Source organism: Bacillus sp. V59.32b (assembly GCF_003429085.1).
Classification (GTDB): Bacteria; Bacillota; Bacilli; order Bacillales; family DSM-1321; genus Peribacillus.
This window is the reverse complement of record NZ_QVTC01000049.1, coordinates 1-90058: the sequence shown is the minus strand read 5'-3', so window position 1 is coordinate 90058 and position 90058 is coordinate 1. Positions and strand designations below refer to the sequence as shown.

Sequence of the window (90058 nt, the reverse complement as noted above, 5' to 3'; positions counted from 1 at the left end):
CCACTTTGGTTTTGCAGGTCTCTGGCGATTTCTTGTCTCACCTGTTGACCATCTGTGCCTGCGAATCCTGGCTGCATAATATTTTGAGCGCCTCCAAAGCCTGATTGCATGTTGGATTGGCCTCCACCGAATCCAGCTCCGGCAAATTGTTGGTATCCTCCCATGCTTCCACTGTTCATCCCACTTTGGTTTTGCAGGTCTTGGGCGATTTCCTGTCTTACCTGTTGCCCGTCTGTTCCGGCAAATCCAGGCTGCATGATATTCTGAGCACCTGCAAATCCACCAGCTTGCATTCCCATTCCAGACATTTGTTGAGCACGTTGTTGTATCTGCCGAACTGACTGTTGTGCTTGTTGAGCTGCTTGATTAATTCTTTGTAGCATGTTGTCTCCTCCTTGGATTCAATTAGTAACAACAACTATAGAATTTGTACTATTTTTTATTTTATACGTGGTTTTTCATAATAATTTAATTCCGTTTCCGTTTGTTAGCTTGTTACTTTCTATCTGTATATATTCATTTTTTCGTTAAAACAAATAATCAAAAACATATATGGTGATTTTCTTTAAAGGAGGAATTAATCTTCTTTCCAAACGCATTTTATAAAGCGAAGCAATCATTATTACTTTAAGGAGGAATTAAGTAAGTAGAAACCGTCATTCCTTACCCTCTACATTTGCAATTCTGAGTAAAAAATCATCTAAAACCCTTCCATTATTTACACTGAATTTGATTGTGCAATTTAGACATCATAATCATCAAGGAGGTGAAAACACATGTCAAGAAGTAACAGTGGTGGCGGCCGTAACCGTCTATTAGTACAAGGTGCAGAAATGGCTCTTGAACAGTTAAAGTACGAAATCGCTTCTGAGTTTGGTGTACAACTAGGAGCAGAGCAAACTTCCCGTGCAAACGGATCTGTTGGTGGAGAAATCACAAAGCGTCTTGTAGCAACAGCTCAATCTCAATTGGCTGGACAAGTTGGTGCTCCAACTACTCCTTCAAGAGGCTAATAACAGAATATAATGGATACGAGGCTACCTACTTAGTTAGGTAGCTTCACATCGTTCTAAAGGGAATCTTTGTATACAATATAAATTGTTTAATAATCCATTACATAATTAGGTAAATATATGGAAACAATATGAAAGAACCAATAAAAAAGGAGTGAAAAATATGCCACAACGAATTTATGATGTAGCACAGCAGGCACAGCAATCGTTACAGCAAATCCTGCAAATTTCCCAACAGTTGCAACAGCAGGAGCAACAAAATGCTCAAGCAGCACAACAAGCGCAAAACGGGCCTCAAGCAGGAATGCAATTACAAGCTTTTGCTCAAAGAGAGCTGACTGCTGCTGAGCAGCTGCAACAAATTCAGCAACTCGCTCAACAATGTGCACAACAATTACAGCAACAGCAGACACTCTAGCAAAAAGTGGCAGTAGCCATCTTGATACCCTCAATTTTTCACAATAATTGATACAGCCCCCTTGTTATTCTACAAGGGGGCTTATCTTTATCTTCGTTTATAGAATCAGTCTTCTCAATTCGCTATCCTTTTTATCAATTATCCCACATAAATATTATGGTCCTGCGGACAACTTTGTATAGATCCACATTCAATTTCCAGAAAAAATCTTACCGAATATAATTATATATAACCGATCTAGATCATAAAACAATTTGAATTACAAGTATTTCTTCTTATTTATAATTATTATAAAAAAATATTGATTTTTCTTTAGTGAATGTTATCATAATATTTATAGTCTTTCTAAAAAATCTATTAGAGGTGATTCTATTCATGAGTACTAATAAGAAAAATCTTACTACCAGCTGGGGTGCTCCAGTCGGAGATAACCAAAACTCCCAAACAGCTGGCGATCGTGGCCCTACTTTAATCCAAGATGTCCATCTTCTGGAAAAATTGGCGCATTTTAATAGAGAACGTGTACCTGAGCGTGTTGTTCATGCGAAAGGCGCTGGTGCACATGGTTATTTTGAAGTAACAAATGACCTTTCAAAATATACAAAGGCGAACTTCCTATCAAGTGTTGGAAAACGTACGCCAATGTTTATTCGTTTCTCCACAGTAGCAGGTGAACTTGGTTCCGCTGATACAGTTCGTGACCCGCGCGGATTTGCCGTAAAATTCTACACTGAAGAAGGAAACTATGATCTTGTTGGTAACAACACACCAGTATTCTTCATTCGCGATGCAATCAAATTCCCTGATTTCATCCATACACAAAAGAGAGATCCAAAAACACACTTAAAAAACCCAACAGCTGTATGGGATTTCTGGTCCCTATCACCTGAATCACTTCATCAAGTAACTACCTTGATGTCTGACCGTGGTATTCCTGCTACACTCCGCCATATGCACGGATTCGGAAGCCATACATTCAAATGGGTGAATGAACAAGGTGAAGGCGTATGGGTAAAATATCACTTTAAAACTGAACAAGGCATCAAAAACCTTGATGTGAATCTTGCTGCAAAGCTTGCAGGTGAAAATCCTGATTATCATACGGAAGATCTATTCAATGCGATTGAAAAAGGCGATTTCCCGGCATGGAAGCTATGTGTTCAAATCATGCCAATAGAGGATGCTAATACGTACCGTTTCGATCCATTCGATGTGACAAAAGTTTGGTCACAAAAAGACTATCCGTTAATCGAATTAGGCCGTATGGTATTAGATAGAAATCCGGAGAATTACTTTGCTGAAGTAGAACAAGCAACATTCTCTCCTGGCGCATTCGTACCAGGTATCGAAGCTTCACCGGATAAAATGCTTCAAGGACGCTTATTCGCATATTCAGATGCTCATCGCTACCGTGTTGGGGCAAACCATAATACTTTGCCTGTAAACCGTCCAAAAGCAGAAGTGAATAATTATCAGCGTGACGGACAAATGCGTGTCGATAACAACGGCGGCGGTTCTGTATATTACGAGCCAAACAGCTTTGGCGGACCAACAGAATCTACTGAAAACAAACCAGCCCCACTTCCGATCACTGGTGTTGCCGACAGCGTGGCTTATGACCAGCATGATCACTACACTCAAGCCGGCGACCTATACCGTCTGTTGAGTGAAGAAGAACGTACACGTCTTGTCCAAAATATCGTAGGTGCTATGAAGCCTGTTGAAATCGAAGAAATCAAACTTCGTCAAGTTCAACACTTCTTCAAAGCTGACCGTGAATACGGTACACGCGTTGCCGAAGGACTTGGCTTAGCTATACCGCAAGAAGTTTAAGATATCTAGAAATTAAGCAGACAAACAAATTCTCAATTTTATTCTCATTTTCTCAAGTAAAAAGGTATCCGTTTAAAAACGGATACCTTTTTTTTGAGAGAACAGCAGCAAAGTCTCTCCGACTTATTTTGTTGGTTATAGGGTGACCTCTCTCACGTCTATAAATCTTTCCATTTTTCTTTTGACTCTCTGGAGGGCATTATCTATCGATTTTACATGCTTGTTCAGTTCTTTAGATATCTCCAGATAAGATTGCCCGTCCATATATAATGAAAGTACTCTTCTCTCTAAATCACTCAACATTTCAGCCATTTTACCTTCAATATTATCGGAATTTTCCTGATTTATAATTAATACGGCCGGATCCGTCACGATTGACCCGGGTATCACATCCAAAAGCGTATGACCGGACTCCTCTTCATAAATAGGCTTGTCCAAAGAAATATACGAATTGAGAGGAGTATGTTTTTGACGGGTAGCTGTCTTGATCGCGGTTATGATTTGTCTGGTAATACAAAGTTCAGCAAAAGCTTTAAAAGAGGTCAACTTATCTTCCCTAAAATCCCGAATCGCCTTATACAATCCAATCATACCCTCTTGAATGATATCTTCTTTATCTCCACCGATTAAAAAATATTTACTCGCTTTAACTCGTACCACATTGCGGTATTTTTTGATTAGAAAATCCAATGACTCGCTATCACCTTTGTGAACCAATTCTACCAATACTTCATCTTTCAATGTTGGATAATTCTCTGCCAACTCTACTACGAAGTTTAGACTCACCCATATCCCCCCGCCGATTCTGAGTTTAGATGTTTTTTATGATTAAATTTGTCTCTTAATAGTACCGTAGATAAGCCTTTAAAGATATGAACAAATATCGACGGGTTTCTACATTCTGTGCCATAAAGCTATAAAAAATCGCTCATTCTTATACAGCTTATATCTTATAACCCCCGTAAAGAATGGTTGATGTCGATTTTTGCTCAAAACGTGATTAGTTTTTTTGCTTTAATTGGATTTGTATTACTCAAATCAGTTTTTTTAAAAATTCGTGAAGATAATCATACCTCGCAAGTAGTTTAAAATGACAAATTGTAAAATAAAAAGTATTACGCGGATGTAAATAAGCTCTTAAGCCTATATACCATAAAACTGGCCAAGCTGTATCATTTGTAAATCGTTAGCCCGGTATGTATAATATCAGAATATTCAAAACAAGTGAGGAGGATTAAAAATTGAAAACACGTTTGAGGTTTTTTGTAAGCGCTTTAATAAGTCTGGTTTTTTTAGCGCCCCAAGTGGCGGATGCAAAAGTACAGCCTGCTTCTGAGGGAAATGATTATCCCATCGTGTTAGTGCATGGCTTAACCGGCTGGGGCCGGGATGAAATGGGCGGATTTAAATACTGGGGCGGGTTGAATGATATTGAGGCCAATTTAAACAGCAAGGGACACAAAACGTATACAGCCGCTGTCGGCCCTGTATCCAGCAACTGGGACCGGGCTGTGGAATTATATCACTACATTAAGGGTGGCACTGTTGACTACGGGGCAGCACATGCAAAGGAACACGGCCATGATCGGTTTGGCAGGTCGTATCCGGGCATCTACAGTCAATGGGACAGTACGAACAAAATTCATTTAGTCGGCCATAGTATGGGTGGACAGACTTCGAGAACCCTTGTTGAGCTGCTGAAGAATGGAAATCACAAAGAAAAGCAATATTTCAGCCAGCACCCTGAAGAGGGACTTTCCCCTTTATTCAAGGGCGGGAAAAGCTGGGCACACAGCGTGACGAGCATTGCGACTCCGCATAATGGTTCCACATTTGCTGATGAGGGAAATCTGCTGCCATTGGTTAAGCAGATGGTCTTGAATGCAGGTGCCTTGTCAGGTGCAAACAGTGAAACAATGGCTTATGATTTCAAGCTGGATCAGTGGGGATTAAAACGGAAACGCGATGAAAACTTCGTACAATATGCAGACCGGGTATATAAAAGTTCGATATGGACCAGTGAAGACATCAGCTTGAATGATTTAACAACCTTTGGTGCGGCAAAAGTCAATGAGTGGGTGAAAGCCCAGCCGAACGTATACTATTTCTCTTATACCGGCAATGCAACCTTCAAAGTTCCCTTAACCGGGTATTCCTATCCGATAGCTACCATGAATCCATTGTTTATTGGTTCAAGCGGTTATATGGGATCGTATACAAGGAGCAGCCCAGAGCCTGTGATTGACAAGTCATGGTGGCCAAACGATGGATTGGTCAATGTCGTTTCATCCAAGTACCCTTTCGGTCAGGCAGAGAAACCGTATGATGGAAATGTGAAACAAGGCGAATGGAATCACTTCCCTATTCAGTATGGCTGGGACCATATGGACTATAACGGAATGAATGCGGGAGATGCCATTGGATTAACTGACATTTATCGCTTTTATAACGGAGTTGCAGAAAATCTGCATCAGCTGCCAAGATAATCAATTTCGCATTTTTTGCTGTCTCTGGGCATTTGCCGTGTCACATGGCATGCGCCTACATAGTTTATAAGGAGTTCAAATAGAAAAAGGAGAGTAACCCTATGAATCCTAATGATTTTCAATTTGTACCACCACAACAGTTTGATAATCAGTATTTGCCACAAGCGCCGGTTGATCCTTACAGACAACAGGTGCAGCCTCAGTCACTTGAGAGAAGAGTAAGCGCGCTGGAAAGGCAGAATCAGCAGCAAGTTAGAGAACTGACCCGGTTAAACCAAGAAATTGCCCGTATAACCAGAGAAATCAACCGCATTAACCAGGAGATCGGCCGCCTGAATCAGAACGATGAGCGCCATACACGCCGGCTGAACAGATTAAATCAAAGACTGCGTGTGGTGGAAGGCCGGTTGAACATTCCGTTTACTCAGGCTGAAGGTGAATTTTAACGATTGCATAAGAAGAAGCAGGAATCCTCATTGGATCCTGCTTCTTTTCTTACTCGCTTCCTTGATAATACTGGGCTAAAGTTACGATTGCACTACCCATCCGTTCATTTTCGGGAAAAATCACCCGCTCTACCCCCTCTTCCCGCAAAGCTTGAGCGGTCACCTTACCTACCGCAACCGCGACGACATCGTTAGAAAAGGCCTTTAAAATAGCTTGCTCAACCCCTTTTTCCCGGGCGTGTTTCATTAAAAAGCGGGCCTGAGGTGTACTCGTGAAGTTGACTGCATCAATGTCCCCGTTCAATAATTCATTAATCAGTTGTTCCATTATTTCAGGTTGAGGCGGAACATGTTGATAGGGAAGAATCTCTTTATATTCACAGCCCTGCTCATTCAGCCATTCGATGAGCTTTGGGGCAGGATCTCCATGTAATTGCAGCGCGACCCGGCACCCCTTTAAGTCATGAGCGGCAAGCTCCCGCATCAGACCCGCCGTGCTTCCATCGTCATCGCGGACAATCGGTGTGATATCGAGCTTTTTCAAAACATTAACCGTTTTATAGCCTCTCGCCGCGATATTCGCAGTCGCCAAAGCGTCAATAAATTCTCGTTCCTTGCCCATTTTTTCCGCAATACTACGGAGTGTATCCGTACCCACCCCGGTCGTGAAAATCATCCAATCATAGTTACCTGTTAATAAGGAGTTTATATCCGTTTCGACATTGGATTCATCGAGAAACACGGTTCCTTGGGCGGGGCGAATAAGTGCGGTTCCGCCCATGTTTTCGACAAGCTTTCTTAATTCTTCATTTTTACGCTGGCTTACTAAAGCGATTCGCTTACCTTCTAATTTTTTCAAAGTATTTTCCCCATCTCTTCGAAATCTTGTTAAACCTATTGTACCTTCTATTTGAGGAGAATACAGTGAAACTTGTTTATATTTCGTCATGGATTTTATTTTAAAAAAGTTATGAATTTGGTTGATTAGAAGCTTGATAGACAGACGCCGGTTTATGATCCAATCGGGTTCCCGTCGTTAAATTATTGTTAAGCCACAGTTAACGCGGCATCTTCTCTTTTCAGCTTTTTCCGGTAAACAAAATTAGATAGCTGTACACTAATCTCGTATAAAACAAGCAGCGGAACAATCACTAAAATGTCAGAAATCAAATCCGGAGGCGTAATGAGAATGGAGACAATGACAAGGGCAAAATAGGAAAGCTTTCTTGCCTTTGCCAGCCGCATTGGATTTAAGATTCCCAATCGTGTTAAAAACATCACCACAAGCGGCATTTCAAACAAAAGACCGAAAGGGAGAATCAAGTTAATCATAAACCGAAAATATTTTTCTGCTGTAAACATCATCTCGAATTGTCCGGCCGAGAGAGTAGTAAGAAACCCTAAAACGATGGGGAATAAAACGAAATAACCAAAAGAAATGCCAGCGATAAACAAGAAAAATAATCCCGGGATAAATCGAAGCGTTACCCTTCGCTCCTCCATTTTTAGCGCGGGAGCGACAAAGCGCCATGTCTGAAAAGCCGCTAAAGGAATGGTAGCAGCAATGGCAAATACCGCTGCAATCATCATATAAACCCAAAGAATTTCGCTAGGTCCAAGCACAGCAAGCTTGCCGTCCAAATCCTTAATGAGCCAACCGTAAATATCCTGGACAAAGATAAAACTCCCGATGAAAAAAACAATGAAACCTGCCAATGTTTTAATGATCCTGTTTCGAAGTTCCTCCAAATGCCCGATAACTTGCAAATCTCTGTTTTCCACTTCGTTCCCTCCTTTATATAAAGGACATATTAAAGTCTAAAAAAGAAGCAGACGAGTTGCCCCGTCCACTCATCTCTATATAACGATCCGACTATCCCTCTTTTTTAATCGCGGTTAATGAAGGTTTCTTCTCTTCTTCTTTTTCCGAATCGGATACTAATCCTTTGGTAGCACTTTTGAACTCCGATAACGTGCGTCCAAAAGCGCGGCCTATTTCCGGAAGTTTCGATGGCCCAAAAATAATCAGGGCGATCACAAGTACGATAATTAAGCCTGGAATCCCGATATTTGAAAGCATTCAGGTCAGCTCCTTTCTATATTGAAACCTGGTTTAGCACCATGCAATCCTGTCAATTGAGAACCAATTAATTGGTCACCTTTTCGCGCTTATTTTTTTTCTGTTTTTCATGGGCACGGCTATGGGCACGGTTACGATCTTCTTCCACTTCATTTGATTTTTGAACACCTTCCGAAACGCTTGCGGAAGAAACTTTACGGAGGCCCGCTTGGTCCTTATCGTACACATAGGTAGCTCTTGTGGAAATATCTGCCCCCGGTTCGCTTACGAATGGAACCACACGGTAATCCGCCCGCCATTGCTCAGGTGTCACCTGGCAACGGACATAACCGCGATAATCATTAAAGAATTTAATATGCGGGTTCTGGCTTAAGATTTTATCTGTGTCTGCCCGCTTATCAGCTCCGTTTCCGCCCGATGTGATCGATGTGCCGACGAATTCAACGCCGAAAACTTTCGAGTTCGGATCATTAAAATCTGTCTTTAAGTTGGAGGCCCAGCTTGCATGGACATCACCGGTCAATACAATAAGGTTATCCATCTCATTCTCTTTTGCGACATTAATCAGGCGGTCGCGTGCAGCGGGATAGCCATCCCACGAATCCATGCTGTATCGCGGAGCTGCAGGTGTACCATAATTTCTCTGTGCAAAGAAAATCTGCTGGGGCAGCACGTTCCATCGCGTGTTTGAATTAGAAAGATGTTCAGTAAGCCATTGCTCCTGTTCCGGTCCAAGAAGAGTTCGTTTCGGATCCAGTGACTCTGGGGTTTGCGGTGAACTTCCATCCCCGTTTGCCTGGTCATCCCGGTATTGGCGCGAATCAAGGACAAAGAATGAAGCCAGATCACCGTATGTGAAATTACGGTATAAACGCATATCTGCGCCTTCCGGAAGGGATGATCTTCGGAGCGGCATATGTTCATAATAGGCCTGGTAAGCGGCTGCCCGGCGCTTGATAAATGCCTCCACGGATTGACCCTTTTCCGGAATCACATTCGCATAGTTGTTTTCCACTTCATGATCATCCCACGTAACGACCCAAGGGAAGGCAGCATGGGCAGCTCTTAAATGGACATCTGAGCGGTATTGGGCATACCTGTTCCGGTAGTCTTCAAGAGTGATTATTTCCGGGCTGTTATGGACACGGACATTCCCGGTTGATGCCACATATTCATTTGGTCCATATTCATATATGTAATCGCCAAGGTGAAAGACAAGATCGAGATCTTCTTTAGCCATATGCTTGTATGCTGTAAAATACCCGTGCTCATATTGCTGGCATGAGGCAAATGCGAATGTAAGGCTTGATACTTTAGACCCCATCGCAGGAAGGGTTTTTGTTTTTCCGATTTGACTCACTTCGCCGCCGCTTTTAAAACGATAGAAATACACACGATCCGGTTTTAATCCGCTCACTTCCACATGCACCGTATGTCCCAATTCAGGCCTGGCAATTTCTTTGCCCTGCTGGACCACTTTTCTGAAATTCTCATCCCTCGCGATTTCCCATTTAACCGGAACAGCCTCATTAGGCATTCCTCCGCCATTCAACGGATCCGGCGCAAGCCTTGTCCACAAAACCACACCGTCCTCGAGCGGGTCACCAGAAGCGACACCGAGAGTAAATGGATAATCGCTAAACTTTGGAGCTGCATTTACCTCTAACCCTCCCATTGACTGCGCCAGGGCCAGAGTCAATGAAAGACCTGCCAGTTTACTCGCTCCCTGCAAAAAGTTCCGGCGGTCCATATGCTTTCCTAAGCTTTCCTCGCTCCACCTCTTAATCAGTTCATCCATACTCTCGTTATTCATCGATTATTCCCCTTTCTGAATGCAAATCTATGAATCGGTTTTAGTATAAATGGACATTTTTAAATCGCTGTTAAGAAATGTAAAGCGGCAAAACGTGATTTGGATATATTCAATCAGGACTTTAGAATCCTTTTTACAAAAAAGAGTGCGTTTAGAACATTTTCCATTAATAGACTCCTACAAAATCTTGCAAGAATCGAGACCTTTTTGCCTATTTTTCTTAATGAATCGTTTAAGTAAAAGTAAAAATAGAGAGACAGAATGAATTTTGACGGCAGGACGTATTTTTATAAGCAATGTTAATGATAATCGTTAAAAGAGCCTGTTGAAATACTACTCAACAGGCTTGTTGCACTAATTTCCTTTATCAGTGGATTTAACTCTTTCCAATTCAATTTCAGCGATCAATGGCAAATGATCGGAAGCTAGTGTTTTAATAACTTCAGCATCGTCTGCTTCAATATCGTCGGATGTAAAAATATAATCAATTCTCTTAGTTGGATTCGTCGCAGGATATGTGTAAGCTTCATGAGTTTCAGCAAAAACATCGTTATAATTGGCATTGATAGGCTGCATTTCTTTGCTTTCCGGTGTTGCGTTCAGGTCTCCCATCATGATTTTCGAGCCTTTGTCCCGGCTGGCGATATCATTGATTTCCCGAATTTGGATTTCACGTTCTGCAGAGGTTAAAGCAAGGTGCGTGTTATAAAAGTGAAGATGATTTCCTTTTACTTTGATAGTCGCTTCAAGCAGTCCCCGTTGTTCTGTATTTCCAATCTTCGTTAGCGGATGGTTTTCAGAATCTAAAATGGGATATTTACTTAAAACCGCCGTTCCATACTGCCGGCGTGGTTCTTCTTCTTTTAAAGGCTCACGGTCAAGATTGGCTCCGTATGCATAAAACATGCCAAGCCGTTCTGCCAGCCATTTTGCCTGGTCTTGAAAGTCACTGCGTTCCGACCAGTGTTTATCCACTTCTTGCAAGCCAACGATATCAGCATCGCTTTCTTCAATGATCCGGGCAATTCGCTCCAAATCCAAAACGCCATCCACCCCTTCCGCATGGTGAATATTATATGACATGACCTCAACCTCAACCGACTTCCCCCGCTTGAATTTTTGATCTTTCGCCAATGCACTGTTTTGCAAACCGGACAACGAAACAATTAAAAGCATAGTGACCATCAAACTCAATGGTATTTTGATATTCTTCATAACCATTATCCCTCCTCATAGAATAGATTTCTATTTGATGATAACGATGGATTTTATAGGTTTGGTTGCGTGAATGTAAAAACGGTATGTATTAATATTAATTTCGTAAAAGAAGGCCAACCATTGTCGGTTGACCTTAGACCATGCTTGTTATTTTGAGCATTCTTCAAGGCAGAACAATAATTGCATCCCCGATGGCACGTTCTCCAGCCGGATCGGATGGGCGATTTACGATGTCGGATCCTATTGTCATAGCTGTCGAACCGCCTCCATCGAGGTTTACAGCGTCAACCGCCCCAAGAGCTTTCATGATGCGGGCGCTTTCTTTGAAGCTTGCCCCTACACTATAATGTGGCTGGCGCCCGTCCACTGTGACCAAAAGAATCTTGCCGTCCTCCGTGACACCTGCTAGTGTACGGGGATTACGGCGTTCCCCAAATCGATAGTAGAACTCCGGGTTGTCGCTCCAATGGAAACCTTCGCTCACAGCGGTGATATCCTCTTTACCATCACGCAGCAATCGCGGTCCACCATTGACAATTCCCGTTTTCTGGCCATTTAGCGGCTGTTCATCTGCAAGGATTTTTGTATTGACTTTTATTTTAGTACCTTTCTTGCCATGGGCCAATAACCATTCGGAGACATCACCAGTTCCTGCTAAAACGGAACCTTCAGACGGGATTGGGCCTCCCCTGCTGTTTCGGACTTCTGTAACTTTTCCAGCTGAATTCAGTACAACTTCCAGTCCATCTCCAGGCTCGGTATTAGAACCAAACACAGAAGTAAACTGAATAAGTTCTCCGGAATCCGTACAAGTAAAGTCATGCTTAGGAAAGTCAAAAGTATCACCGATTCCTCCACATCCCCTGATAAGGCCCGGCTTGCGATTCAAACCGTCCAATTCCCTTTTTGCACCATCAGATGCCTTAACGGTAAGTTGAGTTTCTACAGACGCAATACGCGCCCTTTTTCCGGTTAGTACCAGGCTTGTCCTCCCGTTAACGGCTTCACTGATCAACTTTCCACCGATCATGGACACTCCGGCAAGATCTCCTTCGGTACCATCACTCGGTCCCACTACAAAATATCCTCCATTTATAGCTGCTAACGCACCTGTCCGGACTGTAAGAGCCGTTAACTTTTCCTTTCCAGGTACGATTCCCGTACCCAACTCAGGAATAATCTTGCCTGTAAACTTTTCAGGGTCAATTTCAAGAATATTTACCACCCATGGTCCAGTAGTTTTTCCCCCGTCTTCTGCTGAAAATACAACACGAGCCTTCTCATAGCCCATTTTTTTCAGATCGTCTCTTAATTTATTAGCATCGCTCTCGGACTGAAATGATCCAACCCGGACAAGGTAGCCAAGCGGGCCTTGTTCCGGATCGCCGGGAGGCCGCTCTGAAATTTTCTTCACTCGGGACTCATACCCTTGGGCGTTTAGTTCATTCTTTACCTCATCGGCTTCTTCGCGAGTTTTATAAAAGGCTACATCAATAATGAAAACATCTGTTTCTGAACTGTACCCACGGTCGATGCTTATATGGGCAAGCCCCGGAGCAATCTCTTTCTTATTCCGAGTTTCTCCGAGGGTAGGCTCACCAAGTGGAAGGGCTTGTTCCTTCACAGGAGCTGCTTGTACAAGAGTTAACGGTTCTGCTGCAGGGAGAGCAGAAAATGTCACTGTAGCCAAAAGACAGCCAGCTAACAGCTTTTGAAGAATCTTCATCGATTTCATCTCCTTATTGTTTACTTATATCCCGTTTGTTCTATTATCTGAATCTAATACGTTGATAATGCAGCATACGTTTTAAGTTTCTGTAAAAGTTAGAGCCTGTCGGTTTTTAGGTTTTACGGAATTCTCCAATAGTTTTACGGGAATAGAACTGTTTTTACGGAATTAACTATAAATTTTACGGGAAAAGCATCTACTTTTACGGAATTATATTTTCATCAAAAACATTTCGGTAAAAGGCAGGAAATTCACCACCCTAAGAAGAATTCCTAAAAAAACGATAAGGGGTGAACGACTCTTGATTGCCAAGGAACGAAAAGTACCGATGAGAATCCAACTAAATGAAACATTATTAAGACGCCTGCCAAAAAATCATCCTAAACGATCCGAAATTGAATCAGATCTGACTAGAAGACAGGCTGGCTATATAGGCGAACAAACCGTCGACCGTTATTTAAAATCTCTCCCCGAAAAAGACTATCTTGTTTTCCAAGATCTTCGCTTACCAAATGGACATTACCACTTTCAAATCGATACGCTGATTCTTTCCTCTAAATTTGCTCTCCTTATTGAAGTGAAAAATATCTCCGGAACCTTATTTTTCGATCGCTCCTTTAACCAGCTCATTCGGACTGCCAATGACAAGGAAGAAGGTTTTCCAGATCGCATTTCGCAGGTGGACAATCAACAGTTTCAATTCAATATCCTGCTAGAAACTCTGGAGATCTCAGATTTACCATTAGAATCTCTCATAGTGATCAGCAAGCCAGCCACTATTCTCAAAACCAGACATGAGAACTCAAATATTTTTCAAAGAATTTGTCATGTTGGAAATCTAGCATCTAAAATCCGAGAGTTCACAAACAGATATACAAAAGAAATGATAACCTCTAAAGAACTGGGGTATATACACGACCATCTATTACGAAACCATACTGATCCAGCCTATAATATTCTTAAAATCTACGGTATTTCCAAACAGGAAATACTGACTGGAGTACAGTGCCCCGAATGTTCTACGTTTCAAATGGCGCGCAAACATGGTGTATGGCAGTGCCCGAAATGCCATAACCATACCAAAGAAGCCCACCTCCATGCAATCTCCGACTACTTTGCCTTAATTGATTCCTCGATTACAAACCTGCAATTTCGGAAATTTCTTCATTTATCTTCCCCGGACACTGCCACATATTTGCTAAAATCCATGAATCTACCCAGCTCCGGCACGACAAAAGGCAGGATGTACCTTCGGCCTCTAAATTCTCGGATTTTATGAGGCCGTCTTCCCAAACGATCCAAGAATAAAAAAAGCTGTAAATCGTATAGATTAGAATGGAGATTTATTGGAGCCTACGCTCAAAAATCGAGATCAAGGAGTGAAAGCATGCCGGCAATTAACGGGGAGCAATATGTGGAGAGAATTAAGAAACTAAAGGCCAACATATGGATCGGCGGGAAAAAGATAACCGGAGATATTACGGAGCATTATGCCTTTAAAGGAATCATAAAAAGTAAATCCAAGCTTTATGATTTACAGTTTGATCAAGCAAAAAAGGATATCATGACCTATTCGTCACCATTAATGGGCGAGCGTGTGGGGATGACGTATTTGCCTCCGACATCAAGAGAAGATCTTGAAAAACGCCGGTTGGCCACGACTGAATGGGCACGATTGTCAGGGGGAATGATGGGCAGATCGCCTGATTATATGAATACAGCAGTAATGGCCCTTGGTTCCGCTTCTGACGTTTTTGATGGAAAAGAGAAATTTGGAATGAATATAAAACGCATTTACGAACAGGCAAGAGAAAATGACCGGTCTTTTTCCCATACTTTTGTGACTCCTCAGGTTAATCGCTCTTTAGCCTTTTTTGAAGGAGAAGGAGAGCCGATTGCCGCACGTGTAGTCAAAGCCGATAGCGATGGGTTGTATATGAAAGGAGCTAGACTAATAGCTACACAAGGTGGGATTACCGATGAGATCATGGTACTGCCTGCCGGTGGAAAACATATTGAAGATACCTATCAGTATGCTTTCTCTATTCCTAGCAATACTGCAAACGTAAAATTCATTTGCCGGGAATCCTTTGCTTATAATGATTCCTCATTTGATCATCCGCTAGGTTCGAGGTTCGAGGAAATGGATACAATTGTCGTTTTTAACCATACGTTGATTCCGTGGGAAAGAGTATTTCTGTATAAAGACTACAATATCGCCCAGAGCATGCTTACAAACACAAATTTCCTTACCTTTTTACTTCATCAAGCCGTTACAAGGCAAGTTGTTAAGTCGGAGCTGCTCCTGGGTACGGCCCAATTGATGACAGAGATGATTGATATAGGTGAGTACCAGCATGTAAAAGAGAAAATCAGTGAGATTATATGCGGGATTGAAATTATGAAAGGGCTTCTATATTCATCAGAAATAGAGGCAAAACTGAATAAACGAGGGTTAATGGTTCCTGCTCTAAATCCGTTAAATGTGGCCATCAATACATATCCAAAGCTTTATCCGCGATTTACGGAAATCATTCAGTTGCTTGGGGCGAGCGGATTAATATGCATCCCAACTGAGAAAGACTTTGATTCTTCTGACTTAAAGCCCGATCTCGACCTTTATTTACAGGGCGCCAATGTCAATGCCAAGGACCGGGTGCAATTGTTCAGGCTGGCCTGGGATATGAGCTTAAGCGCCTATGGAGGCCGGCAAACCCTCTATGAACGATTCTTTTTTGGCGATTCTGTTAAATTATCATCTGGATTGTATTACCAATATAATAAGGATCATGCCATTAATCTCGTTAACAATCTTCTAAAGGATGAATGATCATAGTCGTAGTCATTCAAGACCATGGTATAATATAAAAAAACAGGAGGTGTCCCAATGCGAACCCCTGATGAATCTAAAACACACACCTATAAAGATTGGCTGGAATGGGATGGCCGATGGGAGCTTATATACGAGAAAGCCTACAATATGACCCCAGCTCCTTCTTCGGAACATCAGTTTATCGTTGGTGAGCTTTTCCATAAGTTAAGGCTTTTTTACGGAAACAAAAAATGTAATGTTGTGGTCTCTCCTTTTGATGTATATCTAAGTGAAAATGACGACTTTGGGAATCCTACCCATGTGGTTCAGCCAGATATTTCAGTCATCTGCAATCATAAACAAATTACGGAAAAGGGCTACTACGGTGCACCAACATTGATAGTAGAGGTTTTATCTCCTTCAACCGCTTTGAAGGATTATAATGAAAAATTCAACATCTACCAGCGGTTTCGCGTTAAAGAATATTGGATTGTGGACGGAACAAACAAAATCATTCATGTTAATGGGTTGGAAGATGGTTATTTTTCGAAACGAATCACTTACGGCCGAGATGATACTTTGCATTCTTTTGAATTCGATGATTTAGGAATTGTCTTAAACACAATATTTGAATGAAGTTAATCCAGTCTTTGGGACTGGATTTTGTTTGCCTAGGACAAGCTTATATTTAGTTAAATTAACTACGTCCTGCTATACTTGAATGAAAGATATTAGATCATCACTTAACAGATGGGGTTTAAGCTTTTCAAGGAAATTCATGTACACCCTCCTACATGCTTTATTCATCTATACTGATTATTATATTTGGTGGAGAAAATATAAAATAATTGCATGTAAACCGGCTTGACTGTCCCTAAACCAGCAGATCCACATTGCTAATCTTGATATCTTCTATTCCAATCCCCACATCAACTACTTTCGATACTGAGTTTCGAATCTTTACATTTCGGATTCTAATGTGATCGGCACAATTGTCGCCACCAAAAATCTTAATATTACAATCTGCTTTCTTAAAGTCTTTTATAGATATATTTTGGAGGGCTACATTTCTCGCGCGATATTGAATCGCAATGACAGGATTTCCTTTGTAATCATATCTAGGATCGCCGATCAAAGTGAAGTTGTTTACCACCACATTTTTATAAGCGGAAACGACCATGCCACGCGGGGGTGAATCGGTATAGAGCTCGGTGTGGATAGGAGCGATGGCGACAATATTTGTCGCTCTTATATTATGGGCTGTCTGGGACTCTGGATCCCCACTTTTATGATGGCCGATATGACGAAAATTATAGGATCGGTTGTCATTCACCGAAAGATGGCCGATGATTTGGACGTTGTTTGCCGCGGATGAATTATGGTGAGCTTTGACTTCCACTCCGCCAAAGCATCTTGTAGTAGAGTTGTTCACAAGCCATACATTCCGGGAGCCATCGTCCACTTCTATTCCATTGGAGTTTGAAAAACCTTTCTCGTGAGCCCTGCCGCTCGGATCACACATATGGCAATTTGAAATAAAAATATTGTCACTATGATGAGTGGTAATCCCATCATCCCCGAAGCCATAACCGTTCAAGTTATCGAGCCAGATATATTCACTCCCGCCCCGGGCCCGGTACCCGTCTCCCGAGTAATCATAGAGAGTCGAAGAAACGTCAAAGCAATGCAAGCCCGGATTGATCGCTTCCACATCCATTACCCAGCCGTACTTAACATGTGCATACGTTAAACAGCTGGAGTGGTTTCCCCAGGTCGCCGTCTTTTTCACATCACCCAGTCTTGCGACATTCCAATCCAGGCTCATCCCTTCCACGTGGATATTTCGGTTTCCCCGACGATGATTTCGGTTTGTGACCAGCCTTTTCCCTTTTGGAGCAGTGTCATGCAGCTTTATCGTTGTGAGTCCCTTCCCAGCTCCAACAAGGCTGGTCCACGACGGCAACTTGATTCCTCTCGTTATATAAACGCCTTCCGGGACATTCACTCTTACCTGTCCATTCCCGATCGCCTTGTTGAAAGCTTCGGTATCGTCGGTCACTCCATCTCCTGCAGCTCCAAAGTCTTTCACGTTTACTTCTCTATCAATCTTATCTTGTAATTTGTTATATTCTTCATCTAAATGCGACTTCCAGTCCGGATAGACATTCCCCGCGAGATCAACTAAAGTTATGTCCGGATTGGTCTCAGCTTCTGCCCTTTTTGCAAGAAAAAGGCGGGACAGGTTTTGAAAAGAAAAACGCGGTTTGTTTTGTGCGAAATTCTGGTTATTTTGAATGAAATTCTGAAAAAGGGTATCTGTTTCTTTGATTGTTTGTGTAATATCGCTGTTGCTTTCCGCTATTTGGGCCAAAAGTTTGGCGTTTTCTTTAGGATTGTGTTTTTTATCAAGATATAGCATGAAAAACGCCTCCATTCCAGAGCAAAATTCACTGTTCGTAATATAATATTCCCCGTCTGGGTAGATGTAACCTTGTTTATGAAGGCGGGCAAATACCTGAGATCTTGATTTAAACGCAAAATTGGCTGATTCAAACGAAAGTCGACTCGATTCAAACGAAAATTACTCCCATTTAAACGAAAAGACTACTGATTCAAACGAAAACTACTACCATTTAAACGAAAGCATTTTTAGCCTCTATATAAATCAGCAGGAGGAAGATACAATCTGTCCTTTGTTGCTCCCGAACTTGGGAAATTAGTTGAAGCCAGCAACCTCGATGCTACACTTTTTGTTTCCAAACCAGCAAACTCACGAAACTCCTGAATACTTATCTTCGTATCAATCAACAAAAAATAATCACGCAACGCCTGAATATGTGCATCCTTTGAATAACAGCCGCAAGCTCGGCAATACCATTGTCTTTTATCCCGATGCACCGGGATGGAAAAACAGGAAGGACAGTGGATGCCTTTACGGAGCTGATTCTTTGAAAGCAGATATCGATCCATGAAGAACTTTTTGGGAGGAGTATTCTTTTTAAGAAGGGTACGGCTGATTTTTTGAAGCTCTTTCTGAGAGAGGACTTCCTTTTGATAGATGGATTCCAGATGTTGAACGCGGCGCATGAGGTGGGGAGCTTTGTAAACTTTTTCAAATACTCTCCGGTTACCCGGATTGGTTTTTAAAATACTATATTTATTGCACATCACCACAGCATATTCAATCGGCACTTTCGGCAATCGATGCTGATCAAAAAATCGCCCCAACTGCAATTCATGCAGCCTTACTTGGCTGATCGGATCTGGAAAGCCTTCTTCCGAACCGTCTGGATTAGTTCGAATCAGCTGATGAAACACCTTGTCAAAAAACAAAGAACCTGCAATATTCTTCGCTTCAATGATGAGAACAAAATAAGATGAAAGAACGAGGGTATCAATTTGGAAGGTATATTCGCCCATCGGGAGGTTAAGATCGTGGAAAATCATATACTTCTTTTCATCGAGCAAACCTAAATAATAATCCAAAGACTGCTCTCCCCAGTAACCGGCCCACCTTCTGTCTATTTCATTCTGCAATTCCTCCCGGTCTACATAGTGCTTGGGGTATCTCCTTAACAATGCTTCACCAACTTGAATCTTTAACGGAATCGTTCGTTCTTTTACAATCAAATAGTTTCACTCCTTTTCTTGGGTTATCTTGAATTATTCGTTTAAAAATGCCAAATTCCCTGCCAATATATTTGAAATTTTTTATCTATTTCAAGTGTCCCGTAGTTTCAAAATCAGGAATTTTTACCTTAACTCTCTTGAAAAAGAGAATAAAAGATAGTAGTATTTCTCAACATCCTTCTTAGAGAAAAAATAAATAGGATGTTGCAACAATATCCTATTAAGAAGAAGTCATTAAGCCTTGATACCTGATTTTCAAGAAAGAGCATCGCTAATTATCTTAAAAGCCTTTAGATGGGATTTGTGCAATCCTTGAAAATTCTTTAGGTTTTCTTTTGCGTCCATGGATTGTCAACACTAAACTAGACAACTTTTTTAAGGTGTTCAAGTTTATACTCAATCGGGCTTAAATAACCCAGTGTCCCATGAATACGAATGTGATTAAACCAATGAACATAGTCGTGCAATTCTCTTGTTAGATCTTCCAATGTATCGAAATTCCGGCCCTTCACAAACTCTGTTTTGAGGATTTTGAATGTTGCTTCAGCTACGCCATTGTCATAGGGACAACCCTTCATGCTAAGAGAACGTTGGATAGTAAACGTCTCTAGTGCATCGTCAATCAGCTTATTTTTCAACTCTCCCCCTCGATCCGTATGGAAGAGCTGAATTTTGCGTAAATCCACCTTAATAGATAAATGCACGGTAAACCAGTGAAGCGTCTTTATTCGGGCCAGCGCTGTAACCAATGATTTCCCTGTTAAAGAGATTAACAAACACACATATGTATTGCCATTTTTGATTGACTCTTACATATGTTAAGTCGCTTACAATCGCATTCAACTCATTTTCCTGATTAAATTCTCAATTCAGTTCATTAGCCTGGCTCGATTCATTAACCTTCTTCGAATGGGGTTTAAATTGAGCCAAAGTGTAGGTGGACACGAGTCCTTGTTCTTTCATAATCCGACCAATTCGTCTTCTGGAAACAACTAGTCACGTTTCTTTAATTCCACTTTAATTTTACGAGTTCCATAGTTTTGGCGGCTCTCATGAAATATTTCGATGATGTCGGAAGTTATGTCATCTTCGGATTTTCTTTCTTTCGCTTACATAATAATAAGTGCTTCTAGGCAATTGAAGGACGTCGCACATTGCTGATATCGAGTATTTGTGCTGGTTGTTCCGAATCACATTTACTTTCGTCCTAGTATCAGCGCAGCTTGCTTTAAAATATCATTCTCCATCTGTAACTGTTTGAGTTCCTTACGGAGCTTTACCAATTCTGTTTCTTCCGGTGTTCGGTTATCGGCTTCTTTGAATGAACCGGAGGCATTATGTTGAGAGATCCACTTATCCAGAGAAGAGGGTGTTAGATCGTACTCACGAATAATATCCTTTCTTGGCTTCCCATTCTGATACAGCTGCACCATTTGATTTTTAAATTCTTCTGAAAACGTTCTTCGTTCTCTTTTAGTCATCGTAGATTCTCCTCAACTATTGTATTAGTAGTCTACTTAACCTTAAATTTTCTGTCTAGATAAGTGTAGCCGTTCCATCTTTTTAATTGTGTAATGGACATTGTAATTCCCCGTTCTTTCCAACAATGTAAAAGACTTCTCATTCCATTCATCGAGGTTCGAAAAGATTCTATTCTTCGCAAAGTTTCCTTTAATAAACTTAACCACATTCTCAATCTTGCCCTTACTTTTGGGATCCGATTTCCTGCAGAGGTAAATGCGGAACCCGCGTTCCTGTTTATAAGCCTGGAATTCACCGGTAAGGATGATATCGTCAGCATTTTCACTTACGGTGATCAGATGATCTTGATCATAAACGATTTCCTCAGGCATTCCTCCAAAATACGCAAATGCCTGTTCATGACACTGGATGGTGTCCCGGGTAGTAAAGGGCCTGTCCAGCCATATGACATATTTGTACCGTGAGTGAGAGAGGACTAAACGAGATGAAGTATAGTTTTACCTCTTTGTTTTCAGCGCTCTTAACTTTCGTTTCTCCCCAATCCACCTGTGCTTGCTTGCCCATCGGCAGTTCCTCCACCGCTTCATGAGAACGGATATGTGGAATTTTAGGTATATGGTGAATATCCCTCAACTCACTGACATATTGCGAATCGTACTTCCACCCCTCCAGGGCGGGATGACGCTCTTTTAACCAATCTTCAATTTGAGAGGAAGACAAATCAGAATGTTCTTTTAACGAACTTAAGAGTAAATCCTGGAAGGGATCTAGTTTCCTGCTTCTTGTCCCCAATGAATTGGCCCACTCTGTAGCTTCCTCAAAACTCATATTCAAATACTTATAAACTGTATTTCTTGAAATCTCCAGTTTCTTAGCGATAGCCGATATAGAGAACCCTTGTTTTTTTAGTTGATGAACCTGTACTAACAATTGCAGTTTTTCCACCTTTCAAATCCCCCAGCGAAACCATGATGTTAAATTACCATCATAACTTAGCTATGAAAAATTTAGGCAAAAAGTGTTCATTTCTATCTGTCAGAAACTGTTCAATTTAGTTTAGCAGTTACACAGAGTTACTGTTCCAAGTTATTTCTATGTGTTACGAAGCAAAGAGTCTTTTTATCACAACCAATCTACAGTTTGGGCAGTGGAACCATATATTCGGCGATCCGATCCTTACAGAAGCCGTTATCGATCGCCTGATCCATCACTCACACCTTATCGTTTTCAATGGGCCAAGTCATCGATATAAGAAATCTTTATTACACAATTAAAAAGGGGTTGGCAAGTGGCACATTTTTAATTGCGATTAGGTACATTTTTTACTTGCCAAATACATACCTGGGCACCCTTTGAATAAATTCCGTAAGCCGAGCAATTGAATTTCTTTTTACATGATTCGATTCATGGGAATGTCGAATTATTTATGTTAATATAAAATTAAATATTATTTAAATTACTTTTATACATTAAATAGAGCAAGAATAAGATTCAAAGGTTTGGAGGGTAATACTTTTGAAAAGAAAATACATTTCTATAGAATCATTTAGTGGAGCAGGAGGCCTTGGCTTAGGTTTACATAACGCTGGTTATGAAATTGGAGCAGCTTTTGATTTTAATGAGCACGCAGTAACGACCTACAAAAAAAATCTCTCAAATAATTGCTTTGTCGCGGATGCAACTAGTGTGACTGGAGAATATTTGCTAGAAATTTCTGGTTACAAGCATGGTGAAATTGATCTGTTTGCAGGTGGTCCACCATGTCAAGGGTTCTCAAAACAAAAGCGGGGAGCTCATTTGGGTGACGATCGGAATAAATTAGTTCTTGAGTATGCCCGTCTTGTTCAAGAACTAGAACCCAGATTTTTTATATTAGAAAATGTAGCCATGTTAGGACAAAAGCGAGGAAAATATTTTATTGAAGCAATTGAAGAATTACTTGGGGATTATGTATTATACCCACATTTTTATAACTCGGCAGATTATGGACTAGCACAAACTAGGGAGCGATTCATAATAGTAGGAAAACACAAAACTATTTTAGCTCCTTTTAATATTCCATCTCCCACAGTAACCAAGTGGAAAAACGTTGGAGAAGTTCTTGAAGGATTGCCTGAACCTCCCCTTAATCCTAAGGAAGAGCATACTCAATACCCAAATCATCAAAGATCAAATGTAACTTCTTTAAACATAAAAAGGTTTTCTTTTGTTCCTCAAGGGGGTGGATGGAGAGATATACCTGAAGAATATAGATTAGAATGTCATAAAAACGTGGACCCTTCGAAAGGAGGATGGCCGGACGTATACGGAAGACTTAAATGGGACGGTCAAGCCCCAACAATTACAGGTGGTTTTGATAGTTTTACACGTGGGAGATACGGCCACCCAGTACATGACAGGCCAATCACTCCGAGAGAAGCCGCTAGATTACAAGGATTCCCAGACTACTTCAAATTTTATGGAAATAGACATGAAGTACGTCACCAAATTGGAAATGCAGTACCCCCATTATTAGCTGAAGCCATAGGCTTAGAAATAAAAAGAAGCTTAATGATAGAAGATGGATTACTTTCTCTAGAAGACAGAAGCGAGAGCAAAGAATTATCTATGATTAATTAAATGCTATAGAAAAAAGTAATTAAACTGAGATTTTAAAGTTTTTATCTCTGCTTAATTACTTTTTTGTTATACGTTGTAATTTCCATCTTCTATCAAGGTTTGAATATCATAAAAAAACTCTCCGAACTGTTTAACTCGGATGGGAGGGTAAATATTATTAAGTTCGAAATATTTGATTGGAACATCTAAATAATAAATACTATCCATTTGGGCAATGTACATTTGGTACAATCGCCACTGCTCTGGCACACAAATCTCTATTACTTCCTTAGATTTTTTATCAACCTTTGTTTCTGTTAAACATACAAGCATTCCTAAGAAACGTCCCACACCATAAACACCATCTAATAGCTTCTGATGGGCCCACACTTGTATTACCCTTTCACGGGTAGAAGTTTTTACTGGAAGATGAATTTTAGGCTTATTTTGACCTAAATCATAAATAAAGTCCGTAGGTAATGAAGTCCTCATATCAAGATTTAAAACATCTACTCTACTAGTAGGTCTTAATTCTAATATCCTTGAGAACCAATGCGAAATAAAGTATTCAAAAAATGTACCTGGGGTTTTTTGATCCCCCTGTTTTAACAGATCAATTGTACAACAAAAACTTATTGAAATAGTGTACAAACACTTTGTTATTTCTTCTGGACTCAGAATAGAATAATCACCATTTACTAAATTGTTAAATATTCTATACACTTCAACCTGGTCAGGAATATATGAACCTTTGTTTACTGCCCTTGAGATTTTATTATTATAAGAGAACGAAAAATACTGTTTAGTGGGAACTTTAGATATTAAATTAACTTGCGAAGTACTAGAGAGAAATTCACAGTTTTTAATATATAATTCAAAGAATAAATTTGATATTGAATCAATATCTTTATTACTTTTAGATACTTTTTTTATTTTATTATATAAATCAAATACCTCTTGCAAAAAATCCCCCCCTTTCTCGCTCCTGCTAGACTTCACTTTTAAACAAAATTGCTAATATTTTATAACGCAAATATTTTACCATAGTTTTCATTACAACCAAAAACTTTTATTAAATAGAATAAAAAGAGATCTGATTGAAGTATCTTTTTCAAAAAATATTACTTTTTAATTGAATAGTGAATAGCAAACTAATTAAAGCATAATTGAAAAATAAATCTTTGATAATATTTAGATGAGAATAGGAAGGATTTAAATATCACATTAAGATTTACCCTATGACAAAACACCCCTATCCTCTGTATCTATAAACGATTAAAAGGGGTGTTTTTTTCTTAATAGGTGATATACAATTCTATTGGTTCTAAAAGAATTATTAATAAGTTTTTATATTCACATACGACCTTTTCGTTGGTATTCTATACTTGAATCACTTAGAGTCCTATTTACATGATAAAATGCCTTCCTAAATTATTATATTTTATTAACTGTCAACCAATGAATATTTATATAAAGTCTTCCTAATTTCTAATGCAATTAGCTCTGCTTGTTTTGTCGGAACACCATTACTTATAATTTTGAATTTTGAAGTTAAGGTAAGGTTTGAAGGTAAGATATATTCATCAGGTACCGACTGTAATCTTAAAGCTTCACGGACAGTTAGCCTCCTTGCTTCAGTTGGATGTAAGTGTACTTCATTATTACCATAAGCAACTGTCGGACTGAATCTATAACGATGTAATCGCTTAAAAGATTTACGGAAAGTATCTCCTTCTTCTATTACCCAAAATTTCTCAGACTTTGGTTTGAAAAACTCTTTTTGATTTGGAGTTAACTCCGTTAACCCAGAAAAAGCTCTAGAGACTTGAAGTACTTTATATTTGTCAGGAATTTTTGAAATTTCCTCCTCCATTTCTTGACCCATGAAACCCCAGCGGTTAGGCCAATCAATACTGTTCTTTGGATCATGAAAAAGAACTTTAGGCCATTTAAAAATCAGTTCTTCTGAATTAGTATTTTTTAATTTTTGATTATCATGAGATAAAGAAAACCCTGCTCCTAAAAGTTTAGAAACGATTTCTTTACGAAACCCAACCACAATTATTCTAGGGCGGTCTTGAGGAATTCCGTATTCAAGAGGATTCAGAATATCGAACCACAATTCATATCCGTTTTTTTTTAGATTTTCTATAAGATATGTAAAGCCTTTACGATGTTCTTTAGTTCTATATAACCCTGCAACATTTTCAAAAAAAAGAAAGGCCGGTCGAACAGATTTAACAAAATTCAAATAACTAAGAATCAGTTTTCCTCTTTCACCTTTTATCCCTTCATTCTTGCCTCCAACTGAGTAATCCTGACAAGGAGGACCACCAATTATACCAGTTATCCCTTGATAAGTATTCCCTATTTCTTTTTGTATTTCCTGATTAGAAGCATCTACCTGTTCTTTTATATCTTTATGATAAACTAACTTTTGGGATACGAAGAAGTTAGAAGTATTACTAAAGTAATCCTTCATAGCATAATTATATCCTTCAATAAAACTTTTATTTATTTCTAAAGCTTTTTCAATTTGAAATCCTTGATTAATAAAACCTAAATCTAAGAGACCTCCTCCTGAAAATAATGAAAGGACAGAATGTGTTCTATTATCACTAATATTTACATCTAACAATTTATAAACTCCTATCTAACTTTTTGCAATACTAGAAATATCAAATTCTTCTAGATTGATTACCCCATTATCTATCTTTATTTTTAGATTAAGATTGGGAATATATATTCCTAAAACAAGTAAATCAACATCCAATTCAATAGGCTTTCCCCCATTATATAATGGGAAATGTCCCGTTGGATTCTCATCGGTTATATAATATAATGAGGATGTCTTACCCTTAATTAAATGAATGTATTCATTATTAAGAAGCTCTTTCAAAGCAAATCTTTCTTTTAATAAATATTGATTTCCCCCCTCTTTTGAGTAAGGTAAAGTGATAGTAACTAAAAGTTTATTTTCCTCAACTACTTCCTTTGTGAATTTTATATTTACTTCTGGAATATTGATTTCTTTCTTATCAATAAATATTATGTTGTCTTCTATTTTTGTTAATATCGAATATTCCCCTTTTAATGTTTCTATATCTAGTAGCAATGGATAACTCTCAAGTTTATCTTTTCTCTTAACTTTATTGCCCCTTTGAATAAAAGCTTCAAATTGCGTATTAGTGACAGGAAAATGTTTTTGTCCAGTAAAACCTATTTTTACTTCTATATTTGATATCTTTTCATTTTCAATTAGGCTTATCGTATTAAAGCCCACACGTCGACGGTATTCCCAGTAATTACTCATTAAAAGTTCTCGAAATCCAGGTTTTAGACGGCATACCCTTCTTATAGGATATGAAATATTATTATCATCCTCAATAAAATCAACGGTAGCCATATCATTCGTTTTAAGAATATCAATTTCTAAACCATTATCGCGACACAGTGTAAGATGTTGTCTATACAGACCAATTTCTTTTTTGATTTTTTCATAATAATCCGGCCACAATGATGGAATGACTTTACTGATTTGCGGTGTTAAATCTGAATCAGTATTCATTAAGCTTTGTCCATCTTTATTAAAAGTACATAAGTCTAATATAGGAAAATCACTTGTAAACGGTTTTTCAAATAAGATACTCAAAACTCCATAATTTTCTGAAGTTTCACTAGGATTTCTAAAATAATTGAACTCAAGAGACTTAGAATTATCAGTTATCTTCTCTAGATTATGAATGGTTTTAAAGTTAGCCTTTAAAAGTTCAGCGTGTTTAACTTTTCTAGTGATTTTCTTTCCTCTCACTATCAGATCACAATCTTGACCTACCAATACCAAATATTCGCCATTGGAAACTTGGTAAATATCCCCCGCTGCTGGTGGTCTATGTTGAGCATTCACACTATAATCAAAAATTTCATAAGTATTTAATTCTTGTATAGTCGCTTCTCGTTCTATTTCAACGGTATATGTACCACCCAAATACTTTTCCTGTAAAAAATTTGTTAATCCTAACAGGAAATGATACTGTGTAGCCTCATGTTCATCATTTAGCAGAACTTTCCCCATTTTGTATTGTGTTGCTAGTTGAAACCAATCAGATATGGTTTCAAATGGAGTAACTCCTTCTTCGTTAGCCATACCAGCTAGATATATCATGTTATCTTTTCTTTCGAGAGCTAATTTAAAAGCTTCATCTATAGAATTTTTATATATGTCACTAAACCTATTAAATAATTCTACATAGCCACATAAGGCTAGCCCATTCGTTAAATTCTTTAGAGCATCTACATGTCCTTTTTCTACTTCAAATAAAAAGTAGTCTTCCAGTTCATTAGGTTCGGTCGATTTTGGCTGGCTTGAGTAAAGTATGCTAATAATGTTCTTATCATGACACTCTTGAATCAATTCTTCCTTTATAAAGCGTGCTCCTATATCTTCACGTTGTAACAATTTGTCAACAATACAAATGCAAAATTGAGAATTATCACTAGTTTCCTCAATGTCTTGACGGATCATTTGCGAATCTGGCTTAATGCTATAGAAGCGTTTATATTGTGTGCTAGCAGTATCAACAATCTCTTTATAACTCTTTAAATTGATAATACCAATCCCATAACGCATTAGAAGTTTTTCAACTTCTGTACTTTCATTCAGACTTTCACTTAAAAGGGAAATTACTTGTTTAACTCTTTCTTTAACATCTCTTTTTTCTGGGTGAGTAATAACATCTAGATATCTAATAACTTTATTGGCTTGAGTAACAAATTGATAATTTTCGATATCTACAGGGATTTTCTTAAAATCATTTATAACCTGCTTAAGATTCTCTTCTAACTCCGTAAAATTTAGTTCACTCAATTTTGATAATAATAAAAAGAGTTGTTTTTCGTCTAAACAAATTAGTTCACTAACTAAACGTTCAGGGTCACTGACAGCAATCCTAAAATCATCATCAATTAGAACAATAAGCCCAGTGTTTAAACCTTCTAAAAGTTGAATAAAATTATCCTTTATTTCTGTTGTGGTTTCCATTGTCTCTCTCCAAATTATTGTTATAAATAGCAAAGATGTAACGATTACCGTATTTATTCCTATCAGGAAGTAGTATAATATCCGCATCAAATGAACGTAGTAACTGTCTAACTATATACAGACCCATACCTCGTCCATTACGGTCTTTGCCTGACTCTAAAGGTTGGAAAAGAGTATTTTCCATTTTGGGGATAATACCAGTACCAGAGTCAAAATAATAGATGGTATCATCATCTATTTTTTTTATTCTAATAAAATCTGTTCCACTTGGTTTGAGACTAATATCTTTCTTTTGCTTAATTCTCCTTTCTTTAATCCAATAAATTGAGTTATCAATCAAATTATAGAAGATATGAATCAATACTCCTCTCGGTACTAACCAATCCATATTAATATCTTCATACTGTAAGTCCAGATTAGATTCATTTAACCGTGTTTTTAAACGCTTCTCCAAATCAGAGAGAAATTTATGAATATTCTCTTCTTCAAAGTCCTGAATAGTTCCATTATATAAGAACGTTTTCTCCAAAAAAGCATAAAAGTGACTTAAATCACTAATTCGTTCATTAAAAAACATGGTTTGTTCTTTAATGGGATTTAAATGCGTTGAATAAAGGTCAAATTGTTTGTTCTTTAGTATAAGGTCTTCAATTGCTGTAAAATGAATTTCATTATCTTTTACGTTTTCTAAATTTGTTAGAATTGAATGAAGCTCATGAGTTAATACCTCTGTAATTAAACCATTTGCCATTAGTTTATAGTTATTGTACGCTTCAAGCTCAATAAGTTGTTTTTCATGTTCGACTTGTTTAACCAAAACTTTTTGTTCATCAAGCTTAATAAGTGTATCTTCTAACGTTTCCTTAAATAATTTACCTGCAGAAGATATATTATTTAAAATCTCATCTGCCTTAGCCATTTTGTCTTGATTATCTATTTTACCAATATCTTGTATTTTCGTAATTAATCCTTCGAAATTTTTCAATTGTTGTTTGCTTGAATTTGCCTTCTTCTCAGTTTCATTTACCTTTTCTTTTAATTTATCAAATGGACGTGATGGTAACATTCCTTCATCATTTAAGATATCACGAGTAATATAATAAGCCGATTGGCTAAATCTATAAAACTGTTCATTATAGACTTTCTCAAGAAAATGAAACATTGATTTAGATTGAGGATTATCAGTTAAATTCAAACGGGAACTAGTCTCTTTAATAAAGTCTTGGTAGGGATCATTTATTTTTACATATCCAATAACATTTCCCAGTTCAAATCTAAAAAATTGTTGTCCCTTAGTTCTGGCTTGTTGTAAATGCAACCAATCACTTTCTTTGTCCCCCAGTGTTGCTATTCGGTATTTCCCCCTATATAGCTTAATTCCATTATTTGAAGCCAAAAAGCCACGAATAGAACGTATATTATAATCCAAGCTAATCTGTTTCGTTTCCTTTGCTGCTTGAATTGCCATCGAAGCATATGACTGTTCCCTTTTAAAGGAGTACACTTTTCCTTCAATTGGAGAAATATCCTTTAGAGGATCAACACTTATTTCTTTAAAAATTCGAACAATTTGTTCATTGGAGAATATTGCATTTAAACTTTTATTATATTTTTCCTGATATTTCTCTAGTAACTCTTTATATTCGAGAGGTGTCTTGCGCCAATCGTTAAATAAATCTTTACCTACCAAACCTTGATGAATTCTCTCTATATACCAAGGATTTAATTTCAAACTTAAATTAAGTTGTAACCCACCATTTACATTATTAAGGGTAAAACTATGTTCACTCTCTGATACTTTTATTGCCTCATTTTTGAAGGATACATGTACTTTGTCCTCATTTAAAAATATTTCAATATCAAAATCTTCAACTGCATTATCAAATGGAGATAATAAAAAGCTTAACGAAGATAGTAAATTTTCTTTCAAAGTTAATAGTTCTGAGGTATCTTGCTCTTCATCTTCTTCAAAAATATTTAACTGTGTTGACCTTAAATCTCTTACAAAATCATTGAATTGAATGTTCAAATCTACAAGCCACAGGCGTGTATACTTTTTGGCTTGCTTAGGATACTCAAAATAATCCATATCTATTTTATCAAGCGATAGATTCTGATTCATAAAATTATCCCAATTAATACATACAACATGAGTAACATTAGAGCTTAAATTAGTCGTTTCTAGTATTAATAATTTACTTAAACGTTGTGCTGCTAACCGACCTATTCCCTTTTCCCCAAGTGGCAATCTTTGGTTATCTACTAATTTAGCTTCTTTTCGTTTCTTCTTTATGTCAGTACCAATAGTAAAAAATCCATTTTCTAAATCTTGTCGCGACATACCATCACCATTGTCTTCAATAACAATGATACGCCCGTCTTTCTTTTCCAATTCTTGAATAAGTGATTTAACTTCAGTTGATACTGGGGTTTGAAAATTTTTATCATATTCTACCTCAGTTATATCAGTATTAATCAGATGCATTGTAACAAGTTTAGCCCCTGCATCATAAGCATTCTTCATCAATTCTGTTACAGCAATTTCATCACTAGTAATTAAATCTTTCCCTAAATGCTCTAGAACTCTAGAGTTAATTGAAAAGCGCAAGTCCATTCCCCCTTCTGAAAAGTCTAGAAACTGGATATAGATCTTTAAATATTTTAATATTAATAAAACTATACCATTATTCTTTTTTTCATAATATATCTATTTTACAAGGATTTCTTGATGACTGTTTAAATTACTCTAAAGTTTTGCTTTATATCTTATTCATTATTTATTGCACTAATTTATTAAAGGACTTACACTCTGTATATTGATTATTAAACCAATTATATTGAAATTTATAGTTTTTTTGAAACAGCTAAACATATTGATTAATAATCCCGTACTTGTAATACAATTCTACTTTAAGTTTTTTGAACACTTGTTTTAAATGCATGAATAATTCTAATAACAGTATATAGATCTTGATACTGTTATCTTATGAGCATTTTATGAAGCACAACTACATCATTGCTCAAACCATAAAGAATCGAGGTGCAACCCATGACCAAATCCGAACTAGAATACAAAATCCAAGACATAAAAGCGGACTACATACGCCTACAAAATGACCTGGAACGTATGGAATCCGTAGGCGGGAATATCTCTCCTCTGGAAAAGCAGCTTAACGACATCGAAATTGAACTGAAATCGCTTTATCAACAGCTGGATGAGTTAAAGGAAAAATGAATGAAAAAGAGTTGCCGGCTGAGACAGCAAGGCAACTCTTCATTTTATGAATGTATTTATGATTTCCATTTAGAGAAAACGCCGCTCGAGAGCAGGTCTTCCATTTGTTGTTTTGATAGGGGTTTGCTGAAGTAATAGCCTTGGCCTATCGTGCATTCGTTGCGTTTTAGGAAGGCTACTTGTTCTTGGCTTTCGATGCCTTCTGCGATGACGGTGAACCGGAAGTTGTGGCACATGTCGATGATGGTTTTGACCATGGCTCCCTGGCTGGAATGTTCGATAATATCATCGACGAAGGATTTGTCGATTTTGATATTGTCGATTGGCAAATGTTTCAAATAGCTCAAGGAAGAATAGCCTTTTCCAAAATCGTCAATTGATATTTTCACGCCTAGATGTTTCAATTCGTTCAAAATCGCTGTTGATCTTTCCATATCCTGCATAATGCTTTCGGTAATTTCAAGTTCTAAGTAACGGGCGTCCATGCCTGTTGCATTCAGTACCTGCATGACCGAATCGACAAAATCATCCTCTTGGATCTGGCGAACGGAAATGTTAACAGCTATAGGCACTGCTTTGAAACCGAGTTTTTGCCAGGCTTTATTTTGCTTACAAGCCTTATTTAACACCCATTTTCCTAGAGGAACGATGAGCCCTGTTTCTTCTGCCAGTGGAATAAACTCCGATGGTGGTACTAACCCTCTGTCAGGATCCTTCCAACGAATCAATGCTTCTATTCCGGCGATTTCTCCGGTTTCCAATTCAACCTGAGGCTGATAATGAAGAATTAGCTGGTCCTGTTCCAACGCTTTTCTTAATCCATTCTCCATCTCCATCTTATGGGATGACAATCCCTTGAGTTGAGAAGTGTAAAATTGAAATTTATTCTTTCCTCGCTCTTTCGCCAGATACATAGCAGTATCCGCATGCTGGATTAATGTTTCCTCATCTAATCCATCCCCCGGGTACAGACTGATGCCAATACTAGGGGTGACAAAAAACTCTTGGGAATCGACTTCGAGCGGAAAAGAAAATTCATCAAGGATTCGCTGTGCGACCTTGGCCACTTTTTCTTTATCCATATTTTCCAATAAGATAATGAATTCATCCCCGCCCTGGCGTGAAACAATCCCATCGTTAAGAAGAGCCTTCCCAAGCCTTTTGGCGACCTCTTTTAAGATGCGGTCCCCTATTATATGTCCTTTTGTATCATTAATAATCTTAAACCTGTCCAAATCCAAAAACAGGACGGCCAACATTTGATTTTCCTGCAAGCTTAAGACATCGCTTAAATGCATCTTGAACATATTACGGTTAGGCAGGCCGGTTAAAGCGTCGTAAAAGGCCATATATTTGATTGTCGCTTCTGCTTTTTTCCGCTTGGAAATGTCCCTGCCGACAATTTGCCTCGCCACTCTGCCTTCATAGAATATAGGCATGACAGTCATTTCCATATCAAAATTCTTGCTATCAAGCCGTAACCCTTGAAATTCAAACCTCATTTTTCGTTCGAAATTATCGTCAAAGGTTAAATCGCTTTTTTTAATTTGTTTCAAAATCGAATCAGGGATAATCTTTCCAATCGGCTCGCCCATCAGCTCATCTGAATTGGATGCCCCAAACAGTTTAAAGCCGGACTCATTAATATAATCAATTTTCCCTCTGCTGTAGACAGCTATAATGTCAGGTGACATTTCCACTAAAGTGCGATAGCGCTCTTCACTTTCTTTCCTGTTGGTTATATCCACTAGTACACTACTGAAATACACCAATTCACCATTTCCATCAATCGTTGGGATACCCCGGTCCTGTATCCAGCGGATGTCTCCATCAGGGCGGATGATCCGATAGATGCTTGTGACGATTTCCCCAAGCGCGATTTTCTCTTCCCTTTCGGCCAAGATATTTAGATCGTCAGGATGGATGACTTTTTTCCAAAGCGCTAAATCCTGATAGAAATCTTCTACCGAACTTCCATATAGCTTCACAATTTCTGGGGTAATTAATAAAGTATCCGACTTTAAATCGTGAGACCATACCGCAATATCCAGTGTGTCAAAAATATTTTTCAATCTCTGTTTGTTTTTTTGCAGATCTTTATTTGCCTTATCTATCGTTTCGAGCAGATAAAAAATAATAGACAGGACTGCCAGAAAAATGACAATATCAAACACGTACCCTATTATTTTCTTTGAAGAAAAGAAGGTGACTGCTAACTCGTTCAGTATGTATATAAAAAAGACAAAACCAAAAATAAAGATTATTTTTCTAGAATGATTGTTTCTCATGGCTCTGGTACCCCTTAGTGACATATGCTAGAAATCATCGGCACTTTTTTATGTTTATTTTTAACATATCAAAAATAAAGGAACATCACAATGGATTTTAGGGATTTATACTCCATCCCCTCGTCACCGAGCACTTTTATTTGCTGAATTCTCGTATACTCCTTATTATGTAATGTAGTATACTTTTTTTCTATATAAGTTAAACTCACCGATCGAATAGATACCCCAAACCCTGCCCGCTTGGCAATCGATACAAAAAGTCTATCCTTAACCCGTTTATTTTCTTTTCATTAAAAATGTCACTCTCCCTTTAATCATACACACATCTTTTAGGTTTCTACATGGCATCAATTTGGGTAGAATAATGAGGAGAAATGGAGGAGAAAAATTGAGGCGTTTATTTCTTATCATATCACTTTCGTTGGTTGTATTCGCTTCTTGGTCTTTCTTAGGAAAACCTGTTGATCAAACAGGCTTTCACAGTGCAGTGGAAAAGATAGAATCCGAATTTAAAGCGATCCATGACAACCCTGATTTCGCCGCTGCAATCGATACAATACACGGCGGATTTACTCAGTTGCTGGGACAGTTTGATAAAGCATTAGAACAGCTTCCGGAAGCGGAGCAAGAATCGGAAGCCGAACAAATTGATAAGCCCACTTTGACGACACCAGTTGAAGATGTTTTCACCATTCATAATATTGGGCTTGGCGATTCAAAAGAAGACGTTGAAAAGCAGCTTGGAGCGGCAAAACGTTCATCCTATAATGAATATGGAATCAAGTGGGACACGTATCATACAAATTATCAAAACTTTATCATGGCAGCTTACGATAAAAATAATAAAGTTGCCGGCTTATACACGAACCAGGATTTAATCGCATCTACACAAGGACTAAAGAAGGGGAGCCCTAAGGAATCCGTTCTCCAACAATTAGGTGAACCTCTTACAAAAATCCGCAAGGGCATGGCCTACTATCAATTTGAAGCAAACAGGGATTACGAAATGTTTTTAATAGATGGCAGCTATGTCACTGTGTTTTTTGATAAGCATCAAAACAATACGTTAACTTCGATTCAGATTGTAAGTAAAGGCCTTGAACAAAACAAGAAAGATTTTTATACAGAGGGAAGCAAACAGTTAATGGAGGGCCTTGAGTATCAACTGTTCGACGTCACCAATGCGACAAGGGTCAATCATGACTTGCCCATCCTGACATGGGATAACCATGTTAGAGGAACCGCCCGTGATCACAGTACCGATATGGCTGAAAATCAATACTTTAATCATACCAATCCGAAAGGGCAATCCCCGTTCGATCGAATGAAGGAAGATGACGTATTCTTCACGGTCGCAGGAGAAAATCTTGCATCCGGCCAGTTTAGCAGCATCTTCGCTCACGAAGGCTTGATGAACTCAATGGGGCACCGGGAAAATATATTAAAGAAAGACTTTGAGCGATTAGGGGTCGGAGTTGCCTTTGACGATAAAGCACGACCTTATTATACGGAAAACTTTTATTCAAAATAAAAAAATAAGCTGTGTGATTCTAACAGAATCAACACAGCTTTTTTATTTTTCTCGCTTTCTTCTCAGTATTTAAATGTATACGAGCAGGAATTCATCTCCCGGGGATAAATCACATGGTATATTCCTTGAATGAAAAGCAAAAAAGTTTACGGGACATTCTCCCTCTTTGGCCGACGAGCTTAAACCAGCATTGGCCCGTATAAAAAGGGTTGGAAAGCCTCTTTTCCACGATGTATGGAATCCGGTCCATCCCTTCTTGATTTTCCATTTCATTTTTACAAGATAAAGCCAGTACGAAATAAGATTTATCAATTTCCAGTTCAAGGATTTGAAGATGATACTTGCTTTTATGTCTTTTATTGAATTCCTCTAAAACCGTTTTTATACTTTTTTCTACGTCTATATCGAATTTAGTTGCTTCACTCCACTTAGAAATCAGAGAATCATAGAGGGATAACGTCAGAATATAATAGGTGCCATAATCTTTTGGATCAAATTCTTCTTTACTAACTTCTTGTTCCACAGGCAAAACAATATAATTTTTATAGTCAGCAAAAAAGTTTCCATTCACATTCAATACCTTCTTTCGTTAGTTTTAAAATAAAGCATATACGAAGTCTTTTGACAACATTTAGGAGGCAACACTATGGAAATATACGGAGGATGAGGTTATGTTCAAATACTCTTCAAGATACTTTCCACATAACCTTCTTAAAATCCTTTTAATTTCTGCATATGTAAGATATTAGAAATTACCATATTAATAGTAAATGTAGTTCTTCACCAAAAGAACTGGTTTAAGCTTTGATTATCCGTTGATTTCCGCTCCAGGCGCTCGCTTTCCGCGGGCAGTCCGGCAGCCTTCTCGGCAAAGGGCATGCCTCCGGGACTTACACAGGATGTGTTGGCGTCGACGTAAGACATAAGGACGTGGCAGATCTTAGTCGACGTTCCGTTAACTGGCCTGCTTTTCCCGCAGGACGTTGAATCATCATCCATGAATAGGAACCGCACGGGAAAATGCGTATGCATTTTCGAGGAGTCTCGCATATCCTCGCCAATCAACTTTGTTGCAAAATTGACTGAGATGGATCCCATTCTGGTCCATTTGAAATACGATCAAAAAAATGGGTGAATCTTGTATGGAGGGGCCATCAGGATTCACACAGTTTTTGGCCCTGCTTATTTCACCACTTCTATTTTGGAGTCTACAGATACTTCTGCACTTTTCCTTATTCCCATGACAAACAAACTGCCCAGAAAACAGAACACGCCTGCCATTAAAAAAGCCAATTGGTATGTATTAAATATGGAAAACAATAGCCCACCCCCGTAGGCAGCGACGCCCGCTCCCGCCTGGTGGGCTGCGAAAATCCAGCCATAGACAATCCCGCTCTTCTCCACGCCAAATGTTTGTGTCGCCAACCCGATTGTAGGGGGAACCGTGGCAATCCAATCCAAGCCATAAAAAACCGCAAATACAATCAGAAAGAACATCGAGTTTTCCGATAAAGCAAACGGCAATAACAATAAGGACAGTCCTCTTAATGCGTAATACCAGAACAGTAACCACCGGTTATCATATCTGTCTGATAACCAGCCAGATAAAGTCGTGCCGATCAAATCAAAAATGCCCCTAAAAGCAATTAATCCTGCTGCCGTAACCGCCGGTATGCCAAAGCTGGAACAATAGGAGATAAAATGAGTGCCAATTAAGCCGCTTGTGGACAACCCGCAAATAAAAAAGCTTCCCGCTAATAGCCAAAATGCTTTTACAGATATCCCGAACAAGAAAGCCCGCTCCTTTAGGGATGGATGAAAGTGAGGTCGAACCAGGTGTATCTTTAGACACGTTAATGGTTCGATTTTGCTTTTTTAAGAGCGTATATGTTGCTTAAGAACGTTTGTTCTGGTAAAATAAACTTGCCATCATCTTTTTGGAAGGGAGGCTAATCGCCATGAACATTCATAAAGCTTATAAATTTCGGTTGTATCCAACGGATAAACAAGCCACTTTGATTCATAAAACCATCGGGTGTTGTCGTTTTGTGTTTAATCAAGCTTTAGCCAAACAAGATAAAAAGGTCGTTTATTGGTATATCGTACACGAGATGGTTCAAAACGGACAGCTGACCGAGAATAGATGGAAATCGGAATTTTTTAATGCTTCGAACGCTCAAAAGGAACTAACCTCCATGAAGAAAGAAATGCAATGGTTAAACGAAGTGGATTCCACTGCTCTTCAAAGCACGCTTCAAGACTTAGGGAAAGCATTCAAAGCATTTTATCATAAATCAAAAGGAAAACCCCGTTTTAAAAGCAAAAAGAACAACATTCAATCCTATAAAGCGAAATGCAACTATAACAAAGGCGTAGGAAGCGTTCGTATGGAACGCATGGGAAATAAGGATTTTCTCCTTTTGCCGAAAATGGGATGGGTGAAGGTTGCGAAGTCCCGTGAAGTGAGAGGAAAAATCCTTTCTGCCACGGTTCGAAGGTCGGCTACAGGCAAATACTTTGTATCTATTCTAACCGAACAAAAAATAGAAATGATACAAACTTCCATGTTTAAAATCGGTATAGATGTTGGTCTGAAAGAATTTGCCACATTTTCGGATGGGACCACAATCTCTAATCCTAAATGGTTTCGTTCACTGGAAGAAAAACTGGTAAAAGCCCAGCGGATTCTCTCCAGAAGGAAAGTGGGCAGTTCCAATTGGCATAAACAAAAACGGAAAGTGGCAAAAATCCACGAAGACATCATGAATGCCCGACAAGATTTTTTGCACAAACTCTCTTCTTCGCTGGTTCGCGAAAACCAAGTGATCGCGATTGAAGATTTGCGTGTGAAAAATATGTTAAAAAACAGGAAGTTAGCAAAAGCCATTTCAGAAGTGTCCTGGTCTGAGTTCCGTAGAATGCTAGCATACAAGTGTAAATGGTACGGGAAACATCTAGTGGTAGTAGGTTCCCATTTTCCTAGTTCGCAACTTTGTTCCAGTTGTGAAAAGAAAAACAAGGCCGTTAAAAACCTTTCGATTAGAGAATGGACATGTGAATGTGGGGCTCATCATGATCGAGATCACAACGCAGCCAAGAACATTCTGAAAGAAGGGGGACGACTCCTAACCGCTGGACAAGCGGGGATAGCCTAATGGACAGCAAGTAAGTAACACCGCAGTCTTTTTTGAGCCAAAGGTTCAAACGACATAGGAAAACTCATGGCAAGAAACCCTATCGAGAGATATGGCGACTTACGGCATGTGGGAAGAAGGAATCCCACAGCTTCAGCTGTGGGAGTGTCAATCGGACCGCCTCTTTAAGGATTCCAAACGCCAAGCGAACCGGGTTCTTTTTTTCAAGAATGGCTTCTTCATGGTCTTCCCCTATTTGGCCGTAACGCGCTAACCCAACCTCTTGCGGAGAGTTTTTCATAAAAATGAGAATCAATGGAATCATGACTGCGCTTAAGAAAAAAATAAGCTCCATTGCCCATTTCCAGGAAAAACTCTCGACAATCACTGCTAAAACCGGGAGTAATATAAGCTGTCCTGTAGCGGTGCTGGCCGTTAGAATTCCCAATATCAATCCTCTGCGTTTTTCAAACCAGTGGTTCGCTACATACGTGCTAAGCACAGTCAAAAACACGCTTGAACCTATGCCGAAAATGAATCCCCATATGAGGATAAGTTGCCAGGAATATGCCATGAAAAAGGTTAGCCCAATGCCGACCCATAATATGGACATGGCCAACACCATGATTTTCTTAACCCCAACGTTTTCCAGCAGTGCCGCCACAAAGGGACCCGAGAAGCCATAGATTACGAGACTGATGGCGAACGACAAGGAAATAAACGCGCGGTCCCATCCGAATTCCTCTTCAAATGGGACAAGAAACACGCCTGAAGAGGAATGGATAATCCCGGCTACAATAATCGAAAAAAAAGTGACCACCAGAATCATCCAACCGTAATGAATTTTTTTCACTGATCGCTTCCACCTTTATCCTTATTTTCCTTTCATTATAAACTTAACAACATCCCCATGGTATTTATCTTTTAACTGAAAATATAATTTATTATTGTGGCCTTTATGCATTCGTTTTTTCAGTATCTCAGTTAGAAAGGTGTGTTGCATATGTATCCAGTCTATAAATATATTGGAAAAGAAACAAAGTGCAAGGACATCCCGATTGCTTTTCCGCCGCAGCATCAAAACCAACATCCTGGACTCGAACATGTGATGGTGCCAAGACCTATTTCCGAAAATCCTAATTATACAGGGAGCGGCAAACTAAAGAACAAAGTGGCCATTATCACAGGAGGAGATAGCGGCATTGGCAGGGCTGTCGCCTACGCATTTGCGAAGGAAGGCGCAGATGTTGCCATTGCTTACTTATACGAACATGAAGATGCGGAAGAAACGAGAAATAGAATAGAGCAGTTCGGAAGACGTTGTCTGCTTATTCCCGGGGATCTTCAACAAGAAGCGATGTCGCATGAAGTGGTAAAACAATCGATTCATTGCTTTGGCAAAATTGATATCCTTGTGAATAACCATGCCGTGCAATATGTCCAAAAAAGCATAATGGATATTACAGCCGAACAGTTAGACCGCACTTTCCGCACGAATATCTATGCTTTTTTCTTCATGACAAAAGCGGTCCTGCCTTATTTGAAAAACGGGAGTACCATTATTAACACAACTTCCGTAACCGCGTATGAAGGAAATAAACAATTGATCGATTATTCCTCTACGAAGGGTGCTATTTTAACATTCACTCGCTCCCTTTCACTTTCTCTAATAGAAAAAGGAATCCGGGTAAATGGTGTTGCGCCCGGACCGATTTGGACCCCTCTCATTCCTTCATCCTTTCCAGCAGCACAAGTCAAAACATTCGGCACCTATACTCCCGAAGTACCAATGAAACGGGCCGGCCAACCTTTTGAAGTTGCGACAAGCTTTGTATTCCTTGCTTCTGATGATTCCAGCTATATGTCCGGGCAAATCCTGCATCCGAATGGCGGTGAAATGGTAAGTTCTTAACAAGAAAAGCAAAAGCATCTTGCAAATATGGAACGTCGAATAAAACTGCCCTGTCCGGTTGCAAACTTAATTCTGGGTCTTGGATAATAAATGCCGAGTTTGGCTAATAAATTCTAAGTTTGGATTGTAAATCCCAAGTTTTACTAAAGGCCCCATCCCTTTCTGGCAAGTCCAGGTCGACTAAGAACCATATCCTTATGTCTTCGCTGGCACTAGTAAGTCCTGAACGTAACAACTAGACATCTATCAAATTTAAAAAAGGTATACTTTAACTTAAATAAAAAAGGGCCGGTGCTCTCCCCCGCTTTCACGCGGAGAAAACTGGCCCTTTTAAAGTGATAATCTTATTTGATATCCTGTTCGTGATATAAATGTGGTGTTTTGTATTTCTTGCCATGTTTGACTTTTGGCCACTGAACGTCGATTCGGGCACGGTCATAAATGGCAGCGCCGACAATCTCAGCGACGTCTTGCAGCTTTTCCTTACTTATCTTGTCAAGTGAGTCATCCGGAGTATGATACCATGGCTCAGACGGATTATGAATGAATAAGGCTGCCGGTATTCCAGCTTCGGCAAATGGAACATGGTCACTTCGTCCGCCTTGCGCATATGGGGTCGGTGCTCCGTTTAGTCTTGTACTTGAAGCCTGAGCAAGTTCAGTGACAAGGTTAGGTTGTCCATCATTTGTCATCAAGATTAGGTCGCCAGCATCTCTGCTTCCTACCATATCTAGGTTAAAGTTGGCGATAATCCGGCTCTTTTCATCTTCAGAAAGGTTCTCCACATAATGACTTGAACCAACGAGACCCACTTCTTCTGCACCAAATGTAATGAAGCGGATTTCTGTATCTGTCGGTAATTTTTTAAGGACTCGTGAAAGCTCCAAAGTCATTGCTGTTCCTGAAGCATCATCATTGGCTCCTGGTGCGCCTGAAACCGAGTCATGGTGAGCTCCGAGGACGATAATTTCATTATTCGCTTTCTTTTTAGAAGTTGGCTTCTTTGTCGCGATGACATTATGGGATGTATTTTCCCCGGTTACAGCACCTTCAACCTTGAGGTGGGCTGTGACTGGAGCATCGGCGCTTACTTTCGCCGCTAGGGCTTCCCCTTCAGCCTTCGTTAATCCAACCGCAGGCACATACTTATCGTTAGCCTCGCCAAGTGTACCATTTAGATCTCCATCGGCATTATTATAAATGATAACACCGGACGCACCTTTTTCTGCCGCATTCAGCACCTTCTCGGCAAAAGTGATTTCCCCGCGCTGGATCAGGGCAATTTTTCCGGTTAGATCCGCATTTTGAAGCTCATCCTTTTTACCTTTTCCGGCAAGGACGAGTTCACCGGTGACATCCCCATTGACCGTAAAAGTGAACGGTTTGGGAGCAAGAGTTCCATCGTAACCGTCAACCGATAGTTCAATATTTGTAGGAGGAGTGTATCCAATGTATTTGAATTCCTGAATCTCGGTTTTAAATCCATATGATTCAAATTTTTTCTTAATATATTGGACAGCTTTGTATTCGGATTCCGTACCGGCAACCCTTGGTGTTTTTGATAGATCAGCAATTGTATTATAGATATTATTTACATTGATCATTTTCGTGACTAAATGGTCACTCACCTTGACCGGAAGTTTGTACGATGCTGATTCAGCAGGCTTTGCTAGTGCTGCGGGTGCACCAACAGCACCAAATAATAAGGCACTGGCCAAAGCTACTGGAATAATTCGTTTTTTCATAGAATTCCTCCTCATGGTTTCATAGATACATAGTAAATTTATAATATTTAGAATTTTTGGACTAGGGAATATATGACCATTATAGACTAGTTAATATATTCTATTTCTGCTAGATATCTTGATTTATAGGATTTGATGCCCAGGAAAATAGAATGGTTTTGTCAGTATTTGATGTTTGACTAACAGATCCTCTATGCTATAAAATTGTCCTTCGAGTGCAATCTCGAGCGTGGTTCGAAACCATCCCACGAAAAAAAACTAGGGAGAGAAACTAGATGAATATTAAAACCATTGTAGCCAACGGAATCTTGGCTGCCTTGTATATTGCCGTTACGGCAACGATTGCCCCATTGGGATTCGGTCAATTGCAATTCCGTATTTCGGAAATGTTTAACCATCTGATCGTGTTCAATAAAAAGTATATTTATGGAATCGTCCTAGGTGTCTTTTTAAGCAATTTATTCTTTTCACCAATGGTTGCCTACGATATTGTTTTTGGCACTGCCCAATCCTTGATTGCTTTATTAATAACCATTGGGGCAATGCGCTACGTAAAGAACATCTGGGCCAGAATGATGATTAATACCGTGGTTTTCACATTCACGATGTTTATGATTGCTTGGGAACTCCATTTGGCGCTTGGTTTCCCTTTCTTACTAACATGGCTAACAACAGCCGCAGGCGAATTCGCCGTCTTGCTAGTCGGAGCGCCAATTATCTATGCGATAAACAAACGGGTGAACTTTCAGAAACTAATATAGGTGATCGGGCAACATCGATTTTCCCTGAAGGCCATACACTTCATCGTGTATGGCCGTTTGTTTATTGTGATAATATGGGAATATAATCTTTAGGGAGTTGAAAATAAGTTGAGAAATGAAATCATTGACAGATTTATTGCCTATGTAAAAGTGGACACGCAATCAAACGAAAATAATGACACATGCCCTTCCACGCCCGGTCAACTGACGTTAGCGAATATGCTGGTCGACGAGTTGAAGGCAATCGGCATGAGTGAGGTAACGATCGATGAAAATGGATACGTCATGGCTTCCCTTCCTTCGAATACGGAAAAAGAGGTGCCAACGATTGGCTTTTTGGCCCATGTGGATACAGCGACAGATTTCACCGGCGCCAACGTTAAACCGCAAATCGTCGAAAATTTTGATGGGAACGACATTACATTAAATGAATCTTTACAAATCATCCTATCAACAAAGGACTTCCCGGAATTGCCCCATTATAAAGGCCACACGTTAATAACAACAGACGGCACAACTCTTCTCGGGGCAGACAACAAAGCCGGCATTGCCGAAATCATGACCGCGATGGATTATCTGATTAAGCATCCGGAAATCAAGCATGGACAGATCCGGGTTGCTTTTACACCTGATGAAGAGATTGGAAGAGGGCCGCATAAATTTGATGTTGCCAAATTCAATGCGAAGTTCGCCTATACAGTCGATGGCGGACCGCTCGGCGAATTAGAGTATGAGAGCTTTAACGCAGCGGCTGCTAAAGTCACGATTAAAGGTACCAATGTCCATCCCGGATCTGCCAAAGGGAAGATGGTGAATTCCGCGAAAATTGCAATGGAATTGAACGCAAAGCTGCCTGCCCGGGAAGCACCGGAATTAACAGAAGGGTATGAAGGCTTTTACCATCTTCTTTCGATAAACGGAGACGTTGAACAAACGAAGCTTCATTATATTATCAGGGATTTTGACAAAGAAGGATTCCAGTCCAGAAAAACAAATTTCGAAAAAATCGTGAATGAGCTAAAAGAAATTCACGGGGAAGAACGAATCCTCTTGGACCTGAAAGATCAATATTACAACATGGGAGAAAAAATCGAACCAGTAAAGGAAATCGTCGACATTGCTTATGAAGCAATGAAGAACTTGGACATCGAGCCTGTTATCAAACCGATAAGGGGTGGAACGGACGGCTCGCAGTTATCCTACATGGGACTGCCGACACCGAATATCTTCACAGGCGGAGAAAATTATCACGGCAAATTCGAGTATATTTCCGTCGATAACATGGTTAAAGCGACTAATGTTGTGATTGAGATTGCAAAGTTATATGAGCAAAAAAGTTAGGATAGCTTGAGGGCACCATCCAATACACGGATGGTGCCCATTGCTTATCCGGCCTTTTTCAACAGTTTCCCTTGTCTCCAATACAATTCCAGCATGGAGCGGTTTGCCAAAAATACGCCTGTCAGGATCATTAAAGCGCCGATCCCCATAATAGGTTGCACAGCTTCACTCAGGAAGAAATACCCCGCAATGATGGCAATTAACGGCGATACATAGAGCCAGGTGGACGGAAACACCGGATTCGTTTTAGATAACAGCCAGTAGTACAAGCCATGTCCGCCGATAGAACCGACAAAAATCAAATAAAGAAGCGGCCACTGTACACTCCATGAAGTTAACACAGACAATTCCGGCTGCTCCAAAAACACGGAAGCAATTAGCAGAAACAATCCTCCGTAACACATCTGAATGCCATTCATTAAAAACGGCGATATTTCAGGCATATCCGTGAGAATCTCTTTAGACTTGATCGAACCCATTCCGTAAAATACTTCTCCAGCAAGGATGATTAAACAAGCAATCACCCATAGAGAAGAGATGTGTTGCTGCATGCCGGGTAATGAAATGCAAGCCACTCCTCCGAGCGCAAGCATCAGCGCGAGAAATTGTTCCCGCTTTATACCTGCCTTGTTCCCCCTTGCTTGAAGCAATACAATCATCATCGGTCCGGTAGCCGAAAGAACGGCTGCCAATCCGGAGGTGATATGCTGTTCTGCCCAATATAAAGTTGCAAAGGTCATGAAGGTAAGACAAAATCCGGCATACATGATTCGTTTCGATAAAAGCAAAGACTTGTTGAGTTTACGCTTGAAACTAAAATAAATCATGACAAGAACGCCCGCGGTAAAGAAGCGGATTCCTGCGGAAAAAAGCGGCGGTGTTCCTGCCTCAATCCCTATTTTAATCGTTAAAAATGTTGTGCCGAAAATGATGCAAACGAGAATATAATTGAAAATGATCATTTGCTTCCCCCCTCTTATCTAATGAAAAAAGTATAGAGGAAACAGTGTATAACAGTACATCACCGTATATAACAGCAGAATGAAATTTTCATTGCTTATAAGATATTTTTCTATTAACTTTAAATAAAGCTCTCTCTATGGAAGGAACTTGGGGCTTTCGTTTAAATCGCTGGAGTTTTCGTTTGAATCCCGTGTCTTTTCATGTAAATCATCATTTTTTTCGTTTAAATGGCCAGACTACACTCCCTGCCGACAGTGAAAATTAAATAAAAAGAAACTTAGGTGAAATCATGAAATTCATCCTTCATAAGGAATCCAATACCCCATTCTTTCAACAAATCAGTGACCAGATTGTGCAGCGCATCCAGAACGGGCTGTTAGCCGACAGCGAACAGCTGCCTTCATTGCGAGAGATGGCAGAAGAGTTACACGTCAGTATGCTAACTGTCCGAAAAGCATATAAATGGCTCGAGAAAAAAGGATACGTCTTCATCCAGCAAGGAAAAGGAGTGTATATAAGAGGAGAAAAACGGGTCTCCCCTCAAATACATGATCCATTCGACTGGCAGCGCTCATTAGCCGTTAACGTCGTGAGGTCACAATATGTGATCAACCGGCAAAAGAAATATTATGATTTCTCCCAGGCCGTCGTTTACCCGCGGCTGCTGCCTACTCAATTCCTGGCGGATGAAATGCAGAAAATCCTCGACAAAAACCGAATGGTCCTGGCTACATATGGCCCGGTTCAAGGGGACGCGGAGCTCCGCATTGAAATAGCAAAATACCTAAATGACCATCAAGGGTTGACTGCCGCCCCTTCTCAATTATTGATTACCAGCGGTGTTCAACAGGGAATTGACCTGATCGCCCAGACCTTATTAAAACCTGGTGATACGGTCATAGTCGAAAGCCCTTGCTACGGGGCAGCGATTGATGTGTTTGTCAATAAAGGGATAAACCTGATTTCCATTGAACTTGATGAACAAGGAATCCGGGCTGATTTACTTGAGGATGTCTGCCAAAAAAAGAAACCGGTCCTCCTATACGTCAACCCATCCTTCCATAACCCGACCGGTACATTGATGAGTGAACAAAGACGGCGAGAGCATGTAGAATTGGCAGAGCTTTATAACTTTTTCATTATAGAAGATGATTCCTTTGGCGATATTTATTTCGATCAGCTTGTTCCACCAAAGCCGATTAAACACTTTGACAAAGATGGCCATGTCATTCATTTGAAAGGCTTCAGCAAAACACTGGCACCGGGAGTCCGCATCGCAGCCATGCTCGCGGACGGGCCTGTTTTTGATTGGCTGTACGCGGTGAAGGCTTTCATGGATATCGGCAGCCCGCTTATAACCCAAAAAGCGATTCTGCCCTTTTTGCGGACAGAAAGAATGAAAAACCATATGGAGAAGCTTCGGACCGCTTTGCAAATTCGGCGGGATACTGCTGTAGAGATATTATCTTGTTTAAATGGGACATTTTCGTTTCAAGTGCCAGATGGCGGCTTCAATCTATGGTGTTCACTCCCGGATTCAATCGATCCACATGCACTGCTCAACAAGGCAAAAGAAGCGGATGTCTCCTTTTTGCCTGGCTCAGCTTGTTTTGCCACGGAATCTAAGCAGCAATATTTGCGCATCAGTTACTCCCTGTTGAGTGACCATGATTTAAAAATCGGACTGCAAAAGCTATGTAAAGTGATAACTGATTTTTAGAAATGGCTATGTTTATAAATCTCTCCTGGCTCATTAAGCCGATTATTGCTTTTTCAAAATAAAGTTTAACAGAGCCATACAATGATTCTTCACGGCTCTATCCGTCAGCTCAACCTACCAATATTTTTTCAATGTTAGGGCTTCGTCCTGCTCGTTCCCCTGCTCTCTCTCATAAACTATGAATAATTTAATTTTCAAGGATGTGTTGTTATGTTTATAAGAAAAAGAGAGGAAAGACGTCAAGGACGTTGTATCTTTCCCGGCTATAAATGGTGTGGACCTGCTTGCAGCGGTCCAGGCGCTCCGGTCAACGATGTCGATAACTGCTGCAGAAGACATGACCTCTGCTTAGAGAGGGGAATTTCACCATGCAAATGCGATACAGAATTTCTCGATTGCCTGCGCCCTAAAATCAATCGTCATACCCAAAAGGGCAAGAACGCCGCACTTATGTACCGTTTTATGAAAATGCGGAAATCGCACAAATGTGGACAAGAACAAAGAAGAAGGAAGAGGATATAATTCCTCTTTATTATCAGAGTTGAACTCCCCTCATTTACTTTACTATATAAATCTTCTACCTTCATCACCTAAACTTTTCCATTCCTATACCGATATTTCTAACAAGAAACTACAAGTTGAAAAATTCATTATATGAATATTTGTTTAAGGCAGAATCAGAATGAATATCAATCTACCATTCGTTGCAACAAAGCAAACAAAATACTCAGGCCAAAACAGACGCTGAGATGAGCCACTTATAAACGGTGCGGTAGAAGTCGCAGAACGAAAAGCATTCAACCGGCAAAAAGTGAATGGGCAGTTAAAAGAACTGTTTGAGAAATACCAAATTAGTATTCAAATGAATTGAAATTGATCTTTACTATCGATCCAAATAATTTCATGCTAACTGTAGGTGGGACCGAAGATAAGGGTCTCATTGGTCAGTTAGAAGAGGTACTGAATTCTGCCCGTAATTCGAGGGAGCTATTCGTTCATATTATCCAAAGCCGTTCGGATGACTGCACCCAATTTACCCGTGATAAGTATGATAAGTACACTCTTGTCCGTGAAATAAAAAATGTAACAGGCTATGCCTGAAAAACCTAATAGTGTCAGATGGGAAGTTTGTGACAGAAGACGGAACAGATATTTTTGAAATCTATAAGAATGGGCTGCGCAAAAATCCTTATAATGCGGCGGGTTCAGGTATTATGGCGGCTCACTATGGACCTCAGTTATATGCACTTGCAAAGAATGGATTCGACTCCATTCCGGATTTATTCTTATCGATTGGATACGAAAACAGTTCGTTACAGGACATTGGGCAAAAAGAAAGCTACGGAATTGGGAAAACGAACTGGATTCAAGAATGGAAAGCAAGTGTTGCTTCTCTATAAAAAGGATGACTATAACGTATTTACAAACGGCCCTATTAAAATGAATAAATGGGTTATAAGCCTATGCCTTTATAAAAAGAAACAGCCCATAAAGGCTGCTTTTAACACAAGATTATTATTACGGTCATTCATCCTTTTTAGAAAGAACATAAATCGCTACCGCTCCTTTTAGAATGAGCGGCCTCACTCTCTCAATTGAAGCCGCCATCTCACGTCTTAATTGTTCTTTTCCTCCTTCGCTTTACGGAAGAAGAACAGCTCATACACGATAGGGACGAGTATTAATGTTAGTAAAGTTGATGAAGTGAGGCCTCCAATAACCGTGATTGCCAATCCCTTGGAAATCAGTGTTCCTGAAGATGTCGCTAATGCCAGCGGCAGCAATGCTGTTATCTTCGCAAATGCCGTCATTAAGATGGGGCGAAGCCTGGTTTTTCCAGCTTCTATTAATGATTGCCGTATGGGCAGGCCGCGTTCTTCCCGGTTCTGGCCGATCCGGTCCACGAGGACAATCGCGTTTGTCGAGACGATCCCGATCAGCATTAAAAATCCAATCATCACCGAGATGGATAGCGGCTCTTTTGTCAGATACAAGGCTACCAGCGACCCCACCGGGATAAAGATCAAGGAAGATAGGATAACGAATGGAATACGCGCTTTTCCAAATGTGATCAGCATCGTCAAATAAACAAGTCCGATCGCAACCAAAATGGCCATTCCAAGCGCTTGGAACACTTCAACCGTATCATCGCTCCCCCCGCCGCTCTCCAGGGACACCCCGTCAGGTAGGGTAAGATCTGCTTTTATACCCGTTGTTATTTCCTCGGAAACAGCCCGCACATCATCAATGATGACCTCAGCACTCACCCGCGCATATACTTTTCCATCCAGACGCTGTATCGAGGTAAAGCTTTCGACCGGCTTTACTGTTGCTACTTCTGACAAAGCCACTGGCCCTCGTTTCGAGAACAAAGTAACTTCCTTTAGATCTGCTTGGGAGTTCAAGTCTTTATCATAAGCGAGCTGAACCTCCTGGTCTTTGCCGTCCAGCTTCAGCGTACCTACATTCACAGGGCTGGTCTGGTCATTAATCGTCCCAATAATTTGGTATCCGCTTAAACCAAGCTGCGTTGCTTTTTCTGTATTAATTTCAACAAGATATTGTTTCTGCTTATCAGTGAAGTTGTTGCTGACATATTTCAAATCATCATTTTCTTTCATGTAATCTTCGACTTGTTTAGCTGCTTTTTGCAAAGCCTCCAAATCATTAGAGAACAGATCGATGTCTACGTTGTTGTTCGTTGGCGGGCCGCTCATGTTCAATTCTTCTATTGAAACTTTTGTATCGGGTTCTTCTTCTTTCACGGTTCTTTCCATTTCTGATTGCAGCTTTTCAATCGAATCCTGAACGTTTGCCTGCTCGGTAAGATTGATAAAGTAGTTTGCTTTATTCTGCAGTTTTAATCCAGTGATGAAGTCCCGGCTGCCGATGCTTGCCGTAACTTCCTTGACATCATCCTTCTGATCCAGCATCTTTTCAATTTGCATCGATACTTCATCAGTTCTCTCAAGCGTCGTCGATTCCGGCAATTCGATCGAAGCAGTTAATGCATTTTGCTCTTCGTTAGGGATGAAGGTAAAACCAAGCTGCGGCACCAGCGCAAAAGAGCCTCCCAGGATCAAGAACGACATCACCAAAATCATCGCTTTATGGTTCAACGATTTCTCAATCATTCTTCCATATATACGCTGCAATACCCCTTCTTTTTCTTCTTTCGGGACTTTCTTAAATGCAAACTTCGCCATGATCGGCACGATTGTAATCGCGACAAGTAAAGATGCCAGCAAAGAGAAAACGATCGTCAATGCAAACGGCAGGAAAAACTCGCCGGTAATGCCCCCGACAAATCCTAAAGGCAAAAAGACGACTACGGTTGTGATCGTAGACGAAGTGATCGCCTTTAATATCTCTTTCGTTGAATCCAGTATGACTCTGTCCGTCATCCCTTCTGTTGTTTTCCGTACCCGCCGGAATATATTCTCAATCACTACGATGCTATCATCGACGACCCGGCCAACCGCGACCGCCATTCCTCCAAGTGTCATGATATTAAGTGATATATCCAGCTGCTTTAAAAAGATAGCTCCTATAAGCAGTGATAATGGAATAGAGACAATTGCAATCAAAGTTGCGCGCACATTTCTCAAAAATAAAAGCACGGCAAGCGAGGCAAACAGGGCGCCAAGCAAGCCTTCTTTGACAAGTGAGGACACCGATTTCTTGATATCCGTTGCCGAATCCAGGCCGATTGAATAATCCAACTCATCGTCATACTGATCCAGCACGTTTATGACTTCATCCGCAACCTCGACAGTATTGGCATCCTGTTTTTTCGTGACAGCCAACGATAAGGAGTCATTTAAGTCAAAACGGGCTTTTTCGCTTTGTTCAGATGCGGTTTCCACCTTTGCGATGTCTTTTAACAGAATAGGCTTTGGTCCAGGAACTTTTGTCAATGCCGCTGGTTCGGGACCCGCAGCGGAAGGAGGTCCTTGTGCTTCACTGCTCCCCTGTCCTGATGCACCTTCCTGGGGATTGACTATACCTTCTTTTGTAACAGGTGCAGCCGGCGCTGAAACAGTCAATTGCAAATCCTTCAGCTTCTTTACACTATCCAGGTTCTCTTCTACCCTGATCGGTATTTGTACATCTGATTCGCTTATTTGCCCCGCCGGAAAAGATACGTATTTGGCATTAATATGGTCTTTAATACTACTTAAACTCAAACCGGATTCAGCCGCCTTTTGCTTATCGATCGTAATTTGCACCAGGTTGTCGGTAAAGCCGCCGACCGAGACACTGTTTAATCCCTGGATTTTATTTAATTCCGGTATAACCTCGTCTTGCATTAGCTTATCAATATCCTCATCGCCTTTTCCAAACAAGGAAATATTGTATATAGGGAAAGAACCGAAGGAAAACCTGCTTACTTCTACCTCCACTTCCTTAGGCAAACCAGCATCTTTTGCTAACGTGTTAACCTGCTGTTCAATTTCATCCATTTCGGTATCAAAGGGAAACTCCAGATTGATTATCCCTACACTTTCAAAAGAAGAACTCGTGACTTTTGTCGCATCTTCAATCGACTTAAATTGGCTTTCCAGCTTTGAGGTCACCTTACTGCTTACATCATCGGGGGAAGCCCCGGGGTAAACCGCCTCGACAGTAATTTGCGGAAATTCAATATCAGGAAGCTGCGTGACTTTAAGCTGCGAAAACGAATAAACGCCCCCGAGAATAAACAAAAACGAAATAATAAAAACCGCCACGGCATTTTTCAAACTGAATTTCGTCAAAAAATTCATCGGTTCTTCTCCTTTTGTCTTTCGTATGATTTCGCCCTGCTTTGCCTTCATAACTTTAAATTAATATTAATGGCAATAAGTATGCAGAACCTGTTTTTTCAATCGAATTCAAAAACCGATTCCCCAAGGATTAAGGGAATCGGTTTAGCACTTGCTGTACATTCCTTGCCAATATTATGAATGTGAAGATTCTCCTCCGTCTACGTGCAGCACCTGGGCAGTGACAAAGCGTGAATCATCAGAAGCTAGGTAGACGTATGTTGGCGCAAGTTCAAATGGATGTGCTACCCGTTGCATAGGATTAAAGGCTCCGTAAACGGCAACTTGGTCTTCTGAGAAGCTTGCCGAAATAAGCGGTGTCCAAATCCGGCCAGGTGCCACGGCATTAACGCGGATACCCTTTTTGATGACGTTCTTTGCCAACGCTCGTGTGAAACCAACGTTAGCCCCTTTCGTAGCTGTATAGTCAATCATCTGCTTCTCACCTACATACGTTACAACGGATGATGTATTAATAATAGAGCTGCCTGGTTTCATATATGGAAGCGCTGCTCTGGTTGTGTAAAAGTGAGAATATATGTTTACTTTAAAGGTATCATCGAACTGTTCATCAGTGATGTCAGTCAATTCCAACTGCTGGAATTGGATGCCAACATGGTTACATAGAATATCGAGTTTTCCAAATGCTTGCATAGTGTGTTCTACAATGGCAACACATTGACGCTTATCCCGCAAGTCACCTGGCATTAATATACAGCGCCCTCCAAGTTGCTCGATTCTCCTCTTGGTCCGGTTCGCGTCTTCGTGTTCATCTAAATAAGCAATCGCAACGTCAGCGCCTTCTTTGGCAAACGCAATCGCTGTTGCTGCACCAATACCGCTGTCGCCCCCTGTAATAAGTGCAACTTTACCTTTTAGTTTTCCGCTTCCTTTATAATTCGGGTTTTCAATAATCGGGCGGGGCACCATGAATCGTTCCAAACCGGGATGGCGGAGCTGGCGCTGTTCAGGCAAGTTAAGCGGGATATCCTCGTAACGTATAATTCTTCCATAGTTCGGAGTCATCGGATACCCTTTCACCATTTGAGGCTGCAATTGAGACTGCAATTGCTCCACTTGTTGCATATGAGGAGGCTCCATTTGATCCATTTGTGGCTGCACTTGACCCATTTGGTGCATTTGATGCATGTGCTTCATTGAATCCGGATGATGCATTTGATGCATGTGCTTCATTGAATCCGGATGATGTATTTGTACCGCCTGATACATTGGCTCTTGGCCTTGCATATCGTCCATGTCATACATATCATCCATATCGTGCATGTGATGCTTTTGATAATGATGCTTCATGAGAATCCTCCTACAAATTCAGTTTTCTTTTTACCTTTTTACCGTATGTTTTAAGGGCTGGCGCAGTGCCTGGTCCAGAGAAAGATATCTACGTAATTCCCTTTTACTGGAATACCCATCCCGATTATTTTCGGTACTTGCTCCATGGTGATAGGCCTTGAATAAGGTGAAGGGTAGGAAAAAAAGAAGGAGGCTACCGTTTTGCAGTACGAAAAATTCTTTAGATTCAGTCCTGAAGTCCGGTTATTGTTAGTAAATCATTCAGACGAAAAAGTAATGATGCTTTATGACAATGACCATACCTGGCCAATGCCATTAATTGGCCCGAGACCGCCATACTATACGAATCCGCGTTATGAAAAGAACTTTCCATTAATCTAATGTAATATGGGAATGTGTTTTCCACATAAAAAAGCCTGTATTTTGATTATTGACTAATCATAAATACAGGCTTTTTTCAGGTGGAAGTTTAAAAAATGAACGATTTATTCATTTGTGATACTTAATTAAAACGGGAATTTACGATATTTATGCTGGATCGAAACCCATTTAGTCACCGTAAACTCTTCAATAATCCACGGGCTGCCGAATCTTCCCAGGCCGCTTGCTTTATTTCCGCCAAACGGCAGGTTAGGATGGGCATTTACCGTCTGGTCATTCACATGAGTCATCCCCGCATCAATTTGAAGGGCCAGTTCCTCCCCTTTTACGAGGTCGCTTGTAAAGATTGCAGAAGCTAACCCATAGTCGGTATCATTCGCAATATCAATCGCTTCTTCATCTGTTTCTGCTTTAATAATCGTTGCGATTGGGGCAAAAACTTCCGTTTGTGCAAGTTTACTAGAATTCTTCACATCGATAAATACATACGGAGTTAGAACATTGCCGATACGTTCTCCTTCTAACGCAACCTTTTCCCCATCACGAATGGCTTCCTCGGCTACGTTTACTGCTTTTTCAAGCTGGCGCTCATTTACAAGAGGGCCAATCACCGTTTTCGGATCTCTCGGGTCTCCGTATGGGAGTGCCTTTACTCTCTCGACAAACTTCTGAACAAATTCATCGTATTTATCTTGATGGACGATTATCCGATTTGTAATCATGCAGATTTGACCTTGGTGAAGGAACTTGCCGAAGACTGCAGCATCGACAGCTCGGTCTACATCAGCATCTGACAAGATGACGAACGGTCCATTTCCGCCAAGCTCGAGTGCGACACGCTTCAAGTTTTCGCCTGCAATCTTACCGATGTGTCTTCCGACCGGTGTCGACCCAGTGAAACTAATTAATCCCGGAACCGGATTCGTTAACATCTCGTCTCCAATTTCTTGTAAGTCAGTTAGAATCATATTGAATACGCCTTTTGGAAGTCCTGCTTCTTCAAAAGCTTTCGCAATCATCGATCCTCCTGAAAGTCCTACTTGGATATCCGGCTTATGAACAACACTGTTCCCTAGAGCAATAGCGGGTGCAATCGTCCTCATCGATAAATTCATCGGAAAGTTGAAAGGTGAAATCGAAGAAATAACCCCTAGTGGAAGGCGATGTACATGGTTTACCTTCCCTTCTACAATAGAAGGAACTTCTCTCACTTGATATAATTCGTCGGCGATAATAATAGCTTCTTCTAATTCATCAATCGACACCTGAACTTCAGTATGGCCTTTTATGATTGTTCCGCCCGTCTCGCGAACAACCACATCAACAATCGCTTCACGATTGTCTTTTAAGTAATCGGCTGCTTTTCTAAGTACTGCTTTTCTTTCTTCAGCAGAGGATTTCGCCCACTGTTTTTGTGCCTGTTTGGCCGTTTCAAATGTTTCTTCCAGCTGCTTTGTTGTAGCTAATCGTACCGTATTTATAACTGAATTATCATAAGGGTTTAAGATATCATAGGTACGTTCACTTAACCCTTCAGTCCATTCACCATTGATAAAGCTTTTGTTTAAGTCTTCATAACGCTGCATATGTAATTCTCCTCTAAGATATACTCGTTTAGCACGGTATTAATTTATTGAATTTCACCTTTAACTATTTTCTCGGCATATTCGGCCAAGGAATTGGCGTTACTGCTAATTTCCTGCATGGTTGCCGCCAGTTGTTCCGTAGCTGCGGACTGGTTTTCCGACTCTGAATTAATAACAGAAATCGAGTTGTGCAGGTTAGATATAAGGCCATCGATTTTTGAAACGGTATCTCTAATCGTGTCAGTATGATCCTTAGAGTTTCCGGCCATTTTTCGAATTTCCTGAGCCACGACCGAAAATCCTTTGCCATGTTCCCCTGCCCGTGCAGCTTCTATAGAAGCGTTTAATCCCAATATTTGCGAATGATCAGAGACTTCTCTAACCATCTTGGCTACTTGTTCAATTTCCTGGACACTTTTTAAAACATTATTAGATTGATCCGAAATTTGGTGCATATTTCCCGCTAAATTTGTATTGGATCCGGCCAATTCCTGAATCGTGGCGCTAACCTGTTCAACTGCTACGGATAATTTTGTCGCAATATCGAAAAGGTTATTATATTGTTCCATACTGGTCGCAACACCAACAGCACCAACTACAGCTCCACTCTCATCATGCAGGGGAATCGCACTTGCTATTACCGGAAAACCAAAAACTTCCTTTGGCAAAATGGTTCTCTGTATTTTTTTGTAATGAACGGCTTCATACATTCCATCACCGCTTTGAAGAATATACCCGACTGGCAATGCAGGCATTGTGGTTCCTCCAATACCCTTTAACAGCTTCTCTTTATCCGACACCCCGATATTAAAATCCTGTGGAAAAAGATCCTTAAGAAGGGGTGCAATTTGCACAAAAGCATTAATCAGAGGGTCATTCTGCTGTAATCCATCATTCGTTTTTACTGCTACTCCATTTTGCATGTATTCACACCTAACCCTTTCAATAAATTTATTTTGATATATCAATACACCCTTACATGCTATAGGCATCATGCAAGTATATTAGTAACAAATTCTACAAATATTAGTAGAAAAGGACTATTTTATTTATATCGGATTTTATTGAAATAATTTTAGTATAATTTAATCTAATTTAATATTTTTTTCTTACAGAAGAAATTGGTCACACTGTTTTCAGTAGAACTTAAATTAAATAAAAAGACAGCTTTACTATTAAAGCATAACTGTCTCTTTAAACTAATTAGATTTTTAATTTATTAACGACTGACTCGTATGGACGGCGCGTGAACCTTCTAATTAGATTGCTTTGTTGATGAGTTTCAGGACTTCTTCTTTAGAAGGAATAGAACTGATTGCACCTTTTCCGGTAGTTGTGAGTGCCCCGCTGGCATTGGCAAATTCGAGAATCTCTTTGTGGCCTGTTGCACAAATTTCTACCAGATTGGCTTGGTTTACATGCCGTTCCAACAGCTGATAGAGAAAGCCTCCGATAAAAGCATCCCCGGCACCGGTTGTATCCTGAACATTCACAGTGTATCCCTTGGATTGAAATTTCTCTCTCTGTATATATAAATCCGCACCGTCCGCACCTTTTGTAAGAATGATGACCGCAACATCTCCAACAAACAAAGATTGGATAGCTTCTTCCTGATGGTGGATGTTCGTGATGAATGGCAATTCTTTATCAGATATTTTTAAAATATGAGTCTTAGGGATAAAAGCGAGAATCGTTTGCCTGCAATTTTCTGGATCTTCCCACAGAGGGAGTCTGACATTTGGGTCAAAGCTGATCAAGCTTCCTTTTGAGTTAGCCTGTTCGATCGCTTTAACATGCGCATATTTCATAGGACTTTCTACTAAATCAACCGATCCAAAATGCAAAATGTCCCCTACTGTAAACCAGTCTCTGTTTATCTCATCTTCAGATAACAAAAGATCGGCAGACGGCTTGCGATAAAAGGAAAAGTCCCGCTCGCCATCATCGCGCAACGAAACAAAAGCGAGCGCAGTATTCGCTTCTGCTGTCCGGAGGATTTTGTCAGTGCTTACTCCCGTTTCGCTCAATTTTTCTATGAGAAAGTCTCCAAAGGCGTCCTCCCCGAGTTTCGTAATCATCGTAGCTGTACCGCCAAATTTGGCCACGGCCGCCGCTACATTGGCAGGGGCTCCGCCAGGTGCACGCTCAAATGATGTGACATCTTTAAGCGCCTTCCCTTTTTGGAGAGGGATAAAATCGATTAGAACTTCCCCAAGTGAATATAAATGGCTCATTTCAGATGCTCCTCCTTTTGAATTTTTAAAGTTCATTATTTATTTAGTGGTTAGACGTAATTTTAGTTGTTAAGAGTGATTTTTGGAGTTTTTTCCAGATCTCAAATCTAAGGAACTGCCTTCCACTGATAAAAATTGATAATACTCTACTCTTGAAAAAGGGGGAGTGGTTGGTTTGGGAGCAGCCAGTATCCCAAGGTAATTTGTTGATTCCTCCACGCTTAGTAAGTCCTCCTTATAATCATCTGGCTAAGACTGAAAGCTTTGGAATGGACAAACCTGGACATAGGTCCCTCTTTCCATTCCACACCTTGTCCTTTATCTCATGGAGGACTGCCATTATTGGTATAGACATAAGATGTGAGAAATAAGTATTTTATTGCGCAAAAAACAGACCCAACGTAATGGTCTGCTTTCATTAAAACTAATTATTCCTCGCCACCGATACTTTCATCATCTTCCTTAACATGTACTTTTACTTTGATGATTCTTCTGTCATCCATTTCTTCCACTGTAAAGATGATGTCTTCATATTCGACGGCTGGTCGTTCATCGGCATTGGGGATATATCCAAGCTGGCCGATAACAAAGCCGCTTAACGTATCATACTCCTGATTTGGTAATTCCATTTTCAAAAGATCCTCAACTTCATATAAATTGGTTCTTCCGCCAATCAGATACGTATTTTCGTCAAGTACCCTGATTTCCTCATCATCGATGACAAGCTCGTCATATTCATCAAAAATATTTCCAACAATTTCTTCGATCAGATCCTCTATCGTAACGATTCCATCAGTTCCGCCATATTCATCAATGGCAATCGCCATATGCACATTGTTTTTTTGCATCTCTTTAAACAAATGGTCGATCTTTTGTGATTCAAGAACATAGAAAGGTTCCCGGATCATGTCTCTAAGGTTAAATTGTCCATCATCAGAGTTTTCGACAAACTGGATCAAATCCTTTGAATGCAGGATCCCGATGATATGATCGATATTTTCCTCATAAACAGGAAACCTCGTGTATTTTTCCACATTTGCCACCTGGACAGTCTCTTTTAAGCTGAAAGATATGGGAATTGCAACAATGCTTGTCCGGTGTGTCATAATATCGGACACCGTTTTATTGTCAAATTCAAAAATATTGTTGATCATCACTTTTTCTGCTTCCTGGATGGTTCCTTTTTCCTTACCGACGTCAACCATCATCCGAATTTCTTCTTCGGTCACGTTCTCATCCTCGGCATTAGGATCCACACCGAATAGACGAACGATAAGATTTGTAGATAAGGTTAATAACTTAACAAAAGGAGCAGAAACTTTTGACAAAATCGTCAATGGGGTTACGGCGAAAAAAGCAATGGCTTCCGACTTTTGTAACGCAAGCCTTTTTGGTACGAGTTCGCCGACTACCAGCGTAAAATAGGATAACACCAAGGTTATCACCACGACGGATATCGTTTCCAGCAAACTTTCAGAAAGCGGCACACCGAGTTCAAGCAGGACTTCTGCCAACCTCCCTGCAAAGCTTCCAGCCGCGAAGGCACTTGCCAGGAAACCGGCCAGTGTAATGCCGATCTGAATAGTAGCCAAAAACCGGCTTGGTTCGGAAAGAAGATTCTGAAGCATTTTAGCTTTTTTATGTCCACCTTCAGCCATTAGCCTAATTTTATTGTCATTTAGTGATATTAACGCAATTTCAGATGCTGCAAAAAACGCATTTAAAATTATCAGTACGATAAGTACCAATATTTCAGTTCCCAAAAAATCCAACCTCCAGGTGATATACATAATAATAAATTAGGGCTCTTCTGTATTCTTCATATTATAAGCCATTTTATTCATTTCTTGCACAAATGTATATCCTGCATTGTGTGTAGCCAAAGCTAATACAATGCAGGATATATAAGCTTGTATATTTTAACTTTATCGAATTTACCAGCTTACTTCAAATAAATTTACTTCAGTACATTTTCAGAAGGCAACTCTTTTTTTTCCTTAGATAGGAACCAACCGCCTGCCGCGATCGATAGAAGCACTATATAGAATGTCGCCTTCCACGCAGTTGAACTTGCAAACCCTTCAGGCAATACGGCAAGCTCCGGGTGGGATAATGTATAGACCGATAGCTTCACCCCTACCCAGCCTACGATCATAAAGGCCGCTACTTCTAAGCCTGGCTTTTTATGAAGTAAATCAACAAAGAAATTCGCAGCATAACGCATAATGATCAGACCGATCATACCTCCGGCAAAGATGACTAGGAATTTACCCCCGTCCAGTCCGCCGATTTGCGGAAGTTTTGTATTTGGAAGTGTCACTGCCAGGGCGACAGCCGCAAGAATGGAGTCGACCGCAAACGCGATATCAGCTAATTCCACTTTAAAAACAGTGCCCCAGAACCCTGACTTCTTCTTCTCCTTTTGTTCCTCAGCCTTTTCTTTTCCTTTATTCACGACGAGCTTTCGGAAAATATGGTTAAAGGCGATAAATAACAAATAAAGAGCACCTATCGCTTGCACCTGCCATACATCGACAAGGAAGGAGATCGCAAATAAGGAACCGAAACGGAATACAAATGCACCCGCAAGACCGTAAAACAGTGCCTTCCTTCGCTCTTCTTCCGGCAAATGCTTAACCATGATGGCTAATACAAGCGCATTATCCGCTGCCAACAGTCCCTCGATCCCAATTAATAGTAATAATACCCATCCATATTCTAATAAAATCGAAACATCCATTACATTACTCCTCTTTACATTTTATTATTTGTATTCTCAGATAAAGCCATGCTTTTCTTTAAGTGAATCCGGAGCCATTTTGACCATTCTCTCAAAGACAAATCCCGCGATAACCACGTCATCGAGGATCCCGACCAAAGACAGAAAATCCGGAATTAAATCAAAAGGAAAAAACGCATATGTCAAAACGAGTAAGATTCCCAGCGTTTTCTTAGAGGATTCCACCTCTTTTGATTTGAAAAAGTCGATGAGGAAAGGGATGAACTTCCAGAACTTTAGAATGAACCCGATTCTTTTTATAAACTTGAACAAACGATCACCTTTTTCATCTGAACTTGGTTACTGGACGATTTGAATCATATCCTGGTCACTGCTGTGTACACCTTCGTTAAAAGTGAGCCTTGTTCTAAAACGGTATGATATTTCTTCCGTCGAAGCCAAAACAGAAGCCGGAAGTTGAAAGGCGAAAGAGATCTTGTTCGATTCTTCTGCATTAATCCGCGTTGTGGTCAGAATCGTTCTTGAATCAATGACCTTTTCCATTTCTGTTTTATCCGCTACTACCAAATCACAGTCAATTCGTTTTAATTGCTGCTCGATGGTACCGCCTCTGATATGGAAGTACCCATGAACCGGATCGCCAGGCTTATATGCCTCCTGATCCAGTACAAGATCGATTTTTGCAGACCCAATGCCTAAAAGAGACATGTATTTTCTCAGTATCAATTAATATCCTCCTGAATTATTAGTTATTTAAGCTTTTTGCGTACTTTTCATCTACCCGCTTTTCAATTTTTTCGAGCTGTGATTTGTCTTTCAAAAGCTCATCTTTGTTTTTCTGCATTAACTCAGAAAAAGATATTTTCATTCTTTTCATGACATCATCTCTCCAATCTATCGTATTTAATCAAGTTAAAAAGCATCTCCAGGCCATTATTTTCTAAATAGATAAAGCCTTCGCCATATAATGGCAAAGGCTTTATAAACAAATAAAGACCTCTACCAATCGGTAAAGGTCTTGCTAACAACGTTACGTTGCCAACAAAGCCGGGAGGTTACCTCCGAAATGACGACTTTGTTGTAAAAGCTACTCCCCTTTAGGAGAACGATTCAACTAGTTACATTAATCATATTATATGAACGCAGAAAGTGTCAAAGTTTTTTTATTATTTCAAATGATTTAGTCAATAGACTTTCACATTTTGGACACATTTGTGCGATATGGCCGAAGTTTACTTGCCGTTGCGCAGCGGGCTGGCATCGGAATAGTGATTATTGAACTTTATGAGCGATTATCCGGATTTACGAGCGAGTATTGAATTTTATGAGCTGTTATCCGGATTTACGATCGATTATGAAAGTTTATGAGCTATTATTCAGATTTACGAGCGATTATGAAAGTTTATGAGCTATTAACCAAATTTACGAGCGATGAAGGAAATTCTTTATTGTCCCGGTCTGAAGCCATCTTTTGAAAGGCCCACTTCACCAAGCTCCTCCTGCAGCATTTTTAAAACGACTTTATAAGCAGTCGGATTAAACCATTTTTCCATGCCTGTTTGTTGATAGATCTTATAGATACCTAACTTCTCGGTACGTCTTCCCCCGCTTCCATCCCCCATCCAATAATCATCCAACGTGACTCGGCTGGCAATGTTTTTCAGTGTCTTAGCAAATTCTCTTGAACAAGGTAACAGAGGCGAGATGGTGGCTTGCGTCAGTATACCTGCCTCGGTTATTTCTTTTAATGCTTTCATTCTGGCGGGGATTGGTGGAGCCGAAGGTGAAAAGGCCTTTCTGATTTCTTCTTTATCTGTTTCAATCGTCATAGAGATTCTAATCTTATTGCCGAATTGTTTAAATAAGTCGATATCCCGTTTTACTAACGGTGAACGGGTTTGTACAAATAAAAAATCCGGTGGTTCTTCTAACATCACTCGTAATAAACTTCTGGTTAAATTGGTCTTTGCCTCAATTGGTTGATATGGATCCGTTGAAGAGGACATGAAAATCGTGACTGGGCCTTTTTTCTTGGCCTTCTTTAAATCTCTTCTCAACAACTCAGCCGCATTCGTCTTAATATCTATCCAGGTCCCCCACTCCTCTTCGCGATACAGGGAAACAGGCAGCTGCCTTACATAACAATAAGAGCACCCGAAAGCACAGCCGGCATATGGGTTCAAAGAATGCGAATAATCGTCTAATTGCCCTTTTCCAGGTGTTAAGATACTTTTTGAAACAATATCTGTTACCTGTAATTTCAACTGTATCACACCCTTTTTCTAAGTTGAGTACATAGCTAATTGGATAATAATTAGTGAAAAAATATACCATATATCTGAAAGTCTGTATACAAAACAGCTTATAAAATGAATTTAACATTCGTCAGACACGCTTAAACTCTAAAGTTTATCCTCACAACGTTTCGGGAACAAAACAACTAAAGATTTTAAGCGGTTAAAATAAAACAGAAAGAAGGATGAAAAATATGCTTTGGACGATAATAGGGGCCTTACTACTATTTTGGGTGTTAGGGTTGGTTTTGGATATTGCTGGGGGAATCATACACTTACTCTTGATTATTGCTGTTGTCGTTTTGGTAATAAAGCTCGTGAAAGGGAGAGGGCGTAATAAAGTTTAACGACATTAGGGAAAGGGGCTGGCTAAAGTTGGATTGAATCTTTAGCTCTTCCCTTGGCTTGTTCGTCCCTAATCCAATCGTAAGTAGTTGAACTAAGCAGGAGCCGATCCTTATTTAATTTGGTTATTATAAAGATTTATAATAAATAATCGTCGCATGCAACTGCCCATCCGCTGATTTCGCATAATTAGGGATTCGTCCTGCTGCATTATAACCCATGGACCGATAGAGTTGGTTCGAAACATCTCCTTCTCTTGTATCCAGAATCAGAAGAGATATACCCGCTTGCTTCGCACTTTCTTCGGCTTTCTGCATCAATAAACGACCGATCCCATTTCGTCTATGATTAGGATGTGTCATTACTTTTGCGATTTCTCCCCTATGACGTCCATTCTGTTTCGTTGGTAAATGTAATTGAATGCTTCCCGCTATTTCATTATTAATTTTGGCTATAAATAGAACCACATCAGACTTTAACAGAGACTCCCAGTAGTTTCGGGCCTCGTGCAATTCCAATGGGGGAAGAAAGCCAATTGCCGCACCCTCTTCAACTACCTCTACCAAAAGTTCGGAAAGTTCATCCATGTTATTTCCAATTACATTCAATTCCTCAACCTTCACATCTTTTACCAAGACAAAATCCCCCCATTTTCTCTATAATGCCGAATGATGCCTACCCCTATGCTTATGAAAGCAATCAATCTATCTTTAATCGATGAACCTATCCTTGAACTCAGGTGAAGGCAGCATACAGCTGTCCTGCTTTCCGAACCATTTATAGCGGTTTCTGGCGATGATATCGTAAAAGAAATCCCTCAACGGCTTTGGTATGATGCGCAGGATAGATAGCAGCTTCCAGCCACCCTTCAGGTTTCTGCTAATCTTCAAGGCAGCAGTGGACTTTATATAGCTTTTATCATTTTCTATTAGAACAATGCTATTTAAACTCTGCGATAATCCATACTTTTCAATCAGTTCTCTACCAATATCGCTCTGAAGCGAACCAAACCTATAATGAGCTTCAGGATCCTTCTTTAAGATAAATTGGACGCTGCTATTACAGAAGTTACATACACCATCGAATAAAACTATGTCGCCCATTGTTTTTCACCTCGGTAAATAGATTAGTTGTCCGTTGATACTCCGTCGTTTTTCTTTTTATTCTAATTATAACTTATCACCTATTCTAAAAAAGGAATGTTTTTCAATTAAAAAAGCTTGTAAATTCGATTCAATTTACAAGCTTACTTTTATGAACTATCCTTCTATCCATTTTTTATATCTATCTTTGATCATATCCCATTGAAGCAGGTCCGTTGCTGCCACCTGATAATCAGCTTTATGAAGCGCATTGCCAACACCGACCGCGAACATTTCGCTCGCTTTGATGGAATCAATTCCTGCTGCCGCATCTTCAATGCCGATTGACTGTTTTGGATCCGCACCAAGCTGGCTGCATGCTGTTAAAAAAATTTCCGGATCCGGTTTGGATTTTTTAACTTTTGCTGCATCTACAATAGAATCAAATGTACCCTCTAACTGGAGTGCCTTTAAAACTGCACTTGCGTTTTTCGAAACAGAAGCCAGCGCAATTGGAACGCCTTCTGCTTTAATGTTTTTAATCAGCACCAAAATCCCCGGCAACACGTCGCTTGGCGTCAATTCCTTTAAAAACTCACAGTAATGAAGGTTCTTCTTTTCAGCCATTTTTTCTTTTTCTGCTAAAGTAAAGTCGTTTTGTCGGTTTCCAAATTGTAAAATCAACTCAAGGGAATCCATCCGGCTTACTCCCTTCAGCCGTTCATTAAATACTTCATCTATCGTTATCCCAAGTTCTTCGGCCAATTGCTTCCAAGCTAAAAAATGATAATGCGCGGTATCAGTAATGACTCCATCCAGGTCAAAGACCACAGCATCAATATGATGTTTTTTCACTTTAATCCCTCTCTTTCCGAAGCAGCGCCGCTACATTCCGTGCAGTTCTCTCTACATTGACAAATGCGTTACCCATGATATGTTCTAACGGCAGCAATGCTGGAATGGTTGGGAATATCGCATCAAAACCATGATCGTACAGTGCTTCATTACCCTCACCCACACTACCGCAAATGGCAATGACTTTTGCCTTTGAAGGAGCGCAGGCCGCCACACCTGCAGGAGCTTTTCCAAATATGGTCTGTCCGTCAATTTTGCCTTCACCGACAATCACAATGTCTGCATCCTCGCATATTTCCTTTACATTCAATTGCTCCAGTACAAGCTCTATGCCTTTTTTTAGTTGGGCATTGGCAAATAATAAAAGTGCCGCACCCATTCCGCCACCTGCCCCGCTTCCCGGCAAATGGGCTACTTCTTTTCCTAAGCTTGTGCAAGACATTTGATAAAATCTCCCCATAGCCAGATCCGTATCAGCTAAATTGCTGTCAGGCAACCCTTTTTGAGGCCCATATACATACGTTGCACCGTTATTGCCGGTTAATGGATTTTCCACATCTGCTGCAACGGTTATTTTCACGTTATCTAATCGTTTATCACGTTTGGCTTCAGACATTGACACTGCATGGAATAAATCCTCGCCACGGCCCTTTAGCAATTTTCCAGAACCATTATAAAATTGATAGCCAAGTGCAGAAGCCATTCCCATACCTCCATCATTTGTAGCACTGCCACCAACACCGATAATCAGTTCGGCAGCCCCTTGTTCCAATGCATATAAAATCAGCTCTCCCACACCATAAGAAGTCGTTTTCAATGGATTGCGCAAATGTGCAGGAACAAGATGCAGCCCGCAGGCTTCTGCCATTTCTATAAATGCTTTTTTGCCATCGTTTGAAAAGGCGACTTTTGCCTGTACCTGTTCTCCGAGCGGGCCAGTGACAGAGACTGTTTCAATTCTTCCATCACTTGATGAAGCCAACGCCTGTACGGTGCCTTCACCGCCGTCTGCTATTGGAAGCAAATGATATTCCGCTTCCGGAAAAATCGCCATGAACCCGGAATGGATTGCTTTGGCCACTTGATCGGCGGCTAAACTTTCTTTAAATGAATCTGGTGCAATAACAACCTTCATTTTCTCCTCCTTCTCCAGCTCCTTTGGAAGCTTCTGAGAGAAAAACTTCGCAGGACAAACGGCTTTTTGCTTATTCCAGTAGCATCCGCTTTTCGTATTATGCTAGGCGGACTTCAATTTTGTCTGATAGACGGTATTCCTCATTATTTATCCCAACTGTTAACTCAGGACCGGTAACCTTTGTCATGGTGATCTTCTGATGCGTTAACAATATTTCTAAGCTAGACCCTTGCCAATGGAAGGGAAAAGTGAGTTCAGTCCAACTGGTTGGCAGTTTAGGATTTATATTTAACCGATCATTTTCAGAGGAAATATTGGCAAACCCAAAAATCGTTGCCAGCCATAGAGCACCGAGGGAGGCCGCATGTAGCCCTTCATCCGAGGAATGGGGATCCGGGCCTAAATCGATTAGGCAAGCCTCCTGGAAAAAGCGATAAGCGACATCATTTTCACCACAACGTGCTGCGACAATCGCATGGATCGCTTTACTCAGTGAAGAATCGTGGATCGTGTGCTCCTCATAATAATGTAAATTTTCCAATATCATATCGCGTGGAAACAATTCTGGAAACAGATACAACAGCATGACGACATCCGCTTGCTTTAGAATCTGCATTTCATTTACTTCTTGGCGGGAATAATCCAATAAAATGCCCTGGCTTCCCTGGTTTTCCTTATAGCGGGTCAAATCTATTTGAGTCTTGTTCAAGAACGTATCATCCTGCGGAATGATTTGATCTTTATTCGGCTTCGGTAAATACAATCGGTTAAGGAATGCCTGTCCCCGTTCCAAGAGCAACTCATCAGCATCCCCAAACTTATCCATGAAATAGATAGCTTTCTCCACATTGTAATAAGCCATATAGTTTGTATATGCATTGTTATCAACGTGCTCTGTATACTCATCGGGTCCGATGACATCTTTTATGGAAAGACGGCCATTGTCTTCAACGGCACGGGTAATCCAAAAGCGGGCTGTTTCTTTAAGCAACGCAAGTCCTTCTTTTTTCATGAATACATCATCTTGAGTATTTTCGTAATACTGGGCCACCGCGTAAGCAATGTCTGCGACGATATGATGTTCAGCTATCGCTGAAGCTACTTTCTGGCGCTGTCCGGTCCTAATGTTTATTGCTGCGAATTCAGGGGTTTCTTCTTTTCCTGAAAAAGCACTTTCCCATGGAAACAAAGCACCTTCATAGCCGTTCAATAACGCTTTTTCTTTTGCCTGTTCTAAATGTAAATAACGATAGCTTAATAGTTTCTTAGCAGTTTCCGGTTGTGTATACAGGTGAAATGGTGCGATGAATATTTCAGTATCCCAAAAAATATGCCCTTTATAGCCTTCTCCTGTCAATCCTTTAGCTCCAACACTGAATCTGGTATCATGCGCTGGTGTCATGATCTCTAGATGATACAGTGCGAAATCAAGAGCCAACTGGTCAAATTCGTTGGTTGACGTTATTTTGACACGTTTTTGTTGCCAAAATTGCTCCCATTTTAGAGCCGACTGTGCGAGTAAAGCGTCATAACCAATAGAGGAATAAGTTTTCAATGCGTTCTGGCTTGAAGTCTCTGGATCAACACCCGCTTCACCATTGTCAAGCGACGTAAAAACGCACCCAATTTTCTCAACAACAAATGGTAAGTTAACCGCAAGATCCTGCTTGATGGTTGATTGCAACTGCCTGTTTTTCGCAGAAAAGGATATATCGCTTTCCTCCGGACAAATACAGCTTGTTGCCAGTGCAATCGTATGTCCGGACTCAGTGGTTTTATATACACCCTGCATGATATCTTCTTCAAATACACGGACTTTTTCTTCGATAAGATGCTGTTTACCAAAATTGGTTTGTTGGGCATCGATTCCGGTAACAACTTTTAATGTTGCCTCTTTGTCTAAACTAGTAATCTTGAATTTCATCGCAAGCAAATGCAAGTCATTTTTTGATACAAAGCGTTGGAAAACCAGGCGGAAGCGAGCTCCGGCATTGCTTTTCCATAAAATCTCGCGTCCCATTTCCCCGTTTGCAAGATTTAATTGCCGTTCATATGAAACAATTTCCCCTTCTTGGAGCGAAAAAACTTCTCCGTCGATTTCAATGCGCATTCCCGCCATATCAGGCAAATTCACTAAATCTGAAGGTTCATTAGAAGCAGCTTTATTATAAATCCCGGCTACATACATGCCCCTTGTTTGTTCCGCATAGTCTTCTTCATGGGTCGCCCGAAGACCTAAATAGCCATTACCTAAAGTCATTAAACTGGCAAACTTATTTATATAATGGAGATCAAATAGTTTTTCACTTAGTACTTGTTCGTTGTTTTTCATAATGACACACTTTCACCTTTTTCGGCAGATTGATAAAAAGCTTCAATGAGTTGTTGGATGACGTATCCCTGCTGTCCGTCTGCCACCATTACATCTTTTCCTAAACACTTATCGACAAAAGCCGCCATACTTTTTTGGTGGCGGTCCGGATCAGCTGTTTCCCTATTTAATAGTGAAACCAGTTCTCCCCGTTCATCCATATAGATCTGGGCAGGAAAAAGAGTGGCTCCGGCTTGATCACCGCAAAATTCAACATTCATAATGGAAGTTTCTTTTATATATAAGGCAAATGATGTTTCAAGCTGCAACAAGCCGCCACCTTCTAACTCGATAAAGCCAAAAAGAGAATCTTCGACTTCAAATTTTTTCGGGTCCCATTCCCCGAGCGTCCCCTCGGATTTTTTTGTACCGATTTTCTGGAACATTTTAGCGGTTACCTTCTTGACTTTCGGAAAACCTAACACATATAAAGCGGCATCCAGCATATGGACTCCTAGGTCGATGAGAGGGCCGCCCCCTTGAATGTCCTTATTCGTGAAGCTTCCCCAGCCCGGAATTCCACAGCGTCGCAAAGCTTGAACCTTGACTGCGTAAATATCACCTAGGACGCCTTCTGCTGCTTTTTGTCTTAGAATTGAAACATCATCGGCAAATCGGTGATGAAAATTATAAGCCAGGATGCAATTGTTTTGTATGGCCGTTTCCTGCATTTTTTTTGCTTCATCTGCTGAAATAGCAGGTGGTTTCTCACACAAAACATCACAGCCATTTTCCAAGGCAAGCATTACATTTTCATAATGAACGTTATTTGGCGTACAAATACTAACCATGTCCGGTTTTTCCACAGCATACATTTCTGCCGCATCTGTATAATAATGAAGGATATCATTACGCTCAGCAAAGCTCTTTGCCCGATCGGAATTCGGACTAACAACGGCAACCAGGTCAATTTCTTCCCGCATGCGGTAATAAGAAACATGAACCTTTTCCGCAACTTGTCCTCCGCCAATGATCGCAACTCTCTTTTTTCTCACGATGCTACCCCTCTCAGCTTAATGATTCCTTCAAGTGTTGCAATGCTTTTACATATTCAACTTCCGGATCGTTTCCTCTGATACGGCATTCAAAGTTCAAGAAACCGTTATAGCCAATTTCCTTTAACGTCTGAAAATGCTTTTTGAAATCAAGTGAACCGCTTCCCGGCTGATATCTGTGATTATCCGCGAGATGAATATGCCCAATTAAATCGCGATATTGATACAAAGCCTCAGAAATACCATCCTCTTCAATGTTCATATGGTAAAAGTCAGCGATAATTTTAACGTTTTTCAAATCATTTTCTTCTATATAATTGCGTGCATCTGCCAAAGTGTTTATCATGTGGTCTTGATAGCGATTCAACGGCTCTAAGAAAATCGTTGTCCCTGTTTCTTCAGCAATTCTATTTAAGTAAATGAGGGATTCACTTACCGCTTTCCGATCTCCTGCCTGGCTGCGTGGGGAGACCATTGGCGGCAAGCGGTAGGTAAACATGCCCCAGGCAGCAGGAACCACGATTCCTTTTCCTCCGACTTCTTTCAGCGCCTTCAAAATATCTTTGATTTCTGCCAATCCGTTTAACCTTCGTTCCTCAATAAAGTCCCCGATCCATCCGTTATAACCACCGCAGGCTGTAGTGACCGGGATCCCGGTTTCTTCAATCGCTTCTTTTACTTCATCTATATGATCGACCAATAATTTGCCGTCAATTTCAAAGCCTTCAAATCCCATTTCTTTTAAATAACGGAACTTTTCTTTAATATCTTCTGGAAAAAACGCTTGATTTTGTGTACCAATTTTCATTGATAACGCCTCCTATCGGATAAACAAAATCCCTATTCATTTCAAATAAGGATTTTGTTTCATTAATGCTGTATATTGCTTTGCATTACCTTGAGATTATTAATCGCTAATAAAATTATCCGAGTTTCTACAAATCATCATTATTTTTTTAGTTCAATCCCCATTTTTATACTTAATTGAGGTTGCTGGTCTACGTATTTCATGTAGGCATCCGCACTTTCTTCGAAAGAAACGATGGGATCAATGATATCTTCACAATCAAGATGTCCATTCATTAATAATTCCCAGCATGTATCTTCAATGCGTTTTCGGTTCCAGCGCGGGTAGTCCGGATTCGGCTCACTGGCGGCGCGGGAGAAAACAATCTTCGCATTGTTGAAATGTGCTTCGCGGCCAAAATTCAATCCCTCGAGAGGTTTCGCGAAAGCGACATAAGAAATGGTACCACCGTATGCAATGCCCTTTAGTGCTGATTGTAAAGCTGCCGCATTCCCGCTTGTTTCAATAATCGAATCGGCACCGATTTTGTTCGTAATATTTTTCACTTCATAGCCAACATCGCAAGCAGTTGGGTCGAAGCAAGCATCTGCTCCATGGCGAAGAGCTATATCCCGGCGATTTTCAAGGGGGTCAATCCCGATAACGATACTCGCTCCTGCTTTTTTCGCAAGTTGAATCGCAATTTGGCCGATAGCACCCAAGCCAACAACCACTACATAATCTCCTGCACGGACATTTGCATCACGAACCCCACTCATCGCAAATTGCGCTGGATCATAACAGACCGCATTTTGCCATTTCGCGCCTTCAGGCATTTTGCGCAGTCTATGGTTATCGACCGCATTGACAATCACGGTTTCCATAATAAAGCCGTACGTACAAACGGTGTCTCCGATTTTGTATCCAGTAACGTCACTGCCGGCTTCAACTATTTTGCCGACAACCATATTCCCAAGCTGGAATTCACCAAAAACGATTCCTTTTTCTCCGTCTTCACGAGGCATGAACATGCGCCATTCTTCATTGAAATTCTCATCAATAAAAGGGGACACCCCACGGAAGTCGACTACTTCCGTGCCATGTTTAGGTGAGGCAAAGTCAACTTTAATTTTCACTTCATTTGGTTGGATCGCTCGATCTTCATATGCTACAAATGCAGCTTCTCTCGGTTTTACAGCAACTAGCTTTTTCATGATGACATAACTTCCTCTCGAATTTTTGGTGTTCGGTTTTACCCTTTTACGCCGCCTTCTGTCAGATTTCCTTTAATAAAGTGCTCTGATATCGCGTACATCACTACAACCGGCAATGCCGTTACAAGCGATGCGGCCATCATCCGGCCCCATACATAATCCGGTGTACTGAACAAGGCATTTAAGCCAATCGGCAACGTGAAGTTCGCAGAATCGGATAAGAAAATCGATGCAAACAGATAATCATTCCAGGCCACCATGAATGAATAAACAAATACGGAGACAATCCCTGAGATCGATAAAGGAATCACGATATAGAAAATGATCTGCACCCGGTTCAGCCCGTCGATCATCGCAGCTTCTTCCAGGTCATCCGGTATCGTATCAAAATAACTTTTTAACATGAAGATCGCCGTCGGCAGCGTCTGGACAATCATGGTGATAATCAATGCCGTTTTTGTGTCGTATATGCCAAGCCCCGAGATAATTTTGAACAAGGGCACGACAAGCAGGATGCCCGAGAACATATAGACCGTGTAAAAACTGGCATTTATCGTCGTTCTGCCGATGAATTTCAATCTCGACAAGGCATAGGCTCCGAAGATTCCAATGACAACAGCCAGAGCTGCCGCCGTCAAGGCAATGATTAAGCTATTTTTGAAATACGAAACATATGGAAACACATCCGGATTGAAGATATCCAAGTAATGCTGGAATGTCCAATCCTTCGGAAAGAACGTCGGATTGGTCGCCACCGCTTCCTTCGTACTTTTAAAAGAAGTCATTAACATAATAAAAAATGGAAATAGGGATACGGACAACAGGGCTAATAATCCCAGGTAAAATGCGACCTTTTTGGTAGTTTTGCTCTTTTTGCTGCTAGCCATTGCCATTGAGCTTCACCCGCTTTCTCGTCAAAATAATTACAATGGATAGAATGATAAATAGAAGTACAGAAATCGATGCTGCTTTGCCCAGATCATTAAAGGCAAATGCTGTTTCATATAAGTAAATGCCGAGGATATTCACTTTGTTTGTCAGCAGATACACATCCGTGAACATATAGAACAGCCAGATTGAGCGTAATGTAACAACCGTCAGCAAAACAGGCATAATTGCCGGTAAGGTAACAATTTTGAATTTCTCCCATACGGAAGCTCCATCGATTTCAGCCGCTTCATATAAGGTGGAATCAATGGTTTGCAAAATCGCAAGGAATGAAATGAACGCATACGGAAAGTATCTCCATATCGCGAATAGCACGACCAGGATGAAGCTACTGACCGGATTGTCGAACCAGAGCGGTGCCTTATCAAACAGGTACAGAACGTCCCCGCCCAGATAGTTCACGATGCCGTATCCGTTGTTGAACATGTATTTCCAGGCAAAAACTAATGAAATCGAAGGTGTTACATAAGATAAAATGATTAAAGAACGGGAAATTTTACGGAATTTGAACGGACGGTTAAAGAAAATCGCCACGGCTAATCCCAATGCCGTGCTCCCAGCCACTGCAAGGATCATGTACAAAAGGGTGATCCCTAAAGATTTAAAGAACTCCCCATCCGACAAGATATCTGCATAATTTTTCAACCCGATAAAAGTCGCGCTCAATCTTGGGTTGACCGGTTGGTCAAAGAAACTGATTTGGACATTCGAAATCATCGGATACGCGACTAGCAATAGCACTAAAAAGATACTTGGAAAAAGCAATGCCATGGCCAGTTTAATATCTGACTTTCCTCTCTTTTTCGTTTTCATGGTACCCCCCCTGAAGTAATCTTTGGTATAAGAACATGTGAGTCCCAAAAAGATGAAGGTTGTGTAACTTTAACAACTATTTTTTGCTGGCTCATAATTTATTTGCAGGAAGTTACTAATCGCAACATCCTTTAAAAGGGAGAGGGCAATTACCGACTTGGTAATTCCCCTCTCTTTCCTATTTATTTAAAACGTCATCAATTGACTTTTCAGCAGTCTTTAATTCACTATCGACATTTTTCCCGCCAACTGTGATGCCATTTACCAATTTAGGGATCGCTCCGGAGCTTGTTACATCTCCCATTTTCACGAAGTTTTTGCCATCCACTAAACCGAACACCTGTATATCATTGAAAGATGATGCAATTTCAGTAGAAAGGTCCCCGAAGGATTTCACAACTTCATTTGCCTGGTAATCCGCATTTTCCGTAACTTGTTTATTAACCGGCTGTGCACCGCCTGGTGACATCAATACCCAATCTGTCATGTTTTCCGGCTCAGCCATGAACTCCGTGAATTTCTGTGCCGCTTCTTTTTGGGCATCTTCCAACCCGGAGGAAATGGTCAATGCCGAAACTGTTCCAAAAACGGCCTTTGTCTTTTCAGTCGGAATCGCAAAGCCAATATTTTCAGCCTGTCCTTCTTCGAATACAGAAGGCAAGATATAAGTGGAATAAACCGCCATTGGTGCTGTTCCGTTCATGAAAGCATCTTTTACTTCAGTGGTATCATTGGAACCTGGCATTGTGTACTGCGCCAGCTCTTTATAATAAGTCAAAGCCTCTTTCATTTCTTTTGAATTGATGTCTAATTCCCCTTTGCCATCGAGCACATTGGCGTTGTTTGACAGGGCAAACTGAGAGAACGCCTGCTCTGAGAAACCGCCTTCCACAGTAGGCATTGCAATGCCGTATTTTTTGTTGCCATTGTCTGTAAATGCTTTTGCAACCGCCGTTACATCATCCCAATTTTTCGGTTCTTCAAATCCCTTGGAAGCGAGCATTTCTTTGTTGTACCAAATACCTTGCACCCAACCGCTTATAGGAACCCCGGTATAATTTTTACCGTCTTCTGTTTTGACTAATTTCAAGGCGCCTTCATAAAAATTATCCTCACCGGCTTTATCGAGCGTACTGCTCACTGCTTCTCTATCAATCAGCTCGTCCTTGTCCATTACCTTTGCATAGTCCTGTCCCACTTCGAGTACGGCAGGCAGCTTCCCGGCACTGGCAAGCGTTACGATTTTAGTATTATACGAATCTTCTTCTACCGGAACTTGTTTAATTTTAATATTTGGATTATCTTTTTCGAACTTTGCAACCAATTTGTTAATTACCTCTAAACGCTCTTGTTCAACGGAAGAATGCATAAATTCGATTGTGGTTTGGCCGTCGGCATTTTCCTCATTGCCGCCACAGGCGGTTAGTACGATGGCAACCAATAAAGCAACTGCAAGACTTAAGTACTTTTTCATATAAATTTCCTCCTAATTAATTGGCTTCAGCCAAACGTATTGATAGGGACTTAGCGAAATTTTCCTATCAAATTCTGTTGTTTCCCCAGTAATAATATTTATGAATGTACCTATTACATCACAATCAACTGGCTCATTTGCCAGATTGTTGATGACTAATAGACTTTCATTTTTAGAATCGGTTCGTTGAATAGCGAACACTTTCTCTCCTAAATCCATTACTTCCATTGCCGCATTCGGATGGAAAAGAGATTCCGTTTTACGGGCTTTAATAATCTTCGTCAATTCAACAAAAACTTTGTGTCTTAGAGAATCTGTATCCATTAATTCTTTCTCGATTTCAGCCAGGTTGTATTTTTGACGGTTAATAGACCGGTTCATGCCCGTTCTGGAAACCCCGTCATAATCATTTTTGGAGCCTAGCATGCTTTGGATATAGACAGCTGGTACACCCGGAAGAGTCAACAGAATGGAATGAGCCGCTAAGAATCTTTTCACCCGGAGTTCATCAGCATCCGATTGCTTATTTAGCGAATCAAGATAAGTCACATTAATCTCGTAAGGACTTTCACTTCCATCTGGATTTTTCTTATAGTTAACCAGTGCCCCTTCTTTTTTCAGTTCCTCTACCATCGCAAGGATTTCTTCCTCCGGGATAAGTCCACGGATCGGATTTAGCCCAATTCCATCATGGGACGCCAGAAAATTAAAAAATGTTGTATCACTCCCTGTCGGAGGAAGCTGTCTCGCCCAATCACTGAGAGCGTTTGCATTTCCATTGTGAATTGAATAGAGGACTAATGGCGGCAATGGAAATTGGTAAACCATATGTGCTTCGTCATGTCCGTTTCCAAAATAGGCGACATTGTCTTTATGAGGTACATTCGTCTCTGTGATAATGACTGTTCCTTTTGCAGCTTCATCGACAACATCCCGGAACAGCTTGACGATTTCATGGGTTTTCTCATGATGAATACATGATGTTCCAATCTCTTTCCACATGAATCCAATGGCATCCAATCGGATATATTCGGCCCCCTGCTCGATGTAAAACAAGAGCACGTCAATCATTTCCAACAGAACTTCCGGATTGCTAAAGTTCAAATCGATTTGATCTTCACTGAAGGTGGTCCAAATATACTTTTCTTCTCCATTTGCCAAGATGAATTTCGTGAGTAATGGAAGGGCTCTCGGCCTGGTTACTGCACTCAAATCAACGGAGGGATCCATTTCTATGAAATAATCCTGGTATTCCGGGTTTCCCTGTAAATATTCTTGAAACCATTCACTCTTTGATGAGATGTGATTACAAACGTCATCAAACATAATTCTTGCCGATTTTGTTAAATCTCCTATGTCTCCCCAATCTCCAAGAAGCGGGTTTACTTTCTTGTAATCTACTACAGAAAAACCATCGTCTGATGTATAAGGGTAAAAAGGAAGAAGGTGAACGACTTCAAACTTATCCTTTAAATGCCGATCAAACATTTTCTTAAAAGTCTGTAAGGTTGGTTGATCTTTTTCATGAAATTGATCACCATACGTAATCAATACTACGTCTTTTTCATCCCAATTTTGTTTTCTTAGTCTAAGAGACTTACTTTTGGTTTTCGCTATACGTTCCTCTATGTTTTTCCAAAGTAATTCTATATCTTGATCGTTATAAATGAACGTGAGTCTGTCTTTGATTTTTTTCATAGATTCCTCCTGTTTGGTACCGCTCCCACAAAAACTAAAAAAAATAATTTCCTGATTTCTTACTTATGGTACCGCTCCCATATCGCAAATATAATATAGTAAGCGCTTTCTGTCAATGCAAAAACAAACCGTACTTTTTACATCTTTGTGACAGGAAACCTTTTTTTTATAAAAGAACTAGCCAGCGAATAAGAGATAATTACCCTCTTGATTCATAATAGTTTCTACTTAGTATGGTACCGCTCCCACAACACAAACATATTATAGAAAGCGCTTTCTGTCAATACAAGAAATCTCTTATTTCCCCTTCTTCCGTCTCCCGGTCTTTCGTGAATTTTACGCTAGACCGAAAGTCATTATTGTAATATCATGAATTAAACAATTCAACAATTTATTATTGCTACATCATGCTCCCATCAATATAATTTACCCTATAATGCTTTCCTATGTAATAATGTAAGCGAATCCATATTAATATAGGTTTGCCAGATAGCATTATTAGTGAACCGGAAGCAAGAACTATTAATAACGATTCAGAATAAGAAGTTCCTCTTTCTATTTCCTGATTTCAATTTTTTACCGTAACCACTAAAGAAAACGCATTCATCAATCTTTATGAATGATTTTCCTAGAATAACAGGAATAATTATACTCTTATAGCAAACAGAGGAGGGGAATTTATTGGTCCATACTATTTATGATATCGCCCGGGTTGCGAACGTTTCCAAATCAACAGTTTCTCGGGTACTGAACAATCAATCCAATATATCTGCGGAAGCGCGCGAACGTGTCTTAAAAGCAATCGAGGAATTAAATTACCAGCCTAGCAAATTAGCACGGGCCCTTTCTTCTGGATTTGATGCGATCATGGTCGTATCTCGATCAACAAAAACAACTGCAAATAATCCGTTTTTCTCTGAGATTATCCATACCATTTCTGCAAAGGCAGAAGAAGAAAATTTTGATGTAATCTTGCAGACATCCAAAAACGGGAAAGACGAATTAGATAAATGTATCGCCAAGATCAGAAGCAAAATGATTAAAGGGATCATCATGCTAAGTTCTCCTGCAAATGAGGACTTTTTCAACCAATTAGATGGTTTTAATATTCCGATTGTAGTGATTGGAAAAGTAGACGGTGATTTTAAAAATATCTTTTCTGTCGACACAAATAACTATCAGGATAATTACGATTTAACAGAATATTTAATTGATCAAGGACATAAAGCTATTGCGTGCTTGCATTCACCCCTTGATTATCATGTATCTGTTGATCGACTGGAAGGATATAAAAATTGCATAGTAGACCATGACCTGTCTCTAAGAAAAGAATGGGTTATTGATAGTGGATATACTGTTGAAAGCGCCTATCAGGCTGCCAAAAGACTTCTTCTGACACCAAACAGACCTACAGCTGTTGTCGCAACAGATGATTTAAAAGTTATGAGTATTTATAAAGCGGCCGCTGAAATTGGAATTTCGATTCCGAAGGAGTTATCCATTGTTGGCTATAGCAATTCCAATATTTCACCATTTTTAACTCCTGCATTGACGAGTATTAGGATTCCGGTCAATCGATTAGGTGAAGCAGGGACTGAGCTTCTCTTTTCTAAAATTACACAAAATAAAAAAACGATTGCCCGGACAATCATCCCAACAGAAAGAATCGTTCAGGAATCTGTTGCTAAAGTGCCAACCAGAGCGTAAAAAAAAAGACCACTTCTCTACATCGCTTGGGCTGGCAGGGCCATCTTTCAACAACTAAAAATGCATGAGCAAAGAGAAGGCGGTTTATACGCCTTCTCTATCCATTTAACGAACCAATATATCCGGACGAAGGTACTTCTTTCCTTCATGTTCAATCTCCATATAAACCCAATCACCTGTATAGGTCATGATTTCATTATCGTGCTCTCCTACCAGGATGGTGTCTTCGGCCTTAATCCCTTCGATTGCCGGATTCCAGGCAAAGGCCTGATTCACATGGACAACGCCTTTACTTTCTGGTGTGGCAATGAATTCACGGCTGGCATAGCCCGATGGTCCGCCCTGATGGAGAAAGCGCCAATCTTCGGGATGTCCCACTTGCTTATATTGATCCAAGCCCAGCTGCAAGACATCTTTTATAGCCGTCTCTGGACGGGTTGCCGCCATCATGGCTACCTCGATTTGAACCAGCTTCTGTTTATTTTCAACCAATTTTTCTGGAAGCTTCCCAAAATGGACAAACCTTGTCACATTTGCAACTAGGCCCCCCTTTTCTGCACAAAGGACAACCATCGCATATTTCTCTAATTTCTTGGCTGTTGGAATGGGGTGCCGGTATTTAAAGACACGCTCATCCGTTGAAACAAGAATTAATTGAGGATTTACACCATCCTTCATGACCTTGCCGGCTAAATGGGCAGCAATCTCATATTCCGTCCATCCAGGCTCTACTTCACGGCATGTTGCCTCCACTGCTTTCGCCGCTTTTTCAGAAAGTAAGCGGTAGCGGGTGATTTCCTCTTCATTAAGAGTGAAACGCAGGCTCGCCAATTCAAGACCGAAATCAAGAAATCCCTCAAATGGGACGTCAGTTGCTATCGTTTTCCCTTTACACAGATTACGGATGACTTCATCCTGGTCCTCATACCATTCCATGGAAATAAATTCATAGCCAAGCCCCTCAAGCTCCTCATCTTTGATCCGGGCCAACTCCATTTTCGAGGTAATGCAATACTTTCGATCTTCAAAGATAACCAGATCGGCTACCCCTATTTCACTTGTATTTACAATATGGTTGACTTTCCCCCCAGTCATCCATGAGAAATTGTTTCGTTTGCGGAAAAAGACTCCGTCTACCTTTTTTTCTCTTATAAATCCGGTCACTTTTTCTAAAGGTGTATCCATGTCCGACCAACCTTTCTTCATAAAACTATTCCTTATCTACATACCCCTTGGGATTTGTTTTATGCCATTTCCATGCCGTTTCTATAATCGTTTTTAAATCGTCGAATTGTGGTTTCCAGCCCAAAATATTGCGGGCCTTTTCGGAGGATGCAATCAGCACGGCTGGATCGCCGGCTCTTCTCTGGCTAACTTTTTCCGGGATTGGGTGGGCCGTTACGCTCCGGGCTGTTTCGATCACTTCTTTTACCGAGAAGCCGGTTCCGTTCCCGAGGTTAAAAACGTCACTTGTATTGTTTTTGCGCAAATGCTCCAGTGCAAGGAAGTGAGCATTGGCAAGGTCCATGACATGGATATAATCGCGTATGCAGGTGCCATCTTCGGTTGGATAATCGTCCCCGAAAATGCCGATCGACTCTGTTTGGCCAAGGGCTACCTGAAGGATGATCGGGATTAAGTGGCTTTCAGGATTATGGTCTTCTCCAATCAAGCCTTCAGGATGTGCTCCTGCGGCATTAAAATAACGAAGTGAGACTGATTTTAAGCCATACGCCTCGTCACACCAGCGAAACATTTTTTCCATCGCTAATTTTGTTTCTCCATATGGGCTTGTTGGATTGGTCGGATCCGTCTCCAGAATGGGAATCTGCTTAGGCTCGCCATATGTAGCCGCCGTGGAGGAGAAGACGATTTTTTTTACATGGTGGTCAAGCATCGCAGATACAAGGGTATGTGATGCGATTAAATTATTTTCATAGTACGGAAGCGGTTGGTTTACACTTTCGCCGACCAGGGAACTGGCCGAAAAATGAATAACCGCCTCAATTTCATGCTTGCTGAATATAGAGTCAAGAAAGCTGCGATCAGCTATATCCCCTTCATAGTATGTTCCGCTCTTTACTGCCTGCCGATGACCTGTCCTGAGACTATCAACGACTACCACTTCTTCCCCTTTATTCAGTAATTCCACAACTGTATGGCTGCCTATATAGCCGGCACCACCTGTTACCAAAATGGCCATTCGCATTTTCCTCCTTTATATTTCCTTTGCTCCGTCGCCAATTTCACATATATAAAATGACGGCTCGTAACCTAACTTCGATTGATAACCTTTCGTCACCTTGTTTATGAATTCCTCTACCGCCTCACTTTTGACAAGGCTCACATTACAGCCCCCAAACCCTGCTCCTGTCATCCGCGTTCCGATGCATCCCTCAACCTGTGAGGCGACTTCATACAATGTATCCAATTCAATCCCTGTAACTTCATATAAATTCCTTAAGGATTCATGCGACTCTTTCATCATCTCACCAAACCCAATGAGATCGTTCTGCTTTAGTTTTTCCATCGCGGTTAAGACTCTTTCATTTTCAGTTATCACATGCTCCACACGCCGGCGTATGACTTCATCCTTAATGTGCTCTTTTACTTCCTGCCACATTTCATCGTTCACATCCCCTAGGGAACGAACTTCAGTCAGATGAGCCTGGATCTCCTGTAGCCCTTTTTCGCATTCGCCGCGCCGTTCATTATATTTTGAATCGGTCAAGCCGCGCCGTTTATTTGTGTTTGTAATCACGAGTTTATATCCGTCAATCTTAACGGGTACATACGAATATTCCAATGTATCACATTTTAACATGATAGCTTGACTTTCCTTCCCCATTGCCACGGCAAATTGATCCATAATGCCGCAATTGACCCCGACGAAATGATTTTCTGCGCGCTGACCTAACCGGGCCAGCTCTATCATCGAGATTTCAAGGTCTGCCAGTTTGCTTAACGCCAGTCCTGTAACCAGTTCGATGGAAGCTGAGGAAGAAAGCCCGGCCCCATTCGGGATGTTTCCATGAAACAGGACGTCTGCCCCTGTGAAGCGTTCTGGCCCCGCCAATTTTACTAGTTCGTTCAATATGCCAATCGGATAGTTTACCCAATCATATTCTTCTCTATATTGCAGAGCCTCAGTAGCCTTACAGTCTGCTTTTGTATCAAAATTGGTGGAAGCAAAACGATAGATCCCATCTTTCCTCAGACTGACCAGCGCCCATGTACCAAAGGTCAGTGCTGCCGGGAATACATAGCCCCCGTTATAATCCGTATGCTCCCCGATTAGATTCACCCGGCCGGGAGCGAAGAAACTCCTTACACCTTCCTGATGCCCATATTCCTTCGAGAAAAAATCGAATACTTGTTGAGGGGTCATGTTATTAACCTTCTTTCTCCTATAACTTGAAATCTATGACTCTTTAACCGTTCCAAGAAAGCGTAGAAATGCCTGCTTTCCTTCCTTGTCCCTTTTGAACACTCCGGCATGCTCAAGCACTTTAAGAAAAATTCCCCCTACCTCTTTTTGCAGGATGTCCATGACGTTTTCGGCATGGATGCTTGGATGGGCTTTCCGGATAGCCTGATACCATCCCCAATGCTTTAAGACCGATTCATCCCACTTCTCTTTTTCCGGCGAATCAATCAGGTAGTGAGCGAGCACCTCCAACTCGGCTGCCAGTCTGCCCGGCAAAACAGCAAGCCCCATCACTTCAATTAAGCCGATGTTTTCCTTTTTGACATGATGCAATTCCTTGTGGGGATGGAAGATGCCATCCGGGAATTCATCGGTCGTCCGGTTATTTCTCAATACAATATCCATCTCATAAAGTCCGCCCCGTCTCCGGGCAATTGGCGTGACCGTATTGTGCGGTGTGTCCCCGCTATAGCCCACTATATCGACCGCTTGATCACTGTAATCGAGCCATTTTCTCCAGATGAGCTTAGTCGCAGCATTGACCTCTTCCTTCTCGCCTCTCACCCTTAACACTGACATCGGCCACTTCACAATACCAATCATTACTGAAGGAAAAGAATCCAGACTTAGGGTTTTTTCCATCTCCGCCCTCTCAAGGGCAAACTCGTATCGTCCCCCTTGAAAATGATCATGAGAAAGGATCGATCCTCCTACAATGGGAAGGTCTGCATTCGAGCCCAGGAAATAACCTGGAAATTTCTCTATAAAGTCAAGAAGACGGTCAAATGTTTTATCAGATATTTTCATAGGCACATGCCGTTTTGAAAAAATAATGCAATGCTCGTTGTAATACACATAAGGAGAGTACTGAAAACACCATTCCTCCTTGCCCAGCTGGATCGGCACAATCCGGTGGGTGGCCCTGGCCGGGTGCCGTAGGTTTCCTTTGTAACCCTCGTTTTCGACACATAGAAGGCATGTCGGGTATGAACTAACCGGCGTCTGCTGTAACAAGGCAATTTCTTTCGGGTCTTTTTCAGGCCTTGACAGATTAATCGTGATATCTATTTCGCCATACGGGGTCGCCGACTTCCACTCCTTATTCTTTGCAATGCGGTCTGTACGTATATAATTCGAGGCATTGGAAAGATGGTAGAAAAAATCGGTAGCGGCCTCTGGATCTTGTTCATACAGCTCTTGAAAATCGCGGATGACCTCTCCAGGACGAGGCATCAGGCAATCCATAATCTCTGTATCGAGTATGTCTCTTTCTGTAATCGTATTGGTTGTAATGACCCCATTTCCATAAGCCCAATCCAGTATCCCATCGAGAATCTCTGAGAGCTGCTGCGAATCCCCCACGACGGTGTTGTCCTGCCAATCGCTCAGTCCGAGCACGGATAAAATGCGGTTGCGCGAATAGATCATATCCTCTTTTTTCAGTAATTTCTGTTCGAGTCCATATTTTAATAGCGTCTGGATATGCTCATATATAATATCTGACATACATCCACCTCCTAAACTTCGAGATTTTATCCAACTTGGCCGATAATCTATCCAATTTGGGCAATTAATTCATCCAAATCACTAAATAATCTATCCAAACAGAAAATTCAGAGTTCCCTTACTACCTTGCTTTCAAAAGGTTTAATAGCTTTCCCATTTAAATGTTTCGTTTCACTTGTATGATTCATAATAAAGTAATAGTTTTCTAGCTGAGAACGCTTGTATACTTCCAGCCCTTCTTCCGTCTCGAGATGCCAGATTCCACTGTTTTTCAAAACTTCCTTTGCAAGGCTTTTCAAGATGTCTTCATCCGCCCCGCATCCAATATAAACTACAGCCCCTTTACCGTAAGCATTTCTTGTGATTGCGGCAGCATTTCCAAATAACTCGTCTTCGTAGCGGTACAATACCTCAGCTGAGACCGGCTCAACGATGTCCCTCCAGATATTGGCTTCACCTTTTACTTTGCCATCAACGGAGCTGATTGCTAATGGCGTGAATAATGATTCACTGTCATGGATTTCAACGCCGGCCAAGTCTTTCACATAACCAGGGAGAGTCATTTCAAAATGAATATTATTATGTTTATCTTTAATCCCGGTACGATAAGAGAAAACTAACGTGCCGCCTCCTGCAGCATAGGCCTCAAACCGTTCCGCCAAGTCCTTCTCGATGATCTGCAGGCAAGGGACTAACACGATGTCGTAAGATGAAAAGTCTCTTGTCACCGGAATCACGTCCATTTGGACATTGTGAGAGAAAAATGGTTTATACAGCCTAAGAAGCTCTTCTTTAAAGTCGAACCCTTTATTTTGCGGCTGATACCGCCATGACCAAATATTATCGTAATCATATAAAACAGCCACCCTCGGCTGAATGGAAGCATTAATCACTTCCTCATATTTGCGTATATCGCTGAAAACCGCTTGCACTTCCCGATACTTTCTTCCGGTTGAATTATCATGGTCGATAATCCCGTAGCAGAATTGCTCGGCTCCCCTGGTCATCCCTCTCCAGCGGAAATAAAGCATGTTATTGCAGCCATGGGCAAACGCCTGATAACTCCACATTTTTGCTTCGCCTGGCCTCGGCAAATACCCGATCACATTGTGCCCCTGCATTCCCAGAATCTCTTCCACAATCCAAAAATTCCGGTTTTTCAGTCCGCGATTAAAGTCAAGGCTCATCGCCGTTTCCGCCGGATGAACCGGCTTTTCCAGCCCGCCCCAAACCGGATAATTATCATAAGAAACGAAATCCATGTCCTCCACATTTTCCGCATGGTCAAACCATTTATTGAAGAATCCGCCAGATACATTCGTCGTAACCTCTTGATGGTGTCCTTTATGGGACCGGGCTGTTTCTGTCATCTCTTTTGCGAAGGCATTCAGGGAATATGAACGGAACCGAGCCCAGTCGAGCAATAGGCTCGGATTATGCTGGGTAATCGTCTTCTTTGGCACCGGTATTTCGCCGAAATCGTTATACGTTTGTCCCCAGAAGATCGTTCCGTAGATTACATTTAACTCCTCAATATTCTTGTATTTGCGCGACAGGAATTGCTGGAACTTCTCATGACACCTATCACAATGGCACATATCACTGCCTTCATGGCCGAATTCATTATCGATTTGCCAGACAACAATTCCTTCTTCCGTTTGATAATGGGTCACGAGCTTTTCTGTAATAGTCCGTGCATATTTTCGATAAATATCGGAGTTATAGCAGTATTGCCTTCTGCCGCCGAAAACCCTTACTGTACCATCTTCGTTTTCACTTAGAATCGAAGGATGCCGATTCGCGAGCCAGGCCGGAAATGTCGCAGTAGGCGTACCAAACATTACCTTCATGTCATATTGCTTTGCCTTTTCAATTACCCGGTCAAAGAAAGAAAAATCAAATTTCCCCTCTTCTTTCTCCATCAGATGCCAGGCAAACTCCCCAATCCGAATCATATTAACGCCTAACTCTTTCATTCTGCGAAGATCATTATCCATCATTTCGATTGGCCAATGCTCTGGATAGTAATCCACTCCAAGAAACATGTTTTCTCCCCCTAACTTTTTGTGCCTGAACTTTCTCTTATAATCAGCTTGCATGGAGTAACGATCTTTTTAGCCAGCGTCCGCTTCGACTGGATTTGTTCCACCAATAGATCGACTGCCGTTTCGCCCATAAACTCGGTCTGTACTTTTACAGTCGTTAAAGGCGGGTGAACGTATTGTGCCATCTCGATATCATTAAAGCTTACAATCGATACATCCTCAGGTACCCGTACCTTTTGCTCATGGAGGGCCCTTAACGCACCAATCGCCATGGAGTCACTCGCAATGAAAAAGGCAGTGGGAAGGTCCCCGGAGCTCAATGCTTTATTCATCAGCTCAAATCCATCCTCCGCTGTAAAACGTCCGGTCCAGACGTATCCTTTGCGATACATCTCTCTCAGCTTTAAATATTCATAAAAAGTCGCTTCCCGTTCATCTCTGATAGGCTCGTCATCCTGCACATATTCCTTCCCGCCGATGTATCCGATTTTTTCATGGCCCTGGTTTAGCAGATAATCCAGAACCTCAATGATGGCCTTCCGAAAGTCAGGAACCACACAATCAATCTCATCGGAAAAGGCATAATCAACAAGAACGAAATGGGGGGATAGTTGCTTAAATAACTCCAAATCCTGGTTGCTGTATTTCCCTGCGGCAATCACTCCATGCAAAGAACCCTTGAAATTTGTCTGGTAGGTATCTTCATTCCTGTATAGCTTCACTAAATTGATGCCCCGTTCAAAGCACGCTTTCTCGATGCCTAAGCGAATCGATAAATAATAGGGGTCTGCCACTTCTTGATCCTCAGAGTACCAATAAAACAGCCCTACATTCACCGCCGTTTTTGCCTGTGGTTTTTGATGAGACTTAATTCTCTGGTAGTTCATTTCATTAGCTACAGCTAATATCCGTTCCCTTGTCTCTTCCGTAACGGACAGACTATCATCTTGATTCAAAACTCTGGAAACAGTAGAAATTGATACACCCGCTTTTTCTGCAATACTTTTCAAAGTTGCCATTCCCACTCACCAGCTCCCTTTAACTTTCAAACAAAAATTTCCATGTGAGACGGATTACTTTTTACTAAAAATTTTACTACTTTTACTGCAAATAATCCACATAAAAAAGATAGCGCTTTCATATTTTTTTATAAAATCTATTAATTCTTTATTTTAAGAAGCATGTATTAATAAATGGTAAAATTTTTGTAGAATTGTATTGTATTATTTTTAGTAAACTTGTAAAATAATTCTATAGTTAAGCGCTTACAGTAATCGCTTACACTTATTTCTTTTTACTAAACAAAAAAGGGGATTGATGAAATGTTTAAGAAGAAAAAAGGTTTAGTTCTGTCTTTAACGATGGCTTCTACTCTTCTATTAGCAGCAGGCTGCAGTGACTCCACCGGCGGTTCAGGCGGGAGCGGGGGCTCGGGTGGGGATAAAGATCTTCCTGCTGTAGGCGCCACGATTTATAAGTTCGATGATAACTTTATGTCTTATGTACGCCGGGCGATGGAAGACTCAGCAAAAGGAAATGTAAACCTAATGCTGAACGACTCTCAAAATGACCAGTCAAAACAAATTGAACAAGTCGATACGCTGATCGCTAAGGGAGCTAAATCACTGGCTATTAACCTAGTAGATCCAAAAGCGGCAACGACTGTTATTGATAAAGCAAAAGCAAAGAATCTTCCAGTTGTTTTCTTCAATAAAGAGCCGGATGCTCAAGTAATGGAAAGCTATGATAAGGCATGGTATGTCGGAACAACGTCATCCGAATCAGGTGTCCTTCAAGGGCAATTGATCGCTAAAGCGTGGGAAGAAAATAAAGAAAAATGGGATAAAAACAAAGATGGCAAAATTCAATACGTTCTACTAAAAGGTGAGCCCGGCCACCCTGATGCGGAAGCCCGGACTAAATTCTCCGTAGACACAATCAAGGAAAAAGGCATTGAAGTAGAAGAGTTAGCGATGGATACCGCCATGTGGGATGCGACAAAAGCAACTGAAAAGATGGATGCATGGTTAGCCAAATATAACGAAGAGATTGAATTTGTTATCGCTAACAATGATGGAATGGCATTAGGTGCTATTTCCGCTCTTGAAAAAGCAGGATATCTCTCAGGTGACAAATTCATGCCTGTAGTTGGTGTGGATGCGATTCCTGAAGCACTTGAAATGATCGAGAATGATAAATTGGTTGGTACCGTACTCAATGACGCAAGAAACCAAGGAAAAGCAGCCGTTGATCTTGCGGCTAATGCTGCAAAGGGCAAAGACGTATTGGAAGGTACAGAATGGAAACTGGATGATACAAAGGCAGTCCGTGTACCTTATGTGGAAGTAACAAAGGCTAATATTCAAGTAGGTAAAGACGCTTATAAATAAACAATGGGTCACTAAAATATGAGAAGCACTTTTAGTGCCTCTCATATTTTTTAAATGGCGAGAGGAGGTTCGCTCATGTCAGTAGCCAGTAGTGCTTATTTACTGGAGATGCGAAATTTGACGAAGAGATTTCCCGGAGTAATCGCTCTGCAAGACGTTACGCTCCGCGTGAAGGCTGGGACAGTACATGCCTTAATGGGCGAGAATGGAGCAGGAAAATCCACCCTAATGAAATGCTTATTCGGAATTTATTCGATGGACGAAGGCCGAATTGTTTTCAATGGACAAGAGGTTGCCTTTATCAATTCAAAGCAAGCGCTTGAAAATGGGGTTTCCATGGTACACCAGGAGTTGAACCAGGTTCGCCAGCGGAACGTCATGGATAATATTTGGCTTGGCCGCTATCCGAAAAAAGCCATCTTCATCGACGAAAAGAAAATGTACGAGGATACAGTCGCTATTTTCAAAGACCTTGATATTAACATCGATCCCCGCAGAAAGGTTAGTACCTTATCTGTCTCTGAGATGCAGATGGTCGAGATTGCCAAAGCTGTCTCTTATCATTCAAAGATTATCGTAATGGATGAGCCGACTTCATCCCTAACAGAAAAAGAAGTCGATCATTTATTTAAAATTATCAAAAAGCTTCAGAGTGATAATATCGCGATTATTTATATTTCTCACAAGATGGAAGAAATCTTGAAAATTTCCGATGAAGTCACGATTATGCGTGACGGCAAGAGTATTGCGACGAAAAATGCCGAAGACTTGACAACGGATGAAATCATTAAGCTGATGGTTGGCCGAGACTTATCACAGCGCTTCCCAACGAAAATAAATCATCCTCAAGAAGTGACTTTGAGAGTTTCCGATTTAACTGCCGAGACACAGCCTTCCTTTTCCGATATAAGCTTCGAACTAAGGAAAGGTGAGATTCTTGGGATAGCCGGATTGGTGGGCTCCAAACGAACAGAACTCGTTGAAGCATTATTTGGCTTAAGATCATTAAAAACAGGAAGCATTGAATTGCACGGCAAAGAGGTCAAAAACCTTTCTCCGCAACATGCGATTAAGAACGGCTTTGCTCTTGTCACGGAAGAAAGAAGGTCTACCGGAATCTATCCGGAACTGAGTGTTAGCTTTAACTCTATTATTTCCAACTTAAAGCAATACAAAGTAAAAGGCGGATTCTTATCTGACCGTAAAGTGCACGATGATACAAAATGGGTAATTGATTCAATGAGAGTAAGAACCCCGTCCCAAAAGACGTCAATCGGCAGTTTGTCAGGCGGAAATCAGCAGAAGGTCATTATTGGACGCTGGCTGCTGACGAAGCCGGAAATTTTATTGCTTGATGAACCGACAAGGGGAATTGATGTCGGAGCAAAATTCGAGATTTACCAACTCATCAATACCTTGGCAGCCGATGGAAAAGGAATCATTATGATCTCCTCCGAAATGCCTGAGCTGCTTGGCGTCACTGACCGAATTTTAGTAATGAGCAATGGAAAAGCAGCTGGAATCGTTGATACGGCAACTACATCCCAAGAAGAAATCATGCGATTAGCAGCATTGTATTAGGAGGAGATGAAAATGAACAAAGAGGCATCACAAAAAAGAGATTTTTTTAATCCCAAGTGGCTGTTAGATAATGTTATATATATAGTTCTTATACTGCTCGTCATCGGGATTGTTATCGCTTCACCCGACTTTCTATCAGTCACCAACTTTATCAATATATTAAGCCAGTCATCTTCCCGGATCATCATCGCGCTTGGGGTGGCCGGAATCCTGATCACTGCCGGTACGGATTTATCAGCCGGGCGGATGGTCGGACTCGCTGCCGTTATTTCGGCTTCTCTTTTGCAAGCATCGGATTATGCGTATCGGATGTATCCGAATTTGCCTGATATGCCGCTATTTGTGCCTATTTTAATTGCAATGGCAGCAACCGGGATTTTAGGGGCATTGAACGGTGTCATTGTAGCGAAATTTCACGTACCACCTTTCATTGCCACATTAGGATCGATGATTGGAGTCTATGGGATTACTTCCATCTACTTTGACCGTCCGCCATATGGCGCTCAGCCAATCGGCGGTTTGAGCCAAAGCTTTACCACATTTGCGCAGCGCGGAATTCCGCTCGGCCCATACGAGCTTCCATACCTGGTTATTTATGCGATTGTCATATCGGCAATCATTTGGGTGATTTGGAACAAAACACAGCTGGGTAAAAATATGTATGCCATTGGCGGCAACCCTGAAGCGGCAAAGGTTTCCGGAGTAAACGTAGCCAGAAACCTGATCATTGTCTATCTAATTGCCGGACTTTTATACGGTTTTGCCGGTACACTGGAAGCCGGCCGGGTCGGCAGCGCGACGAACAACACTGGTAATATGTATGAGCTTGATGCCATCGCTGCTTGCGTGGTGGGCGGTGTATCACTCGCTGGGGGAATCGGAACAGTCCCTGGTGTCATTACAGGAGTGTTAATTTTCCAAATCATCAACTACGGTCTCGCTTTCCTAGGTGTCAGCCCGTATATCCAATTCATCGTGAAGGGTGCAATCATCATCCTCGCCGTAGCCTTCGATATGAGAAAGCACGCGAAGCGAAAATAATAACAAATCGAGTAGGAGGGGGTGACTAACCCCCGACCTCTCACACCACCGTACGTACCGTTCG

72 protein-coding genes, 5 pseudogenes and 1 riboswitch are annotated in these 90058 nt (G+C 40.8%); of the genes and pseudogenes, 25 read left to right on the top strand and 52 right to left on the bottom strand.

Annotation, left to right across the window (positions count from 1 at the left end):
* Positions 1-383 (bottom strand): annotated as a pseudogene (locus D0463_RS11830) (hypothetical protein); the annotation flags it as partial.
* A 393-nt stretch (positions 384-776) separates the two neighbouring features.
* Between D0463_RS11830 and D0463_RS11825 the strand changes: the two are divergent.
* The 3 genes from D0463_RS11825 to katA all read left to right on the top strand — a co-directional run bounded on the left by D0463_RS11825 (position 777) and on the right by katA (position 3264).
* Complete coding sequence (locus D0463_RS11825) at positions 777-1013, top strand: alpha/beta-type small acid-soluble spore protein (RefSeq protein WP_117307609.1); 237 nt, start codon at positions 777-779, stop codon at positions 1011-1013.
* A gap of 163 nt (positions 1014-1176) precedes the next feature.
* Positions 1177-1431 (top strand): hypothetical protein, encoded by a 255-nt coding sequence (locus tag D0463_RS11820; protein ID WP_117307608.1) that lies wholly within the window; start codon positions 1177-1179, stop codon positions 1429-1431.
* Positions 1432-1806: 375 nt separating this feature from the next.
* Complete coding sequence (gene katA, locus D0463_RS11815; RefSeq protein WP_117307607.1) at positions 1807-3264, top strand: catalase KatA; 1458 nt, start codon at positions 1807-1809, stop codon at positions 3262-3264.
* 135 nt (positions 3265-3399) lie between these two features.
* Here katA and sigH read toward each other — a convergent pair whose 3' ends face one another.
* The gene (gene sigH, locus D0463_RS11810; protein ID WP_117307606.1) at positions 3400-4050 is read right to left on the bottom strand and encodes an RNA polymerase sporulation sigma factor SigH; all 651 of its coding nucleotides are present in this window, start codon (positions 4048-4050) and stop codon (positions 3400-3402) included.
* 455 nt (positions 4051-4505) lie between these two features.
* On the opposite strand from sigH, the gene D0463_RS11805 reads away from it, so the two are divergent.
* Together D0463_RS11805 and D0463_RS11800 are read left to right on the top strand one after the other, a co-directional pair.
* Positions 4506-5750, top strand: a complete 1245-nt coding sequence (locus D0463_RS11805) for an esterase/lipase family protein (protein WP_254052779.1) — start codon at positions 4506-4508, stop codon at positions 5748-5750.
* A 101-nt stretch (positions 5751-5851) separates the two neighbouring features.
* Positions 5852-6196, top strand: coding sequence for a hypothetical protein (locus D0463_RS11800; RefSeq protein ID WP_117307605.1), 345 nt, complete (start codon positions 5852-5854; stop codon positions 6194-6196).
* 49 nt (positions 6197-6245) lie between these two features.
* Here the strand turns inward: D0463_RS11800 and D0463_RS11795 are convergent, their stop codons facing one another.
* The 6 genes from D0463_RS11795 to D0463_RS11770 all read right to left on the bottom strand — a co-directional run bounded on the left by D0463_RS11795 (position 6246) and on the right by D0463_RS11770 (position 13033).
* On the bottom strand, positions 6246-7055 hold the full coding sequence (locus D0463_RS11795; protein ID WP_117307604.1) for a uroporphyrinogen-III synthase: 810 nt from the start codon (positions 7053-7055) through the stop codon (positions 6246-6248).
* A gap of 188 nt (positions 7056-7243) precedes the next feature.
* The gene (gene tatC, locus D0463_RS11790) at positions 7244-7978 is read right to left on the bottom strand and encodes a twin-arginine translocase subunit TatC (protein ID WP_117307603.1); all 735 of its coding nucleotides are present in this window, start codon (positions 7976-7978) and stop codon (positions 7244-7246) included.
* A gap of 91 nt (positions 7979-8069) precedes the next feature.
* Positions 8070-8276, bottom strand: a complete 207-nt coding sequence (locus D0463_RS11785) for a twin-arginine translocase TatA/TatE family subunit (RefSeq protein ID WP_117307602.1) — start codon at positions 8274-8276, stop codon at positions 8070-8072.
* A 67-nt stretch (positions 8277-8343) separates the two neighbouring features.
* Positions 8344-10074, bottom strand: coding sequence for an alkaline phosphatase D family protein (locus D0463_RS11780; protein ID WP_254052781.1), 1731 nt, complete (start codon positions 10072-10074; stop codon positions 8344-8346).
* 369 nt (positions 10075-10443) lie between these two features.
* Complete coding sequence (locus tag D0463_RS11775; RefSeq protein WP_254052778.1) at positions 10444-11304, bottom strand: endonuclease/exonuclease/phosphatase family protein; 861 nt, start codon at positions 11302-11304, stop codon at positions 10444-10446.
* 166 nt (positions 11305-11470) lie between these two features.
* Complete coding sequence (locus tag D0463_RS11770; RefSeq protein ID WP_160118418.1) at positions 11471-13033, bottom strand: phosphodiester glycosidase family protein; 1563 nt, start codon at positions 13031-13033, stop codon at positions 11471-11473.
* A gap of 304 nt (positions 13034-13337) precedes the next feature.
* Here D0463_RS11770 and D0463_RS11765 point away from each other — a divergent pair, with 304 nt between their 5' ends.
* The 3 genes from D0463_RS11765 to D0463_RS11755 all read left to right on the top strand — a co-directional run bounded on the left by D0463_RS11765 (position 13338) and on the right by D0463_RS11755 (position 16484).
* Positions 13338-14315, top strand: coding sequence for a nuclease-related domain-containing protein (locus D0463_RS11765; RefSeq protein WP_117307598.1), 978 nt, complete (start codon positions 13338-13340; stop codon positions 14313-14315).
* Positions 14316-14423: 108 nt separating this feature from the next.
* Positions 14424-15866 (top strand): 4-hydroxyphenylacetate 3-monooxygenase, oxygenase component, encoded by a 1443-nt coding sequence (gene hpaB / locus D0463_RS11760; RefSeq protein ID WP_117307597.1) that lies wholly within the window; start codon positions 14424-14426, stop codon positions 15864-15866.
* Positions 15867-15923: 57 nt separating this feature from the next.
* Complete coding sequence (locus tag D0463_RS11755; protein WP_117307596.1) at positions 15924-16484, top strand: Uma2 family endonuclease; 561 nt, start codon at positions 15924-15926, stop codon at positions 16482-16484.
* A gap of 238 nt (positions 16485-16722) precedes the next feature.
* Here the strand turns inward: D0463_RS11755 and D0463_RS11750 are convergent, their stop codons facing one another.
* From D0463_RS11750 to D0463_RS19905, 5 genes and pseudogenes are all read right to left on the bottom strand, one after another.
* Positions 16723-18267 carry a glycosyl hydrolase family 28-related protein gene (locus D0463_RS11750; RefSeq protein ID WP_117307595.1) on the bottom strand — a complete coding sequence of 515 codons (1545 nt, stop codon included), beginning with the start codon at positions 18265-18267 and terminating at the stop codon, positions 16723-16725.
* Between the two features lie 230 nt (positions 18268-18497).
* Entirely contained in the window at positions 18498-19478 is a 981-nt protein-coding gene (locus D0463_RS11745; RefSeq protein WP_117307594.1) for a nuclease-related domain-containing protein, read from the bottom strand.
* Positions 19479-19840: 362 nt separating this feature from the next.
* A pseudogene (locus D0463_RS11740) lies at positions 19841-20959 on the bottom strand (IS3 family transposase).
* Between the two features lie 42 nt (positions 20960-21001).
* Positions 21002-21331: a hypothetical protein gene (locus D0463_RS19910; protein ID WP_483295736.1), complete on the bottom strand. Its 330-nt coding sequence runs from the start codon at positions 21329-21331 to the stop codon at positions 21002-21004.
* 25 nt (positions 21332-21356) lie between these two features.
* The gene (locus D0463_RS19905) at positions 21357-21905 is read right to left on the bottom strand and encodes a helix-turn-helix domain-containing protein (protein ID WP_254052777.1); all 549 of its coding nucleotides are present in this window, start codon (positions 21903-21905) and stop codon (positions 21357-21359) included.
* 125 nt (positions 21906-22030) lie between these two features.
* On the opposite strand from D0463_RS19905, the pseudogene D0463_RS11725 reads away from it, so the two are divergent.
* Positions 22031-22234: pseudogene (locus D0463_RS11725) on the top strand (ATP-binding protein); the annotation flags it as partial.
* Between the two features lie 241 nt (positions 22235-22475).
* Positions 22476-23579, top strand: a complete 1104-nt coding sequence (locus D0463_RS11720) for a DNA cytosine methyltransferase (RefSeq protein ID WP_216824898.1) — start codon at positions 22476-22478, stop codon at positions 23577-23579.
* Positions 23580-23645: 66 nt separating this feature from the next.
* Here the strand turns inward: D0463_RS11720 and D0463_RS11715 are convergent, their stop codons facing one another.
* From D0463_RS11715 to D0463_RS11700, 4 genes are all read right to left on the bottom strand, one after another.
* Positions 23646-24521 carry a hypothetical protein gene (locus D0463_RS11715; RefSeq protein WP_117307593.1) on the bottom strand — a complete coding sequence of 292 codons (876 nt, stop codon included), beginning with the start codon at positions 24519-24521 and terminating at the stop codon, positions 23646-23648.
* A gap of 481 nt (positions 24522-25002) precedes the next feature.
* Positions 25003-26196: a DNA cytosine methyltransferase gene (locus D0463_RS11710; RefSeq protein ID WP_160118417.1), complete on the bottom strand. Its 1194-nt coding sequence runs from the start codon at positions 26194-26196 to the stop codon at positions 25003-25005.
* 15 nt (positions 26197-26211) lie between these two features.
* The gene (locus D0463_RS11705) at positions 26212-28599 is read right to left on the bottom strand and encodes a hypothetical protein (protein WP_117307591.1); all 2388 of its coding nucleotides are present in this window, start codon (positions 28597-28599) and stop codon (positions 26212-26214) included.
* Complete coding sequence (locus D0463_RS11700; protein ID WP_160118416.1) at positions 28571-31207, bottom strand: ATP-binding protein; 2637 nt, start codon at positions 31205-31207, stop codon at positions 28571-28573. Before D0463_RS11700 ends, D0463_RS11705 begins: the two co-directional genes overlap by 29 nt.
* A gap of 441 nt (positions 31208-31648) precedes the next feature.
* On the opposite strand from D0463_RS11700, the gene D0463_RS11695 reads away from it, so the two are divergent.
* Positions 31649-31834, top strand: a complete 186-nt coding sequence (locus D0463_RS11695; RefSeq protein WP_117307589.1) for an SE1832 family protein — start codon at positions 31649-31651, stop codon at positions 31832-31834.
* 56 nt (positions 31835-31890) lie between these two features.
* Here the strand turns inward: D0463_RS11695 and D0463_RS11690 are convergent, their stop codons facing one another.
* Positions 31891-34122, bottom strand: coding sequence for a GGDEF and EAL domain-containing protein (locus D0463_RS11690; protein WP_117307588.1), 2232 nt, complete (start codon positions 34120-34122; stop codon positions 31891-31893).
* A gap of 388 nt (positions 34123-34510) precedes the next feature.
* Here D0463_RS11690 and D0463_RS11685 point away from each other — a divergent pair, with 388 nt between their 5' ends.
* A complete protein-coding gene (locus D0463_RS11685; protein WP_254052776.1) occupies positions 34511-35653 on the top strand; it encodes a CAP domain-containing protein in 1143 nt (380 codons plus the stop codon).
* A gap of 109 nt (positions 35654-35762) precedes the next feature.
* On the opposite strand, the gene D0463_RS11680 is transcribed toward D0463_RS11685, so the two are convergent.
* Together D0463_RS11680 and D0463_RS11670 are read right to left on the bottom strand one after the other, a co-directional pair.
* Positions 35763-36224: a hypothetical protein gene (locus D0463_RS11680; protein WP_117307586.1), complete on the bottom strand. Its 462-nt coding sequence runs from the start codon at positions 36222-36224 to the stop codon at positions 35763-35765.
* Between the two features lie 611 nt (positions 36225-36835).
* Positions 36836-37435 (bottom strand): annotated as a pseudogene (locus D0463_RS11670) (MFS transporter); the annotation flags it as partial.
* A 176-nt stretch (positions 37436-37611) separates the two neighbouring features.
* Between D0463_RS11670 and tnpB the strand changes: the two are divergent.
* Complete coding sequence (gene tnpB / locus D0463_RS11665) at positions 37612-38808, top strand: IS200/IS605 family element RNA-guided endonuclease TnpB (RefSeq protein ID WP_117307583.1); 1197 nt, start codon at positions 37612-37614, stop codon at positions 38806-38808.
* A gap of 79 nt (positions 38809-38887) precedes the next feature.
* Here tnpB and D0463_RS11660 read toward each other — a convergent pair whose 3' ends face one another.
* Positions 38888-39640 carry an MFS transporter gene (locus tag D0463_RS11660; RefSeq protein ID WP_117307582.1) on the bottom strand — a complete coding sequence of 251 codons (753 nt, stop codon included), beginning with the start codon at positions 39638-39640 and terminating at the stop codon, positions 38888-38890.
* A gap of 150 nt (positions 39641-39790) precedes the next feature.
* On the opposite strand from D0463_RS11660, the gene D0463_RS11655 reads away from it, so the two are divergent.
* Entirely contained in the window at positions 39791-40699 is a 909-nt protein-coding gene (locus tag D0463_RS11655; RefSeq protein ID WP_117307581.1) for an SDR family oxidoreductase, read from the top strand.
* A gap of 344 nt (positions 40700-41043) precedes the next feature.
* On the opposite strand, the gene D0463_RS11650 is transcribed toward D0463_RS11655, so the two are convergent.
* Entirely contained in the window at positions 41044-42444 is a 1401-nt protein-coding gene (locus D0463_RS11650; RefSeq protein ID WP_117307580.1) for a M20/M25/M40 family metallo-hydrolase, read from the bottom strand.
* 223 nt (positions 42445-42667) lie between these two features.
* A riboswitch (PreQ1 riboswitch) is annotated at positions 42668-42712 on the top strand.
* Between the two features lie 7 nt (positions 42713-42719).
* On the opposite strand from D0463_RS11650, the gene D0463_RS11645 reads away from it, so the two are divergent.
* Both D0463_RS11645 and pepT read left to right on the top strand, forming a co-directional pair.
* Positions 42720-43205 carry a QueT transporter family protein gene (locus D0463_RS11645; protein ID WP_117307579.1) on the top strand — a complete coding sequence of 162 codons (486 nt, stop codon included), beginning with the start codon at positions 42720-42722 and terminating at the stop codon, positions 43203-43205.
* Between the two features lie 108 nt (positions 43206-43313).
* Positions 43314-44546 carry a peptidase T gene (gene pepT / locus D0463_RS11640; protein WP_117307578.1) on the top strand — a complete coding sequence of 411 codons (1233 nt, stop codon included), beginning with the start codon at positions 43314-43316 and terminating at the stop codon, positions 44544-44546.
* Positions 44547-44590: 44 nt separating this feature from the next.
* Here pepT and D0463_RS11635 read toward each other — a convergent pair whose 3' ends face one another.
* Positions 44591-45508 (bottom strand): DMT family transporter, encoded by a 918-nt coding sequence (locus D0463_RS11635; protein ID WP_117307577.1) that lies wholly within the window; start codon positions 45506-45508, stop codon positions 44591-44593.
* Positions 45509-45798: 290 nt separating this feature from the next.
* Between D0463_RS11635 and pdxR the strand changes: the two genes are divergently transcribed.
* The 3 genes and pseudogenes from pdxR (at position 45799) to D0463_RS19895 (ending at position 48629) form a co-directional block, all read left to right on the top strand.
* Positions 45799-47229: a MocR-like pyridoxine biosynthesis transcription factor PdxR gene (pdxR, locus tag D0463_RS11630; RefSeq protein ID WP_117307576.1), complete on the top strand. Its 1431-nt coding sequence runs from the start codon at positions 45799-45801 to the stop codon at positions 47227-47229.
* Positions 47230-47439: 210 nt separating this feature from the next.
* Positions 47440-47751, top strand: coding sequence for a phospholipase A2 family protein (locus D0463_RS19900; RefSeq protein ID WP_117307575.1), 312 nt, complete (start codon positions 47440-47442; stop codon positions 47749-47751).
* 381 nt (positions 47752-48132) lie between these two features.
* Positions 48133-48629 (top strand): annotated as a pseudogene (locus D0463_RS19895) (DUF4885 family protein).
* Between the two features lie 216 nt (positions 48630-48845).
* Here D0463_RS19895 and D0463_RS11610 read toward each other — a convergent pair.
* Positions 48846-51995 carry an efflux RND transporter permease subunit gene (locus D0463_RS11610; RefSeq protein WP_117307572.1) on the bottom strand — a complete coding sequence of 1050 codons (3150 nt, stop codon included), beginning with the start codon at positions 51993-51995 and terminating at the stop codon, positions 48846-48848.
* A 174-nt stretch (positions 51996-52169) separates the two neighbouring features.
* Positions 52170-53120: an SDR family oxidoreductase gene (locus D0463_RS11605; RefSeq protein ID WP_483295739.1), complete on the bottom strand. Its 951-nt coding sequence runs from the start codon at positions 53118-53120 to the stop codon at positions 52170-52172.
* Positions 53121-53546: 426 nt separating this feature from the next.
* On the opposite strand from D0463_RS11605, the gene D0463_RS11600 reads away from it, so the two are divergent.
* Complete coding sequence (locus tag D0463_RS11600; RefSeq protein WP_117307571.1) at positions 53547-53726, top strand: hypothetical protein; 180 nt, start codon at positions 53547-53549, stop codon at positions 53724-53726.
* 125 nt (positions 53727-53851) lie between these two features.
* On the opposite strand, the gene D0463_RS11595 is transcribed toward D0463_RS11600, so the two are convergent.
* The 9 genes from D0463_RS11595 to D0463_RS11555 form a co-directional block, all read right to left on the bottom strand.
* Positions 53852-55312 carry an aldehyde dehydrogenase family protein gene (locus D0463_RS11595; protein ID WP_117307570.1) on the bottom strand — a complete coding sequence of 487 codons (1461 nt, stop codon included), beginning with the start codon at positions 55310-55312 and terminating at the stop codon, positions 53852-53854.
* A 44-nt stretch (positions 55313-55356) separates the two neighbouring features.
* Positions 55357-55767, bottom strand: a complete 411-nt coding sequence (locus D0463_RS20435) for a methyl-accepting chemotaxis protein (RefSeq protein WP_483295738.1) — start codon at positions 55765-55767, stop codon at positions 55357-55359.
* Between the two features lie 804 nt (positions 55768-56571).
* Complete coding sequence (locus D0463_RS11585; RefSeq protein ID WP_117307568.1) at positions 56572-57546, bottom strand: carbohydrate kinase family protein; 975 nt, start codon at positions 57544-57546, stop codon at positions 56572-56574.
* Between the two features lie 428 nt (positions 57547-57974).
* Positions 57975-59309 carry a hemolysin family protein gene (locus tag D0463_RS11580; protein WP_174234321.1) on the bottom strand — a complete coding sequence of 445 codons (1335 nt, stop codon included), beginning with the start codon at positions 59307-59309 and terminating at the stop codon, positions 57975-57977.
* A gap of 194 nt (positions 59310-59503) precedes the next feature.
* A complete protein-coding gene (locus tag D0463_RS11575; RefSeq protein WP_117307566.1) occupies positions 59504-60286 on the bottom strand; it encodes a TerC family protein in 783 nt (260 codons plus the stop codon).
* Between the two features lie 36 nt (positions 60287-60322).
* A complete protein-coding gene (locus tag D0463_RS11570) occupies positions 60323-60598 on the bottom strand; it encodes a YkvA family protein (RefSeq protein WP_117307565.1) in 276 nt (91 codons plus the stop codon).
* A 27-nt stretch (positions 60599-60625) separates the two neighbouring features.
* Positions 60626-61012: a sporulation protein gene (locus tag D0463_RS11565; RefSeq protein WP_117307564.1), complete on the bottom strand. Its 387-nt coding sequence runs from the start codon at positions 61010-61012 to the stop codon at positions 60626-60628.
* Between the two features lie 19 nt (positions 61013-61031).
* A complete protein-coding gene (locus tag D0463_RS11560) occupies positions 61032-61163 on the bottom strand; it encodes an FbpB family small basic protein (protein ID WP_117307563.1) in 132 nt (43 codons plus the stop codon).
* Positions 61164-61731: 568 nt separating this feature from the next.
* Positions 61732-62550: an SPL family radical SAM protein gene (locus D0463_RS11555; protein WP_117307562.1), complete on the bottom strand. Its 819-nt coding sequence runs from the start codon at positions 62548-62550 to the stop codon at positions 61732-61734.
* A 215-nt stretch (positions 62551-62765) separates the two neighbouring features.
* Here D0463_RS11555 and D0463_RS11550 point away from each other — a divergent pair, with 215 nt between their 5' ends.
* The gene (locus D0463_RS11550) at positions 62766-62927 is read left to right on the top strand and encodes a lmo0937 family membrane protein (protein ID WP_483295735.1); all 162 of its coding nucleotides are present in this window, start codon (positions 62766-62768) and stop codon (positions 62925-62927) included.
* A gap of 126 nt (positions 62928-63053) precedes the next feature.
* Here D0463_RS11550 and D0463_RS11545 read toward each other — a convergent pair whose 3' ends face one another.
* From D0463_RS11545 to D0463_RS11490, 12 genes are all read right to left on the bottom strand, one after another.
* Positions 63054-63512: a GNAT family N-acetyltransferase gene (locus D0463_RS11545; RefSeq protein WP_117307612.1), complete on the bottom strand. Its 459-nt coding sequence runs from the start codon at positions 63510-63512 to the stop codon at positions 63054-63056.
* Positions 63513-63635: 123 nt separating this feature from the next.
* Positions 63636-64028: a thiol-disulfide oxidoreductase DCC family protein gene (locus D0463_RS11540; RefSeq protein ID WP_117307560.1), complete on the bottom strand. Its 393-nt coding sequence runs from the start codon at positions 64026-64028 to the stop codon at positions 63636-63638.
* A gap of 156 nt (positions 64029-64184) precedes the next feature.
* Positions 64185-64862, bottom strand: a complete 678-nt coding sequence (pgmB, locus tag D0463_RS11535; RefSeq protein ID WP_117307559.1) for a beta-phosphoglucomutase — start codon at positions 64860-64862, stop codon at positions 64185-64187.
* Between the two features lies 1 nt (position 64863).
* Positions 64864-65997 (bottom strand): glycerate kinase, encoded by a 1134-nt coding sequence (locus tag D0463_RS11530; protein ID WP_117307558.1) that lies wholly within the window; start codon positions 65995-65997, stop codon positions 64864-64866.
* Positions 65998-66094: 97 nt separating this feature from the next.
* Positions 66095-68329, bottom strand: coding sequence for a glycoside hydrolase family 65 protein (locus D0463_RS11525; RefSeq protein ID WP_117307557.1), 2235 nt, complete (start codon positions 68327-68329; stop codon positions 66095-66097).
* Positions 68326-69363: a Gfo/Idh/MocA family protein gene (locus D0463_RS11520; RefSeq protein ID WP_254052775.1), complete on the bottom strand. Its 1038-nt coding sequence runs from the start codon at positions 69361-69363 to the stop codon at positions 68326-68328. The genes D0463_RS11525 and D0463_RS11520 overlap by 4 nt, the downstream gene beginning before the upstream one ends.
* A gap of 13 nt (positions 69364-69376) precedes the next feature.
* Positions 69377-70171, bottom strand: coding sequence for a sugar phosphate isomerase/epimerase family protein (locus tag D0463_RS11515; RefSeq protein ID WP_117307555.1), 795 nt, complete (start codon positions 70169-70171; stop codon positions 69377-69379).
* 140 nt (positions 70172-70311) lie between these two features.
* Positions 70312-71364 (bottom strand): zinc-dependent alcohol dehydrogenase, encoded by a 1053-nt coding sequence (locus D0463_RS11510; protein ID WP_117307554.1) that lies wholly within the window; start codon positions 71362-71364, stop codon positions 70312-70314.
* A 38-nt stretch (positions 71365-71402) separates the two neighbouring features.
* A complete protein-coding gene (locus D0463_RS11505; protein ID WP_483295737.1) occupies positions 71403-72251 on the bottom strand; it encodes a carbohydrate ABC transporter permease in 849 nt (282 codons plus the stop codon).
* Positions 72244-73125 carry a carbohydrate ABC transporter permease gene (locus tag D0463_RS11500; protein WP_117307552.1) on the bottom strand — a complete coding sequence of 294 codons (882 nt, stop codon included), beginning with the start codon at positions 73123-73125 and terminating at the stop codon, positions 72244-72246. The genes D0463_RS11505 and D0463_RS11500 overlap by 8 nt, the downstream gene beginning before the upstream one ends.
* Positions 73126-73303: 178 nt before the next feature.
* Positions 73304-74599 (bottom strand): ABC transporter substrate-binding protein, encoded by a 1296-nt coding sequence (locus tag D0463_RS11495; protein WP_117307551.1) that lies wholly within the window; start codon positions 74597-74599, stop codon positions 73304-73306.
* 12 nt (positions 74600-74611) lie between these two features.
* Positions 74612-76297: an alpha-amylase family glycosyl hydrolase gene (locus D0463_RS11490; protein WP_117307550.1), complete on the bottom strand. Its 1686-nt coding sequence runs from the start codon at positions 76295-76297 to the stop codon at positions 74612-74614.
* Positions 76298-76978: 681 nt separating this feature from the next.
* Between D0463_RS11490 and D0463_RS11485 the strand changes: the two genes are divergently transcribed.
* On the top strand, positions 76979-78004 hold the full coding sequence (locus D0463_RS11485) for a LacI family DNA-binding transcriptional regulator (protein ID WP_117307549.1): 1026 nt from the start codon (positions 76979-76981) through the stop codon (positions 78002-78004).
* Between the two features lie 105 nt (positions 78005-78109).
* Here D0463_RS11485 and D0463_RS11480 read toward each other — a convergent pair whose 3' ends face one another.
* From D0463_RS11480 to D0463_RS11455, 6 genes are all read right to left on the bottom strand, one after another.
* Complete coding sequence (locus D0463_RS11480; protein WP_216824897.1) at positions 78110-79210, bottom strand: M24 family metallopeptidase; 1101 nt, start codon at positions 79208-79210, stop codon at positions 78110-78112.
* 4 nt (positions 79211-79214) lie between these two features.
* On the bottom strand, positions 79215-80207 hold the full coding sequence (gene galE / locus D0463_RS11475; RefSeq protein WP_117307548.1) for a UDP-glucose 4-epimerase GalE: 993 nt from the start codon (positions 80205-80207) through the stop codon (positions 79215-79217).
* Between the two features lie 15 nt (positions 80208-80222).
* Entirely contained in the window at positions 80223-81392 is a 1170-nt protein-coding gene (locus tag D0463_RS11470; RefSeq protein ID WP_117307547.1) for a galactokinase, read from the bottom strand.
* Positions 81393-81425: 33 nt separating this feature from the next.
* Positions 81426-82937, bottom strand: coding sequence for a UDP-glucose--hexose-1-phosphate uridylyltransferase (gene galT / locus D0463_RS11465; RefSeq protein WP_117307546.1), 1512 nt, complete (start codon positions 82935-82937; stop codon positions 81426-81428).
* A gap of 107 nt (positions 82938-83044) precedes the next feature.
* Positions 83045-84982, bottom strand: coding sequence for a beta-galactosidase (locus tag D0463_RS11460; protein WP_117307545.1), 1938 nt, complete (start codon positions 84980-84982; stop codon positions 83045-83047).
* A gap of 11 nt (positions 84983-84993) precedes the next feature.
* Positions 84994-86001: a LacI family DNA-binding transcriptional regulator gene (locus D0463_RS11455; RefSeq protein ID WP_117307610.1), complete on the bottom strand. Its 1008-nt coding sequence runs from the start codon at positions 85999-86001 to the stop codon at positions 84994-84996.
* Between the two features lie 303 nt (positions 86002-86304).
* Between D0463_RS11455 and mglB the strand changes: the two genes are divergently transcribed.
* The 3 genes from mglB (at position 86305) to mglC (ending at position 89994) form a co-directional block, all read left to right on the top strand.
* Positions 86305-87372, top strand: a complete 1068-nt coding sequence (gene mglB, locus D0463_RS11450; protein WP_117307544.1) for a galactose/glucose ABC transporter substrate-binding protein MglB — start codon at positions 86305-86307, stop codon at positions 87370-87372.
* A 75-nt stretch (positions 87373-87447) separates the two neighbouring features.
* Positions 87448-88953 carry a galactose/methyl galactoside ABC transporter ATP-binding protein MglA gene (mglA, locus tag D0463_RS11445; protein WP_117307543.1) on the top strand — a complete coding sequence of 502 codons (1506 nt, stop codon included), beginning with the start codon at positions 87448-87450 and terminating at the stop codon, positions 88951-88953.
* 12 nt (positions 88954-88965) lie between these two features.
* Positions 88966-89994, top strand: coding sequence for a galactose/methyl galactoside ABC transporter permease MglC (gene mglC / locus D0463_RS11440; protein WP_117307542.1), 1029 nt, complete (start codon positions 88966-88968; stop codon positions 89992-89994).
* Positions 89995-90058: the final 64 nt, after the last annotated feature.

What these genes read in the sequence shown, in the direction of transcription:
- mglB (WP_117307544.1), top strand. Translation starts at nt 86,305, where the DNA reads ATGTTTAAGAAGAAAAAAGGTTTAGTTCTGTCTTTAACGATGGCTTCT.
- pdxR (WP_117307576.1), top strand. Translation starts at nt 45,799, where the DNA reads ATGAAATTCATCCTTCATAAGGAATCCAATACCCCATTCTTTCAACAA.
- hpaB (WP_117307597.1), top strand. Translation starts at nt 14,424, where the DNA reads ATGCCGGCAATTAACGGGGAGCAATATGTGGAGAGAATTAAGAAACTA.
- D0463_RS11705 (WP_117307591.1), bottom strand. Translation starts at nt 28,599, where the DNA reads ATGGAAACCACAACAGAAATAAAGGATAATTTTATTCAACTTTTAGAA.
- D0463_RS11550 (WP_483295735.1), top strand. Translation starts at nt 62,766, where the DNA reads ATGAAAAATATGCTTTGGACGATAATAGGGGCCTTACTACTATTTTGG.
- D0463_RS11690 (WP_117307588.1), bottom strand. Translation starts at nt 34,122, where the DNA reads ATGAGAAACAATCATTCTAGAAAAATAATCTTTATTTTTGGTTTTGTC.
- D0463_RS11500 (WP_117307552.1), bottom strand. Translation starts at nt 73,125, where the DNA reads ATGAAAACGAAAAAGAGAGGAAAGTCAGATATTAAACTGGCCATGGCA.
- D0463_RS11610 (WP_117307572.1), bottom strand. Translation starts at nt 51,995, where the DNA reads ATGAATTTTTTGACGAAATTCAGTTTGAAAAATGCCGTGGCGGTTTTT.
- D0463_RS11490 (WP_117307550.1), bottom strand. Translation starts at nt 76,297, where the DNA reads ATGAAAAAAATCAAAGACAGACTCACGTTCATTTATAACGATCAAGAT.
- mglC (WP_117307542.1), top strand. Translation starts at nt 88,966, where the DNA reads ATGAACAAAGAGGCATCACAAAAAAGAGATTTTTTTAATCCCAAGTGG.
- D0463_RS11695 (WP_117307589.1), top strand. Translation starts at nt 31,649, where the DNA reads ATGACCAAATCCGAACTAGAATACAAAATCCAAGACATAAAAGCGGAC.
- D0463_RS11575 (WP_117307566.1), bottom strand. Translation starts at nt 60,286, where the DNA reads ATGGATGTTTCGATTTTATTAGAATATGGATGGGTATTATTACTATTA.
- D0463_RS11755 (WP_117307596.1), top strand. Translation starts at nt 15,924, where the DNA reads ATGCGAACCCCTGATGAATCTAAAACACACACCTATAAAGATTGGCTG.
- D0463_RS11775 (WP_254052778.1), bottom strand. Translation starts at nt 11,304, where the DNA reads ATGAAGAATATCAAAATACCATTGAGTTTGATGGTCACTATGCTTTTA.
- D0463_RS11650 (WP_117307580.1), bottom strand. Translation starts at nt 42,444, where the DNA reads ATGAAAAAACGAATTATTCCAGTAGCTTTGGCCAGTGCCTTATTATTT.
- D0463_RS11655 (WP_117307581.1), top strand. Translation starts at nt 39,791, where the DNA reads ATGTATCCAGTCTATAAATATATTGGAAAAGAAACAAAGTGCAAGGAC.
- D0463_RS11505 (WP_483295737.1), bottom strand. Translation starts at nt 72,251, where the DNA reads ATGGCTAGCAGCAAAAAGAGCAAAACTACCAAAAAGGTCGCATTTTAC.
- D0463_RS11820 (WP_117307608.1), top strand. Translation starts at nt 1,177, where the DNA reads ATGCCACAACGAATTTATGATGTAGCACAGCAGGCACAGCAATCGTTA.
- D0463_RS11595 (WP_117307570.1), bottom strand. Translation starts at nt 55,312, where the DNA reads ATGCAGCGTTATGAAGACTTAAACAAAAGCTTTATCAATGGTGAATGG.
- D0463_RS19900 (WP_117307575.1), top strand. Translation starts at nt 47,440, where the DNA reads ATGTTTATAAGAAAAAGAGAGGAAAGACGTCAAGGACGTTGTATCTTT.
- D0463_RS11470 (WP_117307547.1), bottom strand. Translation starts at nt 81,392, where the DNA reads ATGACCCCTCAACAAGTATTCGATTTTTTCTCGAAGGAATATGGGCAT.
- D0463_RS11495 (WP_117307551.1), bottom strand. Translation starts at nt 74,599, where the DNA reads ATGAAAAAGTACTTAAGTCTTGCAGTTGCTTTATTGGTTGCCATCGTA.
- D0463_RS11560 (WP_117307563.1), bottom strand. Translation starts at nt 61,163, where the DNA reads ATGAAAAGAATGAAAATATCTTTTTCTGAGTTAATGCAGAAAAACAAA.
- D0463_RS11545 (WP_117307612.1), bottom strand. Translation starts at nt 63,512, where the DNA reads ATGGATGAACTTTCCGAACTTTTGGTAGAGGTAGTTGAAGAGGGTGCG.
- galE (WP_117307548.1), bottom strand. Translation starts at nt 80,207, where the DNA reads ATGGCCATTTTGGTAACAGGTGGTGCCGGCTATATAGGCAGCCATACA.
- D0463_RS11515 (WP_117307555.1), bottom strand. Translation starts at nt 70,171, where the DNA reads ATGAAAATTGGTACACAAAATCAAGCGTTTTTTCCAGAAGATATTAAA.
- D0463_RS11525 (WP_117307557.1), bottom strand. Translation starts at nt 68,329, where the DNA reads ATGAAAAACAACGAACAAGTACTAAGTGAAAAACTATTTGATCTCCAT.
- D0463_RS11460 (WP_117307545.1), bottom strand. Translation starts at nt 84,982, where the DNA reads ATGTTTCTTGGAGTGGATTACTATCCAGAGCATTGGCCAATCGAAATG.
- D0463_RS11770 (WP_160118418.1), bottom strand. Translation starts at nt 13,033, where the DNA reads ATGAAGATTCTTCAAAAGCTGTTAGCTGGCTGTCTTTTGGCTACAGTG.
- D0463_RS11800 (WP_117307605.1), top strand. Translation starts at nt 5,852, where the DNA reads ATGAATCCTAATGATTTTCAATTTGTACCACCACAACAGTTTGATAAT.
- D0463_RS20435 (WP_483295738.1), bottom strand. Translation starts at nt 55,767, where the DNA reads ATGCACCAAATTTCGGATCAATCTAATAATGTTTTAAAAAGTGTCCAG.
- D0463_RS11455 (WP_117307610.1), bottom strand. Translation starts at nt 86,001, where the DNA reads ATGGCAACTTTGAAAAGTATTGCAGAAAAAGCGGGTGTATCAATTTCT.
- galT (WP_117307546.1), bottom strand. Translation starts at nt 82,937, where the DNA reads ATGTCAGATATTATATATGAGCATATCCAGACGCTATTAAAATATGGA.
- D0463_RS11785 (WP_117307602.1), bottom strand. Translation starts at nt 8,276, where the DNA reads ATGCTTTCAAATATCGGGATTCCAGGCTTAATTATCGTACTTGTGATC.
- D0463_RS19910 (WP_483295736.1), bottom strand. Translation starts at nt 21,331, where the DNA reads ATGCCTGAGGAAATCGTTTATGATCAAGATCATCTGATCACCGTAAGT.
- D0463_RS11480 (WP_216824897.1), bottom strand. Translation starts at nt 79,210, where the DNA reads ATGAAGAAAGGTTGGTCGGACATGGATACACCTTTAGAAAAAGTGACC.
- D0463_RS11540 (WP_117307560.1), bottom strand. Translation starts at nt 64,028, where the DNA reads ATGGGCGACATAGTTTTATTCGATGGTGTATGTAACTTCTGTAATAGC.
- D0463_RS11825 (WP_117307609.1), top strand. Translation starts at nt 777, where the DNA reads ATGTCAAGAAGTAACAGTGGTGGCGGCCGTAACCGTCTATTAGTACAA.
- D0463_RS11750 (WP_117307595.1), bottom strand. Translation starts at nt 18,267, where the DNA reads ATGCTATATCTTGATAAAAAACACAATCCTAAAGAAAACGCCAAACTT.
- D0463_RS11585 (WP_117307568.1), bottom strand. Translation starts at nt 57,546, where the DNA reads ATGAGCCATTTATATTCACTTGGGGAAGTTCTAATCGATTTTATCCCT.
- tnpB (WP_117307583.1), top strand. Translation starts at nt 37,612, where the DNA reads ATGAACATTCATAAAGCTTATAAATTTCGGTTGTATCCAACGGATAAA.
- katA (WP_117307607.1), top strand. Translation starts at nt 1,807, where the DNA reads ATGAGTACTAATAAGAAAAATCTTACTACCAGCTGGGGTGCTCCAGTC.
- D0463_RS11635 (WP_117307577.1), bottom strand. Translation starts at nt 45,508, where the DNA reads ATGATCATTTTCAATTATATTCTCGTTTGCATCATTTTCGGCACAACA.
- D0463_RS11510 (WP_117307554.1), bottom strand. Translation starts at nt 71,364, where the DNA reads ATGAAAAAGCTAGTTGCTGTAAAACCGAGAGAAGCTGCATTTGTAGCA.
- D0463_RS11530 (WP_117307558.1), bottom strand. Translation starts at nt 65,997, where the DNA reads ATGAAGGTTGTTATTGCACCAGATTCATTTAAAGAAAGTTTAGCCGCC.
- D0463_RS11645 (WP_117307579.1), top strand. Translation starts at nt 42,720, where the DNA reads ATGAATATTAAAACCATTGTAGCCAACGGAATCTTGGCTGCCTTGTAT.
- D0463_RS11780 (WP_254052781.1), bottom strand. Translation starts at nt 10,074, where the DNA reads ATGGATGAACTGATTAAGAGGTGGAGCGAGGAAAGCTTAGGAAAGCAT.
- mglA (WP_117307543.1), top strand. Translation starts at nt 87,448, where the DNA reads ATGTCAGTAGCCAGTAGTGCTTATTTACTGGAGATGCGAAATTTGACG.
- D0463_RS11605 (WP_483295739.1), bottom strand. Translation starts at nt 53,120, where the DNA reads ATGCAACAAGTGGAGCAATTGCAGTCTCAATTGCAGCCTCAAATGGTG.